Raw genomic sequence first — 112,002 nt, forward strand, 5'->3', positions numbered from 1 at the left:
CGCTGCCGACGAAGGCGCTGTCGTCGCTGATATCGATGCCGTCGCCGGTGGCATTGTTCTCGGCAATGCCGCCGCGCAGCAGGATGTCGCCAGCTTCATAGGCGAACGATGTCTGTGAGGCAACGATCAGGCTGCCGGCGACGATAGAAGCGGAAAGCAGTTTCATCTTGGTCATGTGTGGCTCCTTGCTGATAAGCGGGATGACAACATCCACTGTCTGTTTGCTCCGGCTATCGCCGGGTTTATGAAACAGTGTTTTCATACTGTGCTGGCAGTATAGGAAACACTGTTCGCTTATGTCACGTAAAATTTTGTTATTAGACTAAAGGAGTGTATGGCCTGTTACGATCGGACATCAAGAATGCGACTTCGTGGCGCTTGTCGCGGCGAGCCGCTTTACTGAAGTCAGGTCAACGATCAAGGAGCGAGAGATGCTCGCGGCAAGCTATCGGCAGGGAACCCGACTATTGGCGCTAGTGCTGGCCTCGGCAATGGCATTGCTGCTGCTGTTGCGTCCCGAGATCATCAGTGGTCTGACGCTTATCTGGCGCCTGCCGCTCTGGCTGCTCGGGGTTTGGGCGCTGGGCGCCGGCTTCGCCCATGGGGTCGGTCTCACCGTGCGCCCCGGCCCGTTGCGGCGCTGGCTGGGGCCGCCCTGGTGTTGGTTGGTGCTGGGGCTGTTCGGCGTGCTGCTGCTGTTGCGACTCTAAAAAAGGGCTCCATACGGAGCCCTTGCATCGCTTGTGAGAGTGCTGCGCGCCTTTAGCGATCGATATGCTGGTATTCACCTGCATCGGCCGTGGCACTGCTCACTACCAGGATCGCAATCAAGGAGGCGATGAAACCGGGGATGATTTCATAGACACCCGGACCGCCCATGAATTCTGAATTCCAGCCCAGTGAAATCCAGACGATGACAGTGGCAGCGCCTACGACCATGCCGGCAATGGCGCCCGCACCATTGGTGCGCGACCACATCAGCGACAGGATGATCAGCGGGCCGAATGCCGCACCGAAGCCGGCCCAGGCGTTACTCACCAGAGCCAGAACATTGGACTCGGGATCGGAGGCAATGATCGCCGCGACCAGGCCAACCAGCACGACGCAAACACGGCCGACAGTCACGGATTCGCGTTCACTGGCCTCCTTGCGCAGAAACAACCGATAGAAGTCTTCGGTAAGGGAAGACGAGGACACCAGCAGTTGACTGGAGATGGTGCTCATGATCGCGGCCAGCAAAGCCGCATAGAGGAAGCCGGTAATAAACGGATTGAACAGCAATTCGGACAAGATGATGAAGATGGTTTCCGGATCCTCGACATTCAAACCGTTGCGTACCGCGTAAGCTCGACCGAAGATGCCCAGAGATATGGCGCCGATGAGTGCAACACCCATCCAGGTCATGCCGATATTGCGCGCAATCGGTACCTCTTTCAGGCTGCGAATTGCCATGAAGCGCACGATGATGTGGGGTTGGCCAAAATAGCCCAGGCCCCAGGTGACCGCCGACAGCCAGCCGATGAAGGTCAGTCCCTCCGTCCATGAAAGCAGCGTGGGATCGACCTCTCCCAGAGTCTGGGTCGCCTGGGCAAAGCCGCCGCCACCTTCGCCAAAGAGTACGACGAGTGGCATGATCACCAGGGCCACCACCATGATGCAACCCTGCACGAAGTCCGTCATGCTTACCGCCAGGAAGCCGCCGACCACCGTATAGACCAGCACGACGCCCAAGGTGATGATGATGCCGACCGCGTAATCGCTCATGCCCCCGATACTGATGATTCCCCCGAACGCGCTTTCAAACAGCTTGCCGCCTGCAACCAGGCCGGATGCCGTATACACCGCGAAGAACACGACAATGACGATGGCTGAGACGGTACGCAGTGACATGGACCGGGTGGGGAAGCGGTTTGCCAGAAAGGACGGAATCGTCAAGGCATTACCGTAATGCACGGTCTGCTCGCGGAGCCGGGGGGCGACAAGAATCCAGTTGACGAAAGCCCCGACGAACAGGCCTATGCCAATCCACGCAGAGGCCAGACCGGAAACGAAGAGCGCCCCGGGCAGCCCCAGCAGCAACCAGCCACTCATGTCCGAAGCCCCGGCTGACAAGGCCGCTACCTTTGGGCTGAGGCCCCGCCCGCCCAGCACGTAGTCTTCAGACGAAGACGTGGATTTGCGCATTGCATAAACGCCGATGGCGATCATCAACGCAAAATAGATGAATAGACTAATCCAGACACCAATAGCCATGAAGCTTCTCCAGTTCATTAGCGCGGTTACCGAGCAGAATCCGGTAGTGGCGCGCATTGTTTTTGTAACTCTCTTTTCTATTCACGAAACCAGGCGATGAAGGCGAGGCCGAGCATCGCCCGGCGAGTGCTGGCACCCGCCGGGCAGACTACTCGGCCCCGGTCATTCATCGCCCAGCGCGAGTAGTGACGCGTTGCCGCCCAGGGCGGCGGTATTGATGGTCAGCGCTTTTTCGGTGGCGAAGCGCAACAGGTAGTTGGGCCCACCGGCCTTGGGCCCGGTCCCCGAAAGGCCCTGGCCACCGAAGGGTTGGACACCGACGACGGCGCCAATGATATTACGGTTTACATAGACATTGCCCACACGGATTCTCTGCGCAATGGTCTTGGCGAACGATTCGTTGCGGCTATGCACGCCAAAGGTCAGGCCATATTGCTTGGCGTTGATGGTCTCGATCACGCGATCGATTTCGTCGGCCTTGTAACGCACGATGTGCAGGATCGGCCCGAACTGCTCGCGCTCCAGCGCGCCGATGCCGTCGATCTCGAAAGCGGTGGGGGCGACGAAGTTGCCGTGGGCGGTATGCGCCGGGTCGAGCGAGGTCTCGGCGATCAGCCGGCCTTCGCCCGTGAGCTGCGCGATGTGCGCGAGCAGGCCCTGGCGCGCCTCGTCGTCGATCACCGGGCCGACATCGGTGCCCAGGTCGCGGGGGTCGCCGACGCTGAGCTCGGCCATCGCGCCCGTGAGGATCTCGATCACCCGATCGGCGACGTCCTCCTGCAGATAGAGCACCCTCAGCGCGCTGCAGCGCTGGCCGGCGCTCTGGAAAGACGAGCGGACGACGTCGGCGACGACCTGTTCGGGCAGCGCGGTAGAATCGACGATCATCGCGTTGAGACCGCCGGTTTCGGCGATCAGCGTGGCCAGCGGGGCGCCTTCGCGGGCGGCCAGCGAGCGGTTGATGATCTGGGCGGTGTCGGTGCCGCCGGTGAAGGCAATGCCGGTGATGCGCGGATCGGAGCTCAGCACGCTGCCCACGGTGGGGCCATCGCCGGGCAACAACTGCACGACGTCGCGGGGCATGCCCGCTTCATGGAGCAGTTCGACGACCCGGTGGGCGACCAGCGAAGTCTGCTCGGCGGGTTTGGCGAGCACGCTGTTGCCGGCCACTGCGGCGGCGACCATCTGGCCGCAGAAGATCGCCACCGGAAAGTTCCACGGGCTGATCGTCGCGAACACACCCTTGCCGGCCATCATCAGTTGATTGGATTCGCCGGTCGGGCCGGGCAGCTGGGTCGGTTCGGCGAACAGCTCGCGGGCGCGGCTGGCGTAATAGCGGCAGAAATCCACCGCTTCGCGGATCTCGTCGACGCCGTCGGTGAGCAGCTTGCCGCCCTCGCGGGAGCATAGCGTCATCAGTTCGGCGAGGTGCTCTTCCATCAGGTCGGCGAAACGCTCGAGGATCTGTGCACGCTCCTCGACCGGGGTGGCATCCCAACGCGGGAAGGCCTGCCAGGCGATCTCCACGGCTCGTTCGGCCTGTTCGCGGGTCGTCCACTGCACGCTACCTATAAGCTTGCGCGTATCGTAAGGGTTGCGAACTTCCTGGCGCTGCTCGGGGTCGTCGTCGACATCGAAGCCCAGCAACGGCTTGACGTGGTGTTCCTGATCCATGTGCTGGGCCATGGCGTCGACCAGCGGCTGGTAGTGGCTGCGGATATTCAGGTTGACGCCCTTGGAGTTCTTGCGCGTGCCATAGATAGCGCGCGGCAGCGGAATCCTGGGGTTGGCGTAGCACTCGTACTGACCGAGCGTCTCGACCGGGTGTACGCACAGCGACTCGACCGGCACGCGCGGGTCGACCAGTTGGTGCACGAACGACGAGTTGGCGCCATTTTCGAGCAGCCGGCGTACCAGGTAGGGGAGCAGGTCCTTGTGCGCCCCTACCGGCGCATAGATGCGGCAGTAGGTGCCGGCGGGCGCGCGCTTGAGGGCGGCGTCATAGAGCGCCTCGCCCATGCCGTGCAGACGCTGGAACTCGAACGGGCGATCGGTGGCGTTGGCCAGTTCGAGGATGGTGCTGATGGTGTGTGCGTTGTGGGTGGCGAACTGCGGGAAGATCCGCCCACGGGTGTTTTCCGAAAGCAGGAAGTGCACGCAGACCAGATAGCCGACGTCGGTGTTCGCCTTGCGGGTGAATACCGGGTAGCCGTCGACGCCGAGCTGCTGGGACTCCTTGATCTCGGTATCCCAGTAGGCGCCCTTGACCAGGCGTAGCGGAATCTCGTCGCCCTGCAGGTCGGCAAGGCGGTTGATGTAATGCAGCACCGGCAGGGCGCGCTTGGCGTAGGCCTGGACGACCAGCCCGAAGTGCCCCCAGCCGCGGCACTCCTCGCTCGCGTAGACGGCGCGGAAGACTTCCAGCGAAAGTTCCAGGCGGTCGACTTCCTCGGCGTCGATGGTGATCGCCACATGGCGCTGGCGAGCCATGGCGACGAGCTGCTTCACGCTGTCGACCAGCTCGACCAGGATCTGCTGGCGATGGCCGAACTCGTAACGCGGATGCAGCGCGGAAAGCTTGATCGAGATCGACGGCGCGGGGGTCTTGTCGCTGAGCTTGCGGCTGACCTCGCCGACGCGCTTGATGGCATTGGCGTAATCGTCGAAGTAGCGTCCGGCATCCGTGCGGGTCCGCGCAGCTTCGCCGAGCATGTCGTAGGAGTAGGTGTAGCCCTTTTCGAACAGCGGCTGCGAGCGCTTCAGGGCCTCGTCGACGCTGCGCCCGAGCACGAACTGGCGGCCCATGATCTTCATCGCCTGGTACATGGCGCTGCGGATCACCGGCTCGCCCATGCGGTTGACCAGCTTGTTGATGAAACTGGCCGGCTTGCCGTCGCGCGGCTTGTCGAGCTGGATGACGCGGCCGGTCATCAGAAGGCCCCAGGTCGAGGCATTGACGAACCACGACTCGCTCTGGCCGACGTAGGCCTTCCAGTCGGCGGGGCCCAGCTTATCCTCGATCAGCGCATCGGCGGTGGCCTTGTCGGGAATGCGCAGCATGGCCTCGGCAAGACACATCAGCATCAGCCCTTCATGGGTGTCGAGACTGTACTGCTGCAGCAACTCATCGATGGAATCCACGGCGGTATCCATCTCGCGGACTTCACGCACCAGCTCGGCGGTCTTGTCGCCGATTCGGGCGAAGTCGTTCTCGTCGGCCTGCAGAACGGCGACGAGCTCGGCCATGAAGGCGTTCTCGTCGACGATATAATGCTCGCTCAGGCGCGTGAGCAAGGTGTCCAGGTCCTGTTGCCAGGTCTGGCTGTCCAGCATGGTCTTGGCATCGAGCATATGAAGACCCCGTTAATGGCGATGTGACTCGGGCGCTGGCGTGGCCATCATCCATGAAGGCACACGAACGCCACGACCCCGGGTGAAACAGCGGGGTCCGAGAGGCAACCCGGTATGTGCTGAATTTAGGGTGGGGGAAGACGCCGCGTCTTGCCAATTTCGCGGTGACTTTTGTTAAAAAGTCGGGAGCTGGCCGATATGGGATCAGCCGTGCGACGAAAGTTTTAGACGATGACGCGGGCTACTCGGTGTCTCGTGTGCCAGCGATGGCCGGCGGCGTAGATGCCCGGGGGGGTGCCCATAAACGCGGCGAAAGGCGTGGGAAAGCGCGCTCTGGCTGGCAAAACCGGTCCGCGCGGCAATCTCGCCGAGTGGCAACGGCGAATCGGCAAGCAACTGCCGGGCGGCCGTCAGGCGTTGACGCAGCAGGTATTGATAGGGCGTTACCCCGGTCTGCTCGCGAAACAGCTCGCTGAAATGCGCGGCGCTCAGACAGGCGTGACGGGCAAGATCGGTGACGCTCAGGCGGCGCTCGATGTTCTGCCCGATGTAGGCGTCGATGGCCGCCAGATCGATGCGCCGGGAGCGTTGAGAAGCGTTATCCGGCATGCGCGCATTGAGGCAGCCGAGGAAGGTCGCGGCGAGCAGGTCGCCGGGGGCCGGCTGTGGCTGAGTGAGCTCGCGGACCAGAAAGCGCAGGTAGACGCGCAGCGGCGCATCGAGCGCGAAGAAGCGCGGCGCATCGAACAGCCGGGCATGCCCGCGGTGGCTGCCGGTCAGCGCCGGCGCATCGTCGGGCAGGTCGAAAATCAGCTGGCGGTTGGTGCCGATGCCTTCGTAATAATGCAGGTGGTTGGCGGGAACGATGCAGCCGGATAGCGCGGCGATGCGCCCGCCAAGCCCCTCGATCTCGAAATCGGCATGGCCGTCGAGACCGATCACGATCTGGTGGAAGTCGTGAGCGTGATGCTTGATGGTATTGTCGAGCGGCGTAAGACGAATGGCGCTGGACATGTCGTTACCTCGTGACGCCAATGCCAGCCATTGTATGCCGTCACCGCCGCCATGGCGATAGTGCCGGGGCTCTTCGTCGCCCCTCTCGGCTCCACCGATCGACCAGTTGGCAGCTTCGGCCGACGCCGGCGGCTAGAATTCGCGTTGGCCTTCATCGAGGGCCATGTGGGCGGCGAGATGGTCACGCAGCATGGTCAGTTCCTCGCGCCCGGCGCGGGACAGCAGCGAACCGCCGGTCGCGGCCTGCGAGAGGCGGCCATATTCGTCCATGATCCGCATCGCGCTGCGGCGTACGCTCTCGAGATACTGGTCGTGACGAACCGGATAGCCGATCACCGTATGCCATTCGTTCGTCGAGGCTTCGCCACCGAGCACACGGTCGAACAGCTGCAGCAGATGCTGCGGCTCGGTGCGATAGCGAGGTGTGCGGGACAGCATCATCATCGCGATCGTGGCGCCGATGACCGTCATCGAGACGACGAATATCAACAGAAAGAGCGTCACGCTCATGTTACTTGACCAGGCCGAGCGAGTCGGACATGGCACGAATGTCCTGTAGCTGCTGATGAGCGAAGCGCACCGAGCAGATCGCCCGGGTCCTGACAGGGCGAGTAGTGGAGTACGGCGATTCGGCAATCGGCACCCAGCGCACGTCGTCGACGTTGCCCGCGGCGTAACGGCGCCGGGCCAGGCGGGTGGTGGCGGTCGAGGCGGCAACGACCAGGGTGCGCAAACTGTCTTTCATGGCTTGTGCCTTTTCGGCATCGTGTATCCAGCGACGGGTAGCTTAACGGATTACTGCCGGCGCGTTAATCATCCAGGGCAATGGCCGCAGAGGCCGGCAGCACGGTATCAGTGGTTGCAAAAACGAGATGGAGGGACAGGGCGATCATGGGACGGCCTTCCGCCAACTGGCGTTCCAGTCCGGGGCTCTGGGCGTCTTTCAAGAAGAAAGATGGAGCGGGCAAAGGGATTCGAACCCTCGACCCTCAGCTTGGGAAGCTGATGCTCTACCAACTGAGCTATACCCGCTCGATGCCCTGATGATAATGAATCGCCGGGCTTGCTGGCAAGGCAAGCATTCGCTGTTCGTTGATCGCCCATCATGAGACTCGGGGTAAATAAATGTCGATTTCCATGGATCGATGTCGGCAAGCCGTGGTCTCAGAATCAACCGCAACTTTTTGGCAGTCGCCGAAAAATTGCGTCTTTGCTTGCTGCATTCGATCTATTGGCCGCCGCATCCTCGATGCGGCGGTTTTTTAGGTGTCGTTGCAACGGTCTCGCGTCCACATGACTCGGGCTTAATGGGTGCTGCGCATCTGCAGGATGGCGCCGACCACGTCGCGTCGCGTGACGATGCCGACCAGGCGCTCCTGTTCGACCACCGGGTAGACCTTGGGCTTTTGTCCCTGCATCTCCTGGGCAAGGTCGGTCACGCTCTTGTTGGGCGTGACCGTGAGCACCTCATGGCGCATCAGCTCGCGTACCGGTGCCGGCTCGTCGCTGAGATAGACGCTCTCGAACAGCTTGGCCATCACGTCATGTTCGGAAATGAAACCGATCAGGTGATCGCGTTCGTCGACGACCGGCGCGCCCGGCAGTCGGTGCAGGGCCAGGCCGGCCACGAGCGTCGCCACCGATGTGTCAGCGGTGACTCGGTAACAGTCGCGGGACATGATGTCGCGTACCGTCATGGGCGCCTTGTCGGTCATGTGCTTGTCTCCTCGAAGGACTGATAACCCTGCTGGACCCGACCCTGTCCGACCGGGATTGCCCGGCCCGCGTTTCCTGCGGTGCGATCAAAAGCGCCACGAAACGACGTCCGTTGCACTTGCGGTTTCAGCATAGCCCAGCTCAAGGAGGATGATGGGCTGCTCCGCGAGTACCTGGGGATCATGCGCAACTGCTATCCTGGGGGGCACGCCACCGATATTCCGGCTGGTTCGTGGTCTGCCAAGCGATTGGCTCCGCTCCTGGCTGGCGATGAACGCGAACAGCAGCGGGGCGGTCATATAAGCAACTGTCATAAATAGCCTATATGTTATCTTGGTCGCCCTGGGCGACCGGTTACGCTGCAAGGAGGTGCCATGAACGCAAGAGACTATCTCGCCAGGCGGGGCATCGCGCTCGAGCGTGAGGAGGAACGCCCCAATACCCTGGAGGAACGGGCCTGGCAGCGTGCACGTCATGCCGGAAGCCAGCGCCCGCGCAGCGGCACGCCTCATGACTGGGAGGATTGGGAGCGCCACCATGCGCAACTCGCCGACGATGCCGAACGGATCGCGCAGAAGTACGATCATGCGGCGCACCGGCGAGAGGATGACGAAACTTCAGACAAGTCATGACTTGAAGCGCCCGGCCGTCGGGCCCATATGAACAATGAGGTTCGCGACGCTCAGCGCGCGTTCGTCCAAGGAACGACACTCAGCGTATCTAGAGGAGACGCATATGGACGTGATCCGCATCATTCTGGCAATCCTGCTGCCCCCGCTCGGGGTCTTCCTGCAAGTCGGTCTGGGGCTACAGTTCTGGCTCAACATCCTGCTGACGATTCTCGGCTACATTCCCGGGATCATTCATGCGATATGGATCATCGCCCGGCGCTGAGCGTATTCGCCAAGACACCATCGAGCCTCCTCCCCGCAGGAGGCTTTTTCATGGTACGAGGCAAACCCGGCGGCTTCGCCGGGCCCCGCCAAGACACCATCAACCGAGAGCATTGACGCCGGTCTGTTCGCGCAGGCGCTTATAGAGCGTGGTGCGGCTTATGCCCAATTCCCGTGCCAACGCCGAGAGGTTGCCGCGATGAGCAGCCAGACGCTCCCGCAGACCGCCGAAAGCAGGCGGCGCCGATACCGGCCGGTTGGCCGGCATGGCCGGCACGGTGGACGGCACCCGCGCGACGTAGGCGTCCGGGGCGCATGCATTGGCGGGTAGATGCTGGAGATCGATTAGAGGTCCGTCGCTGATTGCCAGCGCGACACGCAGGACATTCTCCAGCTCGCGAATGTTGCCCGGCCAGCGCTGCCGGCACAGCCAATCCAGCAATGCGGGCGATGCCCGAGGCGGTAGACTCTGCGTTGCCTCGAGGTCGAGTTCACGCATCAGCCGGGCAAGTAGGACCTGCACCAGGGCGGGAATGTCCTGGCGTTCGCGCAAGGGCGGCAGACTCAACTCGACTCCGCACAGCCGGTAGTACAGGTCGGCGCGAAAGCGCCCGCTGGCTACCTCGTCGGCCAGTGGACGATGGGTGGCAGCGATGACTTCGATATCCACCGGGTGGGCGGTGCTGCCGCCCAGCGGCGTGACCTTGCGTTCCTGCAGCGCCCTCAACAGGCGGGCCTGAACCGGCAGTGGCATATCGCCGATCTCATCAAGGAACAGTCGGCCGCCATGTGCCTCGCGCAAGCGCCCCGGATTGCCGCGTGGGTCGGCGCCGGTAAAGGCCCCGCGCACATAGCCGAACAGTTCGGCTTCGACCAGCGCGTCGGGAATGGCCGCACAGTTGATGGCGATGAGCGGTTTGTCGGCGCGCCGGCTAGCAGCGTGCAGTGCCTTGACGAAGACTTCCTTGCCGGTGCCGGTTTCGCCATAGAGCAGCATGGCGATGCCGCGATCACCGAGGCGCTCGGCGAGGAGGATCGCCTGACGCAGGCGCGGGTCGCCCAGATCGAGAGCCGACAGTGGCGAGGGCGTGGAAGCACCCTTGGCATCAACCAGGCGATCCGGGGCGGCGAGCTGGCCGTAGCAGTGATAGCGCCCGGCGACGCGCAGGGGCATCAGCGCATTGCCGTGCGCCACCAGTGCCGACCAGCTCGTGTCGAAGAGCGTTTCGATGGTGGTTCCCGTCAGCGCTTCGCGCTCGAGCTTCAGTAGCCAGCAGGCCCGTGAGTTGCCATTCACCGGTTGGCCCTGTTCGTCGAGAATCAGCAGCCCGGAACGTGGGCCGTCGATATCGTCGCGGTTGGCGCTGAACGTCAGCCGAAAATGGCGATGGCGGTAGTGGGCGATCAGCCGGCCATTCTCGATTCGCATCGCCAGGACCTGTAGCAGACCGCTGTAGCGCGACGAGCGGTTGCGGTAGGGGTCGCTGAGCAACGCCAGGCAGGCGTCGACCTCCCCGCGCCAGTTACGGACCGGCACCGCATGACCGGCTAGGTGATGCAGGGCGTCGCAGGTATGTTCGCGACCGATCACGTCCAGAGCATCGTCTTCGGCGAGGCAGGTGCCGATGGCGTTGCAGCCGATCTGCGCCTCCCCCCACTGCGCACCGGGCAGCAGCCAATCTTCATGACTCGGAAGCATGGCCCGCGAGTCGCCCCAATGGGCCAGAATCACGGCGTCCCGATCGGCCAGCACCAGCACGCACTGCCAATGCCGCAGCATGGCGCCGACTTCGGGTACAAGATCCTCGTCCAGTAACTCCAGCAGGGGGCGGGCCAGGGTACGCCGCTGCTCGAGATCGTCTGCCGAATATCGGTCAGGCTGGCGGCCGCCAGTCGGGGCGCCCATGTCATCCAGACGATATCCGGCGCGCGCGATGTGGGCACGTTGCCGGTGCTTGGCATCCTCTTGCATGGCAGTTCCCCTATCTTGTTTTTTCGCTTTCGAACATTTATGTGCACGAACACGTGTTCATAAACTGTACAGGGTGTGTTCAATCTAGCCTAGCCGAGTTGTCCACAAATACGCTTATACCAAGGTAGGGTGAGAATTTTTAATTTATAGAACAGGTGCTTGAATATGGTTTTTAAGAAAGGTGAAGGCTTCGGGAGGAAATTGGCATGGCGTTCGCTTATGAACATGAAGAATTTGCGAACATGAAAAAGGATCGCCTCACCCATGTCTCTAGTCCTTGAACATATCGACCGCACGGTCAGCGGTGAGAAACATATCAGCGATGCCTGCCTGAGCCTGGAGCAGGGCTCCTTCAATGTGTTGCTGGGCCATACGCTGTCGGGCAAGACAACCCTGATGCGGCTGATGGCGGGGCTCGATGCACCGGATCGCGGACGCGTGCTGTTCAGCGAGCGGGACATGACCCGCGTCCCGGTGCGCAAGCGCAACATCTCGATGGTCTACCAGCAGTTCATCAACTATCCCTCGCTGCGGGTGTTCGACAACATCGCCTCTCCGCTCAGACTGGCCCGGGTCTCCAAGGCCGAGATCCAGCGGCGTGTCGAGGAGATTGCGGCCATGCTACGCATCGATCATCTGCTGGGGCGCTATCCGCTGGAGCTGTCCGGCGGCCAGCAGCAACGCACCGCAATGGCCCGGGCGCTGGTCAAGGATGCCGACCTGGTGCTGTTCGACGAACCGCTGGTCAACCTGGACTACAAGTTGCGCGAAGAGCTGCGCCTGGAGATGCGCAAGCTGTTTCGTACGCGCAATACCGTGGCAGTGTATGCCACCACCGAGCCGGCCGAGGCATTGGCGCTGGGCGACACCACTACGCTCCTTCATGAAGGGCGAATATTGCAGACCGGCCCCAGCGATACTGTCTTTCATCGCCCGCAAACGGTCGAGGCGGCGGCTCTGTTCGGTGAGCCGCCGATCAATCTGATGGAGGTTGTGGTGCGCGGTAGCGGGCTGCTCGTCGGCAGTACGGTTTTTCCCCTGCCACGGCTATTGGCGTCGCTCGACGATGGCCCGTATCGCCTGGGCATGCGCCCCAGCCATCTCAGCCTGACGCCTCTGAACGACGACGACCTGGAATTCTGCGTCGAGGTCGGCGTTGCCGAGATCAGCGGGTCGGAAACCTTTCTGCACGTCGCCAGCAACGATCTCCAGCTTGTGCTGCACCTCGGCGGTATCCACGACTTCCCGGTCGACAGCGCGATCCGTGTCTATGCCCCCAGCAACAAGCTGTTCGTCTTCGACGAGCCGGGCGAGCTGGTCCGGGCACCATCCCTTGCGGCCCAATGAGGCAATCATGGCGGAAATTCGACTCGACCAACTGGCGCACAGCTATGTGGCCAGCCCCCAGCAGCCCAGCGACTACGCATTGCGGCGTATCGATCATGTCTGGGAACAGGGCGGGGCCTATGCGCTGCTCGGCCCGTCGGGCTGCGGCAAGAGCACGTTGCTCAATATCATCTCGGGGCTACTCGAGCCCTCCCAGGGCCGGGTAATGTTCGACGGCGAGTCCGTCAACGCCCTGTCGCCTCAGCAACGCAACATCGCCCAGGTTTTTCAGTTTCCGGTGATCTACGACACCATGACGGTGCACGACAACCTGGCCTTTCCGCTACGCAATCAGCGCCAGCCGGCGGCCAAGATCGCCGAGCGTGTCCAGGAGGTTGCCGAGGCGCTGGAAATCTCCCATCTACTGCAGCGCAAGGCCCGCAACCTGACCGCCGACGAGAAACAGAAAGTGTCGATGGGGCGCGGCCTGGTGCGCGACGACGTCGCGGCGATCCTCTTCGACGAGCCGTTAACCGTCATCGATCCGCAACTGAAGTGGCGCCTGCGTCGCAAGCTCAAGCAGATCCACGAGCGCTTCAACATCACCATGGTCTACGTGACCCATGACCAGCTCGAGGCCTCGACCTTCGCCGACAAGATCGCGGTGATGTATGACGGCCAGATCGTCCAGTTCGGCACTCCGCGCGAGCTTTTCGAAAACCCCGCTCACACCTTCGTCGGCTACTTCATTGGTAGTCCCGGCATGAACTTGTTCGAGGTCGAACTGACGGCCGACGGCGTGTGCCTGGCGGGCGCCGATCTACGGTTGTCCCCAGCGGTGCACCAAGCCCTCGAAGCACATGCCGGACAGCGTTTGACGCTGGGTATCCGCCCCGAATTCGTACAACTGGTCGAGCCCGCCGAATCATCGCTGCGTGCCACGCTCGATCTGGTTCAAGACCTGGGAACCTACAAGGTGCTCGACCTGCAGCTCGGCATGACGAACAAGTCGCCGATAAAGGCTCGTATCGAAGAGGACCAGACGGTGCCCGAAAGCGAGGTAGGGCTGCTATTCCCCGAGTAACTATTCAGCTCATGCCGCCTGATCCTGGTCGTCCTGTCGCATGAAGGTGGGCACCTCGCCGGCAAACAGTTGCTCCAGCGCCGTATGCGCCGCCATGCCTTGCTTGACCGCGGTGGAGAGGAAGCTGCGCATCCGACAGAAGATCTCGGCGCCCTCCCAGGCACGAAAACAGCCCGAGATCTTCTGCTGCACCTTGGTCATCCGCAGGTCGCGCTCCCCCTGGTTGTTGGTGAAAGGCGCGGCGGGATCCTCGAGAAAACGCAGCACGTCGTCCTCGTACGCCTGGAGACGTTCCAGCAGGTTGCGCGCTTTTGTGCGTTTGGCACGCCCGCGCGTCCCGGGCGGTGGCTTTGCCGGTGGCGGGCACTCGGCGTCGCCCGCCGCCAGGCAGCGTCGGTAACGTGCTCGCCAGCGCTGGGCCTCATCGGCGCAGAGGCAGTCGCCGGCGGCATCCACCGCTCGGCTCATGGCCAACAGCAGGTCATGGAGCGACTTGGCCCAGCGCTGGTGGTCGTTTTCCCAGACCGCCGTCAATTCCCGCAGGTGATGGGCATTGCACAGGACATGCCGGCAATCCGAGTAGCGGTAGTAGGGCTTCCAATGATCATGCACCAGCACGCCACACACGAAGGGCAATACGCCGATGGCATCCATCGCCTCCTGGCCGCGCTTGGGATGCGGGGCCAACCAGGTCAGGGCGTCATTGGAGGCACTGTGCAGCCAGTAACGCTTGCCGCCCACCTGCATCCCGGTTTCATCATCTGGCAGACCGTGTGCTTGGCGTAGCGCCGGGACCACCCACTCGGCGAACGCCTCGGCCCGCTGGTAGGCCTCCTGGTTGAAGGCGAACAGCGTGCCGGTGCTCAACGACAGGCCACACTGCGAGGTGAGCAGCTCCCGAATGCGCGCATAGGGCAGCAGCTGGTACTGCGAGAGATAGACCGCGTGTGCCTTGAGGCGCGGCCCATACTGGATGGGCCGCGTCACACCCTCGGGGAATGGCGCCACATGGCGCTGCCCCTGGTCATCTTCCACTATCTCGGCCTGGTACTCGGTGACCACGGCCTGGATCACGATGTCCTGCACCTGGCGGGTCTCGACGCCAATGCTGCGATAGGTGCGCCCTGTAGGCAGATGCCGACGATCGACGCGGAGCTTGACCACCTCGTCGGGGTTCGTCACCGGCGCCAACGTCTTGCCCGCATGCCCTGGCTGCCCACCGGGACGGCGTTCGCCTTTGGCGCGCGAGCGGCGCTGGCGGTTGGGATCCTGGGACGGTGGCTTGCTGCTGTTGCGGCTGCCGGTGGCCAACCGGTCGGCCATGAGCTTGACCAGCAGCATCAGCACGTCGATGGCGGCACGCAGCGACGGGGAGACCGTGCGGTCTTCCTTGAGCTGCTGCCGGACCCGTTCCAGGGCCTCGTCGACGTTGATGTCGCTGATGGTCATGTCACCGCATGGCGTAGTGGTATCTCGGGACACCATGCCAGAGAAATCAGCTGGTTGGCGACCCTAATTCAGAACCACCTGAATAGTTACTTCCCCGAGCGTTGGACCAAGTTCTACGCCGACGATTATCTGGTGGAGATGAATGATGGACAAGATTCACAACAATAAGGCCTGGCTGCTGGTACTGCCGGTCTTCGTGCTGGTTGCGTTCAGCGCCATCGTGCCGCTAATGACGGTGGTCAATTACTCGGTGCAGGACATCTTCGGCCAGGGGAATCGCTACTTCGTCGGCACCGAGTGGTTTCGCGAGATCCTGCGCGATCCACTGCTGCACAATTCCTTGCTTCGTCAGTTCGGTTTTTCGTTCAGCGTATTGGCGATCGAGATCCCGTTGGGCATTGTCGTTGCGCTCTCCATGCCGCGGCGCGGTATCGGCGTACCGATCTGCCTGATCTTGCTGGCACTGCCGCTGCTGATTCCGTGGAACGTAGTCGGCACCATCTGGCAAATTATCGGCCGCGCGGACATCGGGCTCTATGGCTGGACGCTCAATGAGATGGGCATCGATTACAACTACGCCTCCAATACCGTGGATGCCTGGGTCACGGTACTGATCATGGACGTCTGGCACTGGACCTCGCTGGTGGCGCTGCTGTGTTACTCGGGGCTGCGTGCGATTCCCGACGTATACTACCAGGCCGCGCGCATCGACAGGGCCTCGCACTGGGCGGTATTCCGTTACATTCAGCTACCCAAGCTCAAGAACGTTCTGCTGATCGCCGTGATGCTGCGCTTCATGGACAGCTTCATGATCTACACAGAGCCGTTCGTGCTGACCGGGGGCGGCCCAGGCACCACCACTACCTTCCTCAGCCAGACGTTGACCAAGATGGCCGTGGGTCAGTTCGACATCGGCCGCGCCGCCGCCTTCTCGCTGATCTACTTCCTGATCATCCTGCTGGTCACCTGGTTGTTCTATACCGCCATGACCCACTCCGACGATAACGCCTGAGGTGCGCGATGAAAACCCGCAAACTGTTGGTGCTATTCACTTATCTGCTGTTCGTGCTGGTGCCGATCTATTGGTTGATCAACATGTCGCTGAAGTCCAACCAGGAAATCCTCGGTGGGCTGACACTGTGGCCGGAGAACCTCACGCTCGGCAACTACCAGACTATTTTCACCGATCCGACCTGGTACACGACGTATCTCAATTCATTGAGCTACGTGTCGATGAACACGGTGATTTCGCTGGCGGCGGCGTTGCCTGCGGCCTATGCGTTCTCGCGCTACCGTTTTCTCGGCGACAAGCACATGTTCTTCTGGCTGTTGACCAACCGCATGGCACCGCCGGCAGTATTCCTGCTGCCGTTCTTCCAGTTGTATTCCTCGGTCGGCCTGTTCGACACCGCGATTGCCGTGGCGCTGGCCCAGACTCTGTTCAACGTGCCGCTGGCGGTGTGGATTCTCGAAGGCTTCATGTCGGGCGTCCCCAAGGAGATCGACGAGACGGCGTATATCGATGGCTATAGCTTTCCGCGCTTCTTCTTTCGAATCTTCATCCCGATGATTCGCCCTGGCATCGGCGTCACGGCATTTTTCTGCTTCATGTTTTCGTGGGTCGAGCTGCTGCTGGCCGGCACGCTGACCTCGGTGGATGCCAAGCCGATCGTGGCGCAGATGACCAGCACCATTTCCGCCGGCGGCATCGACTGGGGGCTGCTGGCCGCCGCCGGGGTGGTGGCATTGCTGCCCGGGATCGCGGTGATCTACTTCGTTCGTAATCATGTCGCCAAGGGCTTTGCGCTGGGGCGGGTATGAACCGCCTGGCAGCAGGCATCGTCAATTAACGAATCGGCAAGGAGAAAGATATGGAATGGATGGCATGGACACTGCCGACGGCGATTTTCTTCACCGTCATCGGCCTGATCCTGATTGGCATGACGATCTGGCAGACCGTGTCGCCGGGTATTCAGCGCCAAGGTTTCTTGCCGATCTCCACGACCCGCGGGGATCGTCTATTCATCAGCTTGCTGATGGCCGGCTACGGACACCTGTTGCTGCTCGGGTTCACCGAGTGGCCGCTGTGGATCGCCACGCTTGCCAGCGTGGCGGCATTTCTCATCATCATGAAGTGGGGGTGACGCATTCATAAAGAAACCTGAGCCGCACCAAGCGCAGCACTGTACTCCACAATAACGAGGTAACTATGTCTTCCATCAATTACATGCCACGACCGACGCGCATCGCCATGGCCATGAGCCTGGCCGCCTGCTTTGCGGCGCCTTCACTGGTGTTTGCCGATCAGTATCAAGATGCCGCCAAGCGTTGGATCGAGAATGAATTCCAGCCCTCCACGCTAACGCCCGAAGAGCAGATGGCGGAGATGCAATGGTTCATCGACGCGGCCAAACCGCTGCGCGGCCAGGAGATCAATGTCGTCTCGGAGACGCTGACCGTCCACAAGTACGAATCCGAGGTGCTGGCCAAGGCATTTCGTGAGATCACCGGGATCAATCTGACTCACTCACTAATACAGGAAGGCGACGTCATCGAGAAGTTGCAGACCCAGATGTACTCTGGCACCAACATCTACGATGGCTATGTCAACGATTCCGATCTGATCGGTACCCACTTCCGTTATGGCAAGGTCGTACCGATTTCAACCCTGATCGAGCAGAATCCCGATTTCACATTGCCGACGCTGGATCTCGAGGACTTCATCGGCCTGTCGTTCACCACTGCGCCGGATGGTAAGGTCTATCAGCTGCCAGACCAGCAGTTTGCCAATCTTTACTGGTTCCGTGCCGACTGGTTCGCCAATCCCGAATACAAGCAGCAATTCAAGGAGAAGTATGGCTACGAGTTGGGCGTGCCGGTGAACTGGTCGGCCTATGAGGACATCGCCGAATTCTTCACCAATGACGTCAAGACCATCGATGGCAAGCGCGTCTACGGTAATATGGATTACGGCAAGAAGGATCCCTCGCTCGGCTGGCGCTTCACCGATGCCTGGTTCTCCATGGCGGGTGCCGGCGACAAGGGCATTCCCAACGGCTTGCCGGTCGATGAGTGGGGCATTCGGGTCGATGGGTGTAATCCGGTCGGCTCCAGCATGTCGCGCGGCGGCGCCGTCAATAGCCCGGCGGCGGTCTACGCGACCGAGAAATACGTCGAATGGCTGAAGAAATACGCCCCGCCGGCGGCGCAGGGCATGACCTTCTACGAAGCCGGGCCGGTGCCGGCGCAGGGCAACATTGCCCAGCAGATCTTCTGGTACACCGCCTTCACCGCCGACATGACCAAGCAAGGCCTGCCGGTGGTCAACGAGGATGGCACGCCCAAGTGGCGCATGGCGCCGTCTCCGGTGGGCGCGTACTGGCAAGAGGGCATGAAGAAGGGCTATCAGGACGTGGGCTCCTGGACCTTCCTCGAGTCGACACCCGAGAAACGCCGTCTGGGCGCCTGGCTGTACGCACAGTTCGTGACCGCCAAGACCGTTTCGCTGAAGAAAACGCTGGTCGGCTTGACGCCGATTCGCGAGTCCGACATTCAATCCCAGGCGATGACCGACGCTGCGCCCAAGCTGGGCGGGCTGGTCGAGTTCTATCGCAGCCCGGCGCGGCTGCAATGGACACCGACCGGGACCAACGTGCCGGACTATCCGAAGCTGGCACAGTTGTGGTGGCAGTATGTCGCCCGTGCGGCCAGTGGCGAGTCGTCCGCCAAGGAAGCGCTCGATGGCTTGGCCGAGGCGCAGGATCGGGTCATGGAGCGTCTGGAGCGTGCCGGTGTGCAGGAAACCTGCGGCCCGAAGATGAACGAGCCGCGGGACGTCCAGTACTGGCTCGACCAGCCCGGCGCGCCGAAGCCCGAGCTTGACAACGAAAAGCCGCAGGGCAAGACCGTGCCCTACGAAGAGATGGTCAAGTCCTGGGAAGAAAGTTGATCCTGCGGGCGTCTCTTCTGTCTCTCTTGCGGCGCCTGCGGGCGCCGTTTTTGCATCTGCGTTGCGAAACCGGCAGGCGTGACGTCAGCGATAGCGGTAATAAAGGCGCTCGCTCTTGCGCGGTCCCTCGATGCTCCAGGCCAGGTCGAAACCGGCTTCTGCCGGCGTGAGTCGCACGCGATAGCGATCGGCGGCACACTGATGCGCCTCTCGGGCGACCCAGTCGGCGGCGTCGCGGGGGCCGGTCGGTATCAATTCGAACAGTTGAACGGCCGCTTCGACGCCACGCCGCTCGTGGCTCAGGGCGATGGCATCCGCCCGCGGTGTCCAGCGGAAGACGTTGCGAAAGGCGATCGACTCGGTCGCGCCCTCCAGCCGGAAACGACCCCATTCAGTGAATGTAAGACTGGTGTCGGCGTGGGTCTCGACCTTCACCGTGCCGTTGCCCCGGCCGGCCCAGCCGCTGCGCGATCCTGCCAAGGGTTGTGAACTAAAATATACTGTTGAAGTTGACAGAAGCCGTTGGCGCAGCGCTAAGATAGCCGCCTCGATTGGTTGACTCATGGATCGCTCATGTCCTATCTGTTCGCTGTCACGGCCCTCTGGGCCTTCTCGTTCTCGCTGATCGGCGCGTATCTATCCGGTCAGGTCGATAGCTATTTCGCGGTGCTGGTGCGCATCGCTCTGGCCAGCCTGCTGTTTCTGCCGTTTCTGCGTCCGCGGGCCTTGAGCCATGCCCACAAGCTGGCGCTGATGGCCATCGGCGCCATCCAACTGGGGCTGATGTACATCTTCTTCTACCAATCCTTCCTGCTGCTGTCGGTGCCGGAAGTGCTGCTGTTCACCATCTTCACGCCGCTCTACGTGACGCTGCTCGATGACGCCCTGGACAAGCGCTTCACGCCATTTTATCTGGTCACCGCGGCGGTTGCCGTCATCGGCGCGGCGGTGATCCGCTACCAGGGCGTGAGCGCCGATTTCTGGCTGGGTTTCGCCATCGTCCAGGGCGCCAATCTGTGTTTCGCCATCGGTCAGGTCGGCTACCGTCACCTGGCGCGCCGGCTGCCGCCCGAGGTGCCCCAGCACAGCGTATTCGGCTGGTTCTACCTGGGCGCGTTGGGATTGGTGATCATCGCCTACGCACTGCTCGGCACAGCGCAACTGCCGAGCAACGGCGTGCAATGGGGCGTGCTGGCCTGGCTGGGACTAATCGCCTCGGGACTCGGTTATTTTCTGTGGAACAAGGGCGCGACGCGGGTCGATGCCGGCGCCCTGGCGATCATGAACAATCTGTTGATTCCCGCCGGGTTGCTGGTCAATCTGCTGATCTGGAATCGCGACGCCGACCTGCCCAGGCTGGCCGCCGGTGGCGCGATCATCGTCGCCGCGCTGCTGGTCAACGAAGGATGGGCGAGGCGTCGCCCGCTTCAGCGTCAACCAGGTCGGCAGCAGCTCGCCCATGGCGGCCAGCTCGGCTTGGATGTCGAGCCCCACGGCGGCAGCGGGATCGCCCGTGGCCAGTCGTCGGCAACCACGAACAGCCGCCGATAGCTGCCGTTCGCTTCGCGCAGCCAGGCAAGATCGCGTACCAGCGAATCGCCGGGTGCAGTCTCGGGGCCGATGGGGTCGGGACACGAGACACCTCGTGGCGGTTTGCCGGGGCCACGTCGAGCCCCCATAATAGCCGGCTCGACATGGCTGGGAGCGCCCATGGAACCTTTCAAGAACATCGGTCTGATCGGTCGTCTCGGCAGCGGCAGCGTGGTCGAGACGCTGCGCCGGCTGATCCGTTTCCTGGGCACGCGTGGCTATCATGTCATCATCGAGGACCGTACCGCCAGCGGGCTGGACGAACATCGCCAGCAGGAAGCCAGCCGCAGTCAGCTCGGCGAACTCTGCGATCTGGTGATCGTGGTCGGCGGCGACGGCAGCATGCTCGGCGCCGGCCGGGCGCTATGCCGTAGCGGCACGCCGGTGCTGGGCATCAACCGGGGTCGGCTGGGCTTTCTGACCGACATCCTGCCCGACGAGGTCGAGGAAAAGGTCGGCGAGGTGCTGGCCGGCGACTATGAAACCGAACGGCGCTTTCTGCTCGACGCCGAGGTGTATCGCGAGGGCTTGCTGGTCGGCGCCTCCGATGCGCTGAACGACGTGGTCGTGCACCCCGGCAAGGCCGTGCAGATGATCGAGTTCGAGCTGTTCATCGATGGCCTGTTCGTCTATAGCCAGCGCGCCGATGGGCTGATCATGGCCACGCCCACCGGCTCCACGGCCTACGCGCTGTCCGGCGGCGGCCCGATCGTGCACCCCGGACTCGAGGCGATCACTCTGGTGCCGATGTTCCCGCATACGCTGTCGAGCCGGCCGATCGTGGTCGACGCCGCCAGCGAGATCAAGATCCATATCGGCGAGACCAACGAAGCCTATCCGCACGTCAGTTGCGACGGCCAGACCCAGGTGGTCTCCAAGCCCGGCGACATCCTTTATGTGCGCCGCAAGGCGCAACGCCTGACACTGATTCATCCGCGCGGTCACAACTATTACGAGATCTGCCGCAGCAAACTCGGCTGGAGCAGCCGGCTGGGGGAGTGACATGAACATGACCGGCGGCATCGACGGCTACGACCTGGTCGGCGACGTGCACGGCTGCGGCGCGACGCTGGGCGCACTGCTGGAAAAGCTCGGCTATCACCTCGCCGGCGGCGTCTATCGCCATCCGCGCCGCAAGGTGATCTTCCTCGGCGATCTGATCGATCGCGGCCCGCGGATTCGCCTGGCGGTGTCGATCGCCCGGCGCATGGTCGAGTCCGGCGAGGCGTTCATGGTGATGGGCAACCATGAGATCAACGCGCTGGCCTACTATCAGCGTTGCCCTCCGGGCGCCGGCTGTGAATGGTTGCGCGAGCACACGCCGCGGCACAACCGGGTCATCCGCGAGACCCTCGAGCAGTACCGCGATCATCCCGCCGAATGGGACGACACGCTGGCCTGGTTCATGGAAATTCCGTTGCTGCTCGAGCGTGACGGCCTGCGGGTGGTCCATGCCTGCTGGGATGCACCGTTGATCGAGCGCTTTCGCGCCGCCTATCCCGAGGGTCGCATCGACGCGGCTTTCCTCCGGGAGTCCGCGTATTCCGGAAGCTTCGCGTTCCGGGTGCTCGAGCGGTTGACCCGAGGCGTTCACCTGAGTCTGCCCGAAGGCATTGCGATTCACTCCGGCGACGGCTTCACCCGGCGAACCTTCCGTGCGCATTTCTGGGCCCGCGACCCGCAGACCTACGGTGACGTCATATTCCAGCCCGACAACTTGCCCGGCGCTCTGGAACTGCGCCGGTTGTCGGATGACGAGCGTGCGCTGCTGCCTTATTACGGCCCCGAGCAGTGTCCGCTGTTCCTCGGCCATTACTGGTGCGAAGGGGTGCCGGCGCTGCCGGCGCCGAACATCGCCTGTCTCGATTACAGTGCGGTCAAGTTCGGCCGTCTGGTCGCCTACCGCTGGGACGGCGAGACGACCCTGAGCGCCGACAAGTTCGTCTGGCTGCGCGTGCCCCAGGATGAACGCGCCCGTCCCCGGCCCGGGGGAATCGATCTCGACTCATGAAGCTACAATTCATTACACAATTTTTTCGCCCTGCCATGAAACTAGTTTACGCGGCGGCCGTCAGAGTGAGTGTTCCCTTGAATGATCCCTTGCTTATTGTCCGGCGGCCTCCTCCGCCGGACTTTTCTTTTTGGTGCGTTTTTCATGTGCCCCTGTTTTTCATGTGCTCCTATCGCGTGTTCAGGCTGCATCGGGCTCGCGAGTCGCTGGCGATACGACCCGGCCGGGTGAGGGCTGGCCAAAGAGGATAAGGAACGATCATGCACAAGGTGCTGATGATCCCCCGCGAAACCGATACCCGTGCCCTGCGCCAGGCGCTCTGGGCGCAACGCATCGGGCATCGTTTCAGCGAGGAGGGCGATGCTCAGGTGTTATGGCTGGCCGACCCGCGCCAGCACGCGCAGATGATGCAGCTCATCGAGCGCTGGCAGCGTGGCGAGCCGCTGCTGCGCGACGACGACCCGCCGCGGGCCAGCGCCGGCTGGGGGCGCGGTGCACTGGCCGAGGCGCCGCTGACCGCCGGAATCATAGGGCTATGCCTGATGGTCTTCGCGCTGATGGCCCTGTTCGGCGATCGGGTCATCGCCTGGCTGACCATCGTCCCGGTGAGCGTGGTCGGCAACGGCCTGAACGTCGGTACGCTCACCGGCGCGCTGGGCGACGGTCAGTTCTGGCGTCTGCTGTCGCCGGCCTTCCTGCACTTCGGCTGGATGCATCTGATCTTCAACATGCTGTGGCTGTGGTACTTCGGTCGCCAGATCGAGAGCCTGCACGGCAGCGCTCGGCTGGCCTGGGTCGTGGCGATCAGCGCGGCGGGTTCCAACCTCGCGCAATACGTCACCGGGACGGTGCTGTTCGGCGGCATGTCCGGCGTCGACTACGCGCTGCTCGGCTATGTGTGGCTGATGTCGCGACGGGTTCCGCAGAGCGGTTTTTTCGTGCCGACCATGCTGGTGGTCTTCATGCTCGGCTGGATGGTCTTCACGATGACCGATTTCGCCGCACCGGTCGGCTTCGGCAATGTCGCCAACGAGGCCCATCTGGGAGGCCTGCTGTTGGGGCTGGCGATCGGCTGGCTGGCCAGCCGGCGTGCCAAATCCCATTGACGTTATTCAACCAGCGCCCGGCCAGCGTCCGGGTCGGGCAATAGCTCGCGAACACGATGCCGGTATCGGCTATGGCGGAGATGACGATGAGTGAAATGACCTTCGAGCGAATGATCGCGCAAATGACGCCGACGATCTACGACAGCCTCAAGCAGGCCGTGGCACTGCGCAAGTGGCCCGATGGCAGGCGCCTCAGCGACGAGCAGACCGAGCTGTGTCTGGAGGCGGTGATCCGCTACGAGATCGAGCACAACGTGCCCGAGAGCGAGCGGGTGGGGTATCTGCAGAACAGCTGCAAGAGCCAGCCTGCGGAGAGCGCTGGCGAGGACAGCATCAAGTGGATGAACTGATTGCGCGTCAGGGGAACCTGAGCAAGATGGCGATCGCCATGGGCGACGACGGTCTGGCGCGCTATACGCTACGCGCCGGCGAGTCGCGCCTGGATCTCAATGCGCGGCTGGGCCAGACGTTGCGGCTGAGCCATAGCGGGGCGATCGCCTGTACCCACTGCGGGCGAGCCACGCGCAAGAGCTTCGGCCAGGGTCATTGCTATCCCTGTTTCAAGCGCCTGGCGCAGTGCGATACCTGCATCGTCAAGCCGGAAACCTGCCACTACTTTGCCGGCACCTGCCGCGAGCCCGAGTGGGGCGAGCGCCACTGCTTCCAGCCGCACGTGGTCTATCTGGCCAACTCCTCGGGGCTCAAGGTGGGTATCACCCGGCATACCCAGTTGCCGACCCGCTGGCTCGACCAGGGTGCGATCCAGGCGTTGCCGATCCTCGAGGTGGAGACCCGCCAGCAGTCGGGCTTTGTCGAGATGCTGTTCAAGGGCCAGGTCGCCGATCGCACCAACTGGCGGGCGATGCTCAAGGGCGAAGTCGCCGAAATCGATTTGTGCGCCGAGCGCGACCGGCTGCTGGCGACGCTGGCCGACGGACTCGCCGACCTGCGCGCACGCTTCGGCGAAAATACCATCCGTACGCTCGACGCCGAGCCGCTGGCTATCGACTATCCGATACTCGAAGCGCCGACCAAGGTGGTCTCGCACAACTTCGACAAGACGCCCAGCGTCGGCGGGACCCTGATGGGCTTGAAGGGCCAGTACCTGATGTTCAATACCGGGGTGATCAACCTGCGCAAGTTCACCGGCTATGAAATCAGCGTGGAATAGCCTTCGAGGGGCGTTGGGCTGTCGCCTCCTGGGGATCGAGTATGCTGATTTCGCGGTTCCAGCGGGCCATGAAGGCGGCGCGGCGCAGCGGATCGACGAAGGCCAGCAGCGAGGCATCGATGGGGATTGGATAGAGCCGTTCGCCGACCTGGTCGCGCAGCCGCTGAGCAGTATAGGGGCCGATGACCTCGGGCAGCACGCTGAACAGCGGCGTGCGGCCGGCGAGGATGCGCTGGCCCTCGACACCGAGCAGAAAACTGACGAACGTCTTGGCGGCCGCCGGGTGCGGCGCATCGCGGTGCACGAAGGCCATGCGCATCATCACCAGCGCATAGTCCTGGGGCACCTGCACGATCAGCTCCGGATGGGTCTGCGCCCAACGCATGGCGTAGGAGCCCAGCAGGTTGTAGCCCACCCAATACTTGCCGCTGGTCAGGCCATCGAGCATGGCTTGGGTCGTTGCCTCAAGGCTGACTTCGGCGGCGCCCATGGCGGCGACCAGATCCCAGAAGCGTGGCGAGTAGCGCGCGTCCTGCTGGAACAGGGTGTAGCCGACGCCACTACGCGAGGGCGAGTAAGTGGTCACCTTGCCACGCAGGATGTCGAGCTTGGAAGTCAGCAGGGCGTTCAGGTCGGCGTGGGTGGCCGGTGGCATCATGCGCCGCGACAGGTCGAGCCGGTAGGCCATGACTATCGGCTCGAAGGGGAAGCCGAACACCTCGTTGCGCCACTTGGCCCATGCGGGCCAGTCGCGCGCCTCGTCGCTGTCAAGCGGCTGGGCGAGTCCCTCGTTGACCCGCGCCAGTTGCCAGGGCATGGCGGAGCTGATCACCACGTCGGGGGCTGGCCGGACGTTCCGGGCACGCCGGTCGACTTCGAGCGTGGAGCGGTCATGATATTCCAGGGCAATGTCGGGGCGCGCGCGCTCGAAGGCATCGAGTAGCGGGGCGATGACCTGACGGTCGAGGGCGGCCTCGATTACCAGGGGCGTCCTGACTTGCGCCAGCGTATCGAGGGGTATCAAGCACAGCAGCACCAGGTATGCCCGCCAGTGTCGCAGCATGTCAGGTTTCCTCCGGCAGCAGCGAGAAACGTATACCGATCCACAAGCCATGGCTTGGCGCATTGCGTACGCTCAGCACGGCGTCGTGTCGTCGGGCAATGGAATCGACGATGGCCAGGCCAAGGCCGGTGCCCTGGGTGTCCTGCCGTCCGGCGCGCTCGAAGGGCTGATGCAGGCGGCCGAGCAGGTCGTCGCTCACGCCGGGCCCGTTGTCCTCGATGCCGAGCGTCACCGTGTCGGCCCTGCGCTCCAGGCCGAGGGTGATCTCGCTGCCCGGCGGCGTATAGCGCAGCGCATTGTCGATCAGGTTGCCGATCATCTCACGCAGGGACCAGGGCTCGCCCTGGATGCGCAGCGGCGCCTCGGGTAACGGCGCCAGGCCCAGGTCGTGATGCTGGGCGACATCGCGCTCGGCCCATTCCATCACGGTGTCGCGCAGCAGGGCGGCCAGGTCGATCGCTGTCAGGCTCCCTTCATCGGCGTGACGCAGGCGGGCCAGGCTCAGTAACTGGCCGGCCAGGCGGCTGGTGCGTGCCGCGCTGTGGTGGATGGTCTCCAGGGCCTGGCGCCAGTCGGCGGGACATTCACTCTGCAGGGCCAGCTCGCTGGTGCTCTGCAAGCCGGCGAGCGGGGTCTTGAGCTGGTGGCTGGCATCGGCGGTGAAGCGCAGCAATGCATCGCGACCCTCGCGCTGGCGAGCGAGCAGCGTATTGAGGGTATCCGCCATGTCGTAGAGTTCGCCGGGGACCCGCGCATGCAGCGGGCTGACGTCGTCGGCATCGCGCTGACGCAGCAACTGGCGCAGGCGGCGTACCGGGCCGAGTGCGGTACGGATGGCCAGCAGCATCAGCAACCCGGCCAGCAATACCATGGCCAGAAAACGCGTCAGGGTGCCCACGAACAGGTCGCCGGCCAGGGTCTCGCGGCCCGACAGGGTATGCCCGACCCAGATCTGCACCGGATCCAGCGACTCCCAGCCGGCGGAGGTCAGCTCGTGGCCGTGCAGGCGGATGGGCGTCTCGGTATGGGGAACGGTCATCCACACCGGCTTGGCCTGGGCGGCGCGTTGCCACGCGGGTTTCACGGCACCGTCGAGGTTGCCGGTCACTTCATTGCCGGCTGCGTCGAGAATCGCGTAGAACACCCGCTCCTGCTGGTCGGTGGCGAGTATCTGGAAGGCCGCCGCCGGCATCTCGACGATCGGTCGACCGTCCTGCCACTGGATCGCCTCGGCGATGGTCAGCCCCGCTGCTTCCAACTGGCTGTCGTAGGCGCGATTGGCGGCGCGCTGAGCGCTGGTATAGGCCTCGACCAGCAGGAATGCACCGAGCACACCGACGGCGGTCAGCAACCATACGGCCAAACGCCGCTTCAGCGTGCCGTCGACGACGATCACGCAGGGTCGTCCTCCAGACGATAACCCAGCCCGCGCAGGGTGCGGATGCGCAGGCCGCTGCCCTGCAGGCGCTTGCGCAGGCGGCTGATGTAGACCTCCAGCGCGTTGGGGCCGACCTCGCCGAAGCCGAACAGGCGGGTCTCGAGCATCTCCCGAGGAGCGATGCGCCCGGCATGCAACAGCAGCCCTTCCAGCAATCCCAGCTCGCGGCGCGGCAGCGCCAGCGTCTCGCCCTGCAAGGTGGCGGCGCCCGAGGCGGGGTCGAAGCACAGCGGCCCGAACTGCAGGCGATTGTCGGTGCGCTGCTGGCTGCGGCGCAGCAGCGCACGCACCCGGGCTTCGAGTTCGGCGATCGAAAAGGGCTTGGCCAGGTAATCATCGGCGCCCAGGTCGAGACCGCGCACGCGCGCGTCGATCCCATCGCGGGCGGTAAGGATCAGTACCGGCGTGGCGTCGCCGCGCTCGCGCAGCTCGGCGAGCAGTGCCAGGCCGTTGCCGTCGGGCAATCCCAGGTCGAGCACGACCAGGTCGAACCGACTATGCGCCAGTGCCGCGCAGGCATCCGCCAGGCGGGGGAACGTCTCGACGGTATTGCCCAGCGGGTCGAGGGCAGCGACGAGCGAGCGGGCGATCAGCGGGTCGTCTTCGACGATGAGCAGGCGCATTGGACCAAAGTCTCGCGGGGGTGGGGCACCGATGACAGGTTGATGAAAGGTTGGATGCCTAGCATCTCCTGGGTCATCGAAATGATGACGGCAGGTAGGGTATACCCCTCACGCTGACACTCTGACAACAAAGAAACAGGAGTCCGCCATGAAATTCAACTCGCCATTTCGCCGCTGGTCCTCGCTGATCGCGCTCAGCGGCGCGCTGATGACCGGCACGGCCCAGGCCCAGTCCGACGCTCCCGAGTGCATCGCCCCGGCCAAGCCGGGCGGTGGTTACGACCTGACCTGCCGCCTGGCGGCCAATGGGCTGCAGGAAACTGGCCTGATCGACAAGCCGATGATGGTCAGCTACATGCCCGGCGGCATCGGCGCGGTGGCCTACAACCACGTCAACGGCGTGCGCAACGACGATCCTAACCTGATCGTCGCGGCGAGTACCGGTGCGGCCGTCAACCTGGCGCTGGGCAAGTTCGGCGAGTACGACGCTGATGAGGTGCGCTGGCTGGGGGCGCTGGGCGCCGACTACGGCGCCATCGTGGTCAAGGCCGACGCACCTTGGCAGAACCTCGACGAACTCATGCAGGATCTCAAGACCCAGCCGGGCAAGATCGTCTTCGGCGCCGGGGGTACCGTGGGCAGCCAGGACTGGATGAAGGCGGCACTGACCGCCAAGGCGGCGGGCATCTCGCCGCGCGATCTGCGCTACGTGGCCTTCGAGGGGGGCGGCGAGTCGTTGGCGGCCCTGCTCGGTGATCACGTCCAAGTCTTCACTGGCGACATGTCGGAGCTGCGCCCGTACCTGGAAAGCGGCAAGATCCGCGTGCTGGCCTCGCTGTCCGAAGAACGTCTGGGCGGGCCCTACGCCGACATCGCCACCGCCGCCGAGCAGGGCTACGACGTGCAGTGGCCGATCTGGCGTGGCTACTACATGGGCCCGGATGTCAGCGATGAGGCCTATCAGCAATGGGTGAGCAAGCTCAAGACGCTGTCCGAAAAGAAGGCGTTCGCCGAGCTGCGCGAGGCGCGCGGACTGTTCCCGATGTCGCGTTTCGGCGATGACTTCGACAGCTACGTCAAGCAGCAGGTCGCTCAGTTCAAGCAGCTTGCCGAAGAAGTGGGTCTGACACAATGAAACTCGCCGCCGACCGCATCCTGGGACTCGCCCTGATCGGTCTGGCGGCGTTCGCCGCCGTCCAGGCCGCCAACCTGCAGATCCCGTTCAGCTACGAGCCCGTGGGGCCCAAGGTTTTCCCCATCGGCCTGTCGATGATGCTCGCCGCGTTGTCCCTGGTATTGGTGTTTCGTCCGGGCGAGAACGGCCACTGGCCGGACAAGGCGCTGATGCTGAAGTTACTGGCGGTGCTGGGTGCGCTGGTGGTCTATGCGCTGCTGTTCACTCAATTGGGCTTTTTCGGGTCCACCTTCCTTGTGGTGCTGGCCCTGGCCCGGTTGTTCGAGGCGACCTGGCTCAAGGCGCTGCTGGCTGCCGTGCTGATGACCCTGGGCAGCTACTTTCTGTTCACGCAGGGGTTGGGAATTTCCCTGCCACGTGGCTATTGGCTGTCCGATCTCGCCTGAGGAACCCGGCATGTTCGATTTTCTGATAGACGGTTTCGGCGTCGCCCTGACCCCGCTCAATCTGGGGCTGGCCTTTCTGGGCGCCGTGCTGGGCACGCTGTTCGGCGCGCTGCCGGGCATCGGTCCGATCAACGGCATCGCCATTCTCATGCCGCTGGCCTATACGCTGGGGCTGCCCGCCGAGTCAGCGCTGATCCTGCTGGCCGGGGTCTACACCGGCGCGGAGTACGGCGGCCGCATGTCGAGTATCCTGCTCAACGTGCCGGGGGATGCCGGGGCGGTGATGACCACCCTCGACGGCCATCCGCTGGCCAAGAAGGGCCTGGCCGGCCCGGCGCTGGGGCTGTCCGCGGTGAGCTCGTTCGTGGGGGCAACCATCGCCATCATCGGCCTGACGCTGTTCGCGCCGCTGCTGGCCGAGGTCGCGGTGATGTTCGGCCCCGCCGAGTTCTTTGCCTTGATGGTGTTCGCTTTCTCTTCCATGGCGGTGATGATGGGCAAGGACCCGATCAAGACTGCCATCGGCGCCGTGCTCGGCGTGATGATCGCCATGGTGGGCGTGGATTCCGGCACCGGCGTGCTGCGCTATACCTTCGGCATGGCCGAGCTTTACGATGGCATCGACTTCGTGGTGATGATTATCGGGCTGTTCGCGATCAGCGAGATCCTGCTGATGCTGGAACACGCCAATCGCCAGGATGCCAGTGACGAGATGCCGCCGCTGGGGCGGGTGATGGTCAGCTTCAAGGAGCTCGCCTACTGCAAGTGGACCATGCTGCGCTGCGGGTTGATCGGCTTCATCGTCGGCGTGTTGCCGGGCACCGGCGCCTCCGTGGCCGGGGCGGTCTCCTATACCACCGAGAAGCGCATCTCCGACAAGGAAGGCACCTTCGGTACCGGCGACATGCGTGGTCTGGCCGCGCCCGAGGCGGCGAACAATGCCTCCGCGGCGGGCTCCTTCGTGCCCATGCTGACACTGGGCATTCCCGGTTCGGGGACCACCGCGGTGTTGCTGGGTGCGCTGATGCTCTACAACATCACGCCGGGGCCGCTGCTATTTTCCGAACGCCCCGAGGTGGCCGGTGGCCTGATCGCCTCGCTGTACATCGGTAACGTGGTGCTGCTGGCACTCAACCTGCCGCTGGCGGGACTGTTCGCCCGGGTGCTGACCCTTCCGCGCTGGGTGCTGGTGCCCGGCATCGCCATTCTGGCCTTCGCCGGGGTCTATCAGCTGAACTCCGACCTCACCGCCATCTACCTGATGCTGATCATCGGCGTGTTCGGCTACTTGCTGCGCAAGCTGGGCTTCTCGCTGGCCCCGGTGATTCTCGGCTACGTGCTCGGCGGGCTGATGGAAGACAACCTGCGCCGCGCCCTGTCGATCAGCGGCGGCGACCTGGGCATCCTGTGGCAATCGGGCATCTCGCTGGGGCTATGGATCGCCGCGGCGTTGCTGCTGGTGGTGCCGTGGCTGATGGCGAAGTTGCTGGCCCGCAGGTCGCTGGACGGCGTCTGACAGTTGCCGCATCCTCTGGCGGCGCTGGACCCGGACCGGACGCGTGGAGAGCCGATCCGGCCGCGCTTTCAATGACCACATGACAGAGGGGTTGCCTTGATTGGCACGATCAAAGGTCGGTGCATTGCCACCGGCAAGCTGCTTCCGACACTCGCCGTCGGCGCCGCCGGTGGCGGTATTGCCTATGCATTCGATATTCCATTGCCCTGGCTGCTGGGAGCACTGATCGCGACCACCGTGCTCAGCCTGGGCGGCGTGCGTCTGCGCGCGCCCACCACCTCGCGCAAGGCGGTGCTGGTGGTGATCGGGGTAATGCTCGGCGCAGCGTTCACCCCCGATATGACCGGCGACGTGGCCCTGTGGGGCACGAGTCTGGTGCTGATGCTGCTGGCCACGGCGGTGATGATGGCGTTCTCGGTGTGGTTCGGTCGGCGCGTGGCCGGCTATTCCATGGCTACCGCGATGTACTCGGGAGTGCCCGGCGGCGTATCGGCGGTCACGCTGATGGCGGCGGACTCGGAGGCCGATCTACGTGTGGTGGGGCTGACCCATGCGGTGCGCATTCTAGTGCTGCTGGTGGCGATACCGCCGGCACTCGATCTGGTCGGCCATGTCAGCCTGCAGTCGCGCCGTCTGACACTGGACGAGTGGCTGGCGGTACCGGGTTTCGGCGATGCCCTGCTGCTGGTCGGAGCCGGCATCATTGGCATGTGGCTGGGGCGACGCCTGCACCTGCCCAACCCGTTGCTGTTCGGGCCGGTGCTGCTGTCCGGCGCCCTGCACGTGAGCGGCGTGACCGAGGCGGCGATTCCGCCGACCATCGTCGCGCTGGCGCAGATCATCATCGGCGTCTCGGTGGGCGTGCGCTTCGGCGGAACGTCGCTGGCCACGGTGGGAACGAACCTCATGATGGCGGTCTTGCAGGCGGTTGCGCTGTTGCTGATCACCATTGTTGCCGCCTGGCTGGTAAACGCCCTCACCGGCTATTCGACAGCGGCGCTGTTGCTGGCCTACATGCCGGGTGGCGCGCCCGAATTGAGCCTGGTGGCGCTATCGCTGGGCATCGATCCGGCCTTCGTCACGTCGCACCACCTGCTGCGCATCAGCGTGCTGGTATTGCTGTTGCCTGCGCTGCTGCGAATCGCCATGCGGCGAATGCATAATGCTTGATTCCTGGAGCCTTGCGGCAGCGTGCGCAAGGCCTGATCAGTGCGGGTGCCGGCGGTTGGCCTCCATGCGCTCGAGAAAGACGCCCATTACCTTGTCGTAGAGCCGCGGACCGAGCACCAGGTCCTCGACGCCGGCATCCAGGTTGGGGTTGTCGTTGATCTCGATTACCACCACCCGATCGCCGAGATGCTTGATGTCCACCCCGTAGAGGCCGTTGCCGATCAGTCGCGTGGCCTTCAGCGCGGCCTTGATCACCGGCTTGGGGACGTCCTCCGGAGCGTGGGTGGTGAACCCGCCGCTGCGCGTCTTGCCGCGCGAATGATCGTAGATCTGCCAGTGGCCGCGGGCCATGTAGTAGCGGCTGGCGTAGAGCACCTGGCCATCGAGTACGCCGATGCGCCAGTCGTAGTCGGTGGGCAGCCACTCCTGGAGCAGCAGCAGCGCCGACGATTCGAACAGTCGCGCGGCCTCCTGTGCCAGCGCCTCGGCCGAGGCGATCTTGACCACGCCCCGCGAGAAGGCGCCGTCGGGAATCTTGAGCACCATCGGGAACTCTAGCCCGGCGGCCTTTTCGGGCAGCTGCTTGAGATCGTCGCGGTACAGCAGCAAACCATCCGGCGCCGGCACGCCGCGCGCACCCAGCAGGGCATGCAGGTAGACCTTGTTGGTGCAGCGCAGGATCGAGCGCGGGTCGTCGATCACCACCAGGCCTTCATGCTCGGCACGTCGCGCCATGCGGTAGGTGTGGTGATCGAGGCGGGTGGTCTCGCGGATGAACAGCGCGTCGAACTCGGCCAGTCGCGCTTCGTCGCGCTTGGTGATCAACGACACATCGATGCCCAGCCGGCGTCCGGCACGGATGAACTGCTTGAGCGCGCTCCTGTTGCTCGGCGGCAGGGCTTCCTTGGGGTCGACCAGGATCGCCAGGTCGTAGCGGTAGCGGCGACGCGCCTTGGGAGTGCGCCAGATCTTGCGCGAATGGCGGTTCAACGCCTGGGCGAAGCGGTCCTGCTCGGCTCCGCGCAGGGCGCTGAGCGCCAGCGGCTTGAGCCGGGTCAGCCGCCACAGCCCCTGGCGGCGCTGGAAGCGCGCCTCCATCAGCGGGCAGGGCAGGCGTTCGAACAGTCGCCGCGCCAGCCGGCCGAGGCCTTCCTCGAGACACTCGCCGAACATCACGCGCAGCGTGAACGCCTCGCCGGGCAGCGCGCCACGTCGCGACAACTCGTCCATCAGCGGCGCCAGCGACTCGAGCTGCAGATCGACCAGCGCCTTGCGCGACAGCTGGTTGAGCGTCTCGACGCTGGGCAGTACCCGCTGGCCGCGGGCCTGGGCCAGCAGCGACACATAGTAGCCGGTGTCCAGGTAGTCCAGCCCGCCACACAGGTTGATGACCTGGGTGGCGCTGTCCTGGGTGCCGGTGGCTTCCTGGGCCAGGTAATCGGCGGCGCTGATCAGGTCGTCGCTGGGGTAGTAGGGGCGCCAGTCGGCGAGCCGGTCGACAACGATACGCAACGGTGACATGGGCGAGCTTCCTGGCTGAAGTGTACGGAGCGGGCGGGCCCCGATTGGCGCTAGAATGCACTTGACCGCGATCGGCTACAATAGCTTCAATCGCATAAAATGAGGGTGCTCGCAGGGCCTGATGGCCGCGTTGGCGCCGGCTCCAACCCTTCGCCACTAGCTTGAAAACTTCGTCATGAACCCGTTGCAGTCTTCCACGCTGCGCCCCGCGTGCGGCGCTGATCTCGATGCCCTGTGTCAGCTCGAGTCGATCAGCTTCGAGGGTGATCGCTTCACGCGTCGCCAATTGGCGCATCTGCTCAACCGCGCCCATGCGCACACCTGGGTCGCCGTCACCGAGCAGGGCACATTGCAGGGTTACGGCACACTGCTGTTTCGCCGCAACAGCCGTAGCGCGCGGCTGTACTCGTTTTGCGTGCATCCCGAGGCGCGTGGCACCGGCCTGGGGCGGCGCCTGCTCGAGGCGCTGGAGGGCGAGGCGCTCGAGCGCGGCATGCAGCGCCTGACGCTTGAAGTGCGCGCCGACAATCGCGTGGCGATGGGGCTCTATCGGCGCATGGGTTTCCTGCCGAGGCGTTGGCTGGAAGACTACTATGTCGATGGCTGTGCCGCCTGGCAGATGGACAAGGCGTTGTCCGAGGCCGGCGAAGCGCCGCGCGAGACCTTGGAGGCTGCACCCGCGGCGCGCTTCGGCTAGCATGCTCGCGGTCAACATTACTGGAGTTCTCTTATGCCATCCTTCGACATCGTCTCCGAGCTCGACAAGCACGAGGTCACCAACGCCGTCGATCAGGCCAACCGCGAGCTGGGCACGCGCTTCGATTTTCGCGGCGTCACCGCCAGCTTCAGCGAGGAGGACGGAGCGGTGACGATGGAAGCCGATGCCGACTTCCAGCTGCGCCAGATGCTCGATATCCTCAAGGGGCGCCTGATCGCCCGCGGCATCGATGTCGGCTGCCTCGATGAACAGCCCGCCGAAACCGGCGGCGTGCGCGCCCGCCAACGCGTGGAGTTGCGCCAGGGCATCGACCAGCCGCTGGCCAAGAAGATCGTCAAGACGCTCAAGGACGCCAAGCTCAAGGTCCAGGCGCAGATCCAGGGCGACAAGGTACGGGTCACCGGCAAGAAGCGCGACGACCTGCAGCAGGCCATCGCGCTGCTCAAGGCCGATGAATCCATCGATCTGCCGCTGCAGTTCGATAATTTCCGCGATTGACCTTGCGCTGAATCAAGATTCGTCGGCGTACCCGGGTAGCCTGGACGCGGATGACGCACCGATTGAAGTTGCCTAGGATGACCATAGGCGGTGGTTATTTCCCTCGGCTGGTCGGTCACGCTGTAATGAGCACGGGTAGCCGCCGAGCCGCCAACCGACGAGTATGCCCCCGCGGGGCTCGGTGGTTACCCCTGTTCGCTAGGGTCGTCGTCACAGGAGGGCGTGATGCCCAACATCAGACATGCCATTTACACGGCCCTGGCGGGTATCAGCTTCGCCCTGGGCGTGATTGGCCTGTTCCTGCCGGTGATGCCGACGACCTGTTTCATGCTGCTGGCGGTATGGCTGGCCTCGCGAGGCTCGCCACGCTTTGCGCTGTGGATCCGCGAGCATCCGCGCTTCGGCCCCTCGATCAGCGCCTGGGAACGCGAACGGGCGATTCCTCGCCATGCCAAGCGCTGGGCGCTGGCGATGCTGATCGTGTCGATGACCGTCATCGGCCTGAGCGTCGAATCGTTGCCCGTGCGTGTCGCGCTGATCGTCGGCCTGAGCGGGCTGGCGCTGTGGATCGCCACGCGTCCCGTGCCACGCCAGGGCCTCGGCAGCTGCCCGATGTTGCCTGCACCCTCCGAACGCCTCACCGGCGCCTCCTGCTCCTCGCAGCGCGCCAACCGCTGAAAACTGCACGAATGAGAAGGGCTGGCAGGCGGCGCCTTTGAGACTCCTGCCTGGCTCGCCGTACAATGGCGGCAACCTTGTATCAGGAGTACCCGTCATGCCCGATTCGCCGATTTCCGCAGAGGTCGAAATCAAGCCGGTCGATGCGCAGCCGCAACCGGTCTATCTCAAGGATTACCAGCCGCCGGCCTTTCGCGTCAGCCATACCGAACTCAAGTTCGACCTCGCGCCCTCGGCGACTCGCGTCAGTGCGGTCCTGCACATGGAGCGCCATCCCGACAGCGCGCCCGGCCGGCCGCTGGAGCTCGACGGCGAGCGGCTCTCGCTCAAGCGTATCGCCATCGACGGCCAGGAGCTGCAGGCTGGCGAATACCGGGTCGACGAAGCGCGGCTGACCATCGCCGAGCCGCCCGAGCGCTTGCGCCTGGAAACCGAGGTCGACATCGATCCGGCCAGCAATACCGCGCTGGAAGGCTTGTATCTGTCCAACGGCATGTTCTGTACCCAATGCGAGGCCGAGGGGTTCCGGCGCATCACCTATTATCCGGATCGCCCCGACGTGATGGCGACCTTCTCGACCACCGTGATCGGCGATGCCGAGACCCTGCCGGTGCTGCTGTCCAACGGCAACCCGGTGGAGCGCGGCGAGTTGCCGGACGGCAAGCACTTCGTCACCTGGGAGGATCCGCATCCCAAGCCCTGCTATCTGTTCGCGCTGGTGGCCGGCCAGTTGGAGAAGGTCGAGGATCGCTTCACGACCGCCAGCGGTCGCGAGATCACCCTGCAGATCTGGGTCGAGTCCGAGAACCTGGACAAGACCGAGCACGCGATGCGCTCGCTGAAGTCGGCGATGGCCTGGGATGAGCGGACCTACGGTCGCGAGTACGATCTCGATCGCTTCATGATCGTTGCCGTCAACGACTTCAACATGGGCGCGATGGAGAACAAGGGCCTCAACATCTTCAACTCGGCGGCGGTGCTGACCCATCCGCAGACCGCCACCGACGCCGCCTTCCAGCGCGTCGAGGGGATCGTCGCCCACGAATACTTCCACAACTGGTCGGGCAACCGGGTGACCTGTCGCGACTGGTTCCAGCTCTCGCTCAAGGAGGGCTTCACGGTCTTCCGCGACCAGAGCTTCTCGGCCGACGTCAATTCGGCGCCGGTCAAGCGCATCGAGGACGTGTCGTTCTTCCGTACCGCGCAGTTCGCCGAGGACGCCGGGCCCACCGCGCATCCAGTGCGTCCGGAGTATTACATCGAGATCGGCAACTTCTATACCCTGACGATCTACGAGAAGGGCGCCGAGATCGTGCGCATGCTGCGCAACCTGCTGGGCTGGGACGCCTTCCGCCAGGGCTCGGATCTGTACTTCTCGCGCTTCGACGGGCAGGCCGTGACCATCGAGGACTTCGTCGCCTGCATGGCCGAGGTCTCGGCCATCGATCTCGGCCAGTTCATGCGCTGGTACTCGCAGGCCGGCACGCCCGAGATCGACGCTCATGGCGAGTACGATTACGCCAATAGCGCCTATCGCCTGACGCTGCGCCAGCGCACGCCCCCGACGCCCGGCCAGCCCGACAAGCAGCCGCTGCACATCCCGGTGCGCATCGGCCTGGTCGGTACCAAGTCCGGCGACGATCTGGAACTCACGCTGGATGGCGAGCGGCTCGGCAAGGAGTGCGTCCTGCACCTGCGCGAGGACGAGCAGACCTTGGTCTTCACCGAGCTGGCCGAGGCGCCGGTTCCCTCGCTGCTGCGCGGCTTCTCGGCGCCGGTCAAGCTGCGCTTCCCCTACGGCCGCGAGGATCTGGCTTTCCTGCTGCAACACGATAGCGACGGCTTCAATCGCTGGGATGCCGGCCAGCGGCTGACCATGCTGGCGCTCGACGACCTGATCGCCGCGCACCGCAACGGCGTCGAGAAGGTCATGGACGCCCGGGTGACCGAGGCGTTCCGCGGCTTGCTGACGGCGTCTACCGACGACAAGGCGGTGCTCGCCGAAATGCTCACGCTGCCCTCGGAGGCGTACATCGCCGAGCAGCAGCCGATGGTCGATGTCGATGCGATCCATGCCGCGCGCGACTTCGTCAAGCGCTCGCTGGCCACCGTGCTGCGCAATGAGTTCCTGACGCTGTATCGCGCCAACCAGTCGCAGGCCGATTACGCCCCCAGCGCCGAGCAGATCGCCCAGCGCGGCCTCCAGAACGTGGCGCTTTCCTACCTGATGAGCATCGAGGACGACGAGGCGGTCGAACTGGCCCGCGAGCAGTTCGAGGCCGCTCGCAACATGACCGACGTGCGGGCCGCCCTGACGCTGCTGGTACACAGCTCGCGCGGCGACATCGCCGATCCGGCGTTGCGCGCCTTCGGCGAGAAGTGGGCCCACGATCCGCTGGTCATGGATCAGTGGTTCAGCGTTCAGGTCACGCGCCCGCAGTCGGATGCCATCGAACGCGTCAAGTACCTGATGGGCCACCCGGCGTTCTCGCTCAAGAACCCCAACCGGGTGCGCGCATTGATCGGCGCCTTTGCCGGCCAGAACCCGGTCAACTTCCATCGTCTCGATGGCCAGGGCTACCGGCTGCTCGCCGACGTGGTCATCGAACTCAACACGCTCAATCCGGAGATCGCCGCGCGAATCATTACCCCGCTGACTCGCTGGCAGCGTTACGACGAGCAGCGTCAGGCGCTGATGAAAGCCGAGCTGGAACGCATCCAGGCCGAGGAACTCTCGCCCAACGTCTATGAGGTGGTCGAAAAGGCGCTGGCTTTCTAGCACGCCAGGTGCCGGGTCGATGGTAGACAAAAGGGCCGCTCATGAAGCGGCCCTTTAGAGGTGTCAAATCATCCCTGGCACAGGAGGGGCACCGGTTACGGTGCGATGCGCTGGGTGGCGTCGGTGAAGCCCATCAGCGAGATATCCAGGTCCATGCGCTCGCCACGCGGTCCGATCATGCTCAGCGTGGCGGTGCTGCCGCCGCGCAACTGACGCATCAGCTCGGGTTTGACCGGCAGGTCGCCGCGGCAGCCCTGCTGCTGGCAGACCTGATAGGGGAAGCGGATCGGCTCGCCATTGTCGACGCTCAGTTGCATGCCTGGTGCCAGGCGCACGCCCAGCGGCAGCAGGAACACCAGCACGGCGCCATCGGCTTGTGGCGGATAGGCCTGCACCACGCGCATCAGCGGCTGGCCACTATTGGGATTGTCGATCAACTGGGTCATCGTACAGGCACCCTGGGCCGTGTCGCCCTGCGGGCAGCGCACCTCCCAGTCTTGGACCTTTTGGATATCGACATTGGCCTCGGCCGGGGGCTGTTGTTGTTGAGCGAAGGCCGCGGGAGCCAAGGCAAGCGCGGCCAGCAGCGATAAGGCCCAGTGGCGCAATGCGAAGCGATTCAACATGTTGTCCGTCTCCTGTCGTCATGATCTTCTATAAGGGCCGGGTCGCGATTGACCCGAATCAGTCATAAAAGCAAGCAATCGTGGCGATGACAATGCCCGGTGAGCAGCGTGCGCGTCAGGCGATCAGCCAACTGAGCACCAGCAGGCCCACCAGCACCCAGCACACGCCGCCGAGCAGCGAGCCGCGCAGAAAGGCGCGCAGGCCCTTGTAGAGCATGACCAGGCCGACGATCAGTACGAGCAGGCTGAACAGCGAACCGCTGATGCCCAGCGAGTCGGACAGGCCATCGGCGAAATCCTCGACGGCCCAGTAGAGTCCGCCGAATAGATTGCCCAGCAACTCGACCAGGGTGCGGATGGCGTCGCCGATCGCCTCCCCCAGCCAGGTGAAGAATCCGTCATCCTGCATGGTTCGTCCTTGATGATGGTGTCATCGCGCGTCGCGTGTCTCGGCCGGTGCGCCTGGCTGCTGTTCGCGCAGCCAGGCGAGCTCCTGAGACCACGAGGCTGACTCGATGGTTCGTAGCCCGCCGCGAAGCCATGGCGGGTGTCGATGCACATGTCGACCCGCAAGCGATCGTCGACCTGCACGATGATCTCGTGGGCGCCGAGATATTTCATGGACGCATACGGGTAGCTGGTTTGCGCCTATGGTAAGGCCTGTGGCGACGGCTAGCGAGTCGCACAGACCTGCCCATTAGCCGCCCAGTCGCCGCGTAGCCGCCAGCGGCGTGATGCGCGGCGGTTCGTTCGCCGGCCATTCGACGCGCGCCTCGATGGCGTAGACGTCGCGCAGGCAGGCTTGTGTGAGTACTTCGGTCGGCTCGCCACAGGCGACGGTGCGACCCTCCTTGAGCACCCAGAAGTGCCGGGCGAAGCGGGCCGCCAGGCTCAGGTCATGGATGGCGATGACCACGATCATGTCGCGCTCGGCCGCCAGCCGCTCCAGCCAGTCGAGCACCTGCAGTTGGTGATGCAGGTCGAGGGCGCTGGTCGGTTCGTCGAGCAGCAGCAGGCGCGGCTCGCGGATTACCGCCTGGGCGATGGCCACGCGTTGGCGCTGACCACCGGACAGCTTGGCCAGCTCGCGCTCGGCCAGCGGCTCGAGCTCCAGGGTCCGGAGCATGTCGCGTACCTGGACGAGCGCGGCGCTCGAAGGTTCGTGAACCCGCGTGCGGCGCGCCAGCAGCACCGCTTCGAAGACGCTCAGCACCGCCTGGGAGCCCAGTTCCTGGGGCAGGTAGTAGAGCCGTTCGGCGCGTGCCTCCAGCGACAGCGCGATGAGCGAGTGCGTGTCGAGGGTTGCCTCGCCCTCGGCCCGCTCGATCCCGGCGATCGCCTTGAGCAGCGTCGACTTGCCGGCGCCGTTGGGGCCGATCAGCGCGGTCAGTTCGCCGGGGCGGGCGTGCAGGCCCGTCACGCCGGGCAGGATCTCCGTGCGCCCGATTCGGCACGTCAGCCGCTCGATGCGCAGGCTCATCCCCAGCCTCCCCGGCGACTGCGCAGGATCAGCGAGACGAAGAAGGGCAGGCCGATCAGGGCGGTGAGAATGCCGATCGGGAAGAGAATGCCCGGGATCAGCATCTTGGAAAGGATCGAGGCCAGCGACATGATCAGCCCGCCGCTCAGCGCCGACATGGGCAGGAACACGCGCTGGTCCTCGCCCACCAGCAGCCGGGCGATGTGCGGGCCGACCAGCCCGACGAAACCGATGGTGCCGACGAAGGCGACGGCGGTGGCGGCCAGCAGCGAGCAGCACAGCATGATGCTCAGCCGCAGGCGGCCCACGTTGATGCCCATCGCCTTGGCGTGCAGATCGCCGAGGCGCAGCGCGGTGAGCCGCCAGCCGGCGGCCAGGAACACCGGCAGCGTGGCCAGCAGCGCCAGCAGCGCCAGGCCGACCGTTTCCCAGCTCGATCGGGCCAGGCTGCCCAGCGACCAGAACACCAGCTGCTGCAGCGCCTCGGCCGAGGCCAGGTACTGCATCAGCCCGAGCAGGGCGTTGAAGAAGAACATCATGGCGATGCCCATCAACACCATGGTCTGTACCGTCACGCCCCTCAGCCGGCTGATTCCCCAGATCAGCAGCGCGGCGAGCATCGCCAGCGCGAAGGCGTTGGCGGTAACCAGCAGCGTCCCGGCGAGCGGCACGACGCCCAGGCCGAGGATGATCGCCAGCGCCGCGCCGAAACTGGCCGCCGAGGAGATGCCCAGCGTGAAAGGATCGGCCAGCGGATTGTCGAGGATGGTCTGCATCTCGGCCCCCGCCAGGGCCAGGCTGATGCCCACCAGCACCGCCATCAGCGCCGTCGGCAGGCGAATCTCCCAGACCACCACGGCGAGCATGCGCGACGCGGAATCGGGATCGATCAGAGCCGCCAGCAACGCGCGCAACGGGTACTGACCGGGCCCGGTGGCCACGTCGGCGAAAAATGCCGTCAGCATCGCTAGTGCGGTGATCGCGATCAACGCAATATGACGACGGCGACGCGCCAGGTAGCGCGACACGCTGTCGTCGGGCTCCGACGTCGCGGCCGAGGCGGAAAGGAGTCGGTTCATGGCACTTGGATCTGGGAAAATCGGTGGCCCAACATACTGCAGGATTCGCCGGCCCGTAACTTCACGGTCGGTAGTTGCCAAGCATGGCTTGCTGGACACAGCGCTCGATGTCCTGGGCGGTGGGCACGAGCTCCTCGCGTACCATCAATATCAAGGCCTGGCATTGAAGCGGTGGTCGTGGGCCGGGTGGCAGGTGATGTGGCCGTCCTCCGCCACGTAAGCCATCAGCGTGCCCATGCCCGCCGTCATCAGCCGGCAGGTCACGTCGGACCACACGGCGTCTTCAAGATGAACCGGATAGCGCATGGCATGGTCGTCGTGATGGGTGAACAGGTTCTCGAGAATCTTTTCCGCCCCCGGCGCCACCAGCGAACGGACCAGCATCTCCGGGTAGGCGCGGATCGGGCGTGGCGTGGTGCTGGCGCCCGCCATTTCAGTGCGCCTGCGACTGTCCTCGTGAACGCATTCGGCCACGGTGTAGGGTAGCCCCGCCTGGCAGAGCTCCTGCAGCTGGCTCAATACGTCCAGGGTGATGCTATCGGATACCCGGCTGTACTCGTCGCGGGCCAGCACGATGATCGCCTTGGCCCGCGCCGGGGTGTCATGCAGCTCCGCGGTCGAGCGCAACTGGCTCACCAGGCGCTCGAAGTAGACAGCAGCGTTGTTGTTCGGGCTGTTGATGATCAGTACGTGATCTTGCACCTGCCACCTCCAGCGGCCCTTGATCATGGATTCCTTGTTTGAGGCGATAATCGCTGTAATCGCTGGCCAGCCGCGCGCGCATGTCGATATTCAACCGCTGGGTGACCCTTGCGGAGGTCTGCCGACGGCGCAGTAGGCGGAGTAGATACATCTCGTACAGGTCCCGAAGGGCCACGTCTCCCGCTGAGTGGGGGCAGGCCGGGTCGGCGCAGATATCCGCTGATGCTACGTGAGTCGGTTGCCCGGCGCCAATGCCGTGCGGTGTGGGCCTGGCGAGACTGTGCATCACGCGGCCCAATAGCAGGCGGCCGCCCTAGTCCGGCTTTCCGGCGGGCTCACCCCGTCGGGAGCACGGGGTTGTCGATGACCCGGCGGAGCACGAAGCTCGAGTGGGCGCCGCTGACGCCTTCGATGCGGGTGATGCGGTTGAGCAGCAGATCCTGGTAATCGTCCATGTCGCGTACCACGACCTTGAGCTGATAGTCGGCTTCCTGACCGGTTATCAGCAAGCACTCCTGCACTTGGGAAAGCGCGGCGACCTTGGCTTCGAAGTTGGCGAAACGTTCCGGCGTGTGGCGATCCATCGAAATGTGCAATAGCGCCATCAGGCTGTAACCGAGCCGCTTGCTGTCGACCATGGCGCGATAGCCGACGATCAAGCCGCTGTCTTCCAGCGCGCGGACGCGGCGCAGGCAAGGGGACGGCGACAGGCCGATGCGCTCGGCGAGTTCCTGATTGCTGATGCGGCCATCGCGTTGCAGCACGTCGAGAATGGATCGATCATAACGGTCGAGAGCAGCTGTTGGCGAAATACTGGTCATGGTTGGCAACAACCTGTTGGTAATGGCGTAAGACAGGCAATTTTATGCCGCTTGGCCCACGCATTCATCCGAAATTAGCAATCCATCGCCGCGCAATCGCGGCTAGACTGATAGCCATCGTCACAAGCGCTATCCGGAATGCTATGTTTCGCTCAGATGTCGGCTTCACGAGAGCCGGCTTCGCTTTGCCGCTAACGCCTATCCGGCCCGCGGCGCCCATTCCGCCTGCGGCCACCGCTGCTTTCGTTCATCACCGGTAAGGATCAGACCCATGGCTTCGTTCGACCATCGCAAGTACACGCCGGCAACGCCGGTACCGCTGACCCAGCCACGCCAGTGGCCGTCGCGCACGCTGAGCCGCGCGCCGATCTGGGCGAGCGTGGACCTACGCGACGGCAACCAGGCGTTGCTCGAGCCGATGAACGTCGAACAGAAGAAGCGGCTATGGGCCTTGCTGGTGAAGGTGGGGCTCAAGGAGATCGAAGTCGGTTTTCCGGCGGCCAGTCAGCCCGATTTCGATTTCGTGCGCTGGCTGATCGAGGAGGACCAGATCCCCGACGACGTGACCGTTCAGGTGCTGGTCCAGGCTCGCGAGCACTTGATTGCGCGTACCTATGAAGCGCTCGAAGGGGTCAAGCGGGCCATCGTCCATGTCTACAACTCCACCTCGACCGCCCAGCGCGAGCGGGTCTTCGAGATGGATCGCGCCGGGGTGGTCGAGATCGCCCGCCAGGGCGCGAGCTGGGTGCAGGAATACGCCAAACGCTACCCGGACACCGAATGGCGCTTCCAGTATTCGCCGGAAAGCTTCACCAGCACCGAGCCCGACTACGCGGTGGAGATCTGCGAGGCGGTGATGGCGATCTGGCAACCGACACCGGAAAATCCCTGCATCCTCAATCTGCCGGCCACCGTCGAGGTCGGCCCGGTGAATCATTTCGCCGATCTGATCGAGTATTTCATCACCCATCTCGCCAACCGCGACGCGGCGATCATCTCGCTGCACACCCACAATGATCGCGGCGGCGCGGCGGCAGCGGCGGAACTCGGCCTGCTGGCCGGTGCCGATCGCGTCGAGGGCACGCTGCTGGGCAACGGCGAGCGCACCGGCAACATGGATATCGTGACCCTGGGCATGAACCTGTACAGTCAAGGCATCGACCCCGAGCTCGATCTGTCGAACCCCGACGAGATCATTCAGGTCTGCACCGAGTGCACCAATCTGCCAGTGCATCCGCGCCACCCCTGGATCGGCGAGCTGGTCTATACCGCCTTCTCGGGCAGCCATCAGGATGCGATCCGCAAGTGTCTGCACCAGCAGGGCGCCGACGAGCCGTGGCAGGTCGCCTATCTGCCCATCGATCCGCACGATCTGGGACGCGACTACCAGGCGGTGATTCGCGTCAACAGTCAGTCGGGCAAGGGTGGAATGGCGTTCCTGCTCGAGCGTGATTTCGGCATCAGCCTGCCGCGCTGGATGACGCTGGAACTGGCCCCGCACGTGCAGCAGGCCAGCGAGAAGGTGCCCGGCGAACTCTCGAGTCAGCAGATTCGCGACATATTGCTGACCACGTTCGCCAACGAGGTGCCGCTCACGCTCAAGGGCTATCGTCTGAATCGCGACGAGGCCGAGCAGCTGACCGTCACGTTGCAAGATGGCGATCGGGTGCTGACGCTTGAGGGCAACGGCAACGGCGTGATATCGGCGTTCATGGATGCCTGGCAGCGCCATAGCGGCAGCTCGGTAAACGTGGTCGATTACGGCGAGCATGCGCTCGGCGAAGGCAGCGACGCCGTGGCGATCGCCTTCGTCCAGCTCAATGTCGATGGCCGGCGGGTCAGCGGCATGGCCGAAGACGGCGATACCGTCAGCGCCTCGCTCAAGGCGGTGCTTTCGGCGCTCAACCGCGCCGGGCGCACGGCGGCCAGCGAGCGCGAGGCCAACGCGGCGGCGATCACCGCCTGATCCGGGTCAGGCCTCTGCGACGCAAACGGCCGCCTTCGGGCGGCCGTTTGCGTTGTAACGACGGGCTCAAGTGTCGCTGGGTAACTGGGCGTGGTTGATCAGCGCAAAGGTGCCGACCACGTTGCCCGCAACGGCCGGCAACGATGCCCACTGGCTGTGGACGAACGCATGCGGGCTGGCAAGCCTTTGCAATGCTGAACTTGGCTATTCTTGTAATTGACTGATGACACAGGGAGTGGCACATGCCTGGAGAAAGTCTGGAGATGCTCTATTACTTGGGTGCTGCGTGGCTGGCGGGCAGCCTGATCGGGCTGGAGCGGAGTTTCCATGGGCGCCCCGCGGGGTTTCGCACTCATGCGCTGGTCTGTGGCGCATCGGCATTGCTGATGATCGTCAGTACCAACCAGTGGCAGTGGCTCGACACCAATATGCCCGAGTCGGCGATTCGTACCGATCCCACGCGTATGGCGCAAGGCATCATGACCGGGATCGGCTTTCTCGGCGCCGGAGTGATCTTCAAGGAGGGCTTGAACGTTCATGGACTGACCACGGCGGCCTCGATCTGGATCACCTCGGCGCTGGGTATCCTGTTCGGCGTGGGCTTCTGGTTGCCGGCGCTGACCGCCACCGTGGCTACGCTGTTGACGCTGTCGCTGTTTCGCTGGGTCGAGCTGCGCCTGCCCAGCGAGTACTACGCCGATCATGTGCTCAGTTATGCCATCGAGAAGACGCCGAGCGAAGAACAGGTTCGCGAGCTCGTCGGTCGGCATGGCTGCGTGGTCAAGTCGATGAGCTATAGCCTGGGTGAGCATGGCGCGGTCTATCGTTACCACATGGTGTTGCAGACCAAGGATCGCCAGAACCTGACCCGCCTGGCCGGGCATTTGCGGCATTCGTCGCGCGATCTGCTCGAGTTTCACCTGTCGCAGGCCGGTGAGTGAATCGCTTGCCATTCGCAGGTAGGGCGTTACAGTGGCTCTCCGCTACTTCTGGAGCACCCATGGTCATCCCGCCCACCCGAGCCAGCCTGATGTGGCTACTGGTCGCCAGCGTAATGTTGACGCCGCTGGCGATCGATATCTACCTGCCGTCGTTGCCGGTCATGGCCGCCGATCTCGGGCAGCCCGCCACGGCGCTGCAGATCATCATCACGCTGTTGCTGTCAAGCGTCGGTCTCGGCCAGATCGTGGTGGGACCGCTGACCGACCGCCGCCGCCCGGCATTGCTGGTCGGCTCGGCACTCTAATGCGCTCGGCGCGCTGCCGGACATCGCGGCGACCAGCCTCGGACCGCTCTATGCGTCGCGTATTCTTCAAGGGCTGGGTGCCTGTGCCACGACCACGGTGGCATTCGCCGCGGAACGCGATGCCTTTACGCCGGCTCAGGGGGCGCGGCTCTACAGCTATCTCAATGGCGCGCTGTGCCTGACATGAAGGGCAGTGACGGCCTGATGTGTCGCTTGCGATGCAGGCGCCGACAGGCGAAGGTATAGCGATCAATGGAATGACAGTACAGGGAATGCAGTGAATGGCTCAGTCGAGTAACCTGGCGCGCTTGATCATAAACGGCAAATCGGCACAGATCGATGAAGTGCGCGAAGCAGTCACTGCATTGCGCGAAGAGGGCCATGCGCTGGATGTACGCGTCACCTGGGAAAGCGGCGACGGCCTGCGCCTGGTACGTGAGGCGGCCGACGAGGGGGTGTCGCGCGTTGTTGCCGGAGGCGGCGACGGCACGGTCAACGAGATCGTCGCCGGGCTGATGGCCGTGGCGTCGGAGCGGCGCCCGGCGCTAGGCATTCTGCCGCTGGGCAGTGCCAATGATTTCGCCCATGGGGTGGGGCTGCCGCTGGAACCGCAACCGGCGCTCGAACTCGCGCTGACCGGTCGCGTGCACGACGTGGATGTGGCTCGCCTCGGTGAAGACTGCTTCATCAACATGGCCACTGGTGGCTTCGGCGCCGAGATCACCACCTCGACGCCGGTCGCCTTGAAGCGCCTGCTGGGCGGCGGTGCCTACTCGTTGATGGGCATGCTCAAGGCCTGGCGCTATCAGCCGTATCAGGGCGCACTCAGCTGGCCGGGTGGCGAGCTGACCACACCGCTGTTTCTGTTGGCGATCGGCAACGGCTCCCAGGCCGGTGGCGGGCAATGTCTGGCGCCGGCCGCCAAGCTGGACGATGGTCTGCTCGAGATCGTCATCGTGCGCCACTTCTCGTCGTTGCATGACATGCGCCAATTGCTTGGCGAAATAGAACGATTGCCGGCGGATGGCGAATTCGTTCGGACGATTCGCGCGTCCCGGTTGAGCTTTCGCAGCGACACTCGCTTTCCGCTCAATCTTGATGGCGAGCCGCGTCATCTCCAACATTTCGAAGTATCGCTCGAGCCGCATGCCATCAAGCTGTCGATGCCCGGTGCGAGCCGGCTTTTGAATTCACCCCACTGTCCGTGATTGCTATTCGAGGAGAACCCGCTATGCCCAACCCTTTCCATCTGGCCGTTCAGGTCCGTGATATCGCCGAGGCTCGGCGTTTCTACGGCGAGTTGCTGGGTTGCCCGGAGGGGCGCTCCAGTGAACGCTGGGTCGATTTCAACCTCTACGGACATCAATTCGTCTGTCATCTCAATCCAGAGCTCGATGAGGAAGAGACTGGCGTACATCGCAACCCGGTCGACGGACACGGTGTCCCGGTCCCGCATTTCGGCGTCGTATTGAGCATGGGCGACTGGGAAGAGCTGGTCGATCGCCTGACTCAGGCCGGGGTTCGCTTCGAGATCGAACCCTACATTCGCTTTCGGGGCGAGCCCGGCGAGCAGGCCACCATGTTCTTCTGCGACCCTTCGGGTAATGCCTTGGAGTTCAAGGCATTTCGCGATATCGAAGGGCAGTTGTTCGCGACCTGAGGCGGGGGCTGGCATGGATATCTTTATGCAGGCGGCGATCGAGGAGGCGCGCAAGGGGTTGGCCGAAGGCGGCGTGCCGATCGGCTCGGTGCTGGTCCACGGCGGACGGATCATCGGTCGCGGCCGCAATCAGCGCCAGCAGCGAGCTAGTGCAATACTGCACGGTGAGATGGATGCCCTGGAGAATGCCGGGCGCCAACCGGCTTCGGTGTATCGCGAAGCGACGCTCTATACCACGCTGTCGCCGTGCCCGATGTGCAGCGGGGCTGTCCTGCTGTATGGCATTCCGCGGCTGGTGATCGGCGAGAACCGCACCTTCATGGGCGCCGAGGCGCACCTGCGCGAACAGGGCGTTGCGCTCGAAGTGCTCGATAGCGAGCCCTGTCGCGAGTTGATGGCGAGGTTCATTGCCCGGCATCCCGATGTCTGGAACGAAGACATCGGCGTCTAGCGTGCCTTGCACCCAGGCGCGGCGTTTGCTGCAATGACGCGGCGTCAACAAACCCTTTTATTCACGACGAGGAGAATACCCGATGGCCAAGACGTCCTGGATGACGACGGTTCTACCCTTGGCGCTAATGCTCGGCCTGGCGGGCTGTAACGGTGGCGACGATGACAACGGCGCCCCGGCGGTCGAGGAGAGCGGCCAATCGTCTCAATCATCTCAGGCGTCGATCGAGGACAGCGAAGCCGGGCGCATCTCGCGTGACGGCACGCCAGCGGCGGAAGACACAGCGGGTACGGCGGCAGGTAGCGGCTCGACCGGTGAACAGGCCCAGGCCGATGCCGGCGGAGGCGGCGACACCGCGCAGCCCGGCGAGGCGGAACAGAACGGCGATACGGTTACAGGCGATGCCGTGGTAGGTGAGCCGGCGGACGCATCGGCAGCAAATGGTTCCTGGGAAAGTTCCGGGAGCAACGTTAGTGAGGCCTTGAAGGAAACCGAGCGGCGATTCAAGGAGGCCGAGAAGGAACTCAACGAGCAGTTCGAGCAAGCGCAGAAACAGGACGTCAAGGAACAGCTGTCGATCGAGCCCGATGAGACGACCGAGGGCAGTGCAAGCTCGAGCACCAATTGAATCTGGTGGTCGAGCATTAAAAAAGGTCCGCATGTGCGGACCTTTTTTACAATGCCACGTCCAGGGACGTGGCGATCGGTGCAACCTGTACGTGGTTAGACGTATCAGGCCGGCTTGATGTTAGCGGCCTGGAGGCCTTTCTTGCCCTGAGTGACGTCGAAGGAAACCTTCTGGCCGTCTTGCAGAGACTTGAAGCCTTCTGCCTGAATTTCGGAGAAGTGAGCGAAGAGGTCATCACCACCGTCGTCCGGAGAGATGAAGCCAAAGCCCTTGGTATCGTTGAACCACTTGACAGTGCCAGTTGCCATTGTCGAATTCCTTAACTATCTAACTTACTGATGATGATGCGATTACGTGAAGCCTTGCGGACTGCTACGAACCGCCGGTGCGAGGCTTATAAGCCAGAGAAACGCGCACGGGGTTATCGAGGGAATCGATTAACAACTGACGTCATTCTGTCTACAAACCAATCGCATCAAGGATGCGCTTTTAAACGTTGCGGGTCAAGCTTAATTTGGTCGCACTCCAGAGGTGAGTCTGACCAGCCGCGGTACGTAAGTGAAGCCCGCCGAGGCGGGCTTCACTTGGCGCTGCCTCGTGCGAGGACCCGCCTGCGACCGGCAAGCGCTCACAGGCGCTAGAGCGCCTTGATATTGGCGGCCTGAAGTCCTTTCTTGCCCTGAGTGACCTCGAAGGAGACCTTCTGGCCATCTTGCAGGGTCTTGAAGCCTTCAGCCTGAATCTCGGAGAAATGGGCGAACAGATCATCACCGCCGTCATCGGGAGAGATGAAACCGTAGCCTTTCGTATCGTTGAACCACTTGACAGTGCCAGTTGCCATTGTCGATTTTTCCTTAACTAACCATTGATGGTGCCGGGCTGCGAGAACCTTGGCTCGCGATGTGCGCGTCATGCGTGAGGTGACAAGAAAAATGCGTACTGGAAGTCTTCGGAAACCGATAACCTATTGACGCCATTCTGCTTGCTGACCCACGCAGCGGCGTGTGCATCGTTGTCATCGACCATGCCAAGCTGCGCTGGAAGAGGGTCTTGCACGTTACGATGCCCGCATCAAGCACCATAGATGCTAATTCCGAGTGCGTCCAGACCCGCATGACCCATGGCATGGGGGCGGAGTCAATGGTTTTTACACGTGGCCCGGCGGGCCCCATGGCGAGCGACCATGAGGTTTCGACATCGCTCCGTGGTAAGATTGCCGCCTGCGTCAAGCAGGCAGGGACGAGCCGGCAGGCTCACTCCGAGATGCTCCCGCGGCTTGGGCCGTCCTGCTATTCTTCAGTCCTTTACAAGGAGCGAGGCGTGACACAATTTGCGTCCAGCAACACGCATAGCAAGCTGGTGGGCTATCTACTGTGGATCTTCGGCTTCACCGGGGCTCACCGCTTCTATTTCGGCAAGCCGATCACCGGCACGATCTGGTTTTTCACCTTCGGGCTACTGGGTATCGGCTGGCTGATCGACGTGTTCCTGATTCCGGCAATGGACCGTCAGGCTGACATGCGTTTTCACACCGGGCCGACCGACTACACGCTGGCCTGGATCTTGCTGACGTTCCTGGGCGTGTTCGGCCTGCATCGCATGTACATGGGTAAATGGCTCACGGGGCTGATCTACCTGTTCACGGGCGGGTTGTTCCTGATCGGCGTGCTCTACGATTTCTGGACCTTGAACGATCAGATATCGCTCAAGCATGCCCGGCGCGGCTTGTTCAGCCAGTAATCACGATACCGACCGGACGGCTGGATGCCTTGGGTCAGGGGTAGAGAGACAGGGAAGGAGGCCCCGATGGCCGAACGGATGGCCTTGACCGGACTGCTCGATCAGCTCGACGGAACGGACAGCGGAAGCAAGATCCGCCTGCAGGACATCATCGATAACTTTGCATCGCGTGGTTTCGGGCCGTTGCTGGTGCTGCCGGCGCTGATCGCCTTGCTGCCGACCGGTGCGATTCCCGGTGTGCCGACGCTATGTGGACTATTCATTGCCACCGTGGCCAGTCAACTGGCTCTGGGCAAGCGAACCCCCTGGCTGCCGCGCCGCTTGCGGGAGCGCGGCTTCAGTCATCGGCGCTTCCATCAGGCAGTCGCTCGTGTGCGGCCCTGGACGCAGTGCTTTGACAGGTTGCTCAAGCCGCGCCTGGAGTTCCTGACGAGTCCGCTGATGCAGCGTCTGGTTGCAGTGCTTTCGGCACTGCTGGCGTTATCCATGATTCCGCTTGAATTGCTGCCATTCGCCGCGGCGATCCCGGCGCTGGCGATTGCTCTGCTGGGGCTGGGGCTGGCGGCAGAGGATGGGCTGCTGATCATGACCGGCCTCGCCGTGGTGGCGCTCGGCGCCGTCGTCATCTGGCGCTGGCTGTTGCCATAAGTCATCGACCGATTTTCTGGAACGTGTACCTGGAGAGGGGACGATGCATGATTGATGCCCAATTCCTGCCCTTCGTGGTGGCGATCACCCTGCTGAGCATGACTCCCGGTGTGGACACCTTGCTGGTGATTCGCAACACCGCCCGCGGCGGAGTGCGCGACGGCGTCATCACCAGCGTGGCCATCTGCTGCGGGTTGTTCGTGCACGCCGCGGTATCGGCGCTGGGCATCTCGCTGATCCTGGTGCAATCGGCCTGGGCCTTCGGGCTGCTCAAGCTGGCGGGCGCCGCCTACCTGGTGTGGCTGGGCGTGCAGAACCTGCTCGGTATGCGGCGCGGCAATCCGCTTCCGGTTGCCGGGGTGGATACGCCAAGGCGCAACGTGCCGGTCATGTTGCCCATACGCGAGGGCTTTCTCTCCAATGTTCTCAATCCCAAGACCGTAATCTTCTACATGGCGTTCCTGCCGCAGTTCATCGCGCCGAGCGACCCGGCGCTGCTCAAGTCGCTGTGGCTGGCCGGGGTGCATTTCGTGATCGCCAATCTCTGGCAGATCGCCATCGTCCTGCTGGTCGGCCGAGCCGGCACCTGGCTGGCCAAGCGCTGGGTGTCGCGCGTCCTCGATGGCGCTACCGGCACGGTCCTTATGGCGCTTGGCATCAAGCTGGCCCTGCAGCAGCGCCCGTGAGACAGCATGGCGAGGTTCGCCGAGCAGGCTTTTGCTGATGTCATGTGTCGTCAGTCAGAGCGAGCCTGGGTGACATGAAGCGGCTGTCTCGATTCCTGGCCATAACGCTTTTCCTGCTCGGTGAAACGATCGTCGCAATGACGCTTGATGCATGACCTACTAGTATCAGTTTGTATGACAGGTATGCCATGAACAGACATCGAGAAAAAGGAGCGCACGATGCATGAGCCGTCTCGGGGCAAGCGGGTCCCGATTGCCGGGGAAAGTCGAGGGATCGGTGCCTATCTGTGCCCGGTCAGCGACGCATTCAGTGTCTATGTGACCGGCCAGGTCATCGAGGTCAACGGCGGACAGTCGATGCCATGACGAGACAAGCCCCTTTTGCGATTGCCATCACCATGGGCGACCCGGCCGGGATCGGGCCGGAAATCATTTGCCGCGCCTTGGTCGGCATGTCCGATGACGAACGGTCGGGCACGCTACTGGTGGGAAATATCGATATCTTTGCCAGGGCGGCGGCCACGATCGATGCCAGGCTGACATTCCATGGGCTCGATGCGCCAGAAGCGGCATCGCCCGACAGCATTGCGGTGGCTCAGGTCGATAAGCCGCTCGACATCCAGATACCCGATGGCGAGATCAGCGCCGCCGCCGGGGAAATGGCGTTTCGCTGCGTGGAGCGCGCCGTGGAGCTGGTCCAGGCCGGGCAGGCCGGCGTAATCGTCACCGCGCCGCTCAACAAGGCGGCCCTGCATGCCGCCAAGCGCTATTACGATGGCCATACCGGCATGTTGGCGTCGCTGACCGGGGCGCCGGCGTCGTTCATGCTGCTGGCCTCAAAAACGCTGTCGACGATCCACGTGTCGACTCACGTTTCGCTGAAGGAGGCGATCTCGCGGGTCACGGTCGAGCGCATCGAGGCAACCGTCAAGGCTGGGCACGAGCATCTTCGTCAATTGGGTAGGGCCACGCCGCGAATCGCCGTGGCGGGGCTCAATCCGCATTGCGGTGAGGGGGGCATCTTCGGCGACGAGGACGAACGCATCATTCGCCCGGCCGTCGAGGCGCTGCAACAGGCGGGCTACGAGGTGCGGGGGCCGATCTCCGCCGACACGGTATTCTACCGTGCCAGCCGTGGCGAGTTCGATCTGGTGGTGGCGCAGTATCACGACCAGGGTCATATCCCGGTCAAGCTGATCGCCTTCGATACCACCGTCAACGTCAGCCTGGGCCTGCCGATCAAGCGTACCTCGGTGGATCATGGCACGGCCTTCGACATTGCCTGGCAGGGCAGGGCGGATGCCACCAACATGAAGGCGGCCATCGTCTATGCCCGGCAACTGGCGAGAAGACTCCACCTTGACTGAACTTGTCGTGGCGATCGTCGCCGATGACCTGACCGGGGCGATGGATGCCGCGGCACCGTTTGCTCGTCGCGGTGCGCAGGCCAGCGTCGTCCTTGCACTGGAACATCTCGCCGAGGTCCTTGCTCAGGGCAACCTGCCCGACGTGCTGGCAATCAATACCGAGTCGCGTCATCTGCCCGCCGATCAGGCCGCGAAACGGGTCGCCGAGGCCTTCGAGAGACTGCTTCCCCTCGCACCGCACCTTCTTTTCAAGAAAGTCGATTCGACGCTGCGCGGTAACGTCGTCGCGGAATGTCTGGCCGCGCGGCGCAGTAGTGGACGTGGGCTGCTGGTGTGTCCCGCCGTCCCCGTCCAGGGACGCACGCTGCGTGGCGGTCAGGTCTATGTGCATGACGAGCCTTTGACGGCGTCGGACTCTGGGCGGGATGCACGCTCGGCGCCGCCCGTCGAGCCACTGGCGACCCTGTTCGAGCGCGGGGGGCTAGCCGTTCCGAGCCTGCCGGCAGGCAGCGTGTCGGGTGAGCCCGACGCGATTGTGGATGCCGTGAGCGACGCCGATCTCCAGGCGCTGGCCCAGCGTCTGCTCGAATACCCGCGGCGCTGGCTGGCTGTCGGGGCATCGGGGCTGACCGAAGCATTGTCCAGAAGCCTGTTTCCGGCAGCTGAGGCGCGTCTGTCGCCTCCCGTGGATGCCCTGCTGTTGGTTGTCGGGTCGCGCTGTGATCAGGCGCGCCGCCAGGTTGCTTGCTTGTGCGAGGCGGCGCCGGATTTACCGGTCATGCATGCCATGGACGACGAGGGGCTAGCACCCGGTCCGGCGCAGCAGCGCCTGGTTATGCCCGAACGCCAGCCGTCGGCACGTTTCACTGCAGAGCAGGTCGCCCGGGGCATGGCGCGTTGCGTCAGTGGATTGCTGGCTGGCGAGCCGGGTCGCAACCCGTTGCTGTTCCTGACCGGTGGCGACACGGCCATGGCCGTCCTCGGACATCTAGGGGCCAGGCAAGTCGTGCTGGCGGGGGAATGGGCGCCGGGCGTGGCCTTGGGGCACCTCGATGGAGATCCGCATCGCTTGGTGATGACCAAGGCCGGCGGCTTTGGGACACCGGACTTGTTAAAGCGCTTGCACCGCGACTTCCACTAAAGGCGAGCGCCGCAAGGCTTTGCAGTGCTTGCGCGTCGCTGCGGCAAGGACTAATTTGAAGCTGCTGGTATGATACGTATACAGCCATATGTGCAGTTAAGCACGCGGGTACCACCGATTCCGCTACCAATAAAACAAATCCAACGAATGTAGGAGTACAAGATGAGCGACAAGCCACAACGTCAGTTCAAGCTGCCCCGGCTGATAACCGCCATACTGGTCGCGGGTGGCGTCAGCCTGGCCGGTGCAACCCAGGCCCAGGCCGAAACGCTGAAATTCGCCCACGTGTACGAGACCTCGACGCCCTATCAGAAGTGGGCCCTGTGGGCAGCGGAGCAGATCGAGGAGCGTACAGACGGCCGCTATACCATAGAGGTCTATCCGGCCTCATCGCTGGGCAAGGAAGCGGATATCAACGAGGCACTACAGCTCGGTACCGTGGACCTGATCTACACAGGCAATCAGTTCGCCGGGCGCTTCTACGGTCCTATCGGCATTGCCGGTGCGCCTTACATGTTCCGCGACTTCGATCACTGGCAAGCCTATGCCAATAGCGATCTTTTCAAGGAGATCGCTCAAGGCTACCAGGACGCCACCGGCAATGTGCCGCTGGCGCTGAACTACTACGGCAAACGCCACGTCACTTCCAATAAGCCGATCAACACGCCTGAGGACATGCAGAATCTGAAGATCCGCACGCCCAACGCTCCCATGTACATGCTGTTCCCCGAGGCAGTCGGCGCCAACCCCACCCCTATCGCCTTTTCTGAAGTCTATCTGGCTCTGCAGCAGGGCGTGGTCGACGCGCAAGAGAACCCCCTGCTCACCATCAAAGCCAAGAAATTCTACGAGGTTCAAGACTATATCAACCTCACCGGGCATATCACCGACTCGCTGCTGACCATCGCCGGCGGACCGCTGTGGAACCGCCTGTCGGATGAGGACAAGCAGATCTTCCGCGACGTATACAAGCAAGCCGCCGAAAAGATTACCGATGACGTGCGTCAGTCCGAGGAGGACCTGGTGGCGTGGTTCGAGAATCAGGGCGTGACCGTCAATGAAGTGGATACCAAGCCCTTCCGGGAGGCGGTCCTGCCTTATCTCAATGGCGATGCCGCGACTTGGGACAAGGAAACCTTCGACCGCCTGCAGGCTATCGGCCAGTAATCCTCCTCTTCAATCCTGAATATCGCACCACCCCCAAGTTGGGAGTGGTGCGTGGGACTCTGACATGAACCAAGCAGATCGAGACGAGGCGCCCGCCTTCAACTTGCTCGAGGAAGATTCCTTCAACGCGAGGGACCATGGCCTGGAGGACTACCTGACGTTAGGAATATTCTGGTTATTGGCGCTGGATGTCTTTGCCCAATTCTTTAGCCGCTATGTGCTCGGAAACTCCATCGCCTGGACAGAGGAAATGGCGCGCTACCTCTTGGTAATGGTGGGCTTCATGGGCGGTGCCATGACAGTGCGCAAGGGCTCCCAGATCGCCGTCGAGTTCTTCTATCGTTACATGCCGTGCTGGATGGCACGTACGGCTTCGACGCTGGTGGATCTGGCCAACATCGCCTTCTTTGCCGCCATGACCTGGCTCACCTTCAAGCTGGCCAACCTGACCACGGCGCTGATGGCCTCCGTGGATATCCCCAAGAGCTATCTCTATTACATCGTGATGCTGGGGTTCGTGCTGATGCTGATGCGCGCCGTTCAGATAGCTATCCGCCACTGGCAAAGCGGTACCAGCGAGTTGCTGGATTCACAGTGATAACGTCGACCGAGAGAGCCTGTCCATGTCCAATACCCTGGCCCTGAGGAGGCGCGGTGCCCTGGTGTCACCGGTGATCGCGGTGATTGCCATCCTCGGCTGCATCGCCCTGGCACTGACCGAGCAGTATTTGCTTTTTCTCTTCGCCACGCTTTTCACCCTGCTGGTACTTGGCGTGCCGATAGCCGTCTGCCTGGGGGGAGCCAGTCTGCTCTATGTGGCGTTGAGCGGGAGTGTGCCCGAGGTGGTGGTCGCTCAGCGCATGATCAGCGGTATCGATAGCTTTCCGCTACTGGCCATACCCTTCTTTATTCTCGCCGGCAATCTGATGAATAACGGCGGCATCACCAACCGTATTTTCGACTTTGCCAAGGCGCTGATGGGCTGGATGCGTGGCGGCCTGGGTCACGTCAACGTCGGTGCCAGCATCGTCTTCTCCGGCATGTCGGGTGCCGCCGTGGCCGATGCCGGCGGTCTGGGCACCATCGAGATCAAGGCAATGCGCGATGCCGGTTACGATCAGGAATTTGCGGTGGGCATCACAGCGGCGTCATCGACCATTGGTCCCATCATTCCGCCCAGTCTGCCGATGGTGATCTATGGTGTCATGGCTTCGGTATCGGTGGGCCAGTTGTTCGTGGCCGGCTTGATCCCCGGGCTGCTGATGGGCCTTGCGCTGATGCTGATGATATTCTTCCTGGCAAGGCGGCGTGGCTATCAGCGTGACGCGGCTTTCTCGTGGTCGGTGCTATGGCAGACTTTCAAGCGCGCCATACCGTCGCTGTTTACCCCGATAATCATCGTCGGCGGCATCATGACGGGTGTCTTTACTCCCACTGAAGCTGCGATCGCCGCCGTGGTTTATGCGCTCTTTCTGGGTGGCGTGGTGTATCGCATCCTGACCTGGCGGCGCTTGTTCCAGGTCAGTATGGAAACCATCGAAACGACCGCGGTGATCTTGCTGATCGTCGCCGGCGCCTCCATCTTTGCCTGGATCCTGACCAGCAATCAGGTTGCTCAGCAAGTGGTTGGCCTGCTCGGTCCCCTTGCCGATAACCCTGTGGCCACCCTGATCATTATCAATGTCGTGCTGCTCATCGTCGGCTGCTTCATGGAAACCATTGCCGCCATTACTATCCTGGTGCCGGTGCTGCTGCCGCTGGCGGTGGCGTCCGGTGTCGACCCGGTCCACTTCGGGGTGATCATGATCCTTAACCTGATGATCGGCCTGCTGACGCCGCCTGTCGGCATGGTGCTCTACGTGCTGTCGAGAGTCTCGAACATTCCTTTCGAACGCTGCATGCGCGGCACGCTGCCGTTTCTCGTGCCGCTGATCGTTGCGCTGCTGATGGTGACCTTCATTCCGGCGCTGTCCATGTGGCTGCCCGAACTGATCTATCGCTGAGGAACTCGGATCCCATGTCAGAAGACATTGTGGCGCGTATTGCCGTTAGCGAACTGGAAGATTTCATGCAGCGCGTGCTGTTGCGCTGTGAAATCGACGAGGCTTCGACGGAGGCCGTCACCCGTGCCTTGGTGACGGCGTCGCGCATGGGTACCGACAGCCATGGGCTGCGCCTGTTGCCGCATTACGTACAGGCGGTGAAAGGGGGGCGGGTCAAGAGACGGCCGACGCTGACGTTCACACGTCGCCTGGCGGCCACGGGCTACCTGGACGCCGATGACGGCTTCGGCCATTTGGCCGGTTACCGGGCCATCGAGCATGCCATCGAACTGGCCGAGACGGCAGGCATCGGTGCGGTAGCCGTAGGCAACTCATCGCACTTCGGCGCCGCCGGCTGCTATGCGCTGGCCGCGGCGCGGCGCGGCTACATCGGCCTGTCGCTGTGCAATGCCGATGCCCTGGTCAGCCTGCATCAGGGCCAGACGCCCTTTCATGGCACCAACCCCATCGCCTTTGCGGCACCGGTCCCGGACAGCCTGCCCTACCTGCTCGACATGGCGACCAGCTCGATCCCGTGGAACCGGGTCAAGCAGTACCGGGCCATCGGCCGGACGCTACCCCCCAATGTGGTGGTCGACGCTCATGGCGAATTGACCACCGATGCGCAACGGGCCGCGTCGCTATTGCCGTTGGGCGGTGCCGACTTCGGCTTCAAGGGTGCCGGGCTGGCCGGCATGGTGGACGTCCTCAGCGCCACGCTGACCGGCATGATTCACGGCTTTCGCATGCTGCCGATGACCGGCGAGGACATGTCGACACCACGTGGCGTAGGGCATTTCTTTCTGGTCATGCACCCTGGCGCGTTCAGTGATCGGGCGACATACGAACGTTCCATGCGGGCGTATCTCGAGGATCTGCGTGCCCAGCCCGCGCTGGCAGGCCGGCAAGTGTTGGCCCCGGGGGATCGCGAATGGCGCTGTCAGGCTCGGCGCGATGCCGAAGGCATTCCCCTTGATTCGGCCAATCTGGCTGCGTACCGCCAACTGGCGGAAACGCTCGAGTTGCCATCGCCGATGCTGGTATAGGCCGCATGCAGTACCATTGGGCAGCAGATGCGTTTGGCGAGGAGTCGTAACGAATGACGAGATACAAGGTGGAGCGCAAGACGCTCTCCGAACAGGTGGCCGAGCAACTCGAGAAAGACATTCTCGAAGGGCGTTTCAAGGAAGGCGACCAGTTGCCCGCCGAACGCGCGCTGATGGAGCAATTCGGCGTCGGTCGCCCGGCGGTTCGCGAAGCGTTGTTCTACCTGCAGCGCCTCGGGCTGATCGCCATCAACAGCGGTACCCGCGCGCGCGTCATCCGGCCCACCGCCGAAGCCGTGATGGCGCGTCTGTCGGGCGTGACCCGGCAACTGCTCTCCAAGTCGGAAGGGCAGCAATACTTTCAGGAAGCTCGGGCCATGTTCGAGATTTCGCTGGCCCGCTATGCCGCCGCGCATGCATCTCGCGAAGACCTTGACAATCTGCAGCGGGCGGTGGCGGAAAATCGCGAGTCGCTGGGCGACGAGGCACGCTTCAAGCGCAGCGACAACGATTTCCACGGTGTATTGGCATCCATCGCCCGCAACCCGATCTTCAACGCCGTGCACGATGCCTTGTCGGAGTGGCTCGATGACCGGCGTGCCCAGGTATTGCAGCGCGACGGCGAGGATCATGCCGCCTTGCAGGCCCATACTGAAATTGTCCAAGCCATTGCTTCCGGCGACCCGGATGCCGCCGAAACGGCAATGCGGCGTCACCTCGACCGCCACTACGGAACCTATCGCCAGCTCAAGGAGAGATTGTCCGATTCAGGATAGGAATAGACAATCACAATCAAAAGAAAGGACGAATCGACCGTCCTCTCTTCGTTGGCATCACAGCGACACGCCCCGTTTCCACGGGATGAAGTCGTATTGCCCCAGCTGTACCGCCTTGGGTCGGTAGCGTCCCGAGGCGGTATCGATGCATAGCTGCAGCAATTCATCGGCCAGCTCGGCGATCTGCGCCTCGCCGCGGATGATCGGGCCGGCATCGAAGTCGATGATGTCAGGCAGACGCTGGGCCATCTCGCTGTTGCTGGAGACCTTCAGCACCGGCGCGATGGGGTTGCCGGTCGGCGTGCCGAGGCCGGTCGTGAAAATCACCAGATTGGCGCCGGAGCCGACCAGGGCCGTAGTGGATTCCACGTCGTTGCCCGGCGTGCACAGCAGGTTGAGCCCCTTGCGTACGGCGGGCTCGGTGTAGTCGAGCACGTCGACCACCAGGCTGTCGCCGCCTTTCTTGGCGGCCCCGGCAGACTTCATCGCGTCGGTGATCAGGCCGTCGCGAATGTTGCCCGGTGAGGGGTTCATGGAGAAATGCGCGCCGACGGCGGCGGCATGCGCCTGGTAGGCATCCATCAGCGAGCGGAAACGCCCGGCGATCTGGTCATCGCGGCAGCGCGAAATCAGCTCATGCTCGACGCCGCACAGCTCGGGAAACTCGCTAAGGATGCCGCTGCCGCCCAAGGTGACCAGGCGATCGATGACGGCGCCGACCGTCGGATTGGCGGACAGCCCCGAAAAGCCGTCGGAACCGCCGCACTCGACGCCGATGGTGAGCTCCGCCAGCGACGCTGGCTGGCGCGTGATCCGGTTGGCTTCCTTCAGGCCATCGAAGATGGTGGTCAGCGCCTCGCGGATCAGGGTGTCCTCGCTGCGCGAGGCCTGCTGTTCGAAGTAATGTACCGGACGCAGCCCCTCGGGATCGCGCTCGGCCATGGCCTGCTTGAGCATATCGATCTGTGCCTTCTGGCAGCCCAGACTGAGCACGGTCGCACCGGCCACGTTGGGATGACAGATGTAGCCGGCCAGCAGCTGGCACAGTGCCAGGGCGTCGTCGTCGGTACCCCCGCAGCCCAGGGTGTGGGTCAAAAAGCGTACGCCGTCGACGTTGGGAAACAGGCGCTCGTCGGGTGACTGGTCAGCAGGCGATCCGCTCGCCTGGCCATGCAGCATCTCGCGGGCCATGCGCTTGTAATTGCGATAGGGATCCTCGCCGAGCGCGTCGGCGACGCACTGGCGCAGCACCTCGATATTGCGGTTTTCGCAGAACACCAGCGGCACCACGACCCAGACGTTGGCCGTGCCGACCCGACCGTCGGGACGCTGATAGCCGTCGAAGGTGACACCCAGGAAGCGGCTGACATCCGGTGCGTTCCAATGCGCTCGGCGCGCCTGGGCATGGTCGCTGTCGGTGCTGTGCTCGAGGTTGCCGGTGGTGATCGCCCCGCCTTCGGCGATGGGTTGGGTGACCCGGCCGACGGTGACGCCGTACATGATCACCAGATCGCCCACAGCCAGTGGTCGCAGGGCGAACTTGTGCTTGTGGCGAATGGCCTCGGTCAGGCGCACGCTACGGCCGTTGTCCTCGATCTCGATCCCGGCGGGCAAGTCCTTGAGGGCGACATGAACGTTGTCGGCGGCATGCACGCGCAGGCTGGGCCGCTGGAAGGTATCGCTGGCGATGGTCTGGCTCATGCTGGCTCCTATCGGCTTGCCCGGGGCGAAGGGACAGGCCGGCTCTGGTTCAGTCGTCGGCGACGACGCGCTGGCACTGCTCGCCCAGACCGTCGATGCCCAGGCGCATCTGCTGGCCCGGCTTGAGATAGACGGGCGGTTGTTGACCCATGCCCACCCCGGGAGGCGTGCCGGTGGAAATCACGTCTCCCGGCTGCAGGCTCATGAAGCGGCTCAGGTAACTAATCAGAAACGGCACCTGATAGACCATGGTGCGCGTAGTGCCATGCTGATAGCGCTTGCCGTCGACCTCGAGCCACATACTCAAATCATGCGGATCGGCAATCTCGTCAGGGGTCACCAGCCATGGGCCCAATGGGCCGAAGGTATCGCAGCCCTTGCCCTTGTCCCAACTGCCGCAGCGCTCGAGCTGAAATTCGCGCTCCGAGACGTCGTTGACCACGCAGTATCCGGCGACATGGCTCATGGCGTCGACCTCATCGATGTAGCGACCGGCCTTGCCGATCACCACGCCGAGTTCGACCTCCCAGTCGGTCTTCTGCGAGCCGCGCGGAATCTTCACATTGTCGTTGGGGCCGCAGATGGCGCTGGTCCACTTGTTGAAGATCACCGGCTCGCTGGGCACTGCGGCACCCGTTTCCGCCGCATGGTCGGAGTAGTTGAGGCCGATGCAGATGAATTTGCCGACCTGGCCGACGCAGGGGCCGATGCGGGTATCGGCGCCGATCACGGGAAGGCTGTCGGTCGGCAGCGCCGCCAGATCGTGCAGTCGCGCGGGCGCCAGCACGTCGCTGGCGAGGTCGTCGATCTGCCCGGACAGGTCGCGAAGGGTACCGTCCTCGGCGAGCAGGGCGGGTTTTTCCTGGCCCGAAGGGCCGACGCGCAGCAGTTTCATGCGTTGGGATTCCTTGTGGTCGAGTGAATGTCCAGCAGGGTCAGGCCAGCCAGCCGCCATCGATGACCGAAAAGGTACCGGTGGTATAGGCCGACTCGTCCACGGCGAGATAGGTGGCCAGTGCCGCGATTTCCTCGGGCGTGCCCAGCCGTCCCATCGGCTGGCGTGCGACGAACTCGCCATAGACCTCGTCCTGGGTGCGTCCCTGGCGGCTGGCCTGGTCGGCGATGCGTTCCATCAGCGATGGTGAGGCGACCGTGCCCGGGCAGATCGCGTTGCAGCGTACCCCCTGGCTCAGATAATCCGCCGCCACCGACTTGGTCAATCCGAGCACGGCGGCCTTGCTCGTGCCATAGGCGAAGCGATTGGGCACGCCCTTGAGGCTTGATGCCACTGACGCCATGTTGATGATGCTGCCCCCGCCCTGGTCGAGCATGCCGGGCAGGAACGCACGGATCATGCGGTACATGGCCGTCACGTTGAGTGCCAGGGAGAATTCCCAGTCGGCCTCGTCGCACTCTAGCAGCGAGCCGCTGGCGACATGGCCAGCAACATTGAAGAGCACGTCCACGGCCGGCAGCTCCTCGGCCAGGGCCTGAATGGCAGCAGTGTCGCGCACATCCAGGTGGCGTATCTCGATGCCGGGCAATGCGGCGAGGGATTCAAGCTTGTCGGTGTCGATATCGGTGGCGATGACGCGGGCGCCTTCGGTGGCGAAGCGCAGAGCCGTGGCATGGCCAATGCCTTGGCCGGCCGCGGTGACCAATGCCGTCTTGTCTCGAAGTCGCATGGTGGCCTCATCATGGTATCGTTATTGTATGACAGGATAATAGCATGACTATTCTTCGAGTATGATCCACCCGCTAGCGATTTGCCACTTGCTGATGGCATGCGAGGAATCGCTTTCGTCTAACTGAAATAGCGCCCATGTGGCCAAGGGGAGCAACGGCCAATCGTCTCCGTCTCTCAGGCGTGGCGTGGCAAGATGCGCCCTGCGTTCATGATTTCGCCGGGGTCGATGAGTCGTTTGATGCCCTCTAGAAGCTCGTGCTCCACGAGCGACAGACCGGCTAGATAGGGCGCCTGCTTGACGCGCCCGATGCCATGTTCGGCACTGATGCTGCCGTGATGGGTATCAACAAGCTCGAACAGCACTTCCTCCAATTCATGCAGCAGGGCCTTCTTTGCCTCGAGGCCGAGTGTTGCAGGTGGCAAGAGGTTGAAATGCAAATTGCCATCGCCGATATGGCCATACATGAGGACCTGTGTCTCCGGCGAGCGTTGCAGCATGGCTTGATGGGCCGCTTCGCAGAACGCCGTCAGAGCGGAAATCGGCAGCGAGATATCGGTACGCAAATGCTCACCGCGCATCTGCTGGCCTTCCAGCATGCTTTCGCGAATCTGCCATAGCTGCGCCGCCTGTGTCTCGCTGCTGGCGAGCACGCCATCCAGCACGTGACCCTTTTCCGCGCCGGTCTCGAAGAGATGCTCGATCATGGCATCTATATCTACGGGACCACTGGCCGAGACTTCCAGCAGCACATAGATGGGATGGGCATCGCCAAGCGGGTCGGGCAAGTCCGGCGCCGCTTCGAATGCCAGCTCCATGCATACGCGGGGAATCAACTCGAATGCCGAGAGCAGGTCGCAGCAACTGCGCCGTGCCTGAGCGTACAGCGCCAGCACCGAGCCGATATCCGGCACGGCGATCAGCGCGGTGCGGCTCGTCTGCGGGCGCGGTACGAGCTTGAGCATGGCCCCCGTGACAATGCCCAGCGTGCCTTCGGCACCGATGAACAACTGCTTGAGATCGTAGCCGCGATTGTCCTTGTGCAGGGCCTGCATACCGTTCCAGATCCGGCCATCGGGCAGTACCACCTCCAGGCCCAGTACCAGCTGGCGCATCATCCCGTAGCGCAGCACGTTGAGGCCGCCGGCATTGGTGGAGACGTTGCCGCCGATCTGACAGCTACCCTGTGCGCCGAGAGCGAGCGGGAAATAGCAGTCGGTCTCTTCGGCGGCATCCTTGACGTTCTGCAGGATGCAGCCGCTATCGACGCTCATGCTGAAATTAATGGGATCGATAGCGCGAATCTTGTTCAGTCGCTCGAGACTGATCAGCAGCTCGCGGTGTTCAGGGTCGGGTTGCGCACCGCCGACAAGGCCGGAATGGCCGCCCTGCGCCACCATGGGAATCTGGTGGCGATGACAGAATGTGACGATCTCGGCGACCTGTTCGGTGGTGCTGGGGCGGGCAACCATCCAGGGGTCGCCGCGCTTGTCGCCGGCCCAGTCGTTGGTATAACGAGGAAACTCCGAGGGGGCGTCGATAACCCCGCCGTTGCCGAGCAAGTCGCTGAGAAAGCAATGCAGTTCCGCCGTGGCGATGGGCATGTGATTTCTTGCTCCACTGTCATGTCGTTTATGCAGCGCGTTATTGGTACCAAGTCACTTGTTCCAAAATGCTATTTGTACCAGAGCACTATGCCGGGAAAGGCCAGAAACGCGATGAGCAACGCAATCAACGTGAAGTAGTAGGGAAGCAGGCTCTTGACCAGGTCTTCCAGGCTGACCCTGCCGACCCCGCATCCTACGTAAAGCACAGTGCCCACCGGTGGTGTGATGAGGCCGATGCCCAGGATGAACGACATCATCACCCCGAAGTAGACCGGATCGATGCCGAGTTTGACCACTACGGGCGTCATCAAGGGCGCCAGGATGACCATCGCCGGGGTCAGGTCCATGAAGAAGCCTACAACCAGTAGAAACAGCATCAATACGCTGAGGATGGCGTACTTGTTCTGGGAAAACTCCGAGAGCATGACGACGATCTGCTGAGGAATCAGGTTGGCAGTCAGCAACCAAGCCAGCACGCTGGCAAATGCCAGCAGCAGCAGGACCACCCCGGTCAAGCGGCCCGTGGAAACGCATAATGCGAAGAAACCCTTGAGCGTCAGGCTGCGGTAAATGAACATTGACACGCCAACAGCATAGAGTAGCGCGATGGCGGCGCTTTCAGTGGGTGTGAAGACGCCGCTGAGAATACCCCCGACGATGATGAACGGCAGCAGCAACGCGAGCACCGAGTCCTTGAGTGCGGCGACGAGTTCCTTGAAGTCGAACGGCTGCGCGGCGCCGGTCTTCTTGGACTGGAAGTACGTCGCCAGGGCCAGGCCCATGGTGATCAGAATACCCGGCACGATACCGGCCATGAAGAGCTGCGAAATCGAGGTGCCGGTCACCACTCCGAACAGTATCATCGGAATTGATGGGGGAATGATGATGCCCACCACCGAGGCGGCGACGACGATGGCGGTGGCGCGTGGTCCCGAATAGCCGTGTTGCTTCATCGGGTTGATCATCATGCTGCCTACCGCCGAGGCATCCGCTACGGCGGAACCGCTGATGCCGCCGAAGAACATTGACGTCAATACGGTGACTTGGCCCAGGCCGCCGGCGATGAAGCCCACCATGGCGCTGGCCAGGCGTACCAGGCGCTTGGCGATGCCGCCCGAACTCATCACCTCGCCGACGAGGATGAACAAGGGAATGGCCAGCAAGGGAAAGGAATCCAGCCCGTTGACGGCCTGCGAGACGAGGGTGGTCAGTCCATAATCGGCGACATAAAAGATGAAAAGGCTGATCGCGGCCAAGCCAAACGAGATTGGCATGCCGATCACGATGCAGGCGAGCAGCCCCAAGAGTATGCTCCATAGGATCATGCCGCACCTCGTTTGAAGACGTTATAGAGAAAAAGGCTGTTGCCGATGACGGTAAGCACCGCCATGACCACCATCGCGCTATAGAGCACTGTCTGGGGTATGGCCAGGAACGGGGTCGAGCTTACGTAGCCCGAAAGGATGTCGTCGAAGCCGACGAAGATACTGATACACACCGCGTAGATGATCGTCGCCGATAGCAATGCAAAGATTTTACGCAGGGCAGATGGCGCCTTGTCCTTGAACAGGGTTACGGCGACGTGTTCGTTGGTCAGGCTGGCGATGCCAGCGCCTAGCAGCACCATCCAGATAAAGAGCAATCGTGATATTTCCGCCGCCCAGGCAAAGGAGTAGTTGAATACGAAGCGGCCAATGACATTCATCGACACAGTGATGACCACGCCAATGACGAGGAGTCCAATAATGACGTCCAACCCACTTATCAACTTATTCAAGTAATCATTACCCGAACGTGACTTCATGAAGCCTCCAGAGGGGAGCTGACGAATGATGCTGAAATGGGGAAGGGCGTTGCCACCCTTCCCCGTAGGCTTGTGGTATTGGCTTGGGGCGACTTATTGCTGCGCTTGCGCCTGCTGTACTTTGGTGCGAATTTGGTCGATCAATTCGCCGCCAATCTCGTCGCGCCAGTTTTTATAGACCGGCTCCAGCTTGTTCTGGAAGACCTTGATCTGCTCGTCGGTAAGTTCGGTGATCTGCATGCCTGAATCCTTCAGGTCCTGTTTTATCTGATCGTTCAGCGTACGGCTGACGTCACGCTGGTAGTTGCCCATCTTGGTCGCCGCGTCGCGCAGCAATTGCTGATATTCTTCCGGCAGGCGGTCCCAGAAACGCTTGGACACCAGGGTGATAAATGGTGTGTATACGTGGTTGGTTTCAGTGGCGTAGTCTTGCACTTCATTAAACTTCGAAGACTTGATAGTGATCCAGGGGTTTTCCTGGCCGTCGACGACCCCTTGCTCAAGCGCCGTGAACAACTCCGCGAAGGACATCGGCGTCGGATTGGCACCCAGTGTCCGCCAGATATCCATATGAAGTTCATTCTGCATGGTGCGGATTTTGAGCCCTTCGAGATCGTCAGGGCTGTCGACGGGGCGCTGGCTATTGGTCAATTGGCGGTAGCCGTTCTCGCCCCAGCCGATGGCGACCAAGCCCTTCGATGAAGCGTCTTCGAGCATTTGCTGGCCGATTTCGCCATCGAGCACGGCATCCGCCATCTCCGGCTTCGGAAACAAGAAGGGTAAATCGAAGACCGCGAACTTCGGGAACATGTTCACCAGCGGTGACGTAGACGGCATGGTCATTTCCAGGGTGCCGGCTTGAAGGGCGCTGGTAGCTTGAAGATCGTCGCCTAGCTGCGCGCCGGGGAAGAGCTCGACCTGGATGTCGCCGCCGCTGCGTTGCTCGACGATTTTCTCGAAATACTCGAGGCCGCGGTATTGTGCGCCCGATTTCGTGGTGCCGATGCTGAACTTGATATTGAAATTGCCTTCGGCCTCGACCTTGTCGCCGGTGACTTCCGGTAACGGCGGCATCTCGGTCGCCGCGGAGGCGCCTAGCGCGGTGAGTCCGATAAACGCGCCGCCAACGATGGAAACAAAGCGAGTCGTTGTGGTTATTGTCATCCTGTCCTCCTGGAACTGATGGTTAGTGCTGGTACATGGGTCATGAATGACACCAATATCATCATGACCTAACGATAAAAAATTCCTGTTTCCTGTTTCCTGGGCAAGCTGCCAACAGCATGTCTGCTTTGGGCTACCTGAATGTTGAACATACACCCAGATGTCCCCGGTGTGACTTGACCATTAGTCGTAGTCGGCCAATTGATTGAGCTCCTGTGATGAAGTCCAGGCCTCACCGTCGGGATAACAATGATGCGAAAGGGACTTCTCATGCATGGTGATGCTGTATCCCGGCGCCTCGGTTACCCGGTAGCGCCCATGCTGGATGCGCACCGGATCGACGAAATGCTCGTGGAGGTGATCGACGTATTCGAGAATGCGTCCTTCCAGCGAGCCGGACACGGCGATGTAGTCGAATAGCGAAATGTGCTGGGTGTACTCGCACAGGCCCACGCCACCCCCATGCGGACATATCGGGACGTCATACTTGGCGGCCAGGAGCATGACTACGATCACTTCGTTGAGCCCGCCGAGACGCGCGGCATCGAGCTGGCAATAGTCGATGGCGCCGGCTTGCAGCAGTTGCTTGAACATCACCCGGTTATGGCAATGCTCGCCGGTGGCGACCCCGATAGGGGCCAGGCGGCGGCGGATTTCGGCGTGACCGAGGATGTCGTCGGGGCTGGTGGGTTCCTCGATCCACAGCGGGTCGAACTCGGCCAGATCACGCATGTTGGCGACGGCTTCGTCGACTTCCCACATCTGGTTGGCGTCCATCATCAGTGCTCGATCCCAGCCGATCTCCTCGCGCAGGATGCGCGCACGCTGACGGTCTTCCTCGAGATTGCCGCCGACCTTCTGCTTGAAGTGCGTCCAGCCCTCGGCCAGCGCCTCGCGCGCCAGGCGGCGCATCTTGTCCTCGGAGTAGCCTAACCAACCGGCGGAGGTGGTGTAAGCGGGATAGCCCTCGGCGCGCATGTGGGCCTCGCGTTCTGCCTTGCCGGCCTCGCGGCGCTTGAGCAGGGCGATGGCCTCCTGCGGCGTAAGGGCATCGGTGACGAAGCGAAAGTCCAGGCAGCGGACCAGCTGCTCCGGGGTCATGTCGACCAACAGCTTCCATACCGGCTTGCCTTCACGCTTCGCCCACAGGTCCCACACGGCATTGACGATGGCGGCGGCGGCCAGGTGCATCACGCCCTTCTCCGGCCCCAGCCAGCGCAGCTGGCTGTCGCCGCTGGTGAGGTCGCGCCAGAACGCTCCCATCTCGGCGGTGATGGCCTCGAGATCGCGCCCCACGATACGCGAGGCCAGGGCCTCGACGGCCATGACGCAGACATCGTTGCCGCGGCCGATGGTGAACGTCAGGCCGTGTCCCTGATGGGCGTCGTGGGTGTCGGTAGTGAGCGTGACATAGGTCGCCGAATAGTCCGGCGCCTCGTTCATGGCATCCGAGCCATCGAGCTGTCGCGAGGTGGGAAAGCGGACGTCTCTGGCTTCTAGATGGATGATCTGGGTCATTGCAGGCGTTACCTGGCTGTTAGGAAAAGTGTTAGCCACCATGGGTTTGGCGAGCACGCCTCGTTTAGGCTAGGCTTGTCGTTCAATAACGGCCAATTGAAGTTTTTGTGCTACCGATTACCTTGGGTTATCGTTTAGGCTGTACCATTGCCGGCGCAAAATCTCATGCCCCCGGATACGTCGATCCAACTGACCGGTTGGTTAAGGTTCAAGCATCTCGTGCTACTGACCACCTTGGCAGACAGTCGCAACATGCATGTAACGGCGCGCCGGATGCATCTCAGCCAGCCGGCGGCCAGCAAGATACTCAAGGATCTCGAAGGCTTCTTCGGCTTTGCAATATTCGTGCGCCAACCGCGAGCCATGATCCTGACGGAGCTGGGAGCGCATGTCGTACGTCATGCTCGCATTATGCTCAACGAGGCGGATCGGCTGGTCAGTGATATCAATGATCTACGCGAGGGGGGGTACGGGCAGTTGCTGATCGGTGCGATTGTCGCAGCGGCGCCGGAAATCCTGCCGGCGGCGATTGCGCGACTCAAGCGCCAGAGACCCCGGCTGTCGATTAGCCTGCAAGAGCAGACCAGCGATCGTTTATTGACCGAACTCGAATACAAGCGGCTCGATCTGGTGATCGGCCGCCTGACCCATGTCGACCAGCATAATCAGTTCGACTTCGAGCCCTTGCGTGACGAGCCGCTGCGTGTCGTGGTTCGTCAAGGTCACCCGCTGGCGACAGGCCATGGCATGCCGGATATTGAAAACCTCAGTCGCTGGCCGTGGATCCTGCATCCAATGACCAGCCCGATGCGCGGTGTGTTCGAGGCGGCGCTGGCGGCGGAGGGCATCGCCTCGCCCAGTGATATCGTCGAAACCACGTCCATCCAGGCCACCCTGCAGCTCCTGCTGAATTCCGACATGCTGGCGGTACTGCCGCATTCGATACTGCGGCGACCGCTGGAAAGTGGCCAATATGTGCTGCTCGAGCGCATCATCGGCAAACCTCTCGACTATTACGGGATCATTACTCGGCGTGACGAACCGCTGTCGACGGCAGCGCAGGCGTTGATCGAGCACTTGCGGGAGTTGACCGAGCAACCTCTTGATGAGAACGGACGTTAGTACGCCGCCAATCGCAGTAAAAGGAGGCTTATAGAACGACGGGACGGCCGAAGCCATCCCGTCGGGTCATGCATCACTCGCGCCGCTCAGCCTTCGCGCCTTCCGTCGTAAAGCCGCTTGAGGCCCAGCGGATTGGCCTCCTTGAGCGCTTCGGGACGCAGCGCGTCGGGCAGATTCTGATAGCACACCGGACGCAGGAAGCGATAGATCGCCGCGGTGCCCACCGAAGTGCTGCGCACGTCCGAGGTGGCCGGGAACGGCCCGCCGTGGACCATCGCGTGGCTGACCTCGACGCCGGTCGGCCAGCCGTTGACCAGGATGCGCCCGGCCTTGTGCTCGAGCGTCGGCAGCAGCGCGCGGGCCGCGTCGTGATCGGCGTCGTCCATCTGCAGCGTGATGGTCAACTGGCCTTCGAGACGGTCGGCGACCCGCTTGACCTCGGCGGCATCCTGACATTCGATCACCAGCGAGGTGGAGCCGAACACCTCTTCCTGCAGTGCCTCATCATTGAGGAAGGCCTCGGCCGAGGTGACGTACAGCCCGGCCTGGCACTGGTTGGGCGTCTCGCCGACCTGGCCGCGGGCGATTTCACGCACCTGGTCGTGGCTGGCCAGCCGCGCCACGCCCTGCTGGTAGGCGTCATAAATGCCCGGGGTGAGCATGGTCTGCGCGGCACTTTCCTTGAGCGCCGCGCCGGCGGTGGCGACGAAGGCGTCCAGCGCCGCGCCCTGCTCGGCGATCACCAGCCCGGGGTTGGTGCAGAACTGCCCGGCGCCCAGGTTGAGCGAGGCGACGAAGCCCTTGGCCATCTCCTCGCCGCGGGCCTCGAGCGCCGCCGGCAGCGGGAACACCGGGTTGATCGAGCTCATCTCGGCGTAGAAGGGGATCGGCTCGGCACGGTTCTGGGCGACCTTGAGCAGCGCCAGGCCGCCGCTGCGCGAGCCGGTGAAGCCGCCGGCCTTGATCCGCGGATCGGCGACCAGCGCGGTGCCCACTTCGCGCCCGGAGCCGAACAGCAGCGAGAACACCCCCTCCGGCAGGTTGCATTGGGCGATTGCGCGCTGGATCGCCCGGCCCACCAGTTCCGAGGTGCCGGGATGGGCGGAGTGCGCCTTGACGATCACCGGGCAGCCCGCGGCTAAGCTTGATGCGGTATCGCCGCCGGCCACCGAGAACGCCAGCGGGAAGTTCGAGGCGCCGAATAGGCGGCCGCCTCCCAGCGCGATGTGGCGCTGACGCAGGTCGACCCGCGGCATCGGCTGACGCTCGGGCAGCGCCGGGTCGACGCGCACGTCGAGCCACTCGCCGGCGCGCACCACCTGGGCGAACAGCCTCAATTGGCCGCAGGTACGCCCGCGCTCGCCCTCGATGCGCCCCCGGGGCAGGCCGGATTCGGCCACCGCGCGCTGGATCAGCGTGTCGCCGAGCGCCTCGATCTCGGAGGCTACCGTCTCGAGGAACGTCGCGCGTTCCTCCAGCGAGGTCTCGCGGTAGCGGTCGAAGGCCGCCCAGGCGAGGCCGCAGGCGCGATCGACGTCGTGGGCGGTGCCGCCGGCATAGGCCGGCTCCAGGCGTTGATTGGTGCTCGGGTCGATGGCCTGAATCGGCTCGCTGGCCCCAGCGACGGCCTGCTGGCCGATGAGTAGTTTGCCTTCCAAGGTCATGACTTCCTCCTGAGAATGATGCTGCAGCGTGTCGTATCGACGATACGAGTCTGGCTATGAAGAACTATGAATCAGAGCGCGTTGACGGTGGTGGCGCCGTCGTCGGCGACGAACGTCAGCGAATTGCGTAGCGGGCGACCCAGCGCCGGCAGCTCGATTTCGAAGCGATCGCCCTCCTGGGTGCGGACGTTCTCGGCGAAGCTCAAGGTGGCCGTGCCGAAGAAGTGGACGTGGACATCGCCGGGGCGCCGGAACCCCGGATACTTGAAATGGTGGTATTCGAGATTGGCCAGGCTATGCGCCATGTTGGCCTCGCCGGTGAGAAACGGCTTTTCCCAGAGTGTCTTGCCATCGCGCACGATGCGGCTGGTGCCCTCGAGGTGCTCGGGCAGCTCGCCGATCAGCAGCTCCGGGCCGAAACTGCAGGCGCGCAGCTTCGAGTGGGCCAGCCACAGATAGTTATGGCGCTCGGTGACGTGATCGGAGAACTCGTTGCCGATTGCGTAACCCACCCGCCACGGCTGGCCGTCGTCGCCGATCACGTACAGTCCGGCGAGTTCGGGCTCCTCACCGGCATCCTCGGCGAAGGCCGGTACCGACAGCGCTGCTTCGGGATCGACGACGATGCCGCCGTCGCCCTTGTAGAACCATTCCGGCTGGGCGCCGATCTCGCCGACGGCGGGCTTGCCGCCTTCGACGCCCATCTTGAACATGCGCATCGAGTCGGTCAGCGCTTCCTTGGCGGCCTGGGCCTGATCCGATATCTGGGCGTGCATCGCCGAGCGGGTATCGGCACTGCCCAGGTGGGTCAGGCCGGTGCCGCTGATCAAGCAATGGGCCGGATCGGGGTGGCTGAGCGGCGTGCGCAGGCGGCCTTCGGCAATCAGTTTGGCATAGTCCAGCCGCGTATCGGTCAGCGCGGCCTCGGCAGCCGCGCTCAGCGTTTGCCCTTCGCGAATGGCGTGCTGTGCCAGGCCGTAGGTGCCGTATTCGGCGTCCAGCAGGCGAACTTGCCGCTCATCCTCGACCAGCGCGACGCGCAACCGGCTTTGGTGTTCGCATTGTATCAGTCGCATAAATGGCTCCCTTGAGCAGTGTAGCGGGTTGATCGTCATACCAGCCACATCGCCAGGTTGGACCACGATAGCAGGACCGGCAGCATGCACAGCTGGTTGGCGATGAACGGCAGCAGCGACACGACGACGTCCTTGAGGCTGATCTCCGACGACGCCACGCCCTTCAGGTTGAACGTGGCCGGGCCCAACGGCGGCGACAAGGTTCGTGCCACCACACGGACCGATCAGTCCCGGCGGCTGTTATTACCGCCGGGTCAGATAGTCGAGCAGGGCGCCGCTGCCGAACCGCCAGGGGCGAATCCGATCGCAGCGCTCGACGGGATTGATCAGCGCGCCGAGTTGGTGCGCGGCGATGGTGACGCGATCACCGATCCTGTGAGTGAAGCCGCTGCCCGGCTTGCCACGGTCCTGGGTCGGTGCGAACAGCGTGCCCAGAAACAGCAGGAAGCCGTCGGGGTACTGGTGGTGGGCGCCAATCGTCTGCTCGACCAGATCGAGCGGGTCGCGGCTGATCTGCGCCATCGAACTGATCGCCTCGAGGCGATAGTCGTCGCCGCCTTCGACCTCGAGATGCACCTCCATGCGGCGCACGTCGTCGATGCCGAACGCCTCGTCGAACAGCCGCACGAAGGGACCGATGGCGCAGGAAGCGTTGTTGTCCTTGGCCTTGCCCAGCAGCAGCGCCGAGCGGCCCTCGACATCGCGCAGATTGACGTCGTTGCCGAGCGCCGCACCGCGCACCCGGCCGCGAGAGTCCACCGCCAGCACCACTTCGGGCTCGGGATTGTTCCAGGCCGAGGCTGGATGGATGCCCACCTGGCTGCCGAAGCCCACCGAGGACATCGGCTGGGCCTTGGTGAAGACTTCGGCATCGGGACCGATGCCGACCTCGAGGTATTGCGACCAGACGCCCAGGTCGATCAGCCGGCGCTTGAGGGTGGCGGCGTCTTCGGAGCCCGGTTCGAGACGCGACAGGTCGTCGCCGATCAGCTCCTCGATGGTTTCGCGGATCGATGCCGCCAGGCTGGCGTCGCCGCGGGCTTGCTCCTCGATCACCCGCTCGAGCATCGAACTGGCGAACGTTACCCCACAGGCCTTGATCGCCTGCAGATCGCAGGGTGCCATCAGGTACTGGCGATCAGGATCGCCCTGGGCGTCGAGCGAGTTCGTCAGGCATCCGTCCACGCTAACCAGCGGGGCGTCGGCGGCCGCCTCAATACACGCCGTCAGGTCGTCGCGCTCGAGCAGCGTGCTGAGCGTCGGCGCCAGAGCGCTGATGTCGTGCAGCCAGCCGCTACGCACCGTGACCAGACGCGGGCCTTGGCTTTCGGGGTCCCAGAGCCGGCCGAGCAGTCGGTTGTCGGGCATATCCCGAGGCAGCAGTGCGTGGGTGTGCATGGTCTATGAGCCTATTCAGTCAAATGTTGTTGTCTTCGATCAGTGTGGTCTTCGATCAAGGCGGCCTTAAATGTTGAACATAGAGTATATATGTTCAACATATACTTTCGTAGGGCGTGACTCGAATTGCTCTTACAGACTTGGCGAGTTCGCTCCGTCGACCGACGAGTTGCGTCGGCTTGCCAGCCTCGGTTTGGCGCCATGCGCAAGCGTGGCGACTCAGGCCAGGGGCAGGGCCTGCGAACGATCAAGTTGTACCAGCCGATGATCGGCCGCCTTCAGGGCCAGTTGGATAGCGCCCATGCAGGTCATGTCGTGGTCCCAACTGTAAGTGGTGAGGCGCGTCTGGCCGATCAGTTCCTCGACCAGCGCATCATTCAGTGCCTGGTCGAGGCTGGGCTTGAGCTGGTCATAGGCGCGCACGCCCGAGCCGGTGATCAGTACCTGGTCGGGATTGAACAACGCCAGCACGTTGGCGATGCCGGTGCCCAGCACCTGCCCCGCCTTGGCGAATATCTGCCGGGCGATCGGGTTGTCGTTCTCGGCGAGCCGCACCAGCGCCTGCATCTGTTCTTCCGAGGGATGGGCGCTATCGCCGGCGGGCAGCGTCAACAGCGTGTGGGCGTCCCGATAGAGCGCGTAGTCGCTGACATAGGCCTCGATACAGCCGCGCTTGCCGCAGGCGCAGAGCGCACCGTTGGATTCATACTTGGTATGCCCGAACTCCGCCGACGAACCGTGGGCGCCGAGATAGGGCTTGCCATCGATCATGATCGCCATGCCCACGCCATAGCCGAGCATGATCACCGCCAGGTTGGGGATGGTCATGTAGTCGGGGTGGCTGGTAATCGCTGCAGAGATGCAGTTGGCGTCGTTATCCAGTTGAACCGGGCAGGCGAAGCGGGCCCGGAGCGGAGAGACGACATCGACATTGCGCAGGGCGAAGGCCGGCGACCAGACGATGCTGCCGCGTATCGGGGATACGATTCCCTGTACGGCCAGACAGATACTGGCGACCGGGCCTGAGGTGGCCGCCAGGCGTTGGCTCAGGCCGTCGATGTGCTGGATCAGCAACTCGATCAGCGCCTCGGCCGTCAAGCTCAGCGTATCGATCGCCTGGGTATCGCTGTAGTGCAGATCGCCGCAGAAGTTGCCTACCGTTAAGCGCACTTCATTGATCGACAGCTTGATGGTGATGACGCAGGCCACGTTAGGATCCAGGGCTATCAGCGTCTTGGGGCGGCCGCGATGGCCGAGGTTCTGGGTGGACAGTGGACGCTCGACGACGACGCCCCGTTCGAGCAGTTCCCCGCTGATCGAGGTCACCGTCGCCGAGCTCAACTGGTTGGCGGCTGCCAGATCGACACGCGCCATGGCGCCATGGGCGCGCAGCGAACGGATCAGTGCCAAGGTGTTGTCGGTGCGTATCGAGTCGGTGACCGGGGCGACCATGAAGAGACCTCTAATTAATTCATGTTGCTAATTATATAGCGCCAAAAGATTTAAGGAAAAATGCCAATCGAACGGGGGTAATCCAATAAACGATTCATTTGGGCCGATTTTTTGCTCGTCTGCACATCCCAATCCTTGCTTTTTCGCCTTTTGTCGAAGCGACTAAAGTGCCATGTGGCTGTATTTAATTCATGTGCTAAATTAAATCTCACTCGAAGCCAGCCACATCGTGCGCTTGGTTGCTGTAGGGGCGTCAAGCGTGGCTAGTCTTTCAGCCCCTAAAACAGCGAAACAAAGCGAAGAAAACAGGAGCCGATATGACCCACCCTTCAGCGCGGTACCCCAGCCTCGAACAGCGCGTGGTGTTCATTACCGGTGGCGGCAGCGGTATCGGCGCCGCCCTGACACGTGCCTTTCATCGCCAGGGCGCCCGGGTGGTGTTCGTCGATATCGCCAGGGAGGCGAGCGAGGCGCTGGTCGAGGAACTCGAGCGGGAAACCGGCCGTGCCCCGTGTTTCGAGTTCTGCGATATCCGCGATGTCGAAGCCCTGCAGTCCACCATCGTTCGGGTCGGCGAGACGCTGGGTCCCATCCGCGTGCTGATCAACAACGCCGCCAACGATGACCGCCACGATTGGCGCGATGTCGACGTGGCCTACTGGGACGAGCGGATGTCGCTCAACCTGCGACCGATGTTCTTCACCATTCAGGCCGTGGCCGAGCAGATGCGCGAGGCGGGCGGCGGTTCGATCATCAACTTCGGCTCGGTCAGCGTGCGCCTGGCGCTCGGCGACATGGCCGCCTATGTCAGCGCCAAGGCCGCGGTGCACGGGTTGACGCGCAGCCTGGCCCGCGACCTGGGCCCGCATGGCATTCGCGTCAACACTCTGGTGCCCGGCAGCGTCATGACCGAGCGCCAGCTCGATAAATGGATCAGTCCCGAGGACGAGGCCAACATCCAGGCCCACCAATGCCTGAAGGTACGCCTGGAAGCCGAGCATATCGCACCAACGGCGCTGTTTCTCGCCGCCGACGATAGCGCCCAGATCAGCGCCCAGGAGATCCCGGTCGATGGAGGCTGGGGGTGAGCGCGCCCGCCGTCGCCGTCGCGCTCGACATGAGCCTGGGCGAGAGCCCCGTGTGGGACGCGGCGAACGAGTCCCTGCATTGGGTGGATATCAACCGCGGACTGGTTTACGGCTGGCGGCCCGGGAGTGACGCCGCACCGTATAGTGTCGCGCTGGGCGAGCCGCTGGGCTGCCTGGCGTTGGGCGACGCGGGGCTGATCGTCGCCGCGCGCTCGGGGATCTACCGGCTGGACCCTGGCAGCGGCGAAAAGACGCGGATCGTCGCCAACCCCGAATGGCTCGATGGAGCCGGCAATCGCTTCAACGATGGCCGCTGCGATCCGCTCGGGCGATTCTGGGTGGGCACGATCGACGCCACCGAAGCGGCGCCGAGTGCCAGCCTGTATCGCCTGGACGGCGAACGCCTCACCTCGGTGAAGGGCGCGCTGGCCATCTCCAACGGCCTGGCATTCAGTCCCGACGGCCGCTTCGCCTACCACAGCGACTCGCCAACCCGCCAAGTTTGGCGTTACGCCTTCGATGCCGAACGCGGCACGCTCGAGGCGGGTGAGCCATGGATCGATCTGGCGGATCACGACCTGCCCGGGGTGCCGGACGGCGCCGCGGTCGACAGCCGGGGCGACTACTGGTGCGCGCTCTACGGGGGCGGGCGGATCGCCAGGTTCGATCGCCATGGCGCTTTCCTGGAAAGCCATGCCTTGCCTTGCCCGCACCCCACCATGGTGGCTTTCGGAGGGACCGACCGCAGGACGCTTTACATCACCACGGCCACGCAGCATCTAAGCGACGCCGAAAAACGGCAATGGCCGTCGGCGGGCAGCTTGTTCGCCATGCCCGCGCCCAACCCCGGGTTGATCGAACCGCGCGTCACGCGCTGAACGACCGCCCTTGTCACGCTCCAACAACAAGACGGGAGTAGCCATGTCAAGCCATCCCAGAAAGATCCTGATGAGCGTCTCCGTCGCCACACTGCTCGGCTCCGCGCAGTCGGCGATGGCGGACACCACCGTTCGCGTGATGCGTGTCGAGATCAGTCAGGTCGAGAAGGACTACTATGCCGAGATCGCTCGCGAATTCGAGAACAGCCATCCCGGCGTGAACATCGAACTCGACTACCTCTCCAACGAGGCCTACAAGTCGAAGCTGCCGACCTTGCTGCAGTCCGACCAGCGCCCGGATATCTTCTACAGCTGGGGTGGCGAGGCCCTGAAGGAGAAGGTCGAGGCCGGCTTCGTCAAGGATCTGACCGCGGCCATGCAGGACGGCTGGCAGGCGCGTTTCCCGGACTCGGCGATCGACGCCTTTACCATCAATGGCAAGATCTACGGCGCACCGCTGTACGTCACCGAAGTGGGGTTCTGGGCTAACACCGCGCTGACCGAGAAGGCCGGCGTGGACGTCGGTGCCATCGACACCTGGCAGGACTTCCTCGATGCCGTCACTACATTGAAGGAGGCCGACATCACGCCGATCGTGGTGGGGGCCAAGGATGGCTGGCCGATGCAGTTTTACTGGGGCAGCCTGGCCACGCGGCTGGCTGGACAGCAGGGCTTCAAGGCCGCCAAGGCCGGTGAGGGCGAAGGGTTCGCCGCGCCGCCTTTCGTCCAGGCCGGCGAAAAGCTCGAGCAACTGGCCGAGCTCGAGCCGTTCCAGCCCGGCTTCATGGCCACCACCTACGAACGGGCCAGCGGCATGTTCGGCGATGGCGAGGCGGCCTTTCATCTGATGGGGGATTGGGATTACCTGCCCTCGAAGCAGCGCTCGATGAGCGGGGAAGGGGTGCCGGACGAGGATCTGCGCTTCATCTCGTTTCCCAGCGTGGAAGGCGGACAGGGCAACGAGGCGACCTACGGCGGGCTGAACGGCTGGGCGGTCACCCGTGATGCTCCCGATATGGCAGTGACCTTTCTCAAGAGCCTGCTGAGTCTCGACAATCAGCGCGAGGCGGCCAAGCGCGGGATCTTCGTGCCGATCGTCAAGGGTGCGGAGAAGGCGCTGACGACACCTTACGGCCGCAAGGTGGCCAAGGACATCGACCAAGCCTCCTACCATCAGACCTTCCTCGATCAGGATCTGGGCGTTTCGGTCGGCGCGACGGTGAACGACATCAGCAATGACCTCGCTCAGGGCGTGACCAGCCCGGAGGAAGCGGCCGAGCGCGTCGAGGAAGCTTGGCAGTTCCGTTAAGCGTGCCTTTCGCCGGGGCCGGCAACGGCCCCTGTCGAGCCTCATATCGGGTGTTTACATGATTACATCGTCGTATTCCCCTTCCAGCTGGCGACAACGGCTACGGCGCGGCCGCGCCAGCGGTCGGCTGAGTGCCGTACTGCTGCTGTTGCCGCCGGCGCTGATCCTGTTTTCGCTGTTCGTCATTCTGCCCCTGGCGGACGCCGCCTATTACAGCCTGTTCGACTGGAACGGCTATGCCACGCCCAGCGACTTCGTGGGGGCGGAGAACTATCAGCGCTTGCTGGGGCACTCGACCTTTCACACGGCACTGTGGAACACCGTCCAACTGGTCATCGTCTCGCTGGTGGTGCAATTGCCGCTGGCGCTGGGCCTGGCGCTGCTGATCTATCGCAAGACGCCGGCCAATGCGCTGTTCCGGCTGGTGTTCTTCCTGCCCTATATCCTGGCCGAGGTGGCCGCCGGGCTGATCTGGAGTTTCGTCTTCGACGGCGAGTACGGGGTGACGGCCCAGCTGTTCAATGCCCTGGACATGGAGTCGGTGTACATTCTCGCCGATCGCCAATGGGCGTTCGCCGCGATCATGACGGTCATCGTATGGAAGTATTTCGGTTTCCACATGATGATCTACATCGCCGCCCTGCAGGGGGTGCCGAAGGATCTCGTCGAGGCGGCACGGCTAGAGGGCGCCGGCCCCTGGCAGATCGCCCGCCACGTGCAGGTGCCGATGATCAAGCACGCCATCGTCGTCAGCGTGTTCTTCGCGCTGATCGGTTCGCTGCAGATCTTCGACATCATCATTCCGCTGACCAACGGCGGGCCATCGAACAGCACCCACACCATCGTCACCTACCTCTATACCTTCGGCCTGACCCGGTTGAAGATCGGCTTCGGCAGTGCCGCCGCCATCTTCCTGTTCGTCATCGCCATGCTGATCGCCTTCTTCTACCAGCGCCACGCGATGGCCAGGGAGGACGCATGAGCCGCTTTTTCCTGCTGCGCAACAGCCTGCGGGTGATCGTGCTGCTGATCGTCGCCGGTTTCGTCATCGGTCCGCTGCTGGCGGCGTTCTTCGGCGGTTTCAAGAGCAACGCGCAGTTGCGCACCAATCCGCTGGGGCTGCCGGCGAGCTGGGACGTCAGCCACTACGCGGGCATTCTCGATGATCCCAGCTTCTGGCAGTACCTGGGCAACTCGCTGCTGATCTCGTCGGCGACGGTGATCCTGACGCTGATCGTCGGGGCGTCGGCGGCCTACGTGTTCTCGCACATCCGTTTCTTCGGCGCGCGCATGTTGCACTCCTACCTGCTGCTGGGGCTGATGTTCCCGTTCGCGGCGGCGATCCTGCCGCTATTCATCAAGGTGCGCGACCTGGGTCTGCTGGACACCTACTGGGCGGTGATCCTGCCGCAGACGGCCTTCGGGCTGTCGCTGGCGATCCTGCTGTTCAAGGCGTTCTTCGACCAGTTGCCGCGGGAGCTGTTCGAAGCGGCCTACGTCGATGGCTGCAGCTACCTGCGTTTCTTCTGGTCGTTCACCTTGCCGCTGTCGACGCCGATCCTCGCCACGGTCGGGGTGTTCGTCTTCGTGCAGAGCTGGAACAACTTCCTGCTGCCGCTGGTGGTGTTCAACACCGAGTCCATCTACACCTGGCCGCTGGGCATGATGCAGTTCCGCGGCGAGTACCTGACCCAGTGGAACCTGATCCTGGCGTTCGTTTCTCTGACCATCCTGCCCGCCATCGTGTTCTTCCTGGCGGCGCAGAAATACATCGTCGCCGGGCTGACCGGCGGCTCCGTGAAGGGGTGAGGCATGGCCGTCACGTTCACCAATCCGATTCTCCCCGGGTTCAATCCGGACCCATCGATCTGCCGGGTGGGCAAGGATTACTACATCGCCACCTCGACCTTCGAATGGTATCCCGGGGTGCAGATCCATCATTCGACGGATCTGGTCAATTGGCGACTGATTCGCAGGCCACTAGAGCGGCCCGAACAGCTCGACATGCGCGGCAATCCCGATTCCTGCGGTATCTGGGCGCCCTGCCTGAGCCATGCGCAGGGCCGCTTCTGGTTGATCTATACCGACATGAAGCGCTACGAGGGCCACTTCAAGGATGGGCTCAACTACCTGGTCAGCGCGCCGAGCATCGAAGGCCCGTGGAGCGACCCGGTGTTCCTCAACGCCAGCGGTTTCGACCCGTCGCTGTTCCATGACGACGATGGCCGCCACTGGCTGCTCAACCTGAAGTGGGACTATCGCCAGGCGGCCGGCCCGGATCGCTTCGGCGGCATCGTGCTGCAGGAATACGATATCGAGGCGCAGGCGTTGACCGGCCCGATCCACACGATCTTCGCCGGCACCGACATGAAATTGACCGAAGGCCCGCACCTGTATCGGCGCGACGGCTGGTATCACCTGCTGGTCGCCGAGGGCGGCACGGGCTATGGCCATGCGGTGACCATGGCCCGATCGCGGTCGATCACCGGCCCCTACGAGCTTCACCCGGACAACCCGGTGCTGACCTCGCGGGGCGACGAGGGCCTCGCGCTGCAGCGCGCGGGCCACGCCGACCTGATCGACACGCCGGCGGGCGAGACCTGGCTGGTGCATCTCTGCGGACGCCCGCTGCCGGGCACCCAGCGTTCGCCGCTGGGCCGCGAAACGGCGCTGCAACGGGCGCGCTGGGACGACGCTGGCTGGCTGCGCCTGGCGACCGGCGGCAATGCCCCGGCGGCCGAACTGGCGGCGCCGAACGGCGCGCCGCCCCGGCCGCCCGCGCGGGAGGAGCGTCACGCGTTCGATACCGCGACGTTGCCGATGGCCTTTCAGTGGTTACGCACACCCTATCCCGAGCGACTGTTCTCGCTGACCGAGCGGCCCGGCTACCTGCGCCTCTTCGGCCGCCAGTCGCCGGGCTCTTGGTTCGAGCAGGCGCTGGTCGCGCGGCGCCGCGACGCCTTCGTTTGCGCGGCGGAGACCACGCTCGAATTCGCCCCCGAGGATTACCAGCAGTGCGCCGGCCTGATCGCCTACTACAACCGCTTCAAGTTCCACTACCTGGCGGTCACCCGCGACGCTTCCGGCCAGCGCGTGCTGACGATCCTGAGCTGCGCCGATAACTGGCCGAGCGGCGATCTCGACTTTCCCCTGGCTTCGCCGGTGGTGCTCGACGAGGCCACGCCCCTGCGCCTGGGCCTGACGATGGATGGCGCCAGCCTTCGGTTTCGCTATGCCGAGGGTACCGGCGAGTGGCAGCCGATCGGTCCGACGCTGGATGCCGGGATGCTTTCCGACGAGGGAGCGGGGCGTGCTCACGGCTACTTCACCGGCACCTTCCTGGGCATGGCGGCGCACGATATCAGCGGTCGCGGCCTGCCGGCGGACTTCAGCGCGTTTCGCTACATCCGGTCCGACGCAGACGCGGCCGGCAATGACTCGTTGAGAGGATGATTCCATGGCCGACGTGACCCTGACGGGTATCCGCAAACGCTTCAAGGGCGGCGCGGACGTGATTCCCGACATGCACCTGGCGATCGACGACGGCAGCTTCACCGTGCTGGTGGGGCCCTCGGGATGCGGCAAGTCCACGCTGCTGCGTATCATCGCCGGTCTCGAGACCGCCAGCGAAGGTTCGGTGTCGATCGACGGGCGCGACGTGACCCAGGAGGAACCCGCCGAGCGCAACGTGGCGATGGTCTTCCAGTCCTATGCGCTTTATCCGCACATGAGCGTGGCCCGCAACATCGACTTCGGCATGCGCCTGGCCAAGGTGCCCGCCGATGAGCGCAAGGCCAAGGTCGACGAGGCGGCACGCTTGCTCAATCTCGAGGAGTATCTCGATCGCAAGCCGGCGGCGCTCTCCGGCGGGCAGCGCCAGCGCGTGGCGATCGGCCGGGCCATCGTGCGCAACCCCGGGGTGTTCCTGTTCGACGAGCCGCTCTCCAACCTGGATGCGTCACTTCGCAACCGCATGCGCGTCGAACTGGCCGAACTGCACCAGCGGCTTGGTGCGACGATGGTCTACGTGACCCACGATCAGGTCGAGGCGATGACCCTGGCCGACCGGATCGTGGTCATGAACGGCGGATGCATCGAGCAGGCGGGGACCCCGATGGAGCTCTACACGCGCCCCGCGACGCGCTTCGTGGCCGGATTCATCGGCTCGCCGCGCATGAACCTGATCGAGGGCGAGACCGCGCAAGCGTATGGCGCGCACACGCTGGGAGTGAGGCCCGAGCATATCGATGTCAGCCGCGAGCAGGGCGTCTGGCGCGGTCGCGTGCGGGTGATCGAGAAGCTCGGCGCCGACACCTTCGCCTATATCGATGGCGAGGATCTGGGCGATCTCATCGTGCGCTTGCCGGGCGATGACCCGACGAAGTCCGGTGAGTCGCTGTGGATGACGCCGCGAACCGACGCGCTGCATTGCTTCGATGGCGACGGGATGCGTATCGAGATTCCGCCAGCTGCATCGGGCGTCTAAGGCTATCGGTGTATGTTGAACATACAAAAGATATGTTTGACTTAACCCCAAGCCAATCCCGGCGTCCAGCAAGGACAAGGAGCTGACATGGCCAACGAGTCACGCCGCATCACGCCCGAGCAGCTGCGCTCGCGCTGGTGGTTCGACAACCCCGAGCATCCGGGCACCACCGCGCTGTGCATCGAACGCTACATGAACTACGGCATCACCCTGGACGAACTGGTCAGCGGCAAGCCGATCATCGGTATCGCCCAGTCGGGGTCCGATCTCACGCCCTGCAACCGCCATCACATCGAGCTGGTCAAGCGGGTCAAGGATGGCATCCGCGCCGCCGGCGGGGTGCCGTTCGAGTTTCCCCTGCACCCGATCCACGAGAACGTGCGCCGGCCGACGGCGGCGCTGGACCGTAACCTGGCCTATCTGGGACTGGTCGAGATACTCCATGGCTACCCGCTCGACGGGGTGGTGTTGACCACCGGCTGCGACAAGACCACCCCGGCCTGCCTGATGGCGGCGGCCACGGTCAACATCCCGGCGATCGTGCTCTCCGGCGGGCCGATGCTCAACGGCTGGCGGGGCAGCGAGCGGGTGGGCTCGGGCACCGTGGTCTGGGAGCTGCGCAAGCGGCTGGCGGCCGGCGACATCGAGTATCCCGAATTCCTTGCCCGGATCACCGATTCGGCGCCCTCGGTGGGGCACTGCAATACCATGGGCACCGCCTCGACCATGAACTCGATGGCCGAGGCGCTGGGCATGAGCCTGCCGGGCTCGGCGATGATTCCCGCGCCCTACAAGGAGCGCTCGATGGTCGCCTACCAGACCGGCGAGCGTATCGTCGGGATGGTCTGGGAAGATCTGCGGCCCAGCGATATTCTTACCCGCGAGGCGTTCGAGAACGCCATCGTGGTGTGCTCGGCACTGGGCGGCTCCTCCAACGCGCCGGTGCACATCAACGCCATCGCCCGCCACGCCGGCATAGAGATCGACAACGACGACTGGCAGCGCCTGGGCCATCAGATTCCGCTGCTGGCCAACGTCATGCCGGCGGGCATCTATCTCTCCGAGGAGTTCTATCGCGCCGGCGGCGTGCCGGCGGTGATCAGCGAACTGCTCGGCGCCGGCAAGCTGCATGGCGAGGTAATCACCGTCAACGGCCAGAGCCTGGCCGCCAACGCCGCCGGCCGCGAGACGAGCGACGACGACGTCATCCGCCGCTATGCCAATCCGCTGGTCGAGGCCGCCGGCTTCATCAACCTCAAGGGCAACCTGTTCGATTCGGCGCTGATGAAGACCAGCGTGATCGCCAGCGACTTCCGCCGGCGTTTTTTGAGTCGCGCCGAGGACCCCGACGCTTTCGAGGGCCGCGTGGCGGTGTTCGACGGCGCCGAGGATTACCATGCGCGCATCGACGATCCTGATCTGGCTGTCGACGAAAACACCATTCTGGTCATGCGCGGCGCCGGGCCGGTGGGCCATCCGGGTGGCGCCGAGGTGGTCAACATGCAGCCGCCCGAGGCGCTGATTCGCCAGGGCATCGAGTCGCTGCCGTGCATCGGCGACGGGCGTCAGTCGGGCACCTCGGGCTCGCCGTCGATTCTCAACGCCTCGCCCGAGGCGGCGACGGGCGGGGGCCTGGCGCTGCTCGAGACCGGCGATCGCATTCGCATCGACCTGCGGCGTGGCGAGGCGAATCTGCTGATTGCCGATGATCAACTGGCGCAGCGTCGCGAGCGCCTTGCTTCACGGGGTGGGTATATCTATCCGCCACACCAGACGCCGTGGCAGGAGATTCAGCGCAGCCTGGTGGAACAGCACGACCGCGGCATGACCCTGGAACCGGCGACCAAGTACCGCGACGTGGCACGCCGGTCGCCGCCCCGCGACAATCACTGAATGGCTTGCTGTGTGTTGGGAAAGGCGGCTCAGTCGAGCTCCACGCTGCGTCCCAGCGACGTTTCGGGGGCTTCCAGGCCGAGCGCCTTGGCGGTGCCGGCGAGCACTGCCTGGGCCGCGCGGAACGCTTCGCGCGGTTGGCGGGCGCGAATGTGTTCCATCAATCGCCGGTGACGCTCCAGACTCTCGGCCGGGTCGTCGGTCTCGCTGACGTTGGACATCGACACCAGCAGGTAGATGGAGGGGCGCAGGATATGCGAGAGCTGCGCCCAGACGATGTTGTGGGTCGCCTTGAAAATCGCCTCGTGAAAGGCCACGTCGTAATCGCTGTGCAACCGGCGCGCCTCGCCGCTGTCGGCATTGTGCAGGTACTGGCCCATGCCCTCGAAGGCTTCTTCGAGCGTCACCAGGTCGCGCGCCGTGGCGCGTCTGGCGGCGGTCATCGCGACATAGGGCTCGACGTCGAGGCGGAAGGTCAGGATTTCGCGCTGGACCTTGGCATTGGGGGCCGCGTAACGGGTCATCCAGGCGGTGACCTGCGGATCGAGGATGTTCCAGTCGGCGTATTCGCGAACCTTGGAACCGTGGCCCGAGATACGCTCGATGATCCCCACGTCGACCAGCTGACGCAGGTCGCTGCGCACCGCCGAGCGATTGATGGCGAACTGCTCGCACAGTGCGAGTTCCTTGGGGACGAAGTCGCCGGGCTGGTAATGCCCGGAAAAGATGGATTCGGCAAGGGCCTCGGCGACACTGGGTCGCAGCGGTGACTTGCGTTGCTTTGCCTTCACGTCAGGAGTTTCCAGCCAGTGTTTGATTCACGCTGACATATGTTCAACATTTGAGCAATGTCACTTAGGTGTGACACGTGCACTGATCAGCGGCTCGCCAGGCGATCGCCTAATCGGTGCATGAACGTCGAGCCGGCATCGAGCTGATCAATTTCAAGATATTCGTCGGGTTGATGCGCCTGGGCGATGCTGCCCGGGCCGCAGATCACGGTGGGCAGTCCGGCACGCTGGAACTGGCCGGCCTCGGTGGCGTAGGCCACCGCCTCGCTGTCATGCTCGCCGAGCAGTTCGCGACACAGCGTGAGGGCCGCCGCGTTGTCGCGATCGGCCAGCGCCGGCACGGTGTCGGTAAGGTGCTCGGTACGGATGTTCACCTGGGGCGCACGCTCGCGAAGCTCGGCCTCGAGGCGCCGGGCATAGTCGTCGAAACGGGCGAATACGCTGTCGAAACCGTCCCCGGGCAGGTGGCGGATCTCCCAGTCGAACTGGCACTCGCGGGCAGTGATGTTGATCGCTGTGCCACCTTGGATCTTGCCGACGTGCAGGCTGGAGTGGGCGACATTGAAGGCCTCGTCGACCCGCCCCTCGGCGGTCAGCTCGGCCATGATGTCCTCGATCCTGGCGACCAGCCGGGCGGCGACGTGGATCGCCGAGACGCCCTGGTCGACCTGGCTGGAGTGCGCTTCGCGACCGCTCACCGTGGTGCGCAGGTTGGTGATGCCCTTCTGGGTGACCACCGGCGCCATCAGCGTCGGCTCGCCGACGATCACCGCGGCGGGGCGCGGCTCGTCGGCCATCAGCGCCTCGATCAGGCCCGGCGCGCCAATGCAGCCGACCTCTTCGTCGTAGGACAGCGCCAGATAGATCGGCCGGGCAAGCTCCCGCTCCACCCAGCGCGGAATCTGGGCCAGCGCGCAGGCGATGAAACCCTTCATGTCGCAACTGCCACGCCCGTAAAGCCGGCCGTCGTCGCGCTCGGTCAGCGAGAACGGATCGCTGGTCCACGGCTGGCCGTCCACCGGCACCACATCGGTGTGGCCCGACAGCACCACGCCGCCTTCGACCCGGGGGCCGATGCGGGCCAGCAGGTTGGCCTTGGTGCCGTCGTGGTTCTCGATGCGCTGGTAGGGCAGGTCGAATTCGTCGAGGTAGCCTTCGATGAAGCGGATCAGCTCCAGGTTGGAGTCGCGTGACACGCTGGGATGGCCGACGAGGGTTTCGAGGAGTTGCTGGGCGGATCGCATGAAGGCTCCGATGGGCTCCGGGACTGTGGAAACACTGCACAAATGTCTGCGCGGGCGAATCGCTGCGTTGTGCGGTGCGCGGAACCCTCACATATAACCCATATGCTCTGGTTCCTGTGCTCCGTACGCCTTGCGCTTCATCCCGCTCACCTATTTGTTCAGCGCTTCCTTGTTGCGTCCAGCCTAACATGCGCGCCAGCCGAGCCGGCAGGCTTTTGACCAGGCGCTCGACTTGGCCCATCTTGAAGGCGGGCTATCATTCATCTGCTCGATTCATCTTTTAGCTTATCCCTGAACAAGGAGCCGTCATGAGCCGCATTCTGGTGATCTATTATTCAAGCTATGGTCATATCGAGACCATGGCCAACGCCGTCGCCGAAGGCGCGCGCAGCGTCGCCGGCAGCGAGGTGGAGATCCGCCGCGTCGCCGAACTGGTGCCCGATGACGTCGCCGAGCAATCGGGCTACAAGCGCGATCAGCAAGCAGCGGTGCTCGACGATCCCAATGCGCTGGTCGACTACGACGCGATCATCATCGGCACGCCCACCCGCTACGGCAACATGACCTCGCAGATGCGCAACTTCTGGGACAAGACCGGTGGCGTCTGGGCCCAGGGCAAGCTGGTCGGCAAGGTCGGCAGCGCCTTCACTTCCACGGCCAGCCAGCACGGCGGCCAGGAAACCACCCTGACCTCGATCCATACCATGCTGTTCCACCTGGGAATGGTGGTGGTGGGGGTACCGTATTCCTGCGCGGCGCTCACCGAACTCGGCGAGGTATCCGGCGGCACTCCCTATGGGGCGACGACCCTGGCCGGTGGCGACGGCAGCCGCCAGCCCAGCGACAACGAACTGACCATCGCCCGTTTCCAGGGCGAACACGTGGCCAAGCTCACCGCCAAGCTGGCCGGTTGAAGTCGAGTTAAGCCTGGGCGGGCCTGTGCCGTCTCGGTCAGCCCAGCTGCGTGGTTTCCTGAACGATCCGGCTGGCGCCATTGCCGGTCGGCTCGACCCGCATGCGGGTCGGAATGCGCTCGTGCATCTCCTGCACGTGGGAGATCACGCCCACCTTGCGGCCCTGGGCCTGTAGGCCGTCGAGCGCTTCCATGGCCAGCGCCAGCGAATGCGGGTCGAGGCTGCCGAAGCCTTCGTCGATGAACAGCGTCTCGATGTCGAGCTTGCCGGAGGCCATCGACGCCAGGCCCAATGCCAGCGCCAGCGAGACCAGAAAGGTCTCGCCGCCGGATAGCGAATGCACTGAGCGGCGTTCATCGCCCATCTCGGTATCCACCACCAGCAGGCCCAGCGGACTGCCGCCGCGGGCCAGCCGGTAGCGCCGGGTGAGGCCGGTGAGGTGCTGATTGGCGTGGGCGAGCAACTGTTCGAGGTTATAGGCCTGGGCGATACGCCGGAAGGCCTTGCCGTCGGCGGAGCCGATCAGCTCGCTGATGCGTCCCCAGCGACGGTGTTCGTCCCGCGCCGTCGTTAGCGTTGCTTGTAGTTCCTGCTGGCGGGCCCGGCGGCGGTCGTCGTCGTGCAGCGCGGCCATCGCCCGGTCGCGCTGCTGCTGGGCGGCGTCGCCGGCGGGGGCCAGCGCCTCGCGGGCCTGGCTGGCCTGTTCGCGGCGCTGGTCGAGACGCGCGTGGTCGTTTTCGGGCGTCTCCTGATCGGGCTCGTCGAGCCTTTGACGGCGATGCTCGAGCAACCCGTCGCGGCGCTCGCCGGCGCGTACCCGACAGGCTTCCCGTATCCTGTGTGCGTTTTCGACACGTTCACGCAAGGCACGTTGCGAAGCGTCGTCCATCGTCAGCAGTTCGGCCAGCGTGGCGTCGTCGAACGCCGGATTGGCGGCTTGCCAGGCGCTGAGCTCGGTGGTCAGCGCACGCAGTGCCTCCCGGGTCTGCTCGACACGTATCGTCAGATCGTGCTGCTGCTGGGCCAGGCGCTGGCTTTCCAGCCGCACGGCGTCGCGCGCTTCGCGGGTCCGGTCGGCATGCTGCTGGGCCTCGCTGCAGGCGCGCTCCAGTGTCTCTCGCCAGGCATCGATACTGAGGTGGTTGCCGAGCCGCGCGGCGATGTCGCGCTCGAGCTCGGCACACTGCGCGTGCCGGGGCGGCCGGGCCCGGTCGATCTCGCCTAGCCTGCTGTCGAGTGGCTCGAGCTGACTCTGCTGCCGGCCGATCGTCAGGTCGAGGCGGTTGAGCGCTTCGCGCAGCGGTTGCTGGTGGCGGCGATCGTCATCGAGTCGGGTCAGCTTGGCGGCGAGCTCGTCGCGCTGCAGGCGGCTGGCGGCGAGCTGCTCGTCCAGCCAGTTCGCGCCGCGCTGGACATCCCGGTCGACCTCGTCGGCCAGGTATTCGCCGGCCAATGGCTGGGCGTCGAGCGCCCGGCGCGCGCCGTCGCACGACTCGCTCAACTCCGCCAGGCGCCGCTGGCGTTGCTGGTCTTGCGCACGCAGCGCCTGATAGTCGGCACTCAGTCGTTGATGCTCGTCACGGGCCGTGGCGAGCGACCGGTCGACCTCGGCCAGTTGACGCTCCTCCTCGGCGACGCTCGCCGCCAGGGCGGCCTGATCGGGCGAGGGCGGCGGGGCGTGCCGGTAGGGATGCTCGTGGCTGCCGCAGACCGGGCAGGGGTGCTCGGCTTCGAGCTGGGTGCGTAGCGCCTCGACCCGCTCGCTGCGCGCCGCGCGCAGGCGCTGGATACTGGCTTGGCAACGTTCGGCGTCGCGCTGGCAGGCGTCGAGCCGGCCGCGGGCCTGTCTGCCCTCGGCGAGCAGGCGTTGCTGCCGGTCCTGATCGTGGCGCTGGCGTTCGTCGAGCGCCCGGTATTCGGCATCGAGCGCCTGCCAGCGTTGGGCGACATGACGCAGTGCGTCGAGCTCGGCGTGGCGTTGACGCATCTCGTCGTGGCGGGCCTGTAGCGCCAGGCGGGCTTGTTCGGGATCGCCGCCGAGACGCTGCTCGAGGGCGGCGAGCTCCTCGGCCTTGTGTTGGCGCTGTCGGCGCTGATCGTCCAGCTCGCGGGTCAGCTCGACGCGGCGCTCCCCGAGGCGACGATGTTCGGCGTCGAGTTCGTCGAGCTCGTGGCGTAGATAGTCGAGCCGTTGGCGACTCTCGCTGGCGGCCTGCAAGGCGGGCTGGGCCTCGCGCTGGGCCTGGCGGGCCGCGGCCAGGGATGCGTCGGCGGCCTGGAAAGCGCGGTCCTGCTCGGCCTGCCGGGCATCGCTGGCCTGACGCCTTGTCTGGACCTCGGCGAGCCGGGCCCCGAGCTCATCGGCCTGGCGGGCCAGCCGGTCGCGTTCGTGAAAGTCGTGGCGCTTCGCGGCCAGGGTCTCGAGCCGTTCGAGCGTTCGGCGCGTCGCGCCGAGGGCACGCCATTCGTCCTCGCTGGCGGCGCTTTCGCGCTCGGCCCGTTGCCAGGCTGCGCGCAGGCTGTACTCCTGATCGAGCCAGGCCTGTTCGGCGTGCAGCGCTTTCTCGCGCTGCTGGATCGCCTGCCAGTCGCGGTCGGCATCGCGTGCCGCGTCTTCCAACGCAACACGCTCGGCGGGCTCGGCCGGCGGCTCGCCGTCGAGACGCGCCTCGACCTCGCGCACCCGCTCGGCGGCCTGCTTGGCGCGCTGATAGGCGGCGATCGAGATACGCGAATAGATGCCGGTGTCGGTGAGCCGTTCGAGCAGTTCGCTGCGGGCGTTGTCGTCGGCCTTGAGAAAGGCGCTGAATTCGCTCTGGGCAAGCAGCACGGCGCGCGTGAACTGGTCGAAGTTGAGCCCCAGGCGTTGCGGCAGCAGACGCTCGAAATCGCGTTTCTGGCTGGCCAGCACGCGTTCGCCGGGTAATTCGATGAGCGCCTGCTCGACGGCCTGCAGGCGGCCGTCGGGGCGGTTGCGGGCGCGGCGTACCGACCAGCGTGCCCGGTAGCGCGCGCCGTCGCGGCCGACGAAGTCGACCTCGGCGTAGCCGCTGGCGGTGCCGCGCCGCAGCAGGGTGCGCGGATCGGCGGTGGTCAGCCGTTCGTCGCCGACATCGGGGGCCAGCGAGTCCCGCGACGGCGCCTGGCGCAGCCGCGGGGTGTTGCCGTAGAGCGCCAGGCACAGGGCATCGAGCAGGGTGCTCTTGCCGGCACCGGTGGGCCCGGTGATCGCGAACAGCCCGCTGTCGGCGAGCGGCCCGGCGCTGAAGTCGATGACATGCTCGCCGGCCAGCGAGGCGAGGTTGTGAAGGCGAATGGCGAGGATCTTCACGCGTCGGCGTCCTCCGCCGAGTCGGCATGGGCGAGCTCGGTGAGCAGGCTGGCGAAATCGCCCGTGACGTCGGCGTCCGGCGGGGCGCCGAACTGCTGCTCCCAGGCATGGGCGAACAGCGCCGCCGGCTCGGGGGCCTGCTGCGGTGCGGCGTCGTGGCCGGCGGCGTCGCGACTGCCAGCATACAGCGACTGGATGCGGACCAGGCGCACCGCCTTGCCGGCGAGCGCTTGCTCGATACAGGTGCGCAGGTCGACCCGCGGGGCGTCGAGCTCGACCCGTACCTCCAGCCAGGGCCAGCGTTCGCGCGGGGTTTCGGGGTCGCCGTCGAGGGCCTCGAGCTCCGCCACGACTGCGTCGAGCGGTGCCGGCCCGACGCGCAGCAGGGCCACCGCGCGGGGCACGCGGATCGCCTCGCAGCCGGCCAGCGTTTCGCCGTCGAGAGTCACTTCGAGGACCTGGTGCGGATAATCGACCTCGGAAAAATCCATCGGCAGCGGCGAGCCGCTGTAGCGGATACGCGCCTCGCCGACCTGCTGCGGGCGGTGCAGGTGGCCGAGGGCGACATAGGCCAGCGAGGCGGGAAACAGCGTGCCGGGCAGCGATTCCTCGCCGCCGATGACGATCGGCCGCTCGCTGTCGGCCGACACGCTGGCGCCCTGGATATGCGCGTGACTCATGGCGACCAGCGCCTGGCCGGGGCGCCGCCGCGCCTCGGCGCACTCGATCAGTTCGCGGTGAACGCGCTCGACGCCGCTGACGTAATCGTCGCCATGCGCGCCGCCGGTGACTTCGGCGGGGCGCAGGAAGGGCAGCGCCAGGCACCAGGCCGCGATCTGGCCGTCGGCGGCCTCGAGCGGTATCAGCAGCCGCTCGGCAGCGAGGCGGGCAGCCTCGCCCTGGCCATCGTCGAGCCAGATCACGCGGCCCAGCGCATGGGTGCGCAGACGCTCCAGCAGCGGCCCGGGCAACTCGATGCGTGCGCCGCTGTCGTGATTGCCGGCGATCAGCACGATTCTCAGCCGTGGCAGCCGTTGGTGGGCGCTGACGATGAAGTCGTAGAGCTGTTGCTGGGCGCGCAGCGAGGGATTGACCACGTCGAAGATATCGCCGGCGATCAGCAGGGCGTCGCTGTGGCGTTCCTCCAGGGTCGCGAGCAGCCAGTCGAGGAACGCCTGGTGTTCGACGTGGCGCTCCTGGCCGTGGAAGGTCTGGCCCAGGTGCCAGTCGGCGGTGTGCAGCAGTTTCACGGAGAGCTCCTGAGCCGGCCGGTGAAAAAAGTGCGCCCAGTGTAGCGCCTCGGCGAAGCGGGTCCAGCTTGTTTCGGGCGCATGAGAACTGACTGCTAGGCTAAAGGGCAAGGATGACAAAAGGATCTTGCCGCCATGCCCGGTACTTCGCTTTATTCCTTCCCGCGCAAGCCGCTTCACGATTGGTCGTTGACCCCCGAGCAGGCGGTCGCCCTGCAGCGCGAACTCGCCCCGCGGGTCGAACGCCATGATCGCCTTGACGACGTCGAGTGGATCGCCGGGATGGACATCGGCTTCGAGGACGAGGGCGCCACCACCCGCGCCGCCGTGGTGCTGTTGCACTGGCCGGACCTGACTCCCGTCGACGAGATCGTCCATCGCGAACCGACCCGCATGCCCTACCTTCCCGGCCTGTTGTCGTTTCGCGAGATTCCCGCGGCGTTGAGCGCCTTCGCGCGTCTGTCGCGGCGGCCCGACCTGGTGATGGTCGACGGCCAGGGCATCGCCCATCCGCGCCGTCTGGGCATCGCCGCGCATCTCGGCCTGTGGCTCGATCTGCCGACCCTCGGGGTGGCCAAGAAACGCCTGTGCGGTCGGCATGGCGAGGTGCCGGCGGCCAGGGGTGAATGGACCGCGCTGAGCGACAAGCGTCGCGACGAGGACCCGGGCGACGCGCCGGTCGATGCCAGCGGCCGGGTGATCATCGGCGCCCTGTTGCGCTCGCGGCAGAACGTCAAGCCGGTGATCGTCTCGCCGGGCCATCGGCTGAGCCTGGCCACCGCGCTGGACTGGACGATCGCCTGCCTGGGCCGTACCAAGCTGCCGGAACCGACGCGGCTGGCGGATCGTATCGCCTCGCGGCGCGGCAGCCGCTTCGTCGAGCCGGGCGGTTCGCGGCTATAAACCCAGTGCTCTGCCGTCTCGCGTGGGAGCGAATTCAATCTCGATAGCGTTACTTGCTTGACCATACCAGGGTGCCTGGCGGCGCCAATCGGGAACAAGTTCCCTCCCACAAAAACCTCCAGGTTCATACCCAGTGGGCCGTCCAGACCGGGTTTCGTAGGAGCGAATTTATTCGCGATAACGGGACGAGACCCGCTCGCACCTTGCCTGGGTATACTCTCGGTACGCTGTATCCCGACTCCATCCAACCAAGGCTTGCCGCCATGTCCGCTTATCCAACCGAAGCCGCCGTGATCGCCGCGACCCGCAATTGGGTTGCGCGCTTCGTCGTCGGCCACGATATCTGCCCGTTTGCCGCCCGCGAGGTGCGTCGCGACAGCATCCGCTACCAGGTGTTGGCGGCGGATGCTGTCGAGACGGCGTTGCTGGCGCTGGTCGAGGCCTGCCGCGCGCTCGACGCGTCGCCGGCCATCGAGACCACGCTGCTGATTCTGCCCAGCGGCGTCGCCGATTTCGAGGACTACCTGGATCTGCTGGATCTCGCCGAGGCGCTGCTCGAGGCCGAGGGTTACAGCGGCGTCTATCAGCTGGCGAGTTTTCATCCCGATTACCGCTTCGACGGCGCCGAGCCCGACGACCCGGCCAATGCCACCAACCGCTCGCCATGGCCGATGCTGCATCTGCTGCGCGAGGCCAGCGTGAGCCGTGTGCTGGACAGCTACCCGGACCCGCAGGCCATCCCCGAACGCAACGTCGCGTTGATGCGGCGTCTGGGCAATGCCCGACTGGACGCCGAACGGACGGCGGACGAGCCCTGAACGGACTATCGGAAATCGCTTTCCCAGGGGCTTGCCCTTGAAAGCACGCAGTCGGGCGGCCATGTCGTAGAGTGGCACTGGTGAGTTAGGGTGCAGTGCGTTGTCCGCAACGCCCGTCCATCGGCTACAGTGAAATGGGCGCAAGCCGTCGCACGGCAACAGCGCTTGCGCGAGGCAGGCCATGCCTGCCATCGGCCAATCAAAGGAGACGACATGAGCATTCAGAAGAAAGGATCCGCGCAGTGGCAGGGGAGCCTGAAAAAAGGCAAGGGCAGCGTTTCCAGCGAGAGCGGTGCGCTCAAGGAAATACCTTATGGCTTCAACACGCGCTTCGAGGGCCAGCCGGGCACCAATCCCGAAGAGTTGATCGGCGCGGCGCATGCCAGTTGCTATTCGATGGCGCTGTCGATGATCCTCGGCGAGGAAAACCTCGAGGCCGAGAGCATCAACACCCAGGCCACCGTGACCCTGGAGCAGGACGACAACGGCTTCACCATTTCGGCGATCCATCTCGACACGCTCGCCAGGATCCCCGGTGCCGACCAGTCGACCTTCGAGACCGCGGCCAACAAGGCCAAGGAAGGTTGCCCGGTATCCAAGCTGTTCAAGGCCAACATCACCCTGGACGCCAAGCTCGAGAACTGAGCCTGGCCGCCGGGTAGCGCTCGAGCACGTCATCGCCCGGCTCATGGCGACGCAAGGCTAGACCAAGCCGGCCCCGAAGCCGGCTTGGTCGCGTATCGAATCATTGACGACGGGGCCGTCGGATCAGGCGCCGGCCCGCGACGGGGCCTCGCCGCGTTCGGCGTAGTGGGCGGCGTGTTCGACCAGCGCGCGGATCAGGCGTTGTTGCGGGCGGTTGAAGATCAGAAACTCCGGATGCCACTGCACGCCGATCAGGAAATCGTGATGGTGGCTCTCGATGCCCTGGACCAGCCCGTCGCGGTCGCGGGCGACGACATCGATGCCATGACCGGTGGCGTCGATGGCCTGATGATGCAGACTGTTCACCTGGCACCAGTTGACGCGCAGGATGTCGTGCAGCCGGCTGCCCTCGACCACGTCGACGGTCTTGCGCGGCAGCACCGTGCGACGCGGCTTGATGTGTTCGTAGGTCGTGTAGATATCGCTGAACAGCGTGCCGCCGAAGAACACGTTGATGATCTGCGCGCCGCGACAGATGCCCAGCACCGGGCAGCCGTCCGGTACCAGCCGTTTCAGCAGTTCCAGTTCGAGCGTGTCGCGTTGGGGATCGACGCGCACGTCGAGCTGCACTCCGCCGCCGTAGAGTTGCGCGCCGATATCGTCGCCGCCGCCGACGATCAGGCCATCGAGTCGCGACCCGTCGGGGCGCGCCGGGGACAGTCGCACCGGCCGGCCGCCGGCGCGCCATACCGCCAGGCAGTCGCAATACCAGGCCAGCCGGCTCTTGTCATTCGAGGTGGTGATGCCGATCAGGGGTCTTGTCTTCATGCGTCCTTCATCCATCCGCGCAGGCGATCCAGCCAGCGCGTCATCGGTAATCGATGGTGATGGGCGAGGTAGGCGGCGGCGCGTTCGGCGAGCAGTGCTTCATCGGCGGCCAGGCGCTCTACCTCGACCCAGCGGTTCCACTCCGCGACCACGCTCCAGTCGGGCTGCGCGAACTGGGCGTTGGGCAGCCGGTAGTGATAGGTCGGGCGTGGCTTGATGCGCTCGTCGCTGAACAACTGGGGCAACGCCTCGGGTTGCAGGAAGGCGAACAGCGGAAACAGGTCGAGTTCGCGATTGCGCGACGGATTGGCGACGGCGTAATCCTCGATCAGGGTCCCCAGATCGGGCTGGTAGCCCGGGTCGAGTACCTGCAGGGCATAGTCGCGAGGGAACGGATTGGCGTGCGGCAGCACCTCGCGGGTGATGTCGATGTCGATCTCCTCGCGCAGCCACTCGGCGAGAATCATGTAGGCGCGCAGATGAGCCTGCACACTTGCGGTGGTGATGCTCGGCACCTCCGGATTCAGGTGCAGCCCGAAGGCATAGAGCAGGCTCTCGCGAGTATCACGGGCGCCTTGCAGGCGCAGGGCGTCGAACAGCGAATCGAGCTCGCCCAGCGACAGCCAGGGGATCGGCGGACAAACGATCTCGGTAGGCACCACGCCGGACACGGCGTCGCCGATCAGCGCCCGGGTGCGGTTGTGCAGGTCGGCGCGCAGGCGTTGCCATTCGGCGTCGCCGCTCGCCTGAGTCTTTTCCAGCAGCTTGTCGTCGGGATGCGCGTACTTGGCGTCGAGCTCGACGGTGAAATCGCCCCAGCGGGTGTCCGCGACCTTGAAGCGATGCGGGCTGAGCTGGTGGATATCGCCACCGAAACGGCCCTGCACCAGTTCGGCCGCCGCCGCCGGTGCAAGCGCCGCGAATTCGATTTCCACGCCGACACGCCGCAATTGGCCCTCTGTCGTGCGCGGTACGGGTGGCGCTTGGGGCTCCATGGCGACCTCCTGGGTGTATGCGCGAAACCACCATTGCAACGGCTTGGCGCAGTGCTGGCAAGCCCTGATCGGGAAAAGCCTTGGCCAGCCAATGGCTTCGTGGTCGTCTAGCCGGGCCGCTCGATGAGGCCTTGACGGACATGCTCGGCCAGCCCCAGGCCGGCCTCGTGCATGGTCAGGTAGGTCTGGTTGGCGCCGGCGCGGCGAATCGCCTCGGCCTCGTCCTCGTAGAGACTGTGCGCGACGATCGCACCGGAAAAGCCATGCTGGCGTAACTGTCGGGTGGCGAAGATCTTCGACTCGGCATCGGGCAGGGTGAGCACCGCCACCTCGATGGTATCGAGCGAGAGGCTGTGCCAGAAGCCGATATCCTCGCCATCAGCGTAGACCACATGACGCCCGGCGCGGCTGTGGCGCTCGACCCGGCTGGGGTCGGCGTCGATGCCGATCAGGCGCGTATGGTCCTCGCACAGGCGATCGTAGGCGGCGGTGCCGGTGCGGCCCATGCCCAGGATCAGTACCCGCGCATTGCCCAGCGAGGCGGGCTGCTCGTCGGGATGCCAGGTGCGCGTCTCGAAGCGCAGCAGCCACGGCTCGAATCGGGCGAACAGCGCGTGGGCATTGCGCTGCAGCGGTGCCGCGAACAAGAACGACAGCGCCACGGCGAGCGCCAGGCCGACCAGCGCATCCGGCACCAGCGCCGCGGCGACGATCAACCCGAACTCGCTGTAGCTGGTCAGGCTGACCGCAGCCTGAAAGGCATTGCGCGCGCGCAGCCGGAACAGGATCAGCAGGAAGAAGAACAGTGCCGCCTTGAGCGGCAGCAGCGCAGTGAACGCCACCGCGAAGCCCAGCGCCTGCCAGTCGGGCAGCCCCGACATGCCGATCTTGAGAAAGAAGCCGACCAGGAACAGCTCCTTGAGCCCCCACAGCGACTTGCCCAGTTCCTGGGCGCGCGGATGGCCTGCAACCAGCGCGCCCAGCACCAGCGCGCCGACCTCGCTGGACAGCCCCAGCGCGGAAAAGCCCGCCCCGCCGACCACTACCGCCAGTACCAGCCCCATCAGCAACAGCAGCTCGTCGTGGCCGCTGACATCGATCAGCCAATAAAAGAGCGGTCGCAACAACGGCAGGCCGAACAGCGCGAGCGCCCAGGGCGAGGGCACCTGGCCGGTCGAGAACGCCAGCACGAACAGCGCTATCAGATCCTGGATGATCAGGATGCCGATCGCCACGCGACCGTGAAAGGCGCGTAATTCGCGGCGCGACTCGAGGCTCTTGGCCGACAGCACGGTGCTCGAAAACGCCAGCGCGACAGCCAGCAGCAGCGACGGCCCCCAGGCGATGCCAGCCAGCCAGTGCAGGCCCGGTGCGAAAACGCCCACGGTGACGGCGAAATGCACCAGTCCGCCGCCGATCACTTCCGGCTGGGCGAGGCTCTTGAGCTTGAGCTTCAAGCCGACCGTGAACAGCAGCAACAGCACGCCGAGATGCGCGACGTGATCGAGCACCGCCGGCGTCGAGGCGGGCAGCGACAATTGGTCGGCCAGCGGGTTGATCAGAAAGCCCGCCGCCAGGAAGCCGATCAGCGCCGGCAGGCCGCAGCGACGCGCCACCAGCCCCAGCACGAGCGCGAACGACAGACAAATGACTTCCAGCATGGCAGGCTCCGGCAACAACGGATGGCAAGATGGCGGTGAATCCGCGCCGCCGAGCGGGCGATGCGCTGGGCCTATCGTGACACAGTGACGATGACAATTTGCCAACCTCGATTCAATTTCGACCCAGAGGGAGCGTCATGAGCGACAGTCAGTGGGGCGCACGGTCGAGCGCTTTGGCGAAGGCGCGTCCGGCGCCACTCCAGTCGGCGAGCCCGTCACGGGCTCGCTGGGCGCCTTGGCGCAGCTGCTGGCGTAGCTCGGGTTCGTCGAGCCAGCGCGCCAGCGCCTCGGCCAGCGCCTGGCTATCGCCCGGCGGCACGGCGAGCCCGGCGTCCCGGGGCAAGGTATGGGCCAGCGCGCCGCCGGTGGTGGTGATCACCGGCAGGCCATGAGCCAACGCCTCGCTGATGACCATGCCATAGCCTTCGTAGTGCGAGGGCAGCACGAACAGGTCGGCGTTCCGGTAGGCCTCGGCCAGCTGGTCGTGGGCGCGTTCGCCGACCAGCTCGAGGCGGGTCTCGAGGCCGTGGACGGCGATGCGCCCACGAACGTGGCGCACGTGGGCCATATCGCGGTCGAGCCCGCCGATGCAGGTCGCCTGCCAGTCGCGGTCGGCGAGCAGGGCGAGTGCCTCGACGAGTACCTCGTGGCCCTTGCGTGGCGTGATGGCGGCGACGCACAGCAGGCGCGCGGGGGCGGGATGGTCGGCCGTTGCGCGTGGCGAGAGCGGCGCGCGGGCGACGCCGGGCTCGATCACCGTGATGCGCTCGGCGGGGACATCGAAGTCGGCCAGCCGGCGGGCGGTGAATGCACTGGTGACGATCACCCGGCCCACCGCGCCCAGTGCGCGGGTCTCGCTGATCGTGAAGCGGGTGCGCTGGGCGGGGTCGAGGCCGGTCTCGTCGGCCAGCGGATGGTGGACCAATGCGGTCAGATCGAGCCGCTCGGCATGCCGGGCGACGACCTCGGGCAGACCGCCCATCGCCAGGCCGTCGATCACCACGCGCGCACCGTCGGGCTGGTCGGCCAGCGTTTCTTCCAGCGCGTGGGCGGCCTGGCCGTCGGGCTCGGGGAAGCGCCCCTCGAGGCCGATGACCGTGACCTGCCAGCCCTGTTCGCGTAGCGCCTCGACGATACGCGCATCGTAGACGTAGCCGCCGGCCAACTGACCGGGATCGCCAGCGACCAGCAGGCTCAGGGTGTATGCGTCTTGGTCTTGGCTGTCCGCGCTCACAAGCCCCCCTCGTAGCTGGCCCAGGCGATGTGCGATTGGTGCAGCGTCACATTCAACGGAGTCAGGCCCTCGGCGCCGTGCTGGCGTTGGGCGGGGCCGAACACCTCGCCCTGGAAGCTGTGGATGATCGTCATGTGATCGCCAACGGTGAGGCTGAACATGCACGTGGTTCCTTATGCAGGTGGTACGCGTAATGCTAGCGCACGCTAGCCGCTCGTTCAGTAGCGTAAACGCTGGCACGGCACGCCGTGGGTCGCGGCCAGGTGCCGCCAAGGGTCGTCAAGCCGGTGTAGTCCGCGTATAAGAGGGCCAGATTTCTGCTACATGAGCGATGGACTATGGCACGAGCTCCCTTCGAACTCGCCGGTGTGCGCGTCGCGCCAGGCTCCCGCGCACAGCTCGACGTCCCGGTGGCCAAACTCTATACCCATGCACCGCTGCATATTCCGGTGGAAGTGGTGCACGGTCGCCAGGCCGGGCCGGTGCTGCTGGTGTGCGGGGCGATCCACGGCGACGAGATCAACGGCGCCGAGATCGTCCGCCGGCTGTTGCGTTCGTCGGCGATCCGCCGGCTGCGCGGGACGCTGATCGCGGTGCCCATCGTCAACGTCTTCGGCTTCGTCCAGCACACCCGTTACCTGCCTGACCGGCGCGATCTCAATCGTTGCTTCCCGGGCAGCGACGCCGGATCGTTGGGCTCGCGGGTGGCTGCGCTGTTCCGCGAGCAGATCGTCGACCTGGCGAGCCATATCATCGATCTGCACACCGGCGCCATTCATCGCACCAACCTGCCGCAGGTCCGTTCGCAACTGAGCGTGGGCAGCGAGACGGCGGCAATGGCCAGGGCGTTCGGCGCACCGGTGATCCTCAATGCCGAACTGCGCGAGGGCAGCTTGCGCGCCTACGCCCAGCATCACGGCGTGCCGGTGCTGACCTACGAGGCCGGCGAGGCGCTGCGCTTCGACGAGTGGGCGATCGCCCCGGGGGTGCGCGGGGTGCTGCGGGTGATGCGCCACCTGGGCATGCTGGCCGCCAGCCGACAACGTCGCGAGCCGCCAGCGGCCGAGGTCGCCAACGGCTCGAGCTGGGCGCGGGCGCCGATCGACGGCATTTTGCGTCCGCGGGTGCGCCTCGGGGCGCGGGTCGCCAAGGGCCAGGTGCTGGGGCTCGTCGCCGATCCGTTCGGCAACTCCGAAGGCGAGGTGCTGGCCAACGCCGATGGCATCGTCATCGGCATGAGCAACCTGCCGCTGGCCAACGAGGGCGAGGCGCTGTTCCACGTCGCCCGCTTCGAGGCGATCGAGGAGGCCGAGAACGCCGTCGAGTCGTTCCAGTCGGATTACGAGGGCACGCCGGACACGCTATGACCGGCTCGGGCCGGGGAGGGGGCGGCGGTTTCGTGCGGCTCGGGCACCAATCCCAGGGCGTCGTCGAAGACGCCAAGCCCGGCACCGTCGCGGTGCGCGTTCTCGGACAGATGACGGCGAAAGCGGCGTCCCCCCGGGCAGCCCTGGAACAGTCCCAACAGATGCCGGGTGATATGGTTGAGCCTGGCGCCTTCCGCGAGCCGCCCGGCGATGTAGGGGCGCAGCGCTCGTGCGGCTCCGTGACGCGACGTTGCCGGGCCGGGGCGGCCATAGAGCGCCTCGTCGATGCTCGCCAGCAGCCACGGGTTCCGGTATGCCTCGCGACCCACCATCACGCTGTCGACGGATTCCAGCTGCGCGCGGCACTCGGCCAGCGTCCTGATGCCGCCGTTGACGCCGATGTGCAGTTCGGGATGCTGCGCCTTCAGCCGCTGCACGCGCGGATAGTTGAGCGGTGGCACGTCGCGGTTTTCCCTGGGCGACAGACCCTGCAGCCAGGCCTTGCGGGCATGCACGATGAACGTCTCGCAGCCGGCGTCGGCGACCTGCCGGATGAAACGTGTCAGGTCGGCGTCCTCGTCCTGGTCATCGATGCCGATGCGGCACTTGACGGTGACCGGGATCGACACCGCATCGCGCATCGCGCGCACCGCGGCGGCGACGGTCTGCGGATGCGCCATCAGGCAGGCGCCGATCAGGTTGTTCTGGACCCGGTCGCTGGGGCAGCCGACGTTCAGGTTGACCTCGTCATAGCCCCATTCCTCGGCGATCGCCGCGCAGGCGGCCAGCTCGCCGGCGTCGCTGCCGCCGAGCTGCAGGGCCAGCGGATGCTCCAGCGCGTCGTACCCCAGGAAGCGCTCGCGCGGCGTGCCGTGCAGGATCGCCCCAGTCGTGACCATTTCGGTATACAGCAGCGCGTGGCGCGTCAGCATTCGGGCGAAGGCGCGGTAGTCGCGGGTCGTCCAGTCCATCATCGGCGCCACACTGAACCGTCGAGCCACTTCCAGAGAGTCGTTTCTCTTTAACTCAGCCAATTAACCCTCCTTCCGCTGTTCGTCCTATCACGCTAATACCCATTCGATACCGCCCGAAACCGAGCTTGGTGTACCCTCGCTGTAGCATTTTCAGAGAGAGGCGCCGAAACCGGCGTTTGGTGGTACGCCATGGCGACTTTTCAGAAGCGCGGCACCCGCTGGCAGGGCATTGTACGAAAGAAGGACCATCCAGCCCAGAGCAGGACGTTCAGCATGAAAGCTTCCTATACTCATGTTAGTTTACGTATATCGACACAGATTCGCCGAGATCTCGCGGTGTGCCGAGGGATCTAGCGGAGCAGAGGGAGCGCCGGATCGAAGAGGGTCACCTGATACCGGATCACGTGCACATGATGATCTCGACCCCGCCGAAGCACGCGGTCTCGCGGGTAATCGGGTACGCAAGGATAAGAGCGCGATTCATCAGTAGGAGACGCGGAGGAGGATTATAGTGAGCGATAGTTACCAGCTGGATCTGCCCGTCCTGTTGCCCGAGGTGCCGGACGAGCGGGACGATTGCGTCGAGCGGCTTATCGCCGACCTGGAGGCCCGCGAGGGGTTCGAACGGGCGCACGTGGTCGCGCCATCCGATGAGGAGCCGGCGAAGCTATGTATCCACTATGACCCGGAGGTGCTCTCGCTGGCACGTATCCGCCAGATCTCCGAGCGTGCGGGGGCGCACCTGACAGACCGTTTCGGGCACGTGCTCTGGAAGGTCGAGGGCATAAACCACCAGCGCCGGGCACGCACCGTCACCGAACGCTTGAAGCGACTGGACGGCGTGGTGGAGGCTGAGGCGACGGCCTCGGGGCCGGTGCGCGTGGAGTTCGACCGCGAACGAACGGATGAAGCCGAGATACTGGCCGCGCTGGAAGGAATGGACGTCTGGGTCCGGGAGAAGCCTCGCGAAAGGGCCGGAGGCGAAGAGCACACGCGCGAGCCGGGCGAGGCCGGCGAGCCAGGGGAACACGATCACGAAGCGGGCCATGATCACGAAGCGGGCCATGATCATGAAGCGGGCCATGACCATGGGAAGCACGGCCATTCCCACGGTGGCATCTTCGGCGAGAACACGGAGTTGATCTTCGCGATTCTCTCAGGGGCCACTCTTATCACCGGCTTCCTCATCTCAGTATTGACCGACGTGACGCAGTGGGTGCCTCTGGGCTTCTACTTCGCCGCTTACTTCTTCGGCGGATTCTATACGCTCAAGGAGGCCTTCGAGAGCGTGAGGGCCGGGCAGTTCGAGATCGACTTCCTCATGCTTGTCGCTGCCGCGGGCGCCGCGATCCTGGGCGAGTGGGCCGAGGGCGCGCTGTTGCTCTTCCTCTTCAGCCTGGGGCACTCGCTGGAACATTACGCGATGGGCCGGGCGCGCAAGGCCATCGAAGCCCTGGGGGAGCTCGCGCCCAAGACGGCCATCGTGCGGCGAGCAGACGGCCAGCAAGAAATCCCCGTCGAGCAACTCGAGGTCGGGGACGTGGTCATCGTCAAACCCAACGAGAAGATCCCTGCCGATGGGTTCGTGATCCAGGGCGTGAGCAGTGTGGATCAATCCGCCGTGACGGGCGAGAGCGTCCCGGTGGACAAGCAGCCCGTGGAAGACCCCGAGAAGGCGATGCAGTCTCCGGATAAGCTCGATGCCTCGGGCCGGGTCTTCGCCGGCACCATCAACGGCAGCGGCGCCCTGGAGGTACAGGTGCTCAAGCGGGCTGAAGACAACACGCTTGCCCGCGTGGTGCAGCTCGTCAGCGAGGCCGAGACCCAGAAGTCACCGACTCAGCGTTTCACCGACAAGTTCGAGCGGTATTTCGTCCCGTCGGTGCTGGTCCTCGTCGTACTGTTGCTCCTCTCGCCGCTGGTGACGGGCGAGGCATTCGGCGATGCTTTCTACCGGGCGATGGCCGTACTGGTGGCGGCGAGCCCGTGCGCCCTGGCGATCTCCACCCCGAGCGCCGTACTCTCCGCGGTCGCACGCGCCGGCCGTAGCGGCGTGCTCGTCAAGGGCGGCGGGCCGCTGGAGAACCTGGGCACGCTCACGGCCATTGCGTTCGACAAGACCGGCACCCTGACCGAGGGCAAGCCGCGCCTGACGGACGTGGAGCCCGCTGATGGAGCGGACGTGAAGGAGCTGCTCGGCGCGGCGATGGCGGTAGAGAGGCTCAGCGACCACCCGCTCGCCGCCGCCGTGGTCCGGGACGGCGCGGAGAGGCTCGACGGTTACAGCGTACCCGAGGCGCGCGGCATGGAGAGCATCACCGGCCGGGGCGTGCGGGCCTGGCTCGACGACGAGCCCGTGTACGTCGGCAAGGACGACCTGTTCGGAGAGGTCGACGGGCCGGGGCTGCCGGAGGAACTCCGGGAGAGGGTCGAGAAGCTCGAAGAACAAGGACGGACGACCATGATCGTGCGTCGGGGCGATAAGTACCTCGGCGTGCTGGGCCTGATGGATACGCCGCGCGGATCAGCGGCGGAGGTCATAAAGAAGCTGCGCGAGATCGGACTCAGGCGCATGATCATGATCAGCGGCGACAACCAGCGCGTCGCCGATGCCGTGGCGGCCGAGATCGGGCTGGACGAAGCGCGCGGAGACCTGCTCCCCGAGGACAAGGTGGACGCCATAAAAAACCTGCGTGAAGAGGAGAGCAAGCTGGCGATGGTCGGCGATGGCGTCAACGATGCCCCGGCGATGGCCAACTCCACCGTCGGCATCGCGATGGGCGCCGCCGGCTCGGACGTGGCCCTGGAGACCGCCGATGTGGCTCTCATGTCCGACGACCTTCGGCAACTCCCGTTCGCCGTCGGTCTCAGCCGGAGGACGAGCCGGATCATCAAGCAGAACCTGTTCTTGAGCCTCGGGATTGTAATCTTCCTCATACCGGCTACCGCGTTCGGGCTGCTCGGTATCGGCCCGGCCGTGGTCTTCCACGAGGGCTCCACGTTGGTGGTCGTGTTCAACGCCCTGAGGTTGCTGGGGTACAAGGAAGAGTAAGACGAAACGGGGTCTGCCCGGGCTGACTGCGGGTACTGGTCTGACGGCCTCCCCTCAGGCCCGCAGGAAATGACCCGACCTGCCGTCGCACGGCGCCGTATCCAGTCGATGACGGAGATGGCGCCGTGTCCTCGTGAAGCATGACGAAGACTTTGTCGCCGGACTGCACTTCCTTGTCCAGGGTGATCGTGACGTCCTGCTGCTGGCCTTCCTCCACCTGCTCATGACCGATGGACTCGGCACGACGGGCGCGCCCTGCTCGTTGCTGGCGTGGATTACCATGAAACCGGGGCCGCTGGCGGTGACGCTGTCCACGGTCGGCCCTAGGAGCCCGTCGGACTTGACACTGACCTACTGCGAATCCCGGCCTTTCGGCCAATTCCATCGATCCATTTCGTTAAATAGCGCGCTATTCGCCTCAATCGATCGATAAATTTGACTCGGAACCCGTGCTTCTCGTGACGATCGGCCAAGCCCGACAGACTCCTAGATATCGCCGTCGATTGGCGAGTCCTGTGTCAGGCCAGCCTCGACCTTGGCCAGAAGTCTGAAGAGTTCACGGTATTCTGCCGGGCTCAGGTTCGCGATCAGTTCGCTTTCCCAGGCCAGCGCCCGGGGGATTGCCGAGGCCAGCAGGTCGCTGCCCTCGACGGTCAGGGTCAGCCATAATGTGCGCTGGTCGACAGCATCGCGCTGTCGCTGGATCAGCCGACGTTCCACCAGCTGGGCAACGGCACGCGAGACGCGGGCCTTGTCCATGTCGGTCAACTGGCAGATGCGCTTGGCGGTCAGCGGCTGAGCCTGTTGAAGCCAGGCGAGTACCCGCCACTGGGCGATGGTCAAGTCGTATTGCTGGGCATAGATCGTCGATAGCGCCTGGCTGATGCGCTCGGCCAGGTTGGACAGTCGATAAGGCAGGAATGCCTTGAGATCGAGCATAGGGGATGGCTGGTCGGGGAGGGGCAAGGCGATCTCCTGGCGGCGGGACGGCACGACTCTGGCGCTGTCGCGAAAGGCTTGTAGCGAAAACGTTACGCAATTCTACTGCTGCGGCAAGCGTGGTGTCGTCCAGGCGCTTGTGGAGCCGCTGAGCCTCGGCATAAGGTTTCAAGTGAAACTTTGTGGCGAATCATCGACCCGGTTGCAAGTGCGCTGGCGCGGACGACACTGGCCGGGAGTCGGGCCGAGGCACCCGGAGGTTTGCCGCAAGCGCTTCATTTAGCACCATGAACGCCGGCATCATTGATGACAGCTGAGCCAACAACGCTACAATTGCCGGCTTGTGCCACGCTGCGCGGCGCTCCATCGGCACAACAACAAACTTTAAGGTATTTCATGACGACGAGAGAGAAACCCCACAATCTTTGGATGAGCCGTTGGGGCTTCATCCTGGCGGCGACCGGCTCGGCCGTGGGCTTGGGCAATATCTGGAAGTTTCCCTACATGACCGGCGAATACGGGGGCGGCGCCTTCGTGCTGGTCTACCTGCTGTGCATCCTGGCGATCGGCATTCCGATCATGATGCTCGAGATCGGCTTCGGCCGCCGTGGTCGCGGCAGTCCAATCGACGCCATCCGGCGGGTGGCTCGCGAGTCCGGGCATGGCCGCGGTTGGGCATTGATCGGCTGGATGGCGATGCTGTGCGGCTTCATGATCCTGTCGTTCTACGTGGTGGTCGCCGGCTGGTCGGTGTCGTATCTGTGGAAGGCCATCACCGGCGGACTGAGCGCCGACAGCGTCGAGGGCATGGCGGCGATCTTCGCTGCCAACAACGCCAATCCCTGGAATCTGGGAGTCTGGAGCACCCTGGTGACCTTGGCTACCATGCTGATCGTCGGCAAGGGCGTACAGGAAGGCATCGAGAAGAGCGTGCGCTGGATGATGCCGGGCATGGTGCTCATCCTTGCCCTGATGATTTTCTATGCCATCTTCTCCGGCGGCTTCGGCCAGGCCCTGCGCTTCTTGTTTACCTTCGAACTGGGCAAGCTCTCCAGCGAAGGCCTGCTGGCGGCCATGGGCCAGGCGTTTTTCACCTTGTCCCTGGCCTCCGGCGCTATCTTGACCTATGGCTCCTATCTTCCGGATGGCCAATCCATCGCCCGCACCACCTTCACCGTGGCGGTGTTCGACACGCTGGTGGCGCTGATGGCGGGGCTGGCGATCTTTCCGATCATCTTCGCCAGCGGCATGGATCCGGCCAGCGGCCCGGGGCTGATCTTCATGAGCCTGCCGCTGGCCTTCCAGCAGATGCCGTTGGGCACGCTGCTCGCGATCATTTTCTTCGTCATGCTGACCCTGGCGGCACTGACCTCGGCCATTTCGATGATCGAGGCGACGGTCGCCTGGCTCAACGAGAGCAAGGGCATTTCCCGGGCCAAGGCCGCCTGGGCTACCGGAATCGTGCTGTGGCTGGTCAGTAGCCTGGCGATGCTGTCGTTCAACGTCGGCGCGGAATGGACGCTCGGCGGCAAGAACTTCTTCAACTGGCTGGACTATCTGACCTCGCGCTGGATGATGCCGCTGGGTGGACTGGGCATGGCGCTGCTGGCCGGGTTCTTCCTGCGTAACGAGGTCTTCCGCTCCGAGCTGGGGATGGGCCGTGTTCCGTACGCGCTATGGCTGTTCATGATCCGCTACGTCAGCCCGCTGGGCATCGTGTTGATCTTTATCGACGCGCTGGGCCTGATGGCGCTCGACATGGGACGCCAGTGGCCCTGGCTGCTGGCCGTGCTGGTGGCGATCACGCTGATCGGCGAGTTGCTCAGTCCGCGGCTCAAGCGACAGTTGGCCGGTTAGCCTGTCGCTGATACGGACCACGAACGCCCCGGTCCCTGGCCGGGGCGTTTGCGTTGCAGGGCCTGGGTTATAAGCTGGCAACCAGACGTTACTGGCATAGTCGTCGCGCGATGATTATTTTTGCGCCTAATAGAAGAGCCTTTGCTTATGTTTAGTTATAAGAGCTGACCGATGCCCGACACTCCCACCGCGCAATCTTTGGCCGCCTCGTCGGCGTTGCACGACTTCCCGCGTGGCCAGGTTTGCCTGATCGGAGCGGGGCCGGGCGATCCCGAATTGTTGACGCTCAAGGCCCTGAAGCGTCTGCGGGTCGCCGAGGTGATCCTCCATGACCGGTTGGTCAGCAGCGAGATCCTGGCGCTGGCCAACCCGGCCGCGAGGCGGCTCTACGTGGGCAAGGCGCGTTCGCGGCATAGCCTGCCGCAGGTGGATATCAACCAGGCGCTGGTCGACTGGGCGCGCCAGGGCAAACGGGTGGTGCGCCTCAAGGGCGGCGATCCGTTCATATTCGGTCGCGGCGGCGAAGAGCTCGAAACGCTGGCTAACGCCGGCATCGCCTTCGAAGTGATCCCCGGGATCACCGCCGCCTCGGGTTGCGGGGCCTATGCCGGTATTCCGCTCACCCACCGCGATCACGCCCAGTCGGTACGCTTCGTCACCGGCCATCTCAAGAACGGCAGTAGCGACCTGGACTGGCCGACGCTGGCCCGGCCGCAGCAGACGCTGGTGTTCTACATGGGGCTGGGCAGCCTCGAGGTGATTCGCCGCGAGCTGCGCGCGCACGGCCTGGCTGGCGAGACGCCGCTGGCGCTGGTCGAGCAGGGCACCACCGCCCGCCAGCGCCTGCACGTCGGCACCTTGGCGACGCTTCCCGCCAGTCTCACCCAGGGGCCGGTGCATCCGCCGACACTGATCGTCGTCGGCAGCGTGGTGTCGTTGGCCGCGCGGCTCGCCTGGTTCGATGGCGCCCGTGCGGCGAGCCAGGGCTGGGAGCATGGCAAGCATCCGTCGCCGCAGGGCGATGCCGACGGCCTAGACGAAGCGATGTCCGATGGCGGTTGACGCTCGTCGGGGCGCTCTCGAAAATGACTCCTACCCCCGACGCCATGGACGAGGCCGTCATGACCATCGAACAGCTGGACATCCGCGATCACCTGGCGCAGTTCGCGCCGTTCGACACGCTCCCCGACGCGCTGCTGGATCGCGTCGCGGGGCAGGTGGAGGTTCGTTATTTCCAGGCCGGTACCGAGCTGCTGGTCAAGGACCAGCCAATCCATGAATTGTGGTATCTGCGCAGCGGCGCGGTGGAAATGTTCAAGCGCAGCGGGAGCCTGTTCAACCGCTTGAGCGAAGGCGACATCTTCGGTTACTCGGACCTTTTGCGAAACAATCGGGTGCGCTTTCCGGTGCGTGCGCTCGAGGACTCGCTGGTCTATTTCATTCCCGAGACGCTGTTCCAGCAACTCTGCGACGAGAACGACGAATTCTCGGACTTCGTCGATACCGGCGGCCAGCGGCTCAAGGCCACGGTGGAGCAGCAGCATCGCGGCAGCGAGCTGCTGACTACCCGGGTGCGCAAGCTGATCCACCGTCAGGCCGTGCTGGTCGAGGCCGGCACGCCCCTGCAACAGGCTGCTCAGCAGATGCGCGAGGAAAACACCACCTGCGTGCTGGTGCTGGATGCCCCCGGCGGCGATTGGCAGCATTCCTTCACCGGGCGCGACGATCAGGCCTGGCGACTGGCGGGTATCCTGACCGACCGCGACTTCTGCACACGGGTACTGGCCGATGGCATCTCGCCGCAGGCGCCAGTCAGCGAGGTGATGTCGCATGACCCGATCACCATTCAGTCGGATGAATCGGTCTACGAGGCCATGCTCTGCATGCTGCGCAACAATGTCCAGCACCTGCCGGTCCTGCATCGCCGCCATCCCGTCGGGGTGCTGAATCTTTCCGATATCGTGCGCTACGAGACTCACAGCAGCCTGTATCTGGTCAACAACATCTTCCACCAGACCGACGTGACGCAGCTCGCGGCACTGAGTGGCGAAGTGCGCACCGCCTTTGCCCGGTTGGTCAAGGATGGCGCCAACTCGGAAATTGTCGGGCAGGCGCTGGCGACCATCGGGCGCAGTTTCGCGCGACGTCTGCTGGAGCTTGGCGAGGCCGAGCTGGGGCCGCCGCCGGTGCCTTATTGCTTCATGGTGCTGGGCTCCATGGCGCGGGGCGAGCCGACCATCACCGCCGACCAGGACAATGCGCTGATTCTCGACGACCGCTTCGACCCTGGGCGCCACGACGGCTATTTCAAGGCCTTGGCGGCGTTCGTCTGCGATGGCCTGGCGGCCTGCGGTTATGCTTATTGCAAGGGCGATATCATGGCCACCCATGAACGCTGGCGTCAGCCACTCAAGGTCTGGAAGCGCTACTTCAATGAATGGATGGACGAGCCCAGCCCCGAGCGGCTGTTGCACAGCTCGATCTTCTTCGATCTGACCAGCGTGCATGGCGAGGCCGCCTACGTCGAGCAGTTGCAGGATCTGATCGCCGAACGCGCGCCGCAACGTCCGGTGTTCCTTGCGGCGATGGCGCGCAACGCGCTGGGGCGAACGCCGCCACTGGGCTTCTTCCGCACCTTCGTGATGGAGCAGGACGGCAAGCATCGTCAGTCGATCAATCTCAAACGGCGTGGCACGGCACCGCTGGTCGACCTGGTGAGGATCCATGCGCTGGCCTGTGGTTCGAAAGCCCAGAATACCTTCGCCCGGCTGAACGACATCGCCCGTACCCGCTTGTTGCCCGAGGGTGTCAACGAGCGGCTGCGCTATGCCTTCGAGCTGCTGTCGATGGTGCGCATCCGCCACCAGGCCTACGACATCGAGCACGACGAGGACACCACCGACAACAGCGTCGAGCCGGAAAGCCTGTCGGGGCGCGAGCGCCGGGATCTCAAGGATGCCTTCGAGGTATTGAGCCATGCCCAGAAGTTTCTCGGCTTTCGCTATCCGATGCCGTCGAAGTCGCGCTGATGGTGATGCGCCTGTTCTCCCGGCTGCGCCAGCAGGTACCCGATTGGCCGGCGTACCTGGCCTCGCGGGCAAGCCGGACCCGCGATCCGCGTCTCGCGCGCTATTACGCCGCCGGTACGCCGGAGGCGGCGACACCCATCGGTGATGTGCCGCTGGTGGCGCTGGATATTGAAACCACCGGACTGGATGCCAGTCGCCACGCTATCGTCAGCATCGGCCTGATTGCGTTCACGCTGGAGCGCATCCGCCTCAGCGAGGCACGCTATTGGGTGGTGGCGCCACGCCGACCGCTGAGCGCCGAGTCGGTGACGTTCCACCATATCACCCACTCGGAAGTGGCCAACGCGCCGGATCTGGAAGCCATACTCGATGAATTGCTGGCTTGCCTGGCCGGACGGCTGGCGGTGGTTCACTACCGGCCCATCGAACGCGAATTCCTCGATTCGGCGATCCACGAGCGAATCGACGAGCATCTGCTGTTCCCGATGATCGATACCATGTCGCTGGAAGCGCTGCGTCACCGCCGACGGCGCTGGTTGTGGCTGCGGCGTCTGGTGGGGCGGCCGCCGGCATCGGTCCGGCT

The 112,002-nt window shown here is 64.2% G+C and carries 108 protein-coding genes, 1 tRNA gene and 1 pseudogene (2 of these 110 running past the window's edge); 62 read left to right on the forward strand and 48 right to left on the reverse strand.

Annotated elements, in window-relative coordinates:
• Positions 1 to 175: the start of an OmpW/AlkL family protein gene (locus HALZIN_RS0103190; RefSeq protein WP_031382806.1), read on the reverse strand. Its footprint begins 407 nt before the window's first position; only the first 175 of its 582 coding nucleotides appear in the window; the start codon lies at positions 173 to 175; its stop codon lies beyond the left edge, outside the window.
• Between the two features lie 256 nt (positions 176 to 431).
• On the opposite strand from HALZIN_RS0103190, the gene HALZIN_RS17060 reads away from it, so the two are divergent.
• Entirely contained in the window at positions 432 to 710 is a 279-nt protein-coding gene (locus HALZIN_RS17060; RefSeq protein WP_051907350.1) for a cyd operon YbgE family protein, read from the forward strand.
• A 52-nt stretch (positions 711 to 762) separates the two neighbouring features.
• Here the strand turns inward: HALZIN_RS17060 and putP are convergent, their stop codons facing one another.
• The 7 genes from putP to HALZIN_RS0103235 form a co-directional block, all read right to left on the reverse strand.
• A complete protein-coding gene (putP, locus tag HALZIN_RS0103200; RefSeq protein ID WP_031382808.1) occupies positions 763 to 2,253 on the reverse strand; it encodes a sodium/proline symporter PutP in 1,491 nt (496 codons plus the stop codon).
• 162 nt (positions 2,254 to 2,415) lie between these two features.
• Positions 2,416 to 5,604: a bifunctional proline dehydrogenase/L-glutamate gamma-semialdehyde dehydrogenase PutA gene (putA, locus tag HALZIN_RS0103205; protein WP_031382809.1), complete on the reverse strand. Its 3,189-nt coding sequence runs from the start codon at positions 5,602 to 5,604 to the stop codon at positions 2,416 to 2,418.
• Between the two features lie 204 nt (positions 5,605 to 5,808).
• Positions 5,809 to 6,618 carry a helix-turn-helix domain-containing protein gene (locus HALZIN_RS0103210; RefSeq protein ID WP_031382810.1) on the reverse strand — a complete coding sequence of 270 codons (810 nt, stop codon included), beginning with the start codon at positions 6,616 to 6,618 and terminating at the stop codon, positions 5,809 to 5,811.
• 132 nt (positions 6,619 to 6,750) lie between these two features.
• The gene (locus tag HALZIN_RS0103215; protein WP_269438707.1) at positions 6,751 to 7,128 is read right to left on the reverse strand and encodes a hypothetical protein; all 378 of its coding nucleotides are present in this window, start codon (positions 7,126 to 7,128) and stop codon (positions 6,751 to 6,753) included.
• A 1-nt stretch (position 7,129) separates the two neighbouring features.
• A complete protein-coding gene (locus HALZIN_RS0103220) occupies positions 7,130 to 7,363 on the reverse strand; it encodes a hypothetical protein (RefSeq protein WP_031382812.1) in 234 nt (77 codons plus the stop codon).
• 211 nt (positions 7,364 to 7,574) lie between these two features.
• Positions 7,575 to 7,650 (reverse strand) — tRNA-Gly (locus HALZIN_RS0103230).
• A 272-nt stretch (positions 7,651 to 7,922) separates the two neighbouring features.
• On the reverse strand, positions 7,923 to 8,333 hold the full coding sequence (locus HALZIN_RS0103235; protein ID WP_031382813.1) for a CBS domain-containing protein: 411 nt from the start codon (positions 8,331 to 8,333) through the stop codon (positions 7,923 to 7,925).
• A gap of 375 nt (positions 8,334 to 8,708) precedes the next feature.
• Between HALZIN_RS0103235 and HALZIN_RS17330 the strand changes: the two genes are divergently transcribed.
• Both HALZIN_RS17330 and HALZIN_RS17335 read left to right on the forward strand, forming a co-directional pair.
• Complete coding sequence (locus HALZIN_RS17330) at positions 8,709 to 8,966, forward strand: hypothetical protein (RefSeq protein WP_084173317.1); 258 nt, start codon at positions 8,709 to 8,711, stop codon at positions 8,964 to 8,966.
• Positions 8,967 to 9,069: 103 nt separating this feature from the next.
• The gene (locus HALZIN_RS17335) at positions 9,070 to 9,228 is read left to right on the forward strand and encodes a YqaE/Pmp3 family membrane protein (protein ID WP_035575124.1); all 159 of its coding nucleotides are present in this window, start codon (positions 9,070 to 9,072) and stop codon (positions 9,226 to 9,228) included.
• 99 nt (positions 9,229 to 9,327) lie between these two features.
• Here HALZIN_RS17335 and HALZIN_RS0103250 read toward each other — a convergent pair whose 3' ends face one another.
• On the reverse strand, positions 9,328 to 11,199 hold the full coding sequence (locus tag HALZIN_RS0103250; protein ID WP_051907351.1) for a sigma-54-dependent Fis family transcriptional regulator: 1,872 nt from the start codon (positions 11,197 to 11,199) through the stop codon (positions 9,328 to 9,330).
• Between the two features lie 264 nt (positions 11,200 to 11,463).
• On the opposite strand from HALZIN_RS0103250, the gene HALZIN_RS0103260 reads away from it, so the two are divergent.
• Positions 11,464 to 12,546 (forward strand): ABC transporter ATP-binding protein, encoded by a 1,083-nt coding sequence (locus HALZIN_RS0103260; protein WP_031382816.1) that lies wholly within the window; start codon positions 11,464 to 11,466, stop codon positions 12,544 to 12,546.
• A 7-nt stretch (positions 12,547 to 12,553) separates the two neighbouring features.
• Entirely contained in the window at positions 12,554 to 13,609 is a 1,056-nt protein-coding gene (locus tag HALZIN_RS0103265; protein ID WP_031382817.1) for an ABC transporter ATP-binding protein, read from the forward strand.
• 9 nt (positions 13,610 to 13,618) lie between these two features.
• On the opposite strand, the gene tnpC is transcribed toward HALZIN_RS0103265, so the two are convergent.
• On the reverse strand, positions 13,619 to 15,058 hold the full coding sequence (gene tnpC / locus HALZIN_RS0103270; RefSeq protein WP_031382818.1) for an IS66 family transposase: 1,440 nt from the start codon (positions 15,056 to 15,058) through the stop codon (positions 13,619 to 13,621).
• 145 nt (positions 15,059 to 15,203) lie between these two features.
• Between tnpC and HALZIN_RS0103275 the strand changes: the two genes are divergently transcribed.
• The 4 genes from HALZIN_RS0103275 to HALZIN_RS0103290 all read left to right on the forward strand — a co-directional run bounded on the left by HALZIN_RS0103275 (position 15,204) and on the right by HALZIN_RS0103290 (position 19,007).
• Positions 15,204 to 16,070, forward strand: coding sequence for a carbohydrate ABC transporter permease (locus tag HALZIN_RS0103275; RefSeq protein WP_150113073.1), 867 nt, complete (start codon positions 15,204 to 15,206; stop codon positions 16,068 to 16,070).
• 8 nt (positions 16,071 to 16,078) lie between these two features.
• Positions 16,079 to 16,879 (forward strand): carbohydrate ABC transporter permease, encoded by an 801-nt coding sequence (locus HALZIN_RS0103280; protein WP_031382820.1) that lies wholly within the window; start codon positions 16,079 to 16,081, stop codon positions 16,877 to 16,879.
• A 50-nt stretch (positions 16,880 to 16,929) separates the two neighbouring features.
• On the forward strand, positions 16,930 to 17,202 hold the full coding sequence (locus tag HALZIN_RS0103285) for a DUF2160 domain-containing protein (RefSeq protein ID WP_031382821.1): 273 nt from the start codon (positions 16,930 to 16,932) through the stop codon (positions 17,200 to 17,202).
• Positions 17,203 to 17,267: 65 nt separating this feature from the next.
• Positions 17,268 to 19,007: an ABC transporter substrate-binding protein gene (locus HALZIN_RS0103290; RefSeq protein WP_035575125.1), complete on the forward strand. Its 1,740-nt coding sequence runs from the start codon at positions 17,268 to 17,270 to the stop codon at positions 19,005 to 19,007.
• Between the two features lie 84 nt (positions 19,008 to 19,091).
• On the opposite strand, the gene HALZIN_RS17065 is transcribed toward HALZIN_RS0103290, so the two are convergent.
• Positions 19,092 to 19,487: a DUF6314 family protein gene (locus tag HALZIN_RS17065; RefSeq protein ID WP_150113074.1), complete on the reverse strand. Its 396-nt coding sequence runs from the start codon at positions 19,485 to 19,487 to the stop codon at positions 19,092 to 19,094.
• Between the two features lie 93 nt (positions 19,488 to 19,580).
• Between HALZIN_RS17065 and HALZIN_RS0103300 the strand changes: the two genes are divergently transcribed.
• From HALZIN_RS0103300 to HALZIN_RS0103325, 6 genes are all read left to right on the forward strand, one after another.
• Entirely contained in the window at positions 19,581 to 20,558 is a 978-nt protein-coding gene (locus HALZIN_RS0103300; protein ID WP_084173319.1) for a carboxylate/amino acid/amine transporter, read from the forward strand.
• 159 nt (positions 20,559 to 20,717) lie between these two features.
• A complete protein-coding gene (locus HALZIN_RS0103305) occupies positions 20,718 to 21,599 on the forward strand; it encodes an NAD(+) kinase (protein ID WP_031382825.1) in 882 nt (293 codons plus the stop codon).
• Between the two features lies 1 nt (position 21,600).
• Positions 21,601 to 22,608: a metallophosphoesterase gene (locus tag HALZIN_RS0103310; protein WP_031382826.1), complete on the forward strand. Its 1,008-nt coding sequence runs from the start codon at positions 21,601 to 21,603 to the stop codon at positions 22,606 to 22,608.
• Positions 22,609 to 22,868: 260 nt separating this feature from the next.
• Positions 22,869 to 23,714, forward strand: coding sequence for a rhomboid family intramembrane serine protease (locus tag HALZIN_RS0103315; protein ID WP_031382827.1), 846 nt, complete (start codon positions 22,869 to 22,871; stop codon positions 23,712 to 23,714).
• 86 nt (positions 23,715 to 23,800) lie between these two features.
• On the forward strand, positions 23,801 to 24,064 hold the full coding sequence (locus HALZIN_RS0103320; protein ID WP_031382828.1) for a YeaC family protein: 264 nt from the start codon (positions 23,801 to 23,803) through the stop codon (positions 24,062 to 24,064).
• 26 nt (positions 24,065 to 24,090) lie between these two features.
• Complete coding sequence (locus tag HALZIN_RS0103325) at positions 24,091 to 24,885, forward strand: DUF2797 domain-containing protein (RefSeq protein WP_051907590.1); 795 nt, start codon at positions 24,091 to 24,093, stop codon at positions 24,883 to 24,885.
• On the opposite strand, the gene HALZIN_RS0103330 is transcribed toward HALZIN_RS0103325, so the two are convergent.
• The 3 genes from HALZIN_RS0103330 to HALZIN_RS0103340 are packed head-to-tail and all read right to left on the reverse strand — an operon-like array spanning position 24,872 to position 28,009.
• A complete protein-coding gene (locus tag HALZIN_RS0103330) occupies positions 24,872 to 25,948 on the reverse strand; it encodes an ABC transporter substrate-binding protein (RefSeq protein WP_051907353.1) in 1,077 nt (358 codons plus the stop codon). The genes HALZIN_RS0103325 and HALZIN_RS0103330 overlap by 14 nt on opposite strands.
• A 1-nt stretch (position 25,949) precedes the next feature.
• Positions 25,950 to 27,344, reverse strand: a complete 1,395-nt coding sequence (locus tag HALZIN_RS0103335) for a sensor histidine kinase (protein WP_031382831.1) — start codon at positions 27,342 to 27,344, stop codon at positions 25,950 to 25,952.
• Positions 27,341 to 28,009 (reverse strand): response regulator, encoded by a 669-nt coding sequence (locus HALZIN_RS0103340; RefSeq protein ID WP_031382832.1) that lies wholly within the window; start codon positions 28,007 to 28,009, stop codon positions 27,341 to 27,343. The genes HALZIN_RS0103335 and HALZIN_RS0103340 overlap by 4 nt, the downstream gene beginning before the upstream one ends.
• 148 nt (positions 28,010 to 28,157) lie before the next feature.
• Here HALZIN_RS0103340 and HALZIN_RS0103345 point away from each other — a divergent pair, with 148 nt between their 5' ends.
• From HALZIN_RS0103345 to HALZIN_RS0103360, 4 genes are all read left to right on the forward strand, one after another.
• A complete protein-coding gene (locus tag HALZIN_RS0103345) occupies positions 28,158 to 29,144 on the forward strand; it encodes a Bug family tripartite tricarboxylate transporter substrate binding protein (protein WP_031382833.1) in 987 nt (328 codons plus the stop codon).
• Positions 29,141 to 29,590: a tripartite tricarboxylate transporter TctB family protein gene (locus HALZIN_RS0103350; RefSeq protein WP_031382834.1), complete on the forward strand. Its 450-nt coding sequence runs from the start codon at positions 29,141 to 29,143 to the stop codon at positions 29,588 to 29,590. The genes HALZIN_RS0103345 and HALZIN_RS0103350 overlap by 4 nt, the downstream gene beginning before the upstream one ends.
• Before the next feature lie 10 nt (positions 29,591 to 29,600).
• Positions 29,601 to 31,106, forward strand: coding sequence for a tripartite tricarboxylate transporter permease (locus HALZIN_RS0103355; RefSeq protein WP_031382835.1), 1,506 nt, complete (start codon positions 29,601 to 29,603; stop codon positions 31,104 to 31,106).
• A 96-nt stretch (positions 31,107 to 31,202) separates the two neighbouring features.
• Positions 31,203 to 32,276, forward strand: a complete 1,074-nt coding sequence (locus HALZIN_RS0103360; RefSeq protein ID WP_031382836.1) for an AbrB family transcriptional regulator — start codon at positions 31,203 to 31,205, stop codon at positions 32,274 to 32,276.
• A 36-nt stretch (positions 32,277 to 32,312) separates the two neighbouring features.
• Here HALZIN_RS0103360 and HALZIN_RS0103365 read toward each other — a convergent pair whose 3' ends face one another.
• Entirely contained in the window at positions 32,313 to 33,797 is a 1,485-nt protein-coding gene (locus HALZIN_RS0103365; RefSeq protein WP_031382837.1) for a RimK family protein, read from the reverse strand.
• Positions 33,798 to 33,972: 175 nt separating this feature from the next.
• Here HALZIN_RS0103365 and HALZIN_RS0103370 point away from each other — a divergent pair, with 175 nt between their 5' ends.
• From HALZIN_RS0103370 to pepN, 4 genes are all read left to right on the forward strand, one after another.
• Positions 33,973 to 34,494 carry a GNAT family N-acetyltransferase gene (locus HALZIN_RS0103370; protein ID WP_051907354.1) on the forward strand — a complete coding sequence of 174 codons (522 nt, stop codon included), beginning with the start codon at positions 33,973 to 33,975 and terminating at the stop codon, positions 34,492 to 34,494.
• Between the two features lie 33 nt (positions 34,495 to 34,527).
• Positions 34,528 to 35,013 (forward strand): YajQ family cyclic di-GMP-binding protein, encoded by a 486-nt coding sequence (locus HALZIN_RS0103375; protein ID WP_031382839.1) that lies wholly within the window; start codon positions 34,528 to 34,530, stop codon positions 35,011 to 35,013.
• 225 nt (positions 35,014 to 35,238) lie between these two features.
• Positions 35,239 to 35,691: a YbaN family protein gene (locus tag HALZIN_RS16710; RefSeq protein WP_035575127.1), complete on the forward strand. Its 453-nt coding sequence runs from the start codon at positions 35,239 to 35,241 to the stop codon at positions 35,689 to 35,691.
• 97 nt (positions 35,692 to 35,788) lie between these two features.
• On the forward strand, positions 35,789 to 38,470 hold the full coding sequence (gene pepN / locus HALZIN_RS0103385; RefSeq protein ID WP_051907355.1) for an aminopeptidase N: 2,682 nt from the start codon (positions 35,789 to 35,791) through the stop codon (positions 38,468 to 38,470).
• Positions 38,471 to 38,565: 95 nt separating this feature from the next.
• Here the strand turns inward: pepN and HALZIN_RS0103390 are convergent, their stop codons facing one another.
• The 6 genes from HALZIN_RS0103390 to HALZIN_RS0103415 form a co-directional block, all read right to left on the reverse strand.
• The gene (locus HALZIN_RS0103390; protein ID WP_031382842.1) at positions 38,566 to 39,096 is read right to left on the reverse strand and encodes an invasion associated locus B family protein; all 531 of its coding nucleotides are present in this window, start codon (positions 39,094 to 39,096) and stop codon (positions 38,566 to 38,568) included.
• 115 nt (positions 39,097 to 39,211) lie between these two features.
• Positions 39,212 to 39,505, reverse strand: a complete 294-nt coding sequence (locus HALZIN_RS0103395; protein ID WP_031382843.1) for a hypothetical protein — start codon at positions 39,503 to 39,505, stop codon at positions 39,212 to 39,214.
• Between the two features lie 288 nt (positions 39,506 to 39,793).
• Positions 39,794 to 40,576: an ABC transporter ATP-binding protein gene (locus HALZIN_RS0103400; protein WP_031382844.1), complete on the reverse strand. Its 783-nt coding sequence runs from the start codon at positions 40,574 to 40,576 to the stop codon at positions 39,794 to 39,796.
• On the reverse strand, positions 40,573 to 41,655 hold the full coding sequence (locus HALZIN_RS0103405; RefSeq protein WP_031382845.1) for a FecCD family ABC transporter permease: 1,083 nt from the start codon (positions 41,653 to 41,655) through the stop codon (positions 40,573 to 40,575). The genes HALZIN_RS0103400 and HALZIN_RS0103405 overlap by 4 nt, the downstream gene beginning before the upstream one ends.
• A 150-nt stretch (positions 41,656 to 41,805) precedes the next feature.
• Positions 41,806 to 42,357 (reverse strand): hypothetical protein, encoded by a 552-nt coding sequence (locus tag HALZIN_RS16715; protein WP_201448169.1) that lies wholly within the window; start codon positions 42,355 to 42,357, stop codon positions 41,806 to 41,808.
• 335 nt (positions 42,358 to 42,692) lie between these two features.
• On the reverse strand, positions 42,693 to 43,178 hold the full coding sequence (locus HALZIN_RS0103415; protein ID WP_031382846.1) for an Lrp/AsnC family transcriptional regulator: 486 nt from the start codon (positions 43,176 to 43,178) through the stop codon (positions 42,693 to 42,695).
• Between the two features lie 271 nt (positions 43,179 to 43,449).
• Between HALZIN_RS0103415 and HALZIN_RS0103420 the strand changes: the two genes are divergently transcribed.
• The 7 genes from HALZIN_RS0103420 (at position 43,450) to HALZIN_RS0103450 (ending at position 49,129) form a co-directional block, all read left to right on the forward strand.
• Entirely contained in the window at positions 43,450 to 45,144 is a 1,695-nt protein-coding gene (locus HALZIN_RS0103420) for a 2-isopropylmalate synthase (RefSeq protein ID WP_031382847.1), read from the forward strand.
• Between the two features lie 242 nt (positions 45,145 to 45,386).
• On the forward strand, positions 45,387 to 46,085 hold the full coding sequence (locus HALZIN_RS0103425) for an MgtC/SapB family protein (protein WP_031382848.1): 699 nt from the start codon (positions 45,387 to 45,389) through the stop codon (positions 46,083 to 46,085).
• 59 nt (positions 46,086 to 46,144) lie between these two features.
• The gene (locus tag HALZIN_RS0103430; protein WP_031382849.1) at positions 46,145 to 46,390 is read left to right on the forward strand and encodes a hypothetical protein; all 246 of its coding nucleotides are present in this window, start codon (positions 46,145 to 46,147) and stop codon (positions 46,388 to 46,390) included.
• Positions 46,391 to 46,671: 281 nt separating this feature from the next.
• The gene (gene yegS / locus HALZIN_RS0103435) at positions 46,672 to 47,598 is read left to right on the forward strand and encodes a lipid kinase YegS (protein ID WP_031382850.1); all 927 of its coding nucleotides are present in this window, start codon (positions 46,672 to 46,674) and stop codon (positions 47,596 to 47,598) included.
• A 23-nt stretch (positions 47,599 to 47,621) separates the two neighbouring features.
• Complete coding sequence (locus tag HALZIN_RS0103440; RefSeq protein ID WP_031382851.1) at positions 47,622 to 48,050, forward strand: VOC family protein; 429 nt, start codon at positions 47,622 to 47,624, stop codon at positions 48,048 to 48,050.
• 13 nt (positions 48,051 to 48,063) lie between these two features.
• Positions 48,064 to 48,501 (forward strand): nucleoside deaminase, encoded by a 438-nt coding sequence (locus HALZIN_RS0103445; protein ID WP_031382852.1) that lies wholly within the window; start codon positions 48,064 to 48,066, stop codon positions 48,499 to 48,501.
• A gap of 82 nt (positions 48,502 to 48,583) precedes the next feature.
• Entirely contained in the window at positions 48,584 to 49,129 is a 546-nt protein-coding gene (locus HALZIN_RS0103450; protein WP_031382853.1) for a hypothetical protein, read from the forward strand.
• Positions 49,130 to 49,233: 104 nt separating this feature from the next.
• Here the strand turns inward: HALZIN_RS0103450 and HALZIN_RS0103455 are convergent, their stop codons facing one another.
• On the reverse strand, positions 49,234 to 49,437 hold the full coding sequence (locus tag HALZIN_RS0103455) for a cold-shock protein (protein WP_031382854.1): 204 nt from the start codon (positions 49,435 to 49,437) through the stop codon (positions 49,234 to 49,236).
• A 329-nt stretch (positions 49,438 to 49,766) separates the two neighbouring features.
• A complete protein-coding gene (locus HALZIN_RS0103460; protein ID WP_031382855.1) occupies positions 49,767 to 49,970 on the reverse strand; it encodes a cold-shock protein in 204 nt (67 codons plus the stop codon).
• 479 nt (positions 49,971 to 50,449) lie between these two features.
• Between HALZIN_RS0103460 and HALZIN_RS0103465 the strand changes: the two genes are divergently transcribed.
• From HALZIN_RS0103465 to nanR, 11 genes are all read left to right on the forward strand, one after another.
• Positions 50,450 to 50,869, forward strand: coding sequence for an NINE protein (locus HALZIN_RS0103465; protein ID WP_031382856.1), 420 nt, complete (start codon positions 50,450 to 50,452; stop codon positions 50,867 to 50,869).
• Positions 50,870 to 50,935: 66 nt separating this feature from the next.
• A complete protein-coding gene (locus HALZIN_RS0103470; RefSeq protein WP_031382857.1) occupies positions 50,936 to 51,517 on the forward strand; it encodes an exopolysaccharide biosynthesis protein in 582 nt (193 codons plus the stop codon).
• A 47-nt stretch (positions 51,518 to 51,564) separates the two neighbouring features.
• A complete protein-coding gene (locus HALZIN_RS0103475; RefSeq protein WP_031382858.1) occupies positions 51,565 to 52,203 on the forward strand; it encodes a LysE family translocator in 639 nt (212 codons plus the stop codon).
• Positions 52,204 to 52,422: 219 nt separating this feature from the next.
• Positions 52,423 to 52,569, forward strand: a complete 147-nt coding sequence (locus tag HALZIN_RS18140; protein ID WP_201448170.1) for a hypothetical protein — start codon at positions 52,423 to 52,425, stop codon at positions 52,567 to 52,569.
• Positions 52,566 to 53,570, forward strand: coding sequence for a 4-hydroxythreonine-4-phosphate dehydrogenase PdxA (gene pdxA, locus HALZIN_RS0103485; RefSeq protein WP_031382859.1), 1,005 nt, complete (start codon positions 52,566 to 52,568; stop codon positions 53,568 to 53,570). Before HALZIN_RS18140 ends, pdxA begins: the two co-directional genes overlap by 4 nt.
• Entirely contained in the window at positions 53,533 to 54,711 is a 1,179-nt protein-coding gene (locus tag HALZIN_RS0103490) for a four-carbon acid sugar kinase family protein (RefSeq protein ID WP_084173323.1), read from the forward strand. Before pdxA ends, HALZIN_RS0103490 begins: the two co-directional genes overlap by 38 nt.
• A gap of 162 nt (positions 54,712 to 54,873) precedes the next feature.
• Positions 54,874 to 55,878, forward strand: a complete 1,005-nt coding sequence (locus HALZIN_RS0103495; protein WP_031382861.1) for a sialic acid TRAP transporter substrate-binding protein SiaP — start codon at positions 54,874 to 54,876, stop codon at positions 55,876 to 55,878.
• Between the two features lie 64 nt (positions 55,879 to 55,942).
• Positions 55,943 to 56,476, forward strand: a complete 534-nt coding sequence (locus HALZIN_RS0103500) for a TRAP transporter small permease (protein WP_031382862.1) — start codon at positions 55,943 to 55,945, stop codon at positions 56,474 to 56,476.
• 25 nt (positions 56,477 to 56,501) lie between these two features.
• Positions 56,502 to 57,881, forward strand: coding sequence for a TRAP transporter large permease (locus HALZIN_RS0103505; RefSeq protein ID WP_031382863.1), 1,380 nt, complete (start codon positions 56,502 to 56,504; stop codon positions 57,879 to 57,881).
• Between the two features lie 14 nt (positions 57,882 to 57,895).
• Positions 57,896 to 58,966 (forward strand): Ldh family oxidoreductase, encoded by a 1,071-nt coding sequence (locus tag HALZIN_RS0103510; RefSeq protein ID WP_031382864.1) that lies wholly within the window; start codon positions 57,896 to 57,898, stop codon positions 58,964 to 58,966.
• A 53-nt stretch (positions 58,967 to 59,019) separates the two neighbouring features.
• Positions 59,020 to 59,742 carry a transcriptional regulator NanR gene (gene nanR, locus HALZIN_RS0103515; RefSeq protein ID WP_031382865.1) on the forward strand — a complete coding sequence of 241 codons (723 nt, stop codon included), beginning with the start codon at positions 59,020 to 59,022 and terminating at the stop codon, positions 59,740 to 59,742.
• A gap of 57 nt (positions 59,743 to 59,799) precedes the next feature.
• On the opposite strand, the gene HALZIN_RS0103520 is transcribed toward nanR, so the two are convergent.
• The 8 genes from HALZIN_RS0103520 to HALZIN_RS0103555 form a co-directional block, all read right to left on the reverse strand.
• A complete protein-coding gene (locus HALZIN_RS0103520) occupies positions 59,800 to 61,443 on the reverse strand; it encodes a UxaA family hydrolase (RefSeq protein WP_031382866.1) in 1,644 nt (547 codons plus the stop codon).
• A 49-nt stretch (positions 61,444 to 61,492) separates the two neighbouring features.
• Positions 61,493 to 62,338, reverse strand: a complete 846-nt coding sequence (locus HALZIN_RS0103525; protein ID WP_031382867.1) for a fumarylacetoacetate hydrolase family protein — start codon at positions 62,336 to 62,338, stop codon at positions 61,493 to 61,495.
• 40 nt (positions 62,339 to 62,378) lie between these two features.
• Positions 62,379 to 63,128 (reverse strand): SDR family oxidoreductase, encoded by a 750-nt coding sequence (locus tag HALZIN_RS0103530; RefSeq protein ID WP_031382868.1) that lies wholly within the window; start codon positions 63,126 to 63,128, stop codon positions 62,379 to 62,381.
• A 176-nt stretch (positions 63,129 to 63,304) separates the two neighbouring features.
• On the reverse strand, positions 63,305 to 64,732 hold the full coding sequence (locus HALZIN_RS0103535; protein WP_031382869.1) for an FAD-binding oxidoreductase: 1,428 nt from the start codon (positions 64,730 to 64,732) through the stop codon (positions 63,305 to 63,307).
• 71 nt (positions 64,733 to 64,803) lie between these two features.
• Positions 64,804 to 66,060: a TRAP transporter large permease gene (locus HALZIN_RS0103540; protein WP_031382870.1), complete on the reverse strand. Its 1,257-nt coding sequence runs from the start codon at positions 66,058 to 66,060 to the stop codon at positions 64,804 to 64,806.
• Positions 66,057 to 66,539 carry a TRAP transporter small permease gene (locus tag HALZIN_RS0103545; RefSeq protein WP_031382871.1) on the reverse strand — a complete coding sequence of 161 codons (483 nt, stop codon included), beginning with the start codon at positions 66,537 to 66,539 and terminating at the stop codon, positions 66,057 to 66,059. Before HALZIN_RS0103545 ends, HALZIN_RS0103540 begins: the two co-directional genes overlap by 4 nt.
• Before the next feature lie 93 nt (positions 66,540 to 66,632).
• Positions 66,633 to 67,703 (reverse strand): TRAP transporter substrate-binding protein, encoded by a 1,071-nt coding sequence (locus tag HALZIN_RS0103550; RefSeq protein WP_031382872.1) that lies wholly within the window; start codon positions 67,701 to 67,703, stop codon positions 66,633 to 66,635.
• Positions 67,704 to 67,886: 183 nt separating this feature from the next.
• Complete coding sequence (locus HALZIN_RS0103555; protein ID WP_035575129.1) at positions 67,887 to 69,221, reverse strand: L-fuconate dehydratase; 1,335 nt, start codon at positions 69,219 to 69,221, stop codon at positions 67,887 to 67,889.
• Positions 69,222 to 69,368: 147 nt separating this feature from the next.
• Between HALZIN_RS0103555 and HALZIN_RS0103560 the strand changes: the two genes are divergently transcribed.
• A complete protein-coding gene (locus HALZIN_RS0103560; RefSeq protein WP_231664250.1) occupies positions 69,369 to 70,343 on the forward strand; it encodes a LysR substrate-binding domain-containing protein in 975 nt (324 codons plus the stop codon).
• Positions 70,344 to 70,429: 86 nt separating this feature from the next.
• Here the strand turns inward: HALZIN_RS0103560 and HALZIN_RS0103565 are convergent, their stop codons facing one another.
• The 5 genes from HALZIN_RS0103565 to HALZIN_RS0103585 form a co-directional block, all read right to left on the reverse strand.
• The gene (locus tag HALZIN_RS0103565) at positions 70,430 to 72,007 is read right to left on the reverse strand and encodes an aldehyde dehydrogenase (NADP(+)) (RefSeq protein ID WP_031382875.1); all 1,578 of its coding nucleotides are present in this window, start codon (positions 72,005 to 72,007) and stop codon (positions 70,430 to 70,432) included.
• Positions 72,008 to 72,078: 71 nt separating this feature from the next.
• Entirely contained in the window at positions 72,079 to 73,083 is a 1,005-nt protein-coding gene (araD1, locus tag HALZIN_RS0103570) for an AraD1 family protein (RefSeq protein ID WP_031382876.1), read from the reverse strand.
• Positions 73,084 to 73,118: 35 nt separating this feature from the next.
• Positions 73,119 to 73,295: a hypothetical protein gene (locus tag HALZIN_RS17795; protein ID WP_201448171.1), complete on the reverse strand. Its 177-nt coding sequence runs from the start codon at positions 73,293 to 73,295 to the stop codon at positions 73,119 to 73,121.
• 31 nt (positions 73,296 to 73,326) lie between these two features.
• Positions 73,327 to 74,481: a fumarylacetoacetate hydrolase family protein gene (locus HALZIN_RS0103580; protein WP_031382877.1), complete on the reverse strand. Its 1,155-nt coding sequence runs from the start codon at positions 74,479 to 74,481 to the stop codon at positions 73,327 to 73,329.
• A gap of 219 nt (positions 74,482 to 74,700) precedes the next feature.
• The gene (locus HALZIN_RS0103585; protein ID WP_031382878.1) at positions 74,701 to 75,933 is read right to left on the reverse strand and encodes an ROK family protein; all 1,233 of its coding nucleotides are present in this window, start codon (positions 75,931 to 75,933) and stop codon (positions 74,701 to 74,703) included.
• Between the two features lie 317 nt (positions 75,934 to 76,250).
• On the opposite strand from HALZIN_RS0103585, the gene HALZIN_RS0103590 reads away from it, so the two are divergent.
• From HALZIN_RS0103590 to HALZIN_RS0103625, 8 genes are all read left to right on the forward strand, one after another.
• Positions 76,251 to 77,021, forward strand: a complete 771-nt coding sequence (locus HALZIN_RS0103590) for an SDR family NAD(P)-dependent oxidoreductase (RefSeq protein WP_031382879.1) — start codon at positions 76,251 to 76,253, stop codon at positions 77,019 to 77,021.
• The gene (locus HALZIN_RS0103595) at positions 77,018 to 77,899 is read left to right on the forward strand and encodes an SMP-30/gluconolactonase/LRE family protein (RefSeq protein ID WP_031382880.1); all 882 of its coding nucleotides are present in this window, start codon (positions 77,018 to 77,020) and stop codon (positions 77,897 to 77,899) included. Before HALZIN_RS0103590 ends, HALZIN_RS0103595 begins: the two co-directional genes overlap by 4 nt.
• Before the next feature lie 43 nt (positions 77,900 to 77,942).
• Positions 77,943 to 79,208 carry an ABC transporter substrate-binding protein gene (locus tag HALZIN_RS0103600; RefSeq protein ID WP_031382881.1) on the forward strand — a complete coding sequence of 422 codons (1,266 nt, stop codon included), beginning with the start codon at positions 77,943 to 77,945 and terminating at the stop codon, positions 79,206 to 79,208.
• 58 nt (positions 79,209 to 79,266) lie between these two features.
• Entirely contained in the window at positions 79,267 to 80,190 is a 924-nt protein-coding gene (locus HALZIN_RS0103605; protein WP_031382882.1) for a carbohydrate ABC transporter permease, read from the forward strand.
• Entirely contained in the window at positions 80,187 to 81,017 is an 831-nt protein-coding gene (locus HALZIN_RS0103610; RefSeq protein ID WP_031382883.1) for a carbohydrate ABC transporter permease, read from the forward strand. The genes HALZIN_RS0103605 and HALZIN_RS0103610 overlap by 4 nt, the downstream gene beginning before the upstream one ends.
• Positions 81,018 to 81,020: 3 nt before the next feature.
• Positions 81,021 to 82,661 (forward strand): glycoside hydrolase family 43 protein, encoded by a 1,641-nt coding sequence (locus HALZIN_RS0103615; protein ID WP_031382884.1) that lies wholly within the window; start codon positions 81,021 to 81,023, stop codon positions 82,659 to 82,661.
• 4 nt (positions 82,662 to 82,665) lie between these two features.
• Positions 82,666 to 83,694: an ABC transporter ATP-binding protein gene (locus tag HALZIN_RS0103620; protein WP_031382885.1), complete on the forward strand. Its 1,029-nt coding sequence runs from the start codon at positions 82,666 to 82,668 to the stop codon at positions 83,692 to 83,694.
• A gap of 87 nt (positions 83,695 to 83,781) precedes the next feature.
• On the forward strand, positions 83,782 to 85,587 hold the full coding sequence (locus HALZIN_RS0103625; RefSeq protein ID WP_031382886.1) for an IlvD/Edd family dehydratase: 1,806 nt from the start codon (positions 83,782 to 83,784) through the stop codon (positions 85,585 to 85,587).
• 29 nt (positions 85,588 to 85,616) lie between these two features.
• On the opposite strand, the gene HALZIN_RS0103630 is transcribed toward HALZIN_RS0103625, so the two are convergent.
• Both HALZIN_RS0103630 and argE read right to left on the reverse strand, forming a co-directional pair.
• Positions 85,617 to 86,378 (reverse strand): FadR/GntR family transcriptional regulator, encoded by a 762-nt coding sequence (locus HALZIN_RS0103630; RefSeq protein WP_031382887.1) that lies wholly within the window; start codon positions 86,376 to 86,378, stop codon positions 85,617 to 85,619.
• 86 nt (positions 86,379 to 86,464) lie between these two features.
• Positions 86,465 to 87,622 carry an acetylornithine deacetylase gene (gene argE, locus HALZIN_RS0103635; protein ID WP_031382888.1) on the reverse strand — a complete coding sequence of 386 codons (1,158 nt, stop codon included), beginning with the start codon at positions 87,620 to 87,622 and terminating at the stop codon, positions 86,465 to 86,467.
• 308 nt (positions 87,623 to 87,930) lie between these two features.
• Here argE and wrbA point away from each other — a divergent pair, with 308 nt between their 5' ends.
• Positions 87,931 to 88,536, forward strand: a complete 606-nt coding sequence (gene wrbA, locus HALZIN_RS0103640; RefSeq protein WP_031382889.1) for an NAD(P)H:quinone oxidoreductase — start codon at positions 87,931 to 87,933, stop codon at positions 88,534 to 88,536.
• Positions 88,537 to 88,573: 37 nt separating this feature from the next.
• Here the strand turns inward: wrbA and HALZIN_RS0103645 are convergent, their stop codons facing one another.
• Both HALZIN_RS0103645 and HALZIN_RS0103650 read right to left on the reverse strand, forming a co-directional pair.
• On the reverse strand, positions 88,574 to 91,867 hold the full coding sequence (locus tag HALZIN_RS0103645) for an AAA family ATPase (protein WP_031382890.1): 3,294 nt from the start codon (positions 91,865 to 91,867) through the stop codon (positions 88,574 to 88,576).
• Positions 91,864 to 93,117, reverse strand: coding sequence for an exonuclease SbcCD subunit D (locus HALZIN_RS0103650; RefSeq protein ID WP_031382891.1), 1,254 nt, complete (start codon positions 93,115 to 93,117; stop codon positions 91,864 to 91,866). The genes HALZIN_RS0103645 and HALZIN_RS0103650 overlap by 4 nt, the downstream gene beginning before the upstream one ends.
• Positions 93,118 to 93,252: 135 nt before the next feature.
• On the opposite strand from HALZIN_RS0103650, the gene nfi reads away from it, so the two are divergent.
• From nfi to HALZIN_RS0103665, 3 genes are all read left to right on the forward strand, one after another.
• Entirely contained in the window at positions 93,253 to 94,020 is a 768-nt protein-coding gene (nfi, locus tag HALZIN_RS0103655) for a deoxyribonuclease V (protein WP_051907358.1), read from the forward strand.
• A 263-nt stretch (positions 94,021 to 94,283) separates the two neighbouring features.
• Positions 94,284 to 94,838 carry a DUF1415 domain-containing protein gene (locus HALZIN_RS0103660; RefSeq protein WP_031382893.1) on the forward strand — a complete coding sequence of 185 codons (555 nt, stop codon included), beginning with the start codon at positions 94,284 to 94,286 and terminating at the stop codon, positions 94,836 to 94,838.
• 213 nt (positions 94,839 to 95,051) lie between these two features.
• Positions 95,052 to 95,483, forward strand: a complete 432-nt coding sequence (locus tag HALZIN_RS0103665; protein ID WP_031382894.1) for an OsmC family protein — start codon at positions 95,052 to 95,054, stop codon at positions 95,481 to 95,483.
• Positions 95,484 to 95,606: 123 nt separating this feature from the next.
• Here the strand turns inward: HALZIN_RS0103665 and HALZIN_RS0103670 are convergent, their stop codons facing one another.
• The 5 genes from HALZIN_RS0103670 to HALZIN_RS18145 form a co-directional block, all read right to left on the reverse strand.
• On the reverse strand, positions 95,607 to 96,311 hold the full coding sequence (locus HALZIN_RS0103670; protein WP_031382895.1) for a gamma-glutamyl-gamma-aminobutyrate hydrolase family protein: 705 nt from the start codon (positions 96,309 to 96,311) through the stop codon (positions 95,607 to 95,609).
• Positions 96,308 to 97,306: an amidoligase family protein gene (locus tag HALZIN_RS0103675; protein ID WP_031382896.1), complete on the reverse strand. Its 999-nt coding sequence runs from the start codon at positions 97,304 to 97,306 to the stop codon at positions 96,308 to 96,310. The genes HALZIN_RS0103670 and HALZIN_RS0103675 overlap by 4 nt, the downstream gene beginning before the upstream one ends.
• Positions 97,307 to 97,413: 107 nt before the next feature.
• On the reverse strand, positions 97,414 to 98,967 hold the full coding sequence (locus HALZIN_RS0103680) for a cation:proton antiporter family protein (RefSeq protein ID WP_031382897.1): 1,554 nt from the start codon (positions 98,965 to 98,967) through the stop codon (positions 97,414 to 97,416).
• A 148-nt stretch (positions 98,968 to 99,115) separates the two neighbouring features.
• On the reverse strand, positions 99,116 to 100,201 hold the full coding sequence (locus HALZIN_RS0103685) for a glycosyltransferase family 4 protein (protein WP_236254955.1): 1,086 nt from the start codon (positions 100,199 to 100,201) through the stop codon (positions 99,116 to 99,118).
• Positions 100,198 to 100,362, reverse strand: coding sequence for a hypothetical protein (locus tag HALZIN_RS18145; RefSeq protein ID WP_201448172.1), 165 nt, complete (start codon positions 100,360 to 100,362; stop codon positions 100,198 to 100,200). Before HALZIN_RS18145 ends, HALZIN_RS0103685 begins: the two co-directional genes overlap by 4 nt.
• A gap of 177 nt (positions 100,363 to 100,539) precedes the next feature.
• Here HALZIN_RS18145 and HALZIN_RS0103695 point away from each other — a divergent pair, with 177 nt between their 5' ends.
• Positions 100,540 to 101,568, forward strand: a complete 1,029-nt coding sequence (locus HALZIN_RS0103695) for a succinylglutamate desuccinylase/aspartoacylase family protein (RefSeq protein ID WP_031382899.1) — start codon at positions 100,540 to 100,542, stop codon at positions 101,566 to 101,568.
• Here the strand turns inward: HALZIN_RS0103695 and dusA are convergent.
• On the reverse strand, positions 101,541 to 102,602 hold the full coding sequence (dusA, locus tag HALZIN_RS0103700; RefSeq protein ID WP_268871168.1) for a tRNA dihydrouridine(20/20a) synthase DusA: 1,062 nt from the start codon (positions 102,600 to 102,602) through the stop codon (positions 101,541 to 101,543). The genes HALZIN_RS0103695 and dusA overlap by 28 nt on opposite strands.
• A gap of 278 nt (positions 102,603 to 102,880) precedes the next feature.
• Here dusA and HALZIN_RS17340 point away from each other — a divergent pair.
• Positions 102,881 to 103,026, forward strand: a pseudogene (locus HALZIN_RS17340) (transposase); the annotation flags it as partial.
• 27 nt (positions 103,027 to 103,053) lie between these two features.
• Entirely contained in the window at positions 103,054 to 105,594 is a 2,541-nt protein-coding gene (locus tag HALZIN_RS0103705) for a heavy metal translocating P-type ATPase (RefSeq protein ID WP_031382901.1), read from the forward strand.
• Here HALZIN_RS0103705 and HALZIN_RS18660 read toward each other — a convergent pair.
• On the reverse strand, positions 105,557 to 105,811 hold the full coding sequence (locus HALZIN_RS18660) for a DUF7282 domain-containing protein (protein WP_422723631.1): 255 nt from the start codon (positions 105,809 to 105,811) through the stop codon (positions 105,557 to 105,559). The genes HALZIN_RS0103705 and HALZIN_RS18660 overlap by 38 nt on opposite strands.
• Between HALZIN_RS18660 and HALZIN_RS0103710 the strand changes: the two genes are divergently transcribed.
• Entirely contained in the window at positions 105,728 to 106,027 is a 300-nt protein-coding gene (locus HALZIN_RS0103710; RefSeq protein WP_031382902.1) for a hypothetical protein, read from the forward strand. The two genes, HALZIN_RS18660 and HALZIN_RS0103710, sit on opposite strands and share 84 nt — an antisense overlap.
• 53 nt (positions 106,028 to 106,080) lie before the next feature.
• Here HALZIN_RS0103710 and HALZIN_RS0103715 read toward each other — a convergent pair whose 3' ends face one another.
• Positions 106,081 to 106,560 carry a MarR family winged helix-turn-helix transcriptional regulator gene (locus tag HALZIN_RS0103715; protein ID WP_035575134.1) on the reverse strand — a complete coding sequence of 160 codons (480 nt, stop codon included), beginning with the start codon at positions 106,558 to 106,560 and terminating at the stop codon, positions 106,081 to 106,083.
• Positions 106,561 to 106,929: 369 nt separating this feature from the next.
• On the opposite strand from HALZIN_RS0103715, the gene HALZIN_RS0103720 reads away from it, so the two are divergent.
• The 4 genes from HALZIN_RS0103720 to HALZIN_RS0103735 form a co-directional block, all read left to right on the forward strand.
• Positions 106,930 to 108,390 (forward strand): sodium-dependent transporter, encoded by a 1,461-nt coding sequence (locus HALZIN_RS0103720; RefSeq protein ID WP_031382904.1) that lies wholly within the window; start codon positions 106,930 to 106,932, stop codon positions 108,388 to 108,390.
• A gap of 171 nt (positions 108,391 to 108,561) precedes the next feature.
• The gene (cobA, locus tag HALZIN_RS0103725) at positions 108,562 to 109,452 is read left to right on the forward strand and encodes a uroporphyrinogen-III C-methyltransferase (RefSeq protein WP_051907360.1); all 891 of its coding nucleotides are present in this window, start codon (positions 108,562 to 108,564) and stop codon (positions 109,450 to 109,452) included.
• Positions 109,453 to 109,511: 59 nt separating this feature from the next.
• Entirely contained in the window at positions 109,512 to 111,419 is a 1,908-nt protein-coding gene (locus HALZIN_RS0103730; RefSeq protein WP_031382906.1) for a DUF294 nucleotidyltransferase-like domain-containing protein, read from the forward strand.
• Positions 111,419 to 112,002 carry the 5' portion of a 3'-5' exonuclease gene (locus tag HALZIN_RS0103735; RefSeq protein WP_422723632.1) on the forward strand. The gene runs 145 nt beyond the window's last position, so 584 of the gene's 729 nt are visible here — the first part of the coding sequence; its start codon is at positions 111,419 to 111,421; the stop codon falls past the right edge of the window. The genes HALZIN_RS0103730 and HALZIN_RS0103735 overlap by 1 nt, the downstream gene beginning before the upstream one ends.

Origin of the sequence: Halomonas zincidurans B6 (assembly GCF_000731955.1) — a bacterium.
Lineage (GTDB): Bacteria > Pseudomonadota > Gammaproteobacteria > Pseudomonadales > Halomonadaceae > Modicisalibacter > Modicisalibacter zincidurans.

What these genes read in the sequence shown, in the direction of transcription:
- HALZIN_RS17060 (WP_051907350.1), top strand. Translation starts at nt 432, where the DNA reads ATGCTCGCGGCAAGCTATCGGCAGGGAACCCGACTATTGGCGCTAGTG.
- putP (WP_031382808.1), bottom strand. Translation starts at nt 2,253, where the DNA reads ATGGCTATTGGTGTCTGGATTAGTCTATTCATCTATTTTGCGTTGATG.
- putA (WP_031382809.1), bottom strand. Translation starts at nt 5,604, where the DNA reads ATGCTCGATGCCAAGACCATGCTGGACAGCCAGACCTGGCAACAGGAC.
- HALZIN_RS0103210 (WP_031382810.1), bottom strand. Translation starts at nt 6,618, where the DNA reads ATGTCCAGCGCCATTCGTCTTACGCCGCTCGACAATACCATCAAGCAT.
- HALZIN_RS0103215 (WP_269438707.1), bottom strand. Translation starts at nt 7,128, where the DNA reads ATGAGCGTGACGCTCTTTCTGTTGATATTCGTCGTCTCGATGACGGTC.
- HALZIN_RS0103220 (WP_031382812.1), bottom strand. Translation starts at nt 7,363, where the DNA reads ATGAAAGACAGTTTGCGCACCCTGGTCGTTGCCGCCTCGACCGCCACC.
- HALZIN_RS0103235 (WP_031382813.1), bottom strand. Translation starts at nt 8,333, where the DNA reads ATGACCGACAAGGCGCCCATGACGGTACGCGACATCATGTCCCGCGAC.
- HALZIN_RS17330 (WP_084173317.1), top strand. Translation starts at nt 8,709, where the DNA reads ATGAACGCAAGAGACTATCTCGCCAGGCGGGGCATCGCGCTCGAGCGT.
- HALZIN_RS17335 (WP_035575124.1), top strand. Translation starts at nt 9,070, where the DNA reads ATGGACGTGATCCGCATCATTCTGGCAATCCTGCTGCCCCCGCTCGGG.
- HALZIN_RS0103250 (WP_051907351.1), bottom strand. Translation starts at nt 11,199, where the DNA reads ATGCAAGAGGATGCCAAGCACCGGCAACGTGCCCACATCGCGCGCGCC.
- HALZIN_RS0103260 (WP_031382816.1), top strand. Translation starts at nt 11,464, where the DNA reads ATGTCTCTAGTCCTTGAACATATCGACCGCACGGTCAGCGGTGAGAAA.
- HALZIN_RS0103265 (WP_031382817.1), top strand. Translation starts at nt 12,554, where the DNA reads ATGGCGGAAATTCGACTCGACCAACTGGCGCACAGCTATGTGGCCAGC.
- tnpC (WP_031382818.1), bottom strand. Translation starts at nt 15,058, where the DNA reads ATGACCATCAGCGACATCAACGTCGACGAGGCCCTGGAACGGGTCCGG.
- HALZIN_RS0103275 (WP_150113073.1), top strand. Translation starts at nt 15,204, where the DNA reads ATGGACAAGATTCACAACAATAAGGCCTGGCTGCTGGTACTGCCGGTC.
- HALZIN_RS0103280 (WP_031382820.1), top strand. Translation starts at nt 16,079, where the DNA reads ATGAAAACCCGCAAACTGTTGGTGCTATTCACTTATCTGCTGTTCGTG.
- HALZIN_RS0103285 (WP_031382821.1), top strand. Translation starts at nt 16,930, where the DNA reads ATGGAATGGATGGCATGGACACTGCCGACGGCGATTTTCTTCACCGTC.
- HALZIN_RS0103290 (WP_035575125.1), top strand. Translation starts at nt 17,268, where the DNA reads ATGTCTTCCATCAATTACATGCCACGACCGACGCGCATCGCCATGGCC.
- HALZIN_RS0103300 (WP_084173319.1), top strand. Translation starts at nt 19,581, where the DNA reads ATGTCCTATCTGTTCGCTGTCACGGCCCTCTGGGCCTTCTCGTTCTCG.
- HALZIN_RS0103305 (WP_031382825.1), top strand. Translation starts at nt 20,718, where the DNA reads ATGGAACCTTTCAAGAACATCGGTCTGATCGGTCGTCTCGGCAGCGGC.
- HALZIN_RS0103310 (WP_031382826.1), top strand. Translation starts at nt 21,601, where the DNA reads ATGAACATGACCGGCGGCATCGACGGCTACGACCTGGTCGGCGACGTG.
- HALZIN_RS0103315 (WP_031382827.1), top strand. Translation starts at nt 22,869, where the DNA reads ATGCACAAGGTGCTGATGATCCCCCGCGAAACCGATACCCGTGCCCTG.
- HALZIN_RS0103320 (WP_031382828.1), top strand. Translation starts at nt 23,801, where the DNA reads ATGAGTGAAATGACCTTCGAGCGAATGATCGCGCAAATGACGCCGACG.
- HALZIN_RS0103325 (WP_051907590.1), top strand. Translation starts at nt 24,091, where the DNA reads ATGGCGATCGCCATGGGCGACGACGGTCTGGCGCGCTATACGCTACGC.
- HALZIN_RS0103330 (WP_051907353.1), bottom strand. Translation starts at nt 25,948, where the DNA reads ATGCTGCGACACTGGCGGGCATACCTGGTGCTGCTGTGCTTGATACCC.
- HALZIN_RS0103340 (WP_031382832.1), bottom strand. Translation starts at nt 28,009, where the DNA reads ATGCGCCTGCTCATCGTCGAAGACGACCCGCTGATCGCCCGCTCGCTC.
- HALZIN_RS0103345 (WP_031382833.1), top strand. Translation starts at nt 28,158, where the DNA reads ATGAAATTCAACTCGCCATTTCGCCGCTGGTCCTCGCTGATCGCGCTC.
- HALZIN_RS0103350 (WP_031382834.1), top strand. Translation starts at nt 29,141, where the DNA reads ATGAAACTCGCCGCCGACCGCATCCTGGGACTCGCCCTGATCGGTCTG.
- HALZIN_RS0103355 (WP_031382835.1), top strand. Translation starts at nt 29,601, where the DNA reads ATGTTCGATTTTCTGATAGACGGTTTCGGCGTCGCCCTGACCCCGCTC.
- HALZIN_RS0103365 (WP_031382837.1), bottom strand. Translation starts at nt 33,797, where the DNA reads ATGTCACCGTTGCGTATCGTTGTCGACCGGCTCGCCGACTGGCGCCCC.
- HALZIN_RS0103370 (WP_051907354.1), top strand. Translation starts at nt 33,973, where the DNA reads ATGAACCCGTTGCAGTCTTCCACGCTGCGCCCCGCGTGCGGCGCTGAT.
- HALZIN_RS0103375 (WP_031382839.1), top strand. Translation starts at nt 34,528, where the DNA reads ATGCCATCCTTCGACATCGTCTCCGAGCTCGACAAGCACGAGGTCACC.
- HALZIN_RS16710 (WP_035575127.1), top strand. Translation starts at nt 35,239, where the DNA reads ATGCCCAACATCAGACATGCCATTTACACGGCCCTGGCGGGTATCAGC.
- pepN (WP_051907355.1), top strand. Translation starts at nt 35,789, where the DNA reads ATGCCCGATTCGCCGATTTCCGCAGAGGTCGAAATCAAGCCGGTCGAT.
- HALZIN_RS0103390 (WP_031382842.1), bottom strand. Translation starts at nt 39,096, where the DNA reads ATGTTGAATCGCTTCGCATTGCGCCACTGGGCCTTATCGCTGCTGGCC.
- HALZIN_RS0103395 (WP_031382843.1), bottom strand. Translation starts at nt 39,505, where the DNA reads ATGCAGGATGACGGATTCTTCACCTGGCTGGGGGAGGCGATCGGCGAC.
- HALZIN_RS0103400 (WP_031382844.1), bottom strand. Translation starts at nt 40,576, where the DNA reads ATGAGCCTGCGCATCGAGCGGCTGACGTGCCGAATCGGGCGCACGGAG.
- HALZIN_RS0103405 (WP_031382845.1), bottom strand. Translation starts at nt 41,655, where the DNA reads ATGAACCGACTCCTTTCCGCCTCGGCCGCGACGTCGGAGCCCGACGAC.
- HALZIN_RS0103415 (WP_031382846.1), bottom strand. Translation starts at nt 43,178, where the DNA reads ATGACCAGTATTTCGCCAACAGCTGCTCTCGACCGTTATGATCGATCC.
- HALZIN_RS0103420 (WP_031382847.1), top strand. Translation starts at nt 43,450, where the DNA reads ATGGCTTCGTTCGACCATCGCAAGTACACGCCGGCAACGCCGGTACCG.
- HALZIN_RS0103425 (WP_031382848.1), top strand. Translation starts at nt 45,387, where the DNA reads ATGCCTGGAGAAAGTCTGGAGATGCTCTATTACTTGGGTGCTGCGTGG.
- HALZIN_RS0103430 (WP_031382849.1), top strand. Translation starts at nt 46,145, where the DNA reads ATGGTCATCCCGCCCACCCGAGCCAGCCTGATGTGGCTACTGGTCGCC.
- yegS (WP_031382850.1), top strand. Translation starts at nt 46,672, where the DNA reads ATGGCTCAGTCGAGTAACCTGGCGCGCTTGATCATAAACGGCAAATCG.
- HALZIN_RS0103440 (WP_031382851.1), top strand. Translation starts at nt 47,622, where the DNA reads ATGCCCAACCCTTTCCATCTGGCCGTTCAGGTCCGTGATATCGCCGAG.
- HALZIN_RS0103445 (WP_031382852.1), top strand. Translation starts at nt 48,064, where the DNA reads ATGGATATCTTTATGCAGGCGGCGATCGAGGAGGCGCGCAAGGGGTTG.
- HALZIN_RS0103450 (WP_031382853.1), top strand. Translation starts at nt 48,584, where the DNA reads ATGGCCAAGACGTCCTGGATGACGACGGTTCTACCCTTGGCGCTAATG.
- HALZIN_RS0103455 (WP_031382854.1), bottom strand. Translation starts at nt 49,437, where the DNA reads ATGGCAACTGGCACTGTCAAGTGGTTCAACGATACCAAGGGCTTTGGC.
- HALZIN_RS0103460 (WP_031382855.1), bottom strand. Translation starts at nt 49,970, where the DNA reads ATGGCAACTGGCACTGTCAAGTGGTTCAACGATACGAAAGGCTACGGT.
- HALZIN_RS0103470 (WP_031382857.1), top strand. Translation starts at nt 50,936, where the DNA reads ATGGCCGAACGGATGGCCTTGACCGGACTGCTCGATCAGCTCGACGGA.
- HALZIN_RS0103475 (WP_031382858.1), top strand. Translation starts at nt 51,565, where the DNA reads ATGATTGATGCCCAATTCCTGCCCTTCGTGGTGGCGATCACCCTGCTG.
- HALZIN_RS18140 (WP_201448170.1), top strand. Translation starts at nt 52,423, where the DNA reads ATGCATGAGCCGTCTCGGGGCAAGCGGGTCCCGATTGCCGGGGAAAGT.
- pdxA (WP_031382859.1), top strand. Translation starts at nt 52,566, where the DNA reads ATGACGAGACAAGCCCCTTTTGCGATTGCCATCACCATGGGCGACCCG.
- HALZIN_RS0103490 (WP_084173323.1), top strand. Translation starts at nt 53,533, where the DNA reads ATGCCCGGCAACTGGCGAGAAGACTCCACCTTGACTGAACTTGTCGTG.
- HALZIN_RS0103495 (WP_031382861.1), top strand. Translation starts at nt 54,874, where the DNA reads ATGAGCGACAAGCCACAACGTCAGTTCAAGCTGCCCCGGCTGATAACC.
- HALZIN_RS0103500 (WP_031382862.1), top strand. Translation starts at nt 55,943, where the DNA reads ATGAACCAAGCAGATCGAGACGAGGCGCCCGCCTTCAACTTGCTCGAG.
- HALZIN_RS0103505 (WP_031382863.1), top strand. Translation starts at nt 56,502, where the DNA reads ATGTCCAATACCCTGGCCCTGAGGAGGCGCGGTGCCCTGGTGTCACCG.
- HALZIN_RS0103510 (WP_031382864.1), top strand. Translation starts at nt 57,896, where the DNA reads ATGTCAGAAGACATTGTGGCGCGTATTGCCGTTAGCGAACTGGAAGAT.
- nanR (WP_031382865.1), top strand. Translation starts at nt 59,020, where the DNA reads ATGACGAGATACAAGGTGGAGCGCAAGACGCTCTCCGAACAGGTGGCC.
- HALZIN_RS0103520 (WP_031382866.1), bottom strand. Translation starts at nt 61,443, where the DNA reads ATGAGCCAGACCATCGCCAGCGATACCTTCCAGCGGCCCAGCCTGCGC.
- HALZIN_RS0103525 (WP_031382867.1), bottom strand. Translation starts at nt 62,338, where the DNA reads ATGAAACTGCTGCGCGTCGGCCCTTCGGGCCAGGAAAAACCCGCCCTG.
- HALZIN_RS0103530 (WP_031382868.1), bottom strand. Translation starts at nt 63,128, where the DNA reads ATGCGACTTCGAGACAAGACGGCATTGGTCACCGCGGCCGGCCAAGGC.
- HALZIN_RS0103535 (WP_031382869.1), bottom strand. Translation starts at nt 64,732, where the DNA reads ATGCCCATCGCCACGGCGGAACTGCATTGCTTTCTCAGCGACTTGCTC.
- HALZIN_RS0103540 (WP_031382870.1), bottom strand. Translation starts at nt 66,060, where the DNA reads ATGATCCTATGGAGCATACTCTTGGGGCTGCTCGCCTGCATCGTGATC.
- HALZIN_RS0103545 (WP_031382871.1), bottom strand. Translation starts at nt 66,539, where the DNA reads ATGAAGTCACGTTCGGGTAATGATTACTTGAATAAGTTGATAAGTGGG.
- HALZIN_RS0103550 (WP_031382872.1), bottom strand. Translation starts at nt 67,703, where the DNA reads ATGACAATAACCACAACGACTCGCTTTGTTTCCATCGTTGGCGGCGCG.
- HALZIN_RS0103555 (WP_035575129.1), bottom strand. Translation starts at nt 69,221, where the DNA reads ATGACCCAGATCATCCATCTAGAAGCCAGAGACGTCCGCTTTCCCACC.
- HALZIN_RS0103565 (WP_031382875.1), bottom strand. Translation starts at nt 72,007, where the DNA reads ATGACCTTGGAAGGCAAACTACTCATCGGCCAGCAGGCCGTCGCTGGG.
- araD1 (WP_031382876.1), bottom strand. Translation starts at nt 73,083, where the DNA reads ATGCGACTGATACAATGCGAACACCAAAGCCGGTTGCGCGTCGCGCTG.
- HALZIN_RS0103580 (WP_031382877.1), bottom strand. Translation starts at nt 74,481, where the DNA reads ATGCACACCCACGCACTGCTGCCTCGGGATATGCCCGACAACCGACTG.
- HALZIN_RS0103585 (WP_031382878.1), bottom strand. Translation starts at nt 75,933, where the DNA reads ATGGTCGCCCCGGTCACCGACTCGATACGCACCGACAACACCTTGGCA.
- HALZIN_RS0103590 (WP_031382879.1), top strand. Translation starts at nt 76,251, where the DNA reads ATGACCCACCCTTCAGCGCGGTACCCCAGCCTCGAACAGCGCGTGGTG.
- HALZIN_RS0103600 (WP_031382881.1), top strand. Translation starts at nt 77,943, where the DNA reads ATGTCAAGCCATCCCAGAAAGATCCTGATGAGCGTCTCCGTCGCCACA.
- HALZIN_RS0103605 (WP_031382882.1), top strand. Translation starts at nt 79,267, where the DNA reads ATGATTACATCGTCGTATTCCCCTTCCAGCTGGCGACAACGGCTACGG.
- HALZIN_RS0103610 (WP_031382883.1), top strand. Translation starts at nt 80,187, where the DNA reads ATGAGCCGCTTTTTCCTGCTGCGCAACAGCCTGCGGGTGATCGTGCTG.
- HALZIN_RS0103615 (WP_031382884.1), top strand. Translation starts at nt 81,021, where the DNA reads ATGGCCGTCACGTTCACCAATCCGATTCTCCCCGGGTTCAATCCGGAC.
- HALZIN_RS0103620 (WP_031382885.1), top strand. Translation starts at nt 82,666, where the DNA reads ATGGCCGACGTGACCCTGACGGGTATCCGCAAACGCTTCAAGGGCGGC.
- HALZIN_RS0103625 (WP_031382886.1), top strand. Translation starts at nt 83,782, where the DNA reads ATGGCCAACGAGTCACGCCGCATCACGCCCGAGCAGCTGCGCTCGCGC.
- argE (WP_031382888.1), bottom strand. Translation starts at nt 87,622, where the DNA reads ATGCGATCCGCCCAGCAACTCCTCGAAACCCTCGTCGGCCATCCCAGC.
- wrbA (WP_031382889.1), top strand. Translation starts at nt 87,931, where the DNA reads ATGAGCCGCATTCTGGTGATCTATTATTCAAGCTATGGTCATATCGAG.
- nfi (WP_051907358.1), top strand. Translation starts at nt 93,253, where the DNA reads ATGCCCGGTACTTCGCTTTATTCCTTCCCGCGCAAGCCGCTTCACGAT.
- HALZIN_RS0103660 (WP_031382893.1), top strand. Translation starts at nt 94,284, where the DNA reads ATGTCCGCTTATCCAACCGAAGCCGCCGTGATCGCCGCGACCCGCAAT.
- HALZIN_RS0103665 (WP_031382894.1), top strand. Translation starts at nt 95,052, where the DNA reads ATGAGCATTCAGAAGAAAGGATCCGCGCAGTGGCAGGGGAGCCTGAAA.
- HALZIN_RS0103670 (WP_031382895.1), bottom strand. Translation starts at nt 96,311, where the DNA reads ATGAAGACAAGACCCCTGATCGGCATCACCACCTCGAATGACAAGAGC.
- HALZIN_RS0103675 (WP_031382896.1), bottom strand. Translation starts at nt 97,306, where the DNA reads ATGGAGCCCCAAGCGCCACCCGTACCGCGCACGACAGAGGGCCAATTG.
- HALZIN_RS0103680 (WP_031382897.1), bottom strand. Translation starts at nt 98,967, where the DNA reads ATGCTGGAAGTCATTTGTCTGTCGTTCGCGCTCGTGCTGGGGCTGGTG.
- HALZIN_RS18145 (WP_201448172.1), bottom strand. Translation starts at nt 100,362, where the DNA reads ATGTTCAGCCTCACCGTTGGCGATCACATGACGATCATCCACAGCTTC.
- HALZIN_RS0103695 (WP_031382899.1), top strand. Translation starts at nt 100,540, where the DNA reads ATGGCACGAGCTCCCTTCGAACTCGCCGGTGTGCGCGTCGCGCCAGGC.
- HALZIN_RS0103720 (WP_031382904.1), top strand. Translation starts at nt 106,930, where the DNA reads ATGACGACGAGAGAGAAACCCCACAATCTTTGGATGAGCCGTTGGGGC.
- cobA (WP_051907360.1), top strand. Translation starts at nt 108,562, where the DNA reads ATGCCCGACACTCCCACCGCGCAATCTTTGGCCGCCTCGTCGGCGTTG.
- HALZIN_RS0103730 (WP_031382906.1), top strand. Translation starts at nt 109,512, where the DNA reads ATGACCATCGAACAGCTGGACATCCGCGATCACCTGGCGCAGTTCGCG.